The sequence below is a fragment of the Bacillus sp. L_1B0_5 genome, assembly GCF_000836715.1.
GTDB lineage: Bacteria > Bacillota > Bacilli > Bacillales > Bacillaceae_G > Bacillus_A > Bacillus_A thuringiensis_S.
Genome location: NZ_JXIS01000040.1, coordinates 1 through 115,343 on the forward strand (window position 1 = coordinate 1; position 115,343 = coordinate 115,343).

Sequence of the window (115,343 nt, forward strand, 5' to 3'; positions counted from 1 at the left end):
TAACACAGGTGCTACCGGCGCTACTGGTGCCACTGGATCTCAAGGCATTCAAGGACCAACGGGTGCTACCGGCGCTACTGGTATAGGAGTTACTGGACCTACTGGACCTTCTGGTGGACCTACCGGACCTACTGGGCCAACTGGACCTAGCTTCCCTGTAGCAACAATTGTTGTAACAAACAATATTCAGCAAACAGTACTGCAATTTAATAACTTTATTTTTAGTACTGCAATTAACGTAAACAATATTATCTTCAACGGCACAGATACAGTTACTGTTATCAACGGTGGCATTTATGTAATTAGCGTATCCATTTCTACAACCGCGCCAGGATGCGCTCCACTTGGAGTAGGAATTTCAATTAATGGAGCTGTCGCAACTGATAACTTCTCTTCAAATTTAATAGGCGACTCACTTTCATTTACTACAATTGAAACATTAGCAGCTGGTGCAAGAATTTCTGTCCAATCTACTCTTAATGAGATTACGATCCCTGCGACAGGAAATACTAACATCCGCCTTACTGTATTTAGAATCGCTTAAATTTCACTATATATTGTTTATGACAAATAAAAAAAGAGCGAGAAACTCGCTCTTTTTTTTGTTATGTACAATAATTTATTACTATTCTAATTCAATGGAAACATTTTTTTGTGGTACAAATGTAGAAATTGCATGTTTATAAATAAGCTGTTGCTTACCTTCTGTTTCCAGTAGGACTGTAAAATTATCAAATCCTTTAATTAGTCCACGAAGCTGGAAACCATTTAATAAGTACAGCGTAACAAACGTATTTTCTTTACGGAGTTGATTTAAAAACTGATCTTGAATATTGATTGATTGCTTCATGTCGAATCCTCCTCTTTTTCTCTACTTACTATTATTCGACTTTACTTGTAACTTTCCTTCTATGTATCGTAAAATTTCTGACGTTTTTTCACCGTCTGTAACATCAAACCACGTGACATCCATTTTATTACGGAACCACGTTAATTGACGCTTTGCATAACGACGCGAATTCGTCTTTAATTGTGATACCGCATCTTCTAAAGGGGCTCGATTCTCAAAATAATCATAGATTTCTTTATATCCAATCGCTTGAATAGATTGACAATCTCGTATCCCTCTATTATACAGACCTTCCACTTCCTCTAATAGGCCTTGTTCCATCATCAAATCCACTCGTAAGTTAATGCGATCGTATAGCATTTCTCGATCCATTGTCAAGCCAATTAATGAAACATCATAGAGTAACTCTTTTTCTTGTTTCTCAATTTGGTCACTCATTTTTTCACCCGTCGTGTGGAAAATTTCTAACGCTCGAATGACACGTCGTACATTATTTGCATGAATACGCTCCGCACTTTCCGGATCTACTTCTTGCAATTTTTTATGTACATATTCCACACCGCGTTCTAAAGCTAACTTTTCCATTTGCTCTCGGTATATCACATCACCAGCATCATCTGTAAACTGATAATCGAATAAAACAGATTGTATATAAAGACCGGTCCCACCAACTATAATTGGTAATTTACCACGTTCTGTAATTTCTCGAATATGCTTGCGAACACGTTCTTGAAATTCCGCGACAGAAAATGAATCTTCCGGATTTTTTATATCGACCATATAATGTGGAATCCCGTCCATCTCTGCTTGTGTTACCTTTGCAGTTCCAATATCCATCGTTCGATAGATTTGCATGGAATCACCACTAATAATTTCACCGTTCAACGCTTTGGCAAGATCGATACTTAACTTCGTCTTTCCAACAGCAGTTGGTCCAATGATGACAGCAACTTTTTCACGTTGCACTTCTCCCATATCATTCAACTCTCTTTATGTAATATACTCCATCTATTGATTATACCCAATCTTACCAATTTTAACGGCATGATTGCAAGTTCTTTCATTTCGGTACATGAAATTATACATAAAAAAGAACATAGTTTGTCCAATTCTGCATATACATGATAAAAATAGTTTTGAGAGGATGAGTTACCTATGAAACAATCCACCATCAATTTTTCATCTTTGACAAAAGACCTCATTTTAGCTACTTCTACAAAAGAACAAAATTGTTCACAAGAGGAATTATACTTCGCCCTAAATTGTTTACTACGGGTCTTTCATTCTACTCTCCATGAAACAACATTACATCCAGAAAATAAAAATACAGAATATATACAAACGCAATTTTGCAGTGCATATAAAATTATTACAGGTAAAACTATTTATCCCTTTCAATAATCCATAAAAAGCGGCTGCTTACATAATTTCAAGCAACCGCTTTTTATATTAATATCGATAACCTATTGTATAACTTTCACTTTTACAGATTTGCGCCCCCAACTATTAGCACTACCATCTGAACCGACTAATACATCAATACGATTTCCTTTAATAGCACCGCCAGTATCTCCAGCGATCGCTTCTCCATATCCTTCTACCCATACTTTTGATCCAAGCGGAATTACTTTCGGATCAACAGCAATTACTTTCATATTTGGATTTGCTGTTAAATCATGCCCCATTGCAGTTAATACACGACCACCATACGAACCATTCTCACCCGGATCTGCTGTATATGCCGTCGCTTCTACTGTAATTTCACGACCACCAGTAGGCGCACTTGTTTCAGTAGATTTCGCAACTGGTTTTGCAGCCGGCTTTTCTTTTACCACAGGTTTACTTGATTCTACCTTCTTAATAGAATCGTTACTCTTAACAGACTCTTTATTCTTAACTGCTGTATTATTTTTAACCGGCGTATTTGTACTAACCGGTCCTTCTTCTTGAGTTGCAACTTCTTTCTTTTCGATTACAGGTGCCGTTCCTGTTAGAAATGGCACGTGAACATATCCGACTTTTCCATTGTAGTCAAATTGTAACCATTCATTTTGAACTTGATTCGTCGTTTCAATCACATCGTCTTTATTAAGTTTACCAAGAACTTCAGAATCAGTATTCGCTCCAGCACGAACATTTAATACGCCCGCCGTTACATAATATGTGCTCTTTGTAAATTCAGCACTTACAAACGCTTCCTTACCGTTCAACTTAATTTTTGTCCATCCATTTTCTGTATTTATAACATCTAGTGTATTCCCACTTAACACTTTACCTACAAGCTTTGACTCTACATTTGGGTTTTCTCTAACATTTAATACGTCTGTTGTTACAATTGTTTCCGCTTTAGCAGAACCCGCAAAAATCCCAAGACCAAAAACTGCTGCTGTTGCTATACCTAATAATTTTTTCATGAATAGCCTCCATTTGCTTTGTTTTCGTATTCTCATTATAGCAACAGATTTTTAGAATTTTTAGAAATCACACAATTACAAAGCATTCGTAATATACGATTAATGAGTTGTAACATAAATTTCCATATTAATAAAATGTATTTCTAATACAATCTTCAATGGTTTTCATATATTTTTCACATACGAGCACAAGAACTTTTTTCCAGAAAAAATTACAGTGTTACTTTTTTGTTACAAAAAATTCATAATTCATTACATCTTTTACCAAAAAACATCAATATTCAATTGTTAACCTACTTTTTTGTAATAAAAAAAAGCAGCTAATAAAAGCTACTTTCTTTTCATTTGTTATTGAACTTTCTTTTTCCAAACACCTAGCATAATAGCCGAGACAATCGTTCCAATTAATATAGAGAAAATATATAGTAATGGTTTATTTACTAACGCTATTACAAATAATCCACCATGCGGTGCCGGTAATGTAATTTGGAATAACATAGATAACGCACCTGCAATACTTGAACCAACAACACAGCTTACAATTACTCGAACCGGATCTGCAGCTGCAAACGGAATCGCACCTTCTGTAATGAACGATGCTCCCATAATATAATTTGTTAAACCAGATTTACGTTCCGCTTCTGTAAACTTTGATTTAAAGAATGTAGTTGCGAATGCAATCGCAAGTGGCGGTACCATACCACCAGCCATAACTGCTGAGTGCACTCCAAAATTTTGTGCTTCTATTGCAGCAATACCAAACGTAAATGCCGCTTTATTAATTGGACCACCCATATCAATTGCCATCATACCACCTAAAATAAGACCTAGTAATATAGCATTCGTACCGTTTAAACCATTTAACCACCCTGTCAACATTTCATTTAATGCTACTACAGGCGGAATTACTACTTTTTGCATTACAACTCCTGTAATCAATAATCCAAAGACTGGATATAACAAAACAGGTTTAATTCCTTCTAATTGTACTGGTAGTCCTGAAAATAATCTTTTCAACCCTAAAACAACATATCCAGCTAAGAAACCAGCAATTAATCCACCTAAAAATCCAGCATTCGCATTCGCTGCTAAAAATCCACCTACAACACCAGGCATAAAACCAGGACGATCAGCAATAGAGCTTGCAATAAATCCAGCTAAAATTGGTACAAGGAATAAAAACGCACCTGTTTTTCCTCCACCAATTGACATGAACAATTCAGCTAAAGGACCTTCCGCCTTTATACCACCAAACGAAAACGCTAGCGCTATTAAAATCCCGCCACCAACAACGAATGGAAGCATATTACTTACACCGCTCATTAAATGCTTATAAATTCCTAATCCTTTTTCTCTCTCAATACTTTCTGATTTCCCGTCCTCTTTTACACCTTTAAAGATTGGTGCATCTTGTTTGACAGCTCGATTGAGCAATTTTTCCGTTTTTCGAATCCCGTCAGCAACTGGCACTTGAATGACATGTTTACCAGCAAAACGATTCATTTCTACTTGTTTATCTGCCGCAACAATAATAGCTGTTGCACGTTCAATATCCTCTTTCGTTAAACCGTTTTTAATACCTGTTGATCCGTTTGTTTCAACTTTAATCGCTATTCCTAACTCTGCCGCTTTTGCTTTTAAGCTATCCGCCGCCATATATGTGTGAGCGATTCCAGTTGGGCAAGCTGTAACAGCAAGTACGTACGGTTCATTTCCTTCTGGTTTGGCGACCTCAATCTCTTCTTCTTTTTCATTCTCTTTTTCATCAAATAGACGAAGAAGCTCAATTTCATCCTTCGCTTCTAATAGTTGCTTGCGAAATCCTTCATCCATTAATACTGTCGATAAACGAGACAACGTTTCTAAATGAGTATTATTCGCTCCTTCACTTGCAGCAATCATAAAGAATAAATGCGCAGGCTGTCCATCAAGCGACTCATAATTGATACCGCTTACACTTCTACCAAAACAAATCGATGGTTGTTTAACAGCCTTTGTCTTCGCATGAGGTATTGCAATACCTTCCCCAATTCCAGTCGTACTTTGGGACTCCCGCTTTAAAATAGCTTCTTTAAATTCCGTTTTACTATTTAAACGATTTGCCCCGTTTAATTTCTCAACTAATTCATCTATGACAGCTTCTTTATTTGAAGCTGCCAAATCCATAATGACTGTATCCCTTTTTAATAGTTCTGTAATTTTCATATGTTGCTTCCCCCTATCGCTTAGCTACAATTACTTGCGACAATAATTCTTCTACTTTTTCCTTCTTACATAAATCAGCTGAAAATGCTGTTGCACTCCCTGTTGCAACGCCGTATTGAAATGCCTTTTCAATATCTTTTGTCTGTTCATATTTGCCTACAAACCCTGCAACAAGAGAATCTCCGGCCCCAACTGAATTAATTACAACACCTTTTGGAACAGTCGCTTCATATATACCTTCTGCCGTAAATAATAAAGCTCCCTCTCCAGCCATCGATACGATAACGTGTTTTACACCTTGTTCAATTAATTTTCTTCCATAAGGTAAAATGTCTTCTACTGTTGAAAGCTCCACTCCAAACAACTCACCAAGTTCATGGTGGTTTGGCTTAATTAAAAATGGCTTATTTTTAATTACATGTTGCAGTGCACTTCCACTTGCATCTACTACTACACGAATACCTTTTTCAGCTCCAAACGCAGCGATTGATTCGTAAAAGGTACTTGGAATAGAGACTGGTACACTCCCAGCGAGTACAACACAATCTCCAGGTTGCATACTCTCAATTTTTTTCATTAACTGTTCGAACTGCTCTTTTGTTACAAGAGGACCTTGGCCATTTAATTCTGTTTCTTCTTTCCCTTTTATTTTCACATTAATGCGAGTATCTTCATCTACTTGGACGAAGTTAGTTGTTACACCTTCATCATGTAATACCTCTTTAATAAATTGACCAGTAAATCCACCAGTAAATCCAAGTGCTATATTTTTAACACCTAAACGCTGAAGAACACGAGAAACATTAATTCCTTTTCCTCCAGGAAACTTCATATCTTTCTCCGCTCGATTTATTGTTCCTAAATCAAAAGAAGGAACTTGCACTACATAATCAATAGATGGGTTTAAAGTAACTGTATAGATCATTGTTTATCAGCCTCAATTACATTGGTTTGTTTTTTATATTTTTCTAAATCAATTTCTAAATGGTTTGTAATAATATTTGCATCTTCAACATTTGCAATTTTCGCAAACGCAACTTCTGAAAACTTACTTTCATCAATTAAGAAATATCCTTCGTTTGCTAATGTTAATGCCATTTGTTTTAAGAGCGCTTCTTCTGGATCTGGCGTTGTAAAGCCAAGCTGTTCATGTACACCATTTGCACCTAAAAAACATTTATCAAAACGATACTTCTGCATACTTTCCTGTGCCATAGCACCGATTAAAGCTTTCGTCCTACTCTTCATCATTCCGCCTAGTAAATACGCACGAATATTATTTTCAACTAAAGCTTCAATATGCATAAGTCCATTCGTAACGACAGTAACATCTTTATTTATTAAAAATGGAATCATTTCAAATGTTGTACTTCCTGCATCTAAATAAATACAATCACCTTGTTCAATAACGCTAGCCGCATAATTAGCAATTTGTTGTTTTATTTGAATGTTTTTGGATGATTTTTCAACCATCGTTGGTTCTTGCCCTTTTCCTGTTAAAACAGCGGCACCACCATGAACTCTTTTTAATAACCTTTGCTTTTCCAATTGTGCTAAATCACGGCGAATTGTCGACTCAGAGCTTTCTGTTTTTTCAACTAATTGCTGTAATTTTACAACTTTCTGTTCTTTTACAAGTTGCAATATCATTTGATGACGTTCAGGAGTTAACATTTTATTCACCTCTTCTTTGATTACAGTATAATGAAAACGGTCACAAAAATCAACCATAAACAACCAAAAATAATCAAAAACACCCACAAACGTTTATAAACAGCAAAAAAGAAACCTATTCGATCAAACAATCAAATAGGTTTCTTTTCTAAATTCACTTATAAAGAAGCTTTATATATACTTAGAACATCATCTTTATTTAATTTTTTAAAGTTACCAAATTCACCATACGCCATCGCTTTATTAGCCATTATATCAATTTCATTTTCTCCAATAGCGTAATCAGATAATGTTACTGGTGCCTCAATTGAAGTCCAAAATTGACGCAGTGCCTCAATTCCTTCTAACGCCACTTCTTTATCTGTTTTACCACCTGTTTCTATATCAAATACACGAATAGCGAACTGTTTAAAACGACTTACATTTTCCTCTACAACATGCTTCATCCAGTTCGGGAATAAAATCGCAAGGCCACCCCCATGTGGTATATCATGAACAGCAGAAACTGCATGCTCAATATTATGAGTCGCCCAATCTCCTTTCACTCCCATCGCTAAAATGCCGTTTAACGCCATAGTACCACAATATAAAATAGTTTCTCTATGCTCATAATTTTCTAAATCACTTAAAAGCTTAGGAGCTGTCTCAATTACTGTTTTTAAAACAGCTTCACAATAACGATCTTGTAGTTCTGTATTCGTTCCATGATGGAAATATTGTTCTAATACGTGCGACATAATATCTACCATACCGTAAATTGTTTGATCTTTCGGTACAGAAGTAGTATGAACTGGATCTAAAATCGAAAACTGCGGGAAAGTAACCGGGCTACCCCATCCATACTTTTCATTCGTTTCCCAGTTTGTAATTACCGAGCCTGCATTCATTTCAGATCCTGTTGCTGCAAGAGTAAGTACAGTACCAAATGGTAATGCCTCATTAGCAAATGTTTTTTTCGTTACAATATCCCATACATCTCCATCGTACTTACTCCCAGCTGCAATTGCCTTCGTACAGTCGATCACACTTCCTCCACCAACTGCTAAAATGAATTCAACACCATTCTCTTTACAAATTTGAATCCCTTTCTTTACAGTTGATACACGTGGATTCGGTTCAACACCTGTCAATTCAAATACTTCTGCATTAATATCCTTTAAAATAGAAATTACATTATCATAAATACCGTTTCTTTTAATGCTGCCTCCCCCGTATACGAGAAGAACTTTTTTACCGAACTGTGGAATTTCAGTTTTTAACTGTTCTAATTGACCTTTACCGAAAATAAGTTTCGTTGGATTACGAAATACAAAATTTTGCATATTTCTTTACCATCCCTTCTATTTGAAAAGCAACTATACTTTTGTATACCATATTTTTTTCATTTCACAAAAATATTTGCTTAATAAAAAAATCCCAGCCTACAGGCTGAGATTTTTTTATTGGTAATAAGGTGAGATCATTAAGTAAACAATAACACCAGATAAACTTACATATAACCAAATTGGCATCGTCCAACGTACAATTTTACGGTGACGTGTCAATTGATTTGTAAAACCAAATACAAGTGCAAACAATGCAAGTGGTACAATAATTGCTGCAAGGATAATATGCGTAATTAAAATAATGAAGTACACATATTTAATGAACCCTTCTCCGCCAAAATGTGTTGCTGGCGCCAAGTAATGATACGATAAATAAGAAACACAAAATAGCAACGTCGTTGTAAATGCTGCGAGGATAAAACCACGGTGCATTTTCACATTCTTTTTAATAATAGAGTATAAAGCTGCTAATAAGAATACGAACGTAAAGCTATTAAAAATCGCATTTAACATTGGTAAAATTGTTACATCAAAATGTACTTCTCCTTCATAGCCAACAGGTCCAAAGAACAAAAATAAAATAATCGCATTTACAATTACAGAAAGCGTTATCACAATAGGAGCATAGCTTTTCTGATTTGTTGATTGATCCACCAAAATGGTCACTCCCTCTTCCTTCAAGTATGTATACATAACCTCACTATTTTAACATATTATTCACAGTGTAAATGTGACAATAGTTTGACACAGCAAGACAAGACAAAGAAAAAAATCCTTCTTAATAAAACTTCTTAAGAAGGATTTTATCGCTTTATTATTCAAATAGCAACGCGATTAATTTTTGTTAAAAAATGTATCGCTATATGCTTGAAAAATTTCAGACACTTGATATCCCATTAATGAAATTGCTGTTAATGAAAAGAAACCAATCATAAGAAATCGAAACCACATATAAATCTCCTCCTTGTATTTAGCTTAAAAAACGTTAGCTACCTTACAAGTTACGTGGCACTCTTCATCATCACTTTCCTTCTTCTTTACAATTGCTGTTATAAATCGAATCATAAAGAATAGAACAAAAGGAAATTGTTCGTAATTCACATTGGCATAGTTTAGCAACGGCTCGCGCTGCACATCGAACGGAGATGAGAAGGAATAGAACATACCTTGCTCTTCCATATATACAATTACAATTTTCATGCAAAATACTATTCCTAAAAACGAAACAATATCTTGCCATTCTGTCGTATATAACAGGTTATACAGCTCTAATACGTACTCTTCCATCATCATCCCCCCTTCCTTTTTTACCATTCTGCTCGCCTTCGTATAAAAAGTCAAGAAAAAAGTTTATATCCACTATGACAATAGTAATTACTTGTTTCTATGATTATATATGATTCTTTTATAGCAATGATTGGGTGTAACTCTCTTCGAAAACAAGAAAATTAGAATCGAACAGATTCCTCATTCTTACTTTTAGGATTCAAAACTGTGCTATTTTTATTTCTATTAAAAATAAAATACGAAAGTATGATAAGAACAGTAACAAACATTGTTAAAAGTGCTTGTGAACGTAAAGAATCAATTGCGAGCATCGCAACTAAAACTGCTATAATAGCGGCAATTGTAACATACGTTACATACGGAAAAAGCCACATTTTCACTTTCAAATTTTGTTGTTCTACTTTCCCCATTTTTTTACGCATCTTTAAATGCGAAACTGCAATAACGAGATAAACTAGTAACGCAATCCCGCCAGATGCATTCACTAAAAACAAAAAGACTTTATCTGGAGAAATGTAACTAAAAACAACTCCAATATAAGCGAAGAAAGTTCCAAATAAAACCGCTCGAACAGGAACACCACTACTGTTCAATTTTAAAAATGACTTTGGCGCATCTCCTCTTTCTGCCATTGAAAAAAGCATTCTTGAGTTTGTATATAAACCTGAATTTAAGCAAGAAAGTACAGCTGTTAAAACGATAAAATTCATAATTTGTGCTGCCGCTGGTATTCCTATATGTTCAAGTACAGCTACAAATGGACTTTTTAATATGTTAGCTGAATTCCATGGCAGTAGCGTAACAACTACCGCTATAGACCCAATAAAAAATACAAGAATACGCCAAATCACACTGTTTGTTGCTGTTTTTACTGCTTTTACAGGTTCTGCAGATTCACCAGCCGCTACTGCTACAATCTCTGATCCCATAAATGAAAATATAACAACAGTAATTCCAAGCAATACCGAACTTATACCGTTAGGCATAAATCCACCTTGTCCAATTAAATTCGAAGTGCCGGGTGCTTCTGTTCCTGGAACAAGTCCTAAAATAACAGCAAGACCTAGGCAAAGGAACAAAACAATACTTATTACTTTAATAAAAGAAAACCAATATTCAAACTCTCCAAATGATTTCACCGAAAAAACGTTCGTCAACGTTAATAAAATTGTTAATATTAAACTTAATAACCAGAGCGGTATTTGTGGAATCCAATATTGGATAATACCAGCACCTGCTGTGGCTTCTATTGCAATAACAATTACCCAGAAAAACCAGTATAACCAGCCTATTGTATAACCAGCCCATGGACCAATTGCTTCTCTTGCATACGTTGCAAATGAACCACTTGTCGGATTTACAGCTGCCATTTCTCCTAGCATTCTCATGACGAAAATGACTAGAAGTCCTGCTAATGCATATGAAACGATAGAACCAGGTCCTGCCGAATGTACAACTGCACCACTTCCAACAAACAAACCAGCCCCTATTACGCCGCCAATTGAGATCATTGTAATGTGGCGTATTTTGAGATCTTTCTTTAGATTTTTATCCAACTCTTGTACATCCCCTTCCAAACTAAATTTTGAAATTTATGTAAGAGTACTGTGCGAAAGGTTTTGTCCTATACTTTAAAATATATCAAAATATTCTGAATTTAACAATTGCAATTCAACCTCCCTCAAAAATTATTTCATTAGGTTTAATACTTTTCCATACACAATTGTTGAGAAAATTATAGTCCTCTTACAAAAGAAAGAATTTTCAGATATTATTAAATGAACAAGATTATACATCTAGACAACTTTTTGTATAGGAGTGTTGATATGTTAAACAAATTCAAATTTTTTTGTTGTATTTTAGTACTGTTCTTACTGCTACCGCTATCCCCTTTCCAAACACAAGCAGCAAACAATTTAGGTTCAAAATTACTCGTTGGATACTGGCATAACTTCGATAACGGTACTGGCATTATTAAATTAAGAGACATTTCACCAAAATGGGATGTAATCAATGTATCTTTCGGTGAAACTGGTGGTGATCGTTCCACTGTTGAATTTTCCCCTGTATATGGTACAGATACAGAATTCAAATCAGATATTTCTTATTTAAAAAGTAAAGGAAAGAAAGTAGTTCTTTCAATAGGTGGACAAAATGGGGTCGTTTTACTTCCTGACAATGCCGCTAAGCAACGTTTTATTAATTCCATACAATCTCTGATTGATAAATACGGTTTTGATGGAATAGATATTGACCTTGAATCAGGTATTTACTTAAACGGAAATGACACTAATTTCAAAAACCCAACTACTCCTCAAATCGTAAATCTTATATCAGCTATTCGAACAATCTCAGATCATTATGGTCCAGATTTTCTATTAAGCATGGCTCCTGAAACAGCTTATGTTCAAGGCGGTTATAGCGCATACGGAAGCATCTGGGGTGCATATTTACCAATTATTTACGGAGTGAAAGATAAACTAACATACATTCACGTTCAACACTACAATGCTGGTAGCGGGATTGGAATGGACGGTAATAACTACAATCAAGGTACTGCAGACTACGAAGTCGCTATGGCAGATATGCTCTTACATGGTTTTCCTGTAGGTGGTAATGCAAATAACATTTTCCCAGCTCTTCGTTCAGATCAAGTAATGATTGGACTTCCTGCAGCACCAGCGGCAGCTCCAAGTGGTGGATACATTTCGCCAACTGAAATGAAAAAAGCTTTAAATTATATCATTAAAGGAGTTCCGTTCGGAGGAAAGTATAAACTTTCTAACCAGAGTGGCTATCCTGCATTCCGCGGCCTAATGTCTTGGTCTATTAATTGGGATGCAAAAAACAACTTTGAATTCTCTAATAATTACAGAACATATTTTGATGGTCTTTCCTTGCAAAAATAATAAAAAACAACAATAGGTTATAGGACCTATTGTTGTTTTTTATTTATGTAAATTACTTTTTCACTTCTACATGATGAAGAGATTCTTTTTCATCTCTTACATAACTATTTACAAGACTTAAAAGTAATTTACCACCAATTAACATCGCTTGTTCATCAAAATCAAATTGAGGATGATGATGTGGATATGTTGCTCCTATTTCTTCATTACCCGCACCTGTGAAGAAAAATGCTCCAGGAACATGGTCTAAGTAGTATGCAAAATCTTCTCCCCCCATAATAGGTGGTACTTCCATGACCCGTTCTCTGCCAAGATCACGTTCCGCAACCGTCATAAAATGACGTGTTTCATCTACATGATTTATTAATATTGGATAGCCTCGTTTATATTGAATATTAACTTCAGCATGAAGAGACTGACAAATCCCTTCAACAACTCGTTTAAATTCCTTCTCCATATATTCTCTCACTTCAGGATCTAGCGTTCGAATGGTCCCTGTAAATGTAGCAGTATCTGCAATAATATTATCTGCTTGACCAGCATGAAATGTGCCTACTGTTAATACTGCAGATTGAAGCGGATCTACTTTTCTACTAACTAAAAGTTGTAATTGGTTAATAACTTGCGTTGCAACGATAATAGCATCTACAGTATGATGCGGCATACCTCCATGACCACCTCGCCCTTGAACCTTCACTTCAAAAGAATCAGCTGCTGCCATCATTGCTCCAGCTCTTGCCCCAACAATTCCTAATGGCATTTGAGAAGATAAATGTGTACCAAATACAACATCTACTCCCTCTAAACAACCATCCTCAATCATGGCAATTGCCCCACCAGGTTCTTTTTCTTCTGCATGTTGATGTATAAGAACTATTTTTCCAGAAAGCTGATCTCTATGGTCACTTAATATTTTTGCAACTCCTAAAAGTGTTGCTGTATGTCCATCATGCCCACAAGCGTGCATTACACCAGGAATCTTTGATTTATATGAAACTTGCTTTTCATCTTGGATAGGTAGCGCATCGAAATCAGCACGTAGCGCTATCGTCTTCCCAGGTCTTCCACCTTCAATTACTCCGATTACTCCTCTGCCCCCGATATTTGTTTTCACCTCAATATGAAAACTTTTTAAGATTTCAGCTACTTTTCTCGGCGTTTCTATTTCTTGAAACGATAGCTCTGGATATTGATGAAAATCTCTTCGCCATGAAACTATTTGGTTATATAAACTTTCCAATTCTTTATGCCATGTTTCTATCATAGAAATTCCCCTTTCTTTATTTAACACATTAAATAAAACTTACATAACATTCAGTATTTAATCAATAAAAAAGAGAACTTTCTCTAAAAGTCCTCCTACTATTCTAGTCACTATTTTGCTTCAACACAAAAACTGAAAGTTCAGGTACACTCAAAAATCTAACAGGCATCCTAGTAGTCCCAATGCCACGATTTACATATAAATATAACGGCTTACTCTTCCCCTCTACTTCATACATACCTTCAACATAGTTCTCAGCTAGTTTGGTAGTAATTAACGGACCTACGAAAGGAATTTGGACTTGTCCTCCGTGACTATGTCCTGACAGTTGAAGATCAACTGGGTAACGATTTATTTTGGTTACAACATCCGGCTCATGTACTAATAACATGTTGAAATCATTTTGTTTCAAGTTTTTTAAAGTTGAATCTATTTGCGGCTTCCCTAATAGAAAATCATCCAAACCTGATATTGTAATATATTTGCCGTTTTCCACTTTAATTTTCTGCACTCCATTTACTAATACAGAAAAACCAGCTTCCTCCATATATTTTTTGTAAAATAAACTACCGCCCCCGCCCCTATCATGATTCCCAAACACAGCGTATTTCCCTAAGGGAGCGTAAATTTTCTGCAAAATAGCCTTCGCTTCTTCTCTTTCCGCATTATAAGACCCAAATTTATCTATTAAATCTCCGGTAAAAACTACTATATCTGGATGTAATTCATTCATCTTCTCCACTAAATGTTCAAGTTGTTTCAGTGTAAACTCTGGTCCTAAATGTACATCTGAAAACTGTAATATTTTTTTATTATTAAATTCTTTAGGAATTGCAGAAGCTTCTATTTCATTCCATGTAACCGTTACTAGTTTTCGTTCTATTTCTGTCGCATAATAATACAAACTTACTGGTATCATTAATATACTTATAAAACTAATAATAAATATCTTTTTGATTGATTTTTTTCGTTCTTTTTTTACATGATTCGTATTCATGTTTTCACCTCTAGAAACACTTTAAATCCTTATTGTTACATTAATGTGACAACATGAACAATGTTATTAATATGTAATTCCCTCCATATTCACTTTGACAATTTTATACAGAAGTCATAACATATTTTTATAATACGTAGATTTTTGAATTTTTTCTATTCATTCCATCATTTTATTACGGAGGGGTTATTCATGTCTGTATTTACACCAGAAGAAATTACGGAACTTGCTGCGAATTCAGGAAGGAAAAAAGCTCATTTATCATTGCTCCCTATGCTAATTCTTGGTTTTTTTGGTGGTGCTTTTATCGCATTAGGGTATTTACTCGATATTCATGTTATTGGGACAATGCCAAAATATTGGGGATCATTTTCTAGTTTTCTAGGCGCTGCTGTATTCCCTATTGGTCTTATTCTCGTTATTCTTGCAGGCGGTGAACTAATAACTGGTAACATGATGACAGTTTCTATGGCCTGGCTCCAAAAGAAAATTACTTTATTTCATTTCATACGAAATTTAGTTATTGTTACATTTAGCAATTTCATAGGAGCTGTATTCGTAGCCTATTTTTTCGGTCATATCGTTGGCTTAACTGAAGGAGCTTTTTTAGCGAAAACTATTTCTATCGCTCAAGCGAAACTACAAGATACACCATTGCAAGCATTTATTTCTGCAATCGGATGTAATTGGCTCGTTTGTTTAGCTGTTTGGCTCAGTATGGGAAGTAAAGAATTTATCGGAAAGATTATCGGTATTTGGTTCCCAGTTATGACTTTTGTTGCGATTGGATTTCAACACGTTGTAGCAAATATGTTTGTCATCCCAGCCGCAATTTTTGCCGGTCATTTCACTTGGGCTGAATATTTTCCAAACTTTATTTTTGTTTTCTTTGGAAATTTAGTAGGAGGTATGTTATTTGTAGCACTACCTTACTTCATATCTTATAATAAGAAACTACCTTCTCATCAAGAGAAGACTGAAATGAAGAACAAATCTCTGTCCGCTTAAATGGAATGTCTATAAAGTGTCCTAAAAAATATTACAAATTTCATTTTTTTTTGCGAATATATGTACGTACACTTGTTCTCGAATGTTTTATACGTTATAATAACAACTTAAATAGCATTATTTACATATGAGGTGAAAAACATGAACAAAACAGAATTAATTAAAAACGTAGCACAAAATGCTGAGATTTCTCAAAAAGAAGCTACTGTAGTTGTACAAACTGTAGTAGAATCAATCACTAACACTTTAGCTGCTGGTGAAAAAGTACAACTTATCGGATTCGGTACATTCGAAGTTCGTGAAAGAGCTGCTCGTACAGGCCGTAACCCACAAACTGGTGAAGAAATGCAAATCGCAGCTTCTAAAGTACCTGCTTTCAAAGCTGGTAAAGAACTAAAAGAAGCTGTAAAATAATGAAAAATATCCTTCTCATTTATGAGAAGGATATTTTTTTCATAACATAATTAATAAAAATCTGACCATTATGCTGTTTCTTTTGTTCTTTTATGCAAATAAAACCTTTACTTTCAAAAAAAGTTTTTGCGGTAATGCTCGCCTCTGTATATATCTCCCTATGCCCCAATTTCACTGCTTCTTTTTCTAACTTCTGTAGTATGTATGAAGCGACTCTTTTCCCTTGATAATCTTTATGCGTAAATAAGCGATCCACGTAATGATCATCGTTATAATCTCCAAACCCCACAATCACACCGTTATGATCCGCTACATAACTAATATTCTTTTCTAAAGACTTTAACCAGCTTTCTCTATCTAGTCGATCCGGTGCCCACGCCTGTAGCTGTAACTCATTATAATCTTTTGCATTAACCGTATGAACTGTTTCATAGAACAATTGTAATACTTGATCTAAATTTTCTTTCTGGAATGTTCTAATTATAATATCTTTTAACATATATAAGTCTCCTTACCAAACTACCTCTTTACTTTTCTACTATATACGACTCCATATTTCTTCTTTATTATATCGTTTTAATTTCTATACGAACAAAAAACAATACTTATTCAAAGTATTGTTTTTTAATTCTATTCAATTACTTAATGTAGCTTTTTAAGCTTTTAATTTAACTCTTTGTAATCGTAATGCATTTAATACAACAGATACAGAACTAAATGCCATCGCTGCTCCAGCAACCCAAGGTGCTAAGAAGCCTAATGCCGCAATTGGAATTCCTAACGCGTTATAAGCTAATGCCCAGAATAAATTTTGTTTAATATTTCTTATCGTCATTTTACTCATAAAGATCGCATCAGCAATACTATTTAAGTCACCGCGGATTAACGTTATATCCGCTGCTTCCATCGCTACATCCGTTCCCGTTCCAATTGCCATACCAATGTTCGCTGTAGCAAGAGCAGGAGCATCATTTATCCCATCTCCAACCATCGCTACTTTCTTACCATTTGCTTGCAATTTTTTCACTTCTTCTGCTTTTCCTTCTGGCAATACTTCTGCAATTACGTGATCAATACCAACTTGCTTTGCAATCGCCTGAGCAGTTTGTGTATTATCTCCTGTAATCATCACAACGTCTAGACCCATTTTTTTCATTCTTGTGATAGCTGCTTTTGAAGTATCTTTCACAGTATCTGCAACGGCAACTATACCAGCATATTCTTTATCGATTGCAATAAGCATTGCTGTTTTTCCTTCTCGTTCTAGCTCTTCCATTGATTTTGAAACTTCTTCAATATCAATATTGAATTTCTTCATTAATCGACGTGTGCCAATTAATAATTGTTTTCCTTCTACGACTGATTCGATACCGAATCCAGGAATCGCTTCAAACGTTTCTGAACTTGGAATATCAATTTTCTTTTCTTTAATTCCTTCTACAATCGCTTCTGCAAGTGGGTGTTCAGAATTTTTTTCTGCCGCACCTACTAAACGTAGTATTTCTTCTTCATGGAATCCATCTGCTACAATTATATCTGTTAACACAGGCTTTCCGTTTGTCACAGTACCTGTTTTATCTAGAATAACTGTATCTAATCGATGCGTTGCTTCTAAATGCTCTCCGCCTTTAAATAAAATACCATACTCAGCTGATCTTCCTGATCCTGCCATAATAGATGTAGGCGTTGCAAGACCTAATGCACATGGACAAGCGATAACAAGTACTGCTATCATTTTCTCAAGCGCTCCGCCAAAATCACCAGGTGTAACAAATATCATCCATACTGCAAATGTGATAATCGCAATCACAACTACAACCGGTACGAAAATACCTGAAATTTGATCCGCTACCCTTTGAATAGGAGCTTTTGAACCTTGTGCCTCTTCTACTACTTTAATAATTTGAGCTAATGCAGTATCTCTGCCTACTTTAGTTGCTTTCACTTTTAAAAAACCATTTTTATTTATTGTCGAACCTATTACTACATCCCCAATTGACTTATCAACAGGAATACTTTCACCCGTTAACATCGATTCATCAATCGCTGATTTTCCTTCTACAATCTCACCATCTACTGGTATTTTTTCACCAGGCTTTACATAGACGATATCACCAGCTACTACTTCTTCAATCAAAATTTTTATTTCTGTTCCATCTCGCACAACTGTAGCTGTCTTCGCTTGTAAACCCATCAATTTTTTAATCGCTTCTGATGAGCGCCCTTTTGCTTTCGCTTCAAATAATTTACCTAAAATAATTAATGTAATAAGTACCGCACTCGTTTCAAAATATAAATCTGTCATATGTTCCGAAGAACCAATAGATTGAATACTTAAATATACACTATAGAAATACGCGGCCGACGTTCCAAGCGCCACGAGAACATCCATATTAGCACTTTTATTACGTAACGCTTTATAAGCCCCAACATAAAACTGTCCACCAATGATAAATTGAACAGGAGTTGCAAGTGCTAGTTGCACCCAAGGGTTCATTAACATATCTGGTAAATAAATAAACGACGTAAATGCGAAATGACTAACCATTGCCCACAATAATGGGAAAGATAAAATAAACGAAATAATAAACTTCTTCTTTTGTCTTTCAATTTCTTGTAGTCGATGATCAGTTGATGCATCTTGATCATCTAGTTTCACTTCTAATTTATATCCTAGCTTCGTAATCGCGCTCTTCATTTCATTTACATTAACTTCATCAGGATTAAAGTCTACTGTGGCTGATTCTAAAGCAAAATTTACTGTCGCCTTGTTCACACCATCTAACTTATTTAAACGCTTTTCAACTCTATTTGCACATGCTGCACATGTCATTCCTGAAACAGTAAATTCAGCTTTATCACTTACAATTCCATATCCTAATGATTCAACTTTTTCTTTAAATTGTTGCGGATTTGTTTTAGTTGGATCGTACATTATTTTTGTTTTTTCAAGCGCAAAATTTACATTTGCCTCATGAACACCTTCTACTTTTTTTAGACCTTTTTCAATTCTATTTGCACATGCCGCACATGTCATTCCTGATATTTGAAGATTGGCCTCTTTTTTTTCATTCATGTCTCTCACCTCTATATACCCTTATGAGGTATAATTATTAGCAAAATAAATCGTACTTCATTTAAAGTACGATTTATTTCCATATCTAAAAATAATTATTGAACATCGTATCCTTGATCTTCGATTACAGCAACGATATCTTTTAATGTTACAGCAGACGAGTCGATAGTAACTTCAACAGTTCCTTCTGCTAATTGAACCTTCACTTGTTCAACACCGTTTAGCTCTTTCACACTGCTTTCGATAGCATTTACACAATGTCCACAAGACATACCTTCAACTTGTAATGTTAACTGTTCCATTTAAAATCCTCCTCTTGTTTATTCATTGTTTGTTAATCACAATTACATCTTACCATACCCCCCTAAGGTAATCAATGGTTTTATATCATGATTTTTCAATTATTTTCTAAAAGTTTATTTTACACACACTTTTTCACTACAATACACCAAAATCCAATATAAGGGTAAACAAAAAAACAAGCCAGTTAAATACTAGCTTGTTTTTACGCTTTTGAAAAACGTTCAAATACTGTCATTAATTCTTCAATTGCTTCGTCACCATTTCCATTTTTAATAGCTCCTGAAACACAATGACTCGTATGATTTTTGAGAACGCCCATTCCTACTTTTTTCATCGCTGCATTAATCGCTGAAATTTGCACTAAAATATCTACGCAATAACGATCATTTTCAATCATGTTTTGAATACCGCGGACCTGTCCTTCAATTCTCTTTAATCTATTTATAATCTGTTCTTTTTCTTTTTCTGATCTATGTGTTACTGCTTCATGCTCTTTATGATCCATATTATCACCTTCTTAAAGTTTCTCTTCATCCAATAAAACAATTGTTTTTTATGAGTATACCAATTATAGCATTAAATATCTACGCATGATACCCCATAAGAGTATATTTACACTTTATGATTATTCTTAACAACTCATTAGCTTCTTAATCTCAATTTTCAGTATACCCTTTCCTTTTTGCCGAAAAAATCATTATATCTCTCATCAAAATTCAATAAAGTGAAACAAGAATAAGCGGGGATTACCCGCCCCCGCTTATTCTTCGTCTATAATGTTTAAATTTTAATTTTCAGATATTTAATCCAAGAATTTTTTCTTTCCATATATAATTATTGCTGATCACATACTTTTGTATCATTCACTACTGAAGTTCCTTCAACGGTTACCGTATGAAAACAGTCATTTACTCGAACTGTCACAACATTATCTTGCCGATCAATGATATGATATTCATTAAAATTTTTATTTAGAGCACTGCGAATTTGTTCTCCTTCATAAATTGGGATGCCATGCGATAGAACCCAAATAAGTCCAGCGATAGCAAGAATAGTTTTCATACGATCTACCTCCTTGGGAATATAGTGAACTTTTAATCCATGCTTTTTCAGCTCTAAGAATCATGATTGGAATAAACCAAGCCTTTTTGGAAATAAGTTCATTTCGTCTATTTTATGTTTATGCTAATTGTGACCGATTTGTGACAACTTTTTGTCTCTTTAGACGAAAAGTTGAAACAAAACTTTCAAAAAGAACAATTCTACATATTAAAAAGGTTATGGAATGTTTCATCCATAACCTTTTTAAGCTCAATTCTACAACTCATCCACCGTACTTCATGTGATCTTTGTAGACTTGTTTTATTTTCGTTCAGTGGCATCAAAGCAAAACTTCGAAAATACTTCCCACACAAGTTCATTTCTGCTACTTACCCCAGTCTTTTCAAAAATGGATTTTAAATGATCTTGTACCGTGTATATAGATATACAAAGTTCTTGGGCTAATTCCTTTGTCGACATACCTGTAAGAATTTTACGTATTACTTGCTTCTCACGCATTGTAAAACTATAAGTTTCCATAATAAGTGGAAAAATCTCTTCCGGTCTTGCTCTTTCGAATAGAACAATATAACCATCTTGCAAACTACTTGTATGTTCTAACTTACTAGCCCGAATGATTAAAAAATGGCCATAGGCTAAAGGTAGACAAACTTTTTCTTCTCTATTCATACACCCTACATTATACTCGTTAGCCTTTACTTTCGAACAAACTGCACGTATTGGTCTTGGTATTTCTTTTATATTTAACTGTTCATACTTTCTAAGATTTGAAAGCCACTCGCTGCCATCTTGATTCCAATATAATACATTAAATTCCTCACTTACTATAATCGTGCCTGTGCCTATCACCTTCTCTTCTGAAAAAGGTATAGGAACTGCCTTCTTTAAAGCCTCTCCAGCAATTGGGACTATCGTTGCTAAGTACTTACAATCATCGATATGAAACGCGGGACTTGTACTTCCTCGAAATAAACTAAGATGGCCATAACATTTTCCCTTACTCATACAAACGCCCCTTAATTCATCTCCAAAATTTGCTGGTTTTAAAATATTTCGGTATCTCGAACTTTTCTTTTGTTCACCATTTGTCGCCATACTTAGAGAAGCAACATGAGGGGAGTGTTCTGTTAAACATTTAAATTTATTAAAATCATCTTCTAAAAATTCATTCATAAACAATTGTGGATGAATCTTTTCAACACTCTCATCGGTAAATGCCCCAGTAGATAAAAAAGAAATCGGGTCTATAGTTGTAAAACAAGCGGCGTCAAAATCAATGACTTTACGTATCAAGTGGAGAAATGACTCTTGAAATGACCTTATAGAACTTATATGATTCGCCACCATTGTAATTTCTTTCATTGTTTTTTCATGCATCCTCTTCCCCCCCAGATTTACGGGATTGTTCCCCTTCATAATTTCATTTCATAATAAACCTATAAAACACATACTTAGGAGGTTTAAAATGAATTGGAATGATACTACCGTAAATTCATATGAACAAAGAATTCCATGTAAAATCCCAGGCTACTACCACTTATATGAAATGATGAATCATTTCTTGTTTACTACACTCCCTAAAAAGAATATCAATCCCAATTTGCTAGTTATAGGTGCTGGTGGCGGACAAGAAATTCTCTCAATAGGCAAACAAAATAGTAATTTATCTTTTACAGGTGTCGATCCATCTGAAAGCATGCTACAGTTAGCTAAAAAAAGAATTAAAAACGAAGGCATACAAAATCATGTTCATCTTGTACATGGAACTATCCACACATTATTACCAAATCAGTTATTTGACGCTGCCACCTGTATGCTTGTCCTGCACTTCATTCCAACTAATAAGGAGAAAAAAGAACTTATTAATGACATCAGTAGTCGCCTAAAGCCTGGTGCGCCATTCTTTCTCTCTTCAATAAATGGTGTGCCCCATACGAGTATATTTTCTACACAATTACATGCTTGGCGCAACCATATGACGCAAAATCAAATTCCATTAGAAGATTGGGACCGATTTGAAAATTCTTTTGAAACAGAAATATTCCCTATTTCCGAAGCTAATTTATTAACTATCATGAAGGAATGTGGCTTTACTCAAATGACTCGCTTTTTCACTAGTTTTTTAATTGATGGATACGTTGCCTTTAAACAATAAGGAAAAAAGGTAAGCAATTGCTTACCTTTTTTCCTATACGTAACTAATAAACCTCAACCCTTTACTTAAAGACGTCGGCACAACAGATGCATGATTCTCCCCTTCAGCTTCATAAAACTTAAATTTAAGTTTATCGTGGTTTACTTGGAGAAGGCGCTCTGATAATTCATTTGCACCTACAACCATATGCTCTCGTTCTAGTGACCCAACTGTAAGGAACACTCCTGTTTCAAACTTAGCATTGTTTAATTCATGTATAAGGCTCTCTTCTTTTTCAAGAACGGATTTATTATTCCACCATATAGATGGACTACTAATAAAATAATTTTGAAAAGCATTTAAGTTTGTAAATAGTATATGCAAAGCAAATAGTCCACCTAAAGAATGTCCAAATAACGTTTGCTTACTTTTATCAATCTCAAAATTCTTTTCAATTTGTGGTTTCAGTTCTTCTTCAATAAAAGTAAAGAAATTATGTGCTCCTCCTGTTTTAGGCCACGGTTTACCGTCTGGTTTTAAAGGGGCATCTTTTGAAATTACGCTAGGCGTAAAATCATAGCATCTTTCTTCCCCTGAAAATGCGCCTTCAATTGGATACCCCACTCCTACTATAATAGCTGGTGAAACACCGGTTTTTTCCGCTCTTACTGATTGTATTTTAACTGCTTCATGAAATGTTTGAAAAAAGGCATTGCCATCTAATACGTAAATAACAGGATATCCTGAATCCGGTGCTGGTTGCCTCGGCTTTGAAATATGAATTTGATATTCCTTACCTTCTAATTTTGAATACATTTTCCACTGCTCTGTATTAAATGTTATAATCTGCTGTTTTTCAATTGTAGTATTCACCCTATCCCCCCCTTTTAACTTGTTACATATATTTCGATTTTTTCTTCTTGAGATACAACGCTATCATAACCGAAACAAACAGGAGCCCCATTATACGGATCAATCATGACACGCGCATCAATATGAAATACTTCTTTTAACACTTCATTTGTAATGATTTCTTCTGGGCTACCAGTTGTAACAATTTCGCCTTCCTTCATTGCAATAATTTCATCTGAAAACCTTGATGCATGGTTAATATCATGTAATACCATAACAACCGTACAATTATGTTCTTTATTTAACTTCTCCACAATTTGTAATACATCTAATTGATGAGACATATCAAGGTATGTAGTTGGCTCATCTAATAGCAACACTTCTGTCTCTTGTGCTAATGCCATCGCTAGCCATACCTTTTGTCTTTGACCGCCTGATAAATTTGCAATTTGTCTCGTTCGAAATTCAGAAGTTTTCGTTATATCTAATGCCCAATCAATCATTTCTTTATCTTTTGTCGTTAACTTATTTACGTTATTGCGATGTGGATAGCGTCCATAAGAAATTAATTCTTCCACTTTAAGTTCACCTGGTGCAATTGGAGTTTGCGGGAGTAAAGCTAACTGCTTCGCAATTTCTTTCGTTGGAATTGTATGTAAATCTTGCCCTTGCAAATATACTTTTCCGCTTTTTTGTTTTAAAATTCTTCCCATCGTTTTTAACAATGTCGATTTACCGCAACCGTTTGGGCCTATAATTGTCGTTACTTTTCCTTCTTGTATTTCCACATTTAAATCGCGAAACACTGTAAGCTTTTCATAACTTGTTTCTAAATTTTTTGCACTTAAAATACTCACTTTTATTCCTCCTCTTACGCTTTCGCCTTATAAAGTAAATATAAGAAATACGGTACACCGACAATAGAAATAACGATTCCAACTGGTAGCTCTACAGGTGTGAAAACTGTTTTCGCAATAAAGTCTGAAGCAATTACAAGAAACATTCCGATTACGCCGCACGTAGGAATTATATACTTATGTTGAATACCGACAAGCCTTTTCGCTATATGCGGTGCCATTAAGCCAATAAAACCGATACTCCCTGAAACAGCAACACATGCGCTCACAAGCCCGATACTACTTAATAGTAAAATCGATTTCTCTCTTTCTACTGAAACACCTAAACTTGTAATACTCGTTTCTTCCAATTGAAATAAATCTAATAAATAAGCTTTCTTTTGTATAAGCGGAATTAAGATAATAAGCCATGGTAACATAGCCACAATATACTTCCAGTTCGCACTATATATGCTTCCAGACACCCACACTGCAGCCATTTCAAAATCAGTTGACTTCATTTTGAGTGATAAATACATAGAAAAGGCTCCAAATCCTGATCCAATTGCAATCCCTGTTAATAAAAGTCGCTGTGAATCTAATTTACCGTTTTTCCAAGAAAACAGATAAATGATGATAGCTGCACCTAATCCGCCTACTAAACCAAACATTGGCATCATCATAATAGAAACCCAGTCTGTGCTTTTTAATTGTCCTTGAAAGAAAAACATAAAAATGACGATCGCTGTTCCTGCTCCGGCATTTACGCCTAAAATACCTGGGTCCGCCAACCCATTTCTCGTAATCCCTTGAATAACGGCACCCGCAACACCAAGGCCTAATCCTACTAATCCAGCAATTATGATGCGCGGAAGGCGAAACTCAAAAATAACTAAATCATGTTCTGGTACTGGATCAATTCTAAACAGTGTTTTAAATACATCTGTAATCGTAATGTCGAACGTACCATTTGTTAAACTAATATAAATAGCACATAGTATTAAAAATATAATAATCCCCATCGTCATTCCGAAACGTTGACTTGAACTTTTAAGCATGTCTCTCTCCTCCTCTAGTACGGATTAAATAAAGGAAGAAAGGAATTCCAATTAAAGAGGTAACGACTCCAATAGGTGTTTCAAATGGATAGTTTACAAATCTACTTAAAACGTCACATAACGCTAAGAAAACGCCACCAATAACTCCTGCACATGGCAAAATCCACTTATAATCTACCCCAATTATAAAGCGGGTAATGTGCGGAATAATTAAACCTACAAAACCAACTTTCCCCACTAAAGCAACTGCTGTTCCTGTTAAAAAGATAACTGATAAAATTGCCATCGCTTTAACTAGTTTTGTACGTTGCCCTAAATTAATAGAAACCTCTTCGCCTAATGAAAGAATGGTAATAGATTTTGATATTAACAGTGCTAAAATTATTCCAATTATCCCAAACGGTATCGTGATTTTAATGATATTAGGATCTACTTGATCTAACTTTGCATTAAACCAAAAACTAACATTTTGAGAAATTTGGAAATACGAAGCCATTGCAGCCGATACACTACTTAAAAATGTTCCAATAACTGTTCCTATAATCGCTAACCTAACTGGTGATAAGCCATTTTGAAGGAGCGAACCAAAACCAAACACGATACCGGCTCCTAGTGCAGAACCAATCATTGAACATAAAACCATACCAATTGATGACATTCCCGGAAGAAAAATCATGCTAAGTGTAATAACAAAGGCAGCACCATCCGTCACACCCATAATAGAAGGGGATGCAAGATAGTTTCTTGTCATCCCCTGCATAAGTGCTCCTGATATGGCTAGAAATGCTCCGACTAAAAGAGCTGCAACTACCCTTGGTAAACGTGAAGTAATAATAATATTATGATTTACATCGCTTGAATCAAAATGAAATAATGCGTTCCACACTGTTTCAGCGTCAATACTTTTTGCCCCATACAAAATCGAAAGTATAACTGTAAATAAGATGAGTATGGGTGCTATACATAATATAGTTACTGGTACTGCATTTGTTTTCTGCATATCATTCAACGCACCTTACTTATTGTATTATTTAGATAAATTTTTCACTGCTTCTTTTAAGAATGCTGTTTTACTCCAAGCTGTACCACCTTGTGCCATTGGGTCTACAACATTTACAAATACTTTCTTTTCTTTCGCAGCGTTCATACTTTGCCAAATTGGATTATTTTCAATGTCTTCTAGCACTTTCGGTTTATTATTTTCACTTGCCTCGTATTGTAAGAAGATATAATCAGGATTAACTTCAGCTAATTTTTCTAAAGAAATTTTTTCTTGTGCTTTTACCGTTTTAAGTTGTTCTGGAGCAGTTAGTCCAAGATCTTTATAAATTACGGGGTTAAAGTATACTCCTTCTGGGTATAGGAATAAGTCATTTGCTCTTAGTCTAATGACAAGTACTTTTTTATCTTTTAACTTATCTCCTAGTTTTGCTTTTGCTTTTTCAGCATCCGAATTGTAGTCTTTAATAATTTTTTCTGCTTTATCTTTTTTACCAGTTAATTCTCCCATTAACTTTAAGTTATCTTCCCAATTTGTTGAAACGTGTGATACCGGGAATGTAGGAGCTACTTTCGTAAACTTTTCAGCTGTTTCTGCTGGGAATTTCGTACTTGATGTAATAACGTCTGGTTTTAATTGAAGTAATGTTTCGAAATTTGGTTCCATTTTCTCACCAACAGATTTCGCACCTTCTAAATCTTTCTCAAGATACTTCGGTAATTTACCACCCACAGTAATGGCACCAACTGGTTTAATTCCAAGTACTGCCGCATCTTCCATTGACTCTAAACTAGCTGTCGCAATTTTATCTACTTTTGCTGGCACTGTATATTCTTTACCTAAATATGTAATTTTTCGCTTTTCATCTTTTTTCGTTTCCGTAGCTTTCGTCTGTTGTTTTTGCTCGCCTGAAGTTTTATCCGTACTATTACATGCCGCTAAACCTACACTTAAAACTGTAACCATCCCTAAAGTAAATAATTTCTTGTTCATCTTTATATGTCTCCTCTCGAATTTTCAAACTATATTCTCAATAAAATTTAACTATATGAAACTTGTCTTACATATATATTTCATTAGATTAATAATTCTATCCAGAACTCATTCTCGTTCACTTCCCCTAAGCTATAATTCTTTTATACCTCATCCATTGATAATTTTTTTCACTGATAATGATTATCGTTACTAAGTATATATTTAATATAGAATTATTTCAAGAATGATTTGAAAAATTTTAACAAACTGAATAAAAAAAGAAGTATCCACCTAATATTAGGGAGATACTTCTTTTTTAGAAATTTATATGTAATTCAACTGGACAATGGTCTGACCCCATTACTTCACTATTAATTTTCGCTTCTGTTATTTGGTCTTTCATTTTTTCCGAAACACAAAAATAATCTAAACGCCATCCAATATTTTTTGCTCTCGCTCCCATCCGATACGACCACCACGAATATGCACCTTCTTGATTAGGATAAAGATAACGATACGTATCAACAAACCCTTCTTCTAAAATACATGTAAATTTCTCTCGTTCCTCATCAGAGAATCCAGGGTTTTTACGATTACTTTTTGGATTTTTTAAATCGATTTCTTTATGAGCAACATTTAAGTCTCCACAAAAAATAACTGGTTTTTTCTCATCTAATCGTTTGATATAGGACCTGAAATCATCTTCCCATTTCATTCTGTAATCTAATCTTTCTAATCCACGTTTTGAATTTGGTGTATACAACGTTATCATGTAAAAATCTTCGAATTCTAAAGTAATAAGTCGCCCTTCTTGGTCATGCTCTTCAATGCCTAAACCATATGTAACTGAAAGCGGTTCTTTTTTCGAAAAAATAGCTGTTCCTGAATATCCTTTTTTCACAGCATAATTCCAGTATGTATAATATCCCTCTAGATTTAAATCAATTTGCCCTTCTTGTAATTTAATCTCTTGTAGACAAAATATATCAGCACTTGATTCCTCAAGATATTCCAAAAATCCACCTTTTGCGATAACTGCTCGCAAACCATTTACATTCCATGAAATTAACTTCACTTTTAGCCCTCCTCTTGATGTTTATTTCCAAATTTCATGCTATCACAAAATAGAAAAACAATCATATTTCCACCTTTGTAATCTTGCTCTTACATTTATGAATACATACATACGCACTTTATTCAGGTTATACTAACTTCAGAGGTGATGTTCTTTGCACAATGAAGGAGTTACATTAACAAATGAGTATTGGCAAGCAATTATTCATAATGATTCTTCCTATGATAGCAAATTCTTTTATGCTGTGAAATCAACTGGAATCTTTTGCAGACCATCATGCAAATCAAGAATACCGAATAGAAACAATGTACGAATTTTTCATCATGCGGAACAAGCATTAAGTGAAAACTTTCGCCCGTGCAAACGTTGTAAGCCAAACGGGATCACTTTGCCTAATGAAGAGTGGGTAGAACAAATTAAAGACTATATCGAAAAGCATTATGACGAATCCTTAACTCTCAACATGCTTGCGGAAATGTGTCACGGTAGCCCTTTTCATTTGCAGCGTACTTTCAAAAAAATAATAGGGCTAACTCCTATAGAATATATACAACAATTCAGGGTTCTTAAAGCAACCGAATACCTTTTACACACAAATCAATCTATTAAAGAAATTAGTACTGCTGTCGGGATAGAAAACCCAGAGTATTTCGCAACTTTATTTAAAAAGAAAGCCGGATTTACTCCTACTGAATATCGAAAAAAGAACGAAATGAAAGAGGGATACGATAATGAATTCCTACAAAAATAATTATATATATTGGACGCTACTTACACATAAGAATTGGCGATTTCATATTGCTGCAACTGAAAATGGACTATGTTTCATTGGATCACAAGATGAAAACTTTGAAGAATTAAATATATGGGCTAGAAAAAAACTGCCCCAACATATATTGATCCATAGTCCAGATTACTTGCAAATATATACGAAAGAAGTTATCGAGTATTTAGAAAACAAGCGAGAAACTTTTACATTCCCTATCGATGCTTATGGAACTAATTTTCAATTATCTGTTTGGAATACGGTACGTGAAATTCCTTATGGAAAGACATATTCTTATACAGAAATTGCTGAAAGAATTCAAAAACCTACAGCTGTGCGCGCCGTTGCTTCCGCTATTGCTGCTAACCCTCTTCTTATTACAATTCCTTGTCACCGCGTTATTGGGAAGAGTGGGAAACTAACCGGATTTAGGGGTGGATTAGACATGAAGAAAAAATTGCTTGCATTAGAAAAATTGCAGGTGGAATTCATATGACAGCAGAATATAATAGCGCATTATCTGTAGCAGTTCCGAAAGAATTTTGTTTCCAAGAAAATTTACGCTATCTATCACGTTCGAACAATGAATGTATGTTCCATATTGAAGACAACAAAATTTATAAAGTTATCCCTGTTCAAGATGTAAATCCTTTAGTTGAAATTAGTTTGAATACTGATGGCAATATTCAAATACGTTGTTTAGAAGAATCATATACATCTGAAAAATCGATACGTGAGGCTGTAGCCAACTATGTAAAAGAATGGTTTGATTTAACTACTGATTTAGCCCCTTTTTATACATTAGCTAAACATGATTTACTCCTTCAAGGACCAATTGAACAATATTATGGCCTTCGTAATTTAGGTATTCCAGACTTATTTGAGGCACTTTCCTGGGGAATTATCGGTCAACAAATTAACCTAGCATATGCTTATACACTAAAAAGAAGATTAGTTGAGCAATTTGGAAGTTATGTAGAATGGGACGGTAGAAAACATTGGATTTTCCCATCACCTGAAACAATTGCAAATCTACATCTAGAAGATCTCCAACAATTAAAAATGACGACTAGAAAATGTGAATATTTAATCGGTATTGCGAAGCTTATTACAGAGAGAAAACTGTCAAAAGAGGAGTTACTACAAACACAAAATATAAAAATTGCTGAAAAACAGTTAACTGCTATCCATGGTATCGGCCCATGGACTGCCAACTATGTTTTAATGCGTTGTTTAAGATTTCCTTCAGCTTTTCCAATTGATGATGTTGGTCTGCATAATGCAATTAAATTTATAATAGGCTCCGAAAATAAACCGACTAAAAATGAAATAAAAGATTTTGCAGCAAACTGGGCTAATTGGGAGTCTTATGCGACTTTTTATTTGTGGCGAGTACTATATTAAAAGAACCAAGTAGCACATTCGTACTACTTGGTTCTTTTTTAAGCTTGCTCCTCAAAACGTCTTGCAATTTCTACAATAACTTGAACAGCTTTTTCCATAGTATCTACCGAAACATACTCAAATTTACCGTGATAGTTTTCACCACCAGTGAAAATATTCGGCGTCGGTAATCCCATATATGATAATTGTGATCCATCTGTACCTCCGCGAATCGGGTGAATATTTGGTTCAATATCTAAACTTTTCATTGCTTCATATGCAATATCAACAATTTCTCTTACCGGTTCAATTTTTTCCAGCATGTTATAGTATTGATCATTCATTTCTAAAACGACTGCATCTTCGCCATACTTTTCTTGCATATTCTTCACAATATTTTTAACGTTATTTTTACGCGCTTCAAAATTTTCACGATCAAAGTCTCGAATAATATAATACGCTTTACTTTGCTCAACATCACCATTTAAAGAAAGTAAGTGATAGAATCCTTCATAGCCTTCTGTATATTCTGGTGCCTCTTCTACTGATAAATACCCGTTAAACTCCATAGCCAGTTTAGTTGCATTGCGCATTTTATTTTTCGCTGTTCCAGGATGTGTATTCGTTCCGTTAAACGTTAACTTAGCACCTGCAGCATTAAAACTTTCATACTCTAAACCACCTAATGGACCTCCATCCATCGTATAAGCGAATGATGCACCAAACGCCGCTACATCAAAATGCGCTGGCCCACGACCAATTTCTTCATCCGGTGTAAATGCTACTCTTATTTTCCCGTGCTTAATTTGCGGATTATGTATTAAATAGTTCATTGCAACCATAATTTCTGTAAGACCAGCTTTATCATCTGCTCCTAGAAGTGTTGTACCATCAGTTGTAATAATGGTATGTCCTTTATATGATGGTAATTCTGGGAACTGCTCTGGTGTTAGCACAACATTTAGTTCTTCATTTAACGTAATTGCATTACCATCAAAATTTTCATGAATTTGTGGTTTGACGTTTTTCCCCGTAAAGTCTGTTGCCGTATCTAAATGAGCTAAAAATCCGATTACAGGAACATCCTTGTCCGTATTAGCTGGAAGTGTTGCCATTACATAGCCATTATCATCCATCGTTACTTCTGTTAACCCAATTTCTTTTAGCTCTTCCACTAATAACTTACCAAACTCAATTTGTCCTGGTGTTGTTGGTACTGTATTGCTTTCTTCATTTGATTGCGTATCAATTTTTACATATCTCGTAAATCTTTCAATAAGTTCTTGTTTCAAGTTCATTCACTCCCTTTTATGTTTCTCTCTCCATTATAATCCTTAAAACGAAATATTTTAACTTTTTTGACTGTGAAGATGTATATTTCATTTGCATTGTTAACACATTTAAACGAATGATAAAAAGACATAATATTTGTACATTAAAACCGGAACAGGTAACATACATAATTATAAAATATGGGAGGTTTTAAAGATGAGGCTAACTCTCTTTCGCTATTTTCTTTTTTTCTTAGGATTAATTTTCTTTGGCCTTGGAAACGCTCTTGCAGTCAAAGTTAAATTTCTAGGCTTGCACCCTTGGGAAGTTTTAAATATGGCTCTCTACCAAAAGTTTGGATGGACCATCGGTACGTGGAGTGTCATATGTGGGTTATGTCTCGTTCTAATATCTTTACTAGTAGATCGAAAATATATAAATGTGGGTACATTTTTGAATGCACTACTTATCGGTCCCATTATGGACTTTTTCTTACAATCAAACATGCTTCCAGACGCTAGTAATTATTTATGGATAAACTTACTCATTTTATTTTCTGGTATTGCCATTACAGGTATCGGGGGAGGTATGTACGTTGCGGCTGGGATTGGCGCTGGCCCCCGTGATGGATTCATGCTTACTATTTCCGACAAAACAGGACTTTCTATTAGCCGTGCTAGAATCATAGTAGAATGTATTGTACTAGTTATTGGATTTATGCTAGGAGGTCCTGTTTTCATCGTAACTTTTCTGTACACCTTTATTCAAAGTCCAATCTTTCAGCAAGCATTTAAGATGTTTCAAACACTTTTACATACTTTACATAACAAAAAGAAAATTAGTGAACATATTTAAAGTACAGCTTAATACAAATAAATTCACCCTATTTACGACTCTCACCGCAAATAGGGTGTTTCTGTTTTTATCTCGCAATTTAAGAATATATACTACTCATTTACAATAAAAGTATATACATCATCATGAATACAGCCATTTACTTTAATCACATACTTCCCAGGTTTATTAAAACTAATTGTGTATTTATTTAACTGAATTGCTTCTTTATCTCCAGAAAGAATATCAATGCTTCTGCCACTTAATACATACAATTCACTTAGGTTCATCGTTACATCAATTGTATTAAAATTTTCCACTTTCACTTGCTGTGCTTCCGCAACGCTTACACTTGGTTCTAAAAACAGTAGTCCACTTAATCCAATTGTCCCCGCCAAAGCAACTCCCGCAAACTTTTTAATCTGTTTCATTACAATGACCTCCTTATAGATTTTGCGTAAAGGTGATGTCCCCCCTTACACCACAAAGCCTATATGTAATGAAATGAAAAGTAAACGGGGACTGTAAGACAAAATTCTACATCTTTTTCTCCTATTGAATATAAATCCAACGTTTGGAGTTTTGACATATTTAAAATTGTTTCCCTAAACCAATTTCCCCATAATTTATTCAAATACTGAATAATTACTTATTGATTTAACATTCTAAAAATAGTTGATAAAGATGCTTTCTATTCAAAAAAAGACTTTGCTATAAAAGTAACTTTTACAACAAAATCCATGCACCTAATTTTATTCCGCTTTCCATAATCTCTCTACATTCATTAATTGTTCTTCTTTAAACTCCATCTTATATATATCCGGTTTTGACGTATTCATTAAAAATTCAAAACCATATTGTTTATCAAAATAGTTCATCATTACTGTCATGACAAGCCCATGTGTACCAATTACAATTTTGTGTCCTTGAAAATCCATTAAGATTTCTTTTAATACTTTCACTACTCTTCTCTGGCAATCTGCATACGACTCTCCTTCCGTTCTTGCAAAATCCGGATTAGAGAACATCTTCTGTACAAGTGGATACACCTCTTTGTCTGATATAACCTGATCCTCACTTAAAAACATACACTCTTTAAGATTTTCATATACTACTATTTCTTTTTCATGGAAATTAGCTGACTCCTCTATCGTTAACATAGCCCGATTATAGGGACTGGAAATAAAAGTATCAATTCTCTCCGCTTTTAATATATCATTTACTCTACGGGCATCCATATGTCCCTTCTCAGTTAACCCGCGCATTCTTTCATTTCCTTCTAGTTTTAGTGATTCACCATGTCTAACCATATAAATATATGTGCTCATAATTTCTCCTTAAAATTGTTTATTAGTTAATAAATCACGTTCATTTATCCCATTTCAACACTTAAGCGTAATACTAAAATACTTTATAAAACGTGCTGATTTGTTCGTCTAATCCATTCTCCTACTAAACTTTCAAATAATTCAGGTTGTTCAATTTGCAAATTATGCCCTGCCATATCTAACACTGCTAATGTTGCCCTTGGATATTCTTCAATAATTTCTATAATATTTTGATAACCTACTGATATATCTTGTCTTCCAGTCAGTAAAAGAACGGGCTTTTCATATTTTTCACGCTGAAAATCCATAGTAAGAGAGTAATTCTTTTGCAACCTTTCAATAAATTCATAATTAGCAACATCTAACCCAGGCTTAATTTCTTCTTTAAATCGCGTATATGTATATTGATTTGCTATTACAGCTAACTCACAAAATTCCTCTCTTTCCGTGGAAGTAAGCGTATTTAAAAATTCCTCATCTTGTACAATTACCTGTTTATCTGGAAGAATCCTTTTTTCTGGCTCCGCTACAACAACAGGACATACTAATAGTAATCCGCTAACTCTCTCAAACATCTTTGTAAGTATACCTTTGGCTAAATAGCCTCCATATGATTCTCCTATTAATAAAAATTTTTCAGTAGAAATGATTTCCTCAATAAATGTGATAAGCACTTCTACTATACGATCTGAACTATTTACCCAATTTGGAGCATTCGATTTTCCCATACCAGGTAAATCAATATATATTCGCTTATAACCTTCATATTTCTGAAATACTGATTCCATACATTTCATCATTAACCTATGGTCAGGAGAGCAGCCATGTATGATAATGACCGGTTTACCCTCTCCCACAATTTCATAGTATATTTCTGCATCTTTAATTCGATATATCATAAGAAACCCTCCCTATTTAGTGGCAATACTATCTACTCTGTAAGAATACACGTTCTTATTTTACATCCTTTCTCAACATTTTCACAAATGTTAATTTTCAGATTTTAAAAAATAAAAATCTCATATAAAAAAAGATCCTCATCATTTTATATGCAATTTTGCATCTCCACTTACAAATCACTAAAAAAACTTTACAATTCAAAGGATGACTAAATATACAATTTCTATTTAAAGTCTTGATACCGTCTATACTATCAACCGAAATATTTTTTCAACTTTAAGAATACTTATACTCTTTAACACTTTCCTTATAAACATGATTTTTATAAGGAAATCTGATACAATTCTTAAATAATATTATTATGTATAGATATAACGAACATAGTGCATAATTAAAGAAGGTGATTTCATTGGAATTAAATAAAAATTTGCAATTATGTATATTAATCGGAACATTAATATGCTATTCAATCTATTTTATGTTTTTCTATCTGTTCCCTACTCATTTTTCAAATTCAGATGTACGCTTCGCTTCACTTATCGTCGAAGCCATTACATTTGTATCACTGATCTACTCTATATATTCTAAAAAAGTCAGTTCAAATCCGTTTTGGATATGTATTACAATAGCAATTGGTAGTTTTTTATTAGGGAAAATAGTATATACATATCAAGATAGCTTCTTCGAAATTCCAATAGATCGTTTTACTATTTCTGATGTATTTTACATGTTTTTTCTACTTTTCTGTCTTATCGCTTTCTCCTATAAAATTTTAAAGGAATGCAATAAATGGGAAAAAGCATTCTTTATTTGTGATATATGCATAGTGCTTACTTCCATATTCACATTAGAATGGTATTTATTTAATCAGCCAAATTTAAATATATTCGCTCTTTCACTAGGAGATGTTTTCCTTTCATTTTTATACCCAATTGCAGATTTATTATTTCTACTGCTAGGCGTTAGTCTCTTTTTCCGTCCAACAATTTTTAATTCCAAACGGAAAATTTATATCTTTATTTTTGTATTAATAAGTTCTGCAACTTTTAACTATATTTATTTTTACTTAAATAACCACTTATCAACTGAAACGATAACATTATTACGTCTTTTATATAGAATACCTATATTACTTATTGCAATAGCTGGCTCTATTTCAGAAGATCATAATAGCCATAAAAATTATTTCATTGTAAACCCTATAATAGGGAAAAAAGCTTTAGTTGTATTTCCCTATCTTGCTGTTGCAATACTAATCGGGTTTACATTAAAAGAACAAACATCATCTTCAACTCTCATTACAGGAAATTGTATTACTTTTATTTTCGTACTCATTCGTCATTCTATCGTACGTATGCAAAACAACTCCTTAACAAAACGTTTGCAGGCATTTAATGCCCAACTAGAAGAAAAAGTTACTGTACGGACGTCTGATTTAGTTCATAAATCAGAGGCTCTTTCTCAAAAACAACAAAAGTTTAAATCATTATATGAATATCATCCTGACCCTATTTTCACCATTGATTTAAACGGAACATTCTTAAATGTAAATAAGGCTGGGAGTGTACTACTTGGGGCACCAACGGATGAGTTACTAGGTGAAACTTGTTTTTCGATCATTTTAGATGAAGATAAGCATAAGCTAGCATTGGCATTAGAAAAAGTGAAACAACAAGAATCGGCATTCTTACAACTTAGTTCTCAATATAAAGATGGCTTTACTTATTTTTTATACGTTACAATCATTCCTATTATAATAGACGGACAAATTTCAGGAAGCTATATTATGGTGAAAGATATTACTGCACTAAAAAAACAGCAAGAAGAAATAAAATATTTAGCATTCCATGACACTGTAACGAAAATTGGGAACCGTGCCTTTTTCCATAAGAAATTAAAGAGAGTTATAAAAAATGCTAAAATAACAGAAAGCGAGTTTGCATTATTATATTTAGATTTAGATCGCTTTAAAGCAATTAACGATACACTTGGACATTCATCAGGAGATTACATATTAGAAGAAGTAGCAAAGCGATTCCAATCATGTCTTCCATCACATACTCATCTTTCAAGAATCGGTGGCGATGAATTTACAATCATAATTGAGAACTATACTGACGAAGATTACTTATTCCAATTATGTAACCAATTATTTGAATGCATGAAAAAGTCATTTATCATACATGAGCATAAATTAACTTTATCACTGAGTATCGGCATCGCTATTTATCCACATTCCGGAATCGATACCGCTACACTTCTGAAAAACGCTAATGTTGCAATGTATGATGCAAAAGCAAAAGAGCTTAACTCTGTCTCTATTTATGACGATGTAATCGCTAAAAAAATTGAAAGACGATTACGATTAGAAAAAGATTTACCAAACGCACTACAAAATGAAGAATTGTTCCTTTTGTATCAACCTCAAGTTGATAGTGAATCTAATAAAATTATCGGTGCAGAAGCTTTAATTAGGTGGAATCATCCTGAATTAGGTATTATTTCTCCATACGAGTTTATTCCGATTGCAGAAGAAACACTACAAATTATTTCAATAGGAAAATGGACATTAGAGCAGGCTTGCAAGCAAATGAAACGTTGGCACGCACTCGGATACTCACATTTAAAAATAGGTGTAAATTTATCTGCTAAAGAATTTGAACAAGAGGATTTTGTAAAATCTATTTCTTCTACTTTAACAAATACAGGTTTACCAGCAAGCTCTCTTGATCTTGAATTAACAGAGCGAATTGCAATGATGGATGAGCGAGAAACATTGATAAAACTACGTACACTAAAAAGTTTAGGGATTCACATTTCAATCGACGACTTTGGTACAGGTTATTCTTCACTAGCCTACTTACCTTTGTATCCAATTGATACGTTAAAAATCCCGAGAGAATTTATTACAATGTCTGAAACATGTGATGATGGAATGGAAATTATTAAAACGATCATCACATTAGCAAATACATTAGGAATGTCTGTCATTGCTGAAGGTGTAGAAACGAAAGAGCACGTAAATTTCCTTCAAAAAAATAAATGTCAGTTTATTCAAGGTTATTATTACAGTAAACCTATTCATATTAATGCATTTACTGAGCTATTAGAAAACGGTATTCGCCCATAGTACATGGCTAATTGGAATAAATAATAATGAATTTGAACAAATATAGTAAAAAGGAAAGAAGATACCTTCTTTCCTTTTGTTTTTCTATTTACATTTCTATTACTTCACCACTTCATTTATTATATCTATTAAATGATGAATCCCCTCATCATTTGTTTTCTTATATCCATTCATGTTTTGAATATATTTCTCCTTATTTGTATACAACTTATTTACTGCATGTATAAATGTATTCGTACTTACTCTGTCTTGGAGTATAACTTCCGCATATCCTTGCCGTGAAAAATATTCAGCATTTAAAACTTGATCTCCCCTACTGGAACTGTTAGTTAACGGGATAAGCAACATCGGTTTCTTTAAAAATAACAATTCAGAAATAGCAGTAGAACCCGCTCTTGAAACTACAACACTTGCCATATTTAGTATATGCGGCAACTCATCGCCTATATATTCAAATTGCATATACCCCTCCATGCCAATAGATTGGTCTACCTTCCCTTTACCACATATATGAATAATATTAAAGTTTAATAGTATTGTATCTAAACATTCCCTTACCATATCATTTATCCACTTAGCGCCTTGACTCCCACCCATAATTAATAATACTGGTTTATCTTGCTGAAATTCACAATATCTTCTTCCTCTTAATACGTTACCCTTCTCAATTTCTTCCCTTACAATTGGTCCTACATAAACCTTCTTCTCATTACTTACATTTTCTCCTGTCTGAGGAAATGTTGTGCATAGCTTTGTAGCAAAAGGTAATGCTATTTTATTGGCAAGTCCTAATGTGCTATCTGGTTCACGTATAATGATAGGCACACGATTTAACCATGCTCCTATAGCTACAGGAACTGAAACAAATCCTCCTGCTGAAAAGATAACGTCAGGCTTTGTTTTCTTAATTAATTTATAACTTTGTAAACAACCTCGTATAATTTTAAAAGGATCTTTAAAATTTTCCCAATCCCAATATCTCCTAAGCTTGCCCGTTGAAACACTATTGTATTTAACATTTTGCACTAATGATTTTTCAATTCCATTTTTGGATCCAATATACTCGACTCTCCATCCTCGCTCTATAAATTTAGGAATTAATACAATATTAATCATAACGTGTCCGGCTGTACCGCCCCCAGTAAAAAGAATCGTTTTGCTCATAACTTATACCCACCTTTATTATTAAAAATCTAGCTTTATATTTACCTTTTAAATGTAAATAAACTTATTATTTTTTATATAAATCTTTAACTCCACCTCTATATCTTGTAAAAGATCTTTAATGAGTTCATAAAAATCATTTCCATACTCACTACACTCGTATTGAGCAAAGATTTGAATCACATATCTAGTTTCCGTCTCTAATGCTGACTTTATTTGATTAACCCTTTTTTCTTCTACATACGCTTGATATTTATGTATTGCCTCATAAAGACGCAATACATGAGCTTCTTCATCTCTCCAATCCAACGTATCAACAATTGAAAGAAATAGCGTATTTTGATTATCTATTACTTCATAACCATTCATATATTTCTTACACCCTTTTTTGTTTTTCATTGAATGCAGATGTCACTACACTTCGCATACTCAAGTACATCTTTTAATGATTGATGAAATTCAATTTCTGGAATCCAACCTAACTTTTTTATTTCCTCTATTGCTAAACTCTCATTTGAGTCGCTCCCTCTTTTCTCTGTTTCCTCTATAAAAAAATTTAGCTGTGTTAATTCTTTATATTGTTCTAGTACATTTAATAAAGATCGTTTTACTCCTGATCCGATATTATATTGTTTTCCATTTATTCCATCTCGTAATAACACATGATACGCTTTAATCGCATCACGTACATCTAGAAAATCTCTACTATCTTTCAAACTGTTTACTTCAATAATGGCTTTACTTCTACCTGATTCTATATCTATCATTTTCTTTGCGAGAATCGAACAAATGCCATTCGATTCCCCTGGACCAATTAAATTTGAGGGCTTTGCAATGATAATATTTGAATCCATTAATCCTCCCCAAGCCTCTGCAATAATGACTTGCATCGTTTTACTTAAACTATATGGATTTGAAATTTTTATTTCGTTCATACTATCTGCTTGCAAAGCCGATCCTATAACTAATGTTCTACAATGCGAGGCTTCTTGCTTAATTGCTTCTAATAAATATAACGTTCCTATTACGTTAATCTCTATATATTCAAGAGCAGCTGTCCAAGATTCTATAACTGAATTCCTTCCTGCTAAATGCAATACGTAGTCTGGCTTTATTTGTTTCATTACCTTCATTACTTCGCTCTTATTAGTTAAATTACAGATAATACCATTTCTAATTTTTTCTCTATGTGCACGATTTTGAAACATAGGAATTACATGAAAGCCCTGCTCTAAAAAATATTGGCAAGCATGACGTCCTGTGAAACCATTTGCACCAGTTATTAAAAGGCTCGCATTTTTTTTCATCGTAAAAACCCTCCTTTTAATAACATTTGTTTCACCTCATGTTTTGCAAGTAAGTCTTGTTGAGAACTAAAACTCTTTACATCCACAAGCGGATAGCTAGCATAATATTCTTGAAGCCCTTCTATAGGAATAGTCGGTAGTACTACAAAATAATTTTGATCAAAACTTATACTTGTTTTACTCTCTACCTCAGATAAAAGCATTTCACTTAATTTTTCACCCGGTCTTATCCCTACCTCTTTTACCTTAACGTTTTCTTTTCCTGAATATTCAATCAATACTTCTGCTAAATCTGTTATTTTACATGCCGGCATTTTCATAACAAAGATTTCCCCGCCTCTACCTTGATATACGGCTTTAAATAACAATCCAACAGCATCTTCAACTGTTAAGAAAAATCTAGTCATATTCGCATCGGTAATCCCTACTTGTGAAGATTTTTTAATTTGTTGTTTAAAAAGCGGTACTACACTTCCACTCGTCCCTAAAACATTTCCACCACGAACACAAATGAATTTTGTTTTCTTCGTTTGCACATTCGCATGAACCATTAACTTTTCACCAATTGCTTTTGTCATCCCATACGTATTTGATGGATCGGCTGCTTTATCCGTTGAAACATATATAACTTTCTCCACTTGCATCTGTATAGCTGCTTCAATTACATTTTGCGTACCATGTATATTGGTTTTTATAGCTTCATAAGGATAATACTCACATACTGGAACGTGTTTTAAAGCTGCAAGATGGAAAACATAATGTACGCCTTGGCATGCATAGACTAGTTGATCCTTGTCACGAATATCTCCAATAATAAATTTTAATCTATCATCATTTATAAACTGTTGCTGCATTTCAAACTGAACCGTTTCATTTCTTGAAAAAATCCTAATTTCTTTCGGTGATTTTTCTAATAGTTGTTTTATAAGTTCATGTCCCCACGAACCTGTACCACCAGTAATTAAAATTATTTTATTTAGCATTCCTTTTCCTCCTACCAAACACTTCAATTAAAATTGTATTTATAAAATTTATTGAATTATTTTCAATTGATTCAAATCATAATCGTCGTTTGTTACATTTAATTGACAAAATAAAAAAACAGAAACTATTAAACATAGTTTCTGTTTTTCATTTCACCTTACAACAGCAAATTTTTTTATACTGTTTGCATGATAACTACATTCCTTGTAAAAAAACACCGCTCATTTATTTCTTATACTCGTAATAAAATAAATAGAATGATTCATAGCCAATAATCATGTTTAAATTTATAAAAAAAGGGAGGTAACGGAATGTACCGAAGCAATTCAAATCATACATATAACGGACTTTCCAAAGCACTGCCTCTCTCTCTATTCGATGTAAAGAATGAATTAAAACAAAAAAGCAAGATCATGCCTTCTGGCACGATTTATAAATTAACGAAAGAAGAGCAACTCATCATCAACAAAATAAAAATACAAACAGAACAGCTAAATAAAAATAATGTTACAAGAACACGCGCATACTACCAATTTTACATTCAATATCCAGAAATACATTGGGCACTACTTGGGCATATGGTATCACGTAACGGCGGTTGGAATATGACTGATTTAAAGGGTGATTTATATACGAGAATTTTATCAGAGAAAGATCAACTCATATTTTTTTCTTTTTTAGAAAGAGGGAATTGGCTCATTTTCCAAGATGTATATCCTCAATTTTTGCTTTACGAACAAAGTGTAAAAAGATCACAAAAGCTATTTCACCTTCTCCCTCGCCTAAACGTTTCTACATTTATGGAAACGATGTGGAACGATTTTTGGAAAACAGGTAATAAAAAAACATTAGCGATTGCAACTATTATTAATGAACAAAACTACTTAGAAAAAAGAGTGATTCAAAATGTACACTTTCAAAAGACTGTACTAAATAGTATTGGATTTAAACTCTTTGATTTTTTTCAGTTTAATCATATCCTTTTCCCATTCTACGAAAATGATAAGAGACAAAAAGTATTACTATTTGGTGATACAATGAAACATTTCACTTCCTTACATGAACGAATCTTAATCGGAAAAAGGTTGTATTCATTATTATTTCGGGATACACATGTTTTATCTCAAATAATTAGCTGGGCTCAACACCATCCGCATACAGGATCAAGGAAAGATTACTGGCCTCATTTATTTTCAAGTGTAAATGAATCTTTTTCCCGTGAGTTTTATAAGCGCCGAATAAAGAAATGCCAGTTACGTAGCGGCGCTTATCGTATATACAGCCCTGAGCTCATCTATGCATGGCGAGATATGAAACATGAAGAAGGTGACAGCGAAGATTGGTTTACCGATTGGCAAGTTGTAAATTACTTAGTTGATAAGGAGGAAAATATACATGGACAAATTACAGAAGACTACTGCAAAACACTCGAAAAAATTGAACTCGCAATTCTCGCGAAGAAAAACGTCCTCCTTAGAGAAGAAGAATGATTTTCTAGCATTAATAGTTACAATCTTTCTCTCTTCTATTATTGGAACTTGCTTAGATGCTTTTTTTGTTCATAAACAAATATATTCCTTTCCGGCTAGGCCCTTCTCATCCACATTTTCGGTTAATATAGCTTTCACATTGTTCGTACTGCCGATTTCAACCATTATCTTTATACACATTTCAAAAAAATTATCTAAAGTTTCTAGAATTCTATTTATTATTTCAATTGGTATTTGCGCTAGCCTTTTTGAACAAATTGCTGAAAGTTTAGGTTTATTTGTACATAGTACAAATTGGAACCATACATATTCTTTATTTGGTTATATGATTTTTCATTCTTTTATTTGGAACGTATATAACTGGATAAAAAAATAAAGAGGCCATTATAGGTCTCTTCTTAAGCATACTCTTCCGTTATTGCTAATGGTGCCAATGTTTGAAGGCTTTTAGAGCGTAAACGATAGGCAACGATTTTTTTCTTATATTGCTTAATGACATCAACATGTTCCTCATAGCTATATAGAGAAAATCTAATCTCTTTATTCCCTTTCTTCGTATCAATGACTATTGGTGTCCCTTCTCCGTGCGGCGGGAAATAATGTTTATCTAAAAACAAAGCCTCATTAAATTCATGAATAACATGTAGTTTCATTTCTCCCTCTAAATTTTTTCCATCTATCGATATAGAAGTATTTTCCGCCTCAAGCTTTTGATGCAATTCAAATTTACTAATAATTGATTCTACAACAGAAGTGGGCATGCTAGAAACTAATACTTTAATAGCTCCAAAAACAAATAATGTAACTATAAACCATGTTGTCATTGTTATCATCTCCATTACATTTAAAAAATAAATTTCGTTCCATACGGTATTAGTATACTAATGAGTATTCCAGTTACAATCATCGTTACCGAACCGATAGTCGCTTCTTTCTCGCCTTCCTTCACTAAACGGCTCACACCAATAATATGTGATGCACAGCCCATTCCAACTCCTTTTCCAATCGTACTTGTTATACTACAAAGCTTAAGTACTGTTGGTCCGATAATAGCACCTGTTATTCCTGCAACAACTACAAAACTAGAAGTCATAGATGGAATACCTCCAATTTGATCCGCTAATGAAAGAGCAATAGGCATCGTTGCTAATTGTGGTAGAGTAGTTAATATAAGTTCCTTATCTATATTTAAAATCCCACCAATCACTACATTCATACTCGTTACAGCCACTATACCTATCACTACACCGATAAGTATCGATAAAAAATTTTTCATAAGTATCTTTCGCTCTTTAAATAGAGGTATGGCCAATGCTACAATTGCAGGGCTCAATAAGCTTGAAAGAATGTCTCCCCCATTTTCCCTATACTCATGATGAGAAATACCAAAAATCAAAAATAAACAAATCATAATTGCCGTAACTGTTAACACCGGTAACGTAAATGCAAACGTAAATTTTTTATATAACTTTGTCGCCAAGAAATAAATTGCTACAGTAATAATAATTAAGACCATTTGAATCGTGCACCTTGTCGATTTTATTTTTTTGATGTTACTAATAATTGACTTATATACCCTGAAACAATCAAAGTTACTACAGTACTTGCAACTACTAAAAGGAATATAATACTCCCCTTATTTAAAAGAAAAGACCCGTATTCCATCAGCCCTGTTGTCGAAGGGATTAAAAATAACGGTAAAAATACGATTAACTTTTCGGCACCTAACTCAAACCATTTTAACGGTAAAACGCGAGTGGAAAGGAGCAGGAACAGCATTAACATCCCTATTAAACTTCCCGGTATTGATAGATGGAATATTTCCTGAATCCACGTACCCACTAAGCTAAATATATATAGCACGCCTACTTGAAGTAAAAGCGTCACGTACTTCATTTCTTTCCCTCATTTCACTATCACACATCCATATTATGAAATCTCATTTAGCGTGTCGGCAAACCGTTTAATTCCAAGTTGAATTTGTTCTATATTCGCTCTACCAAACGTAAATCGTATATATTCATTTTTCGAACCTAAAACACTGCCCGGAACAAATGCGACACCATTCCGTATAGATTCACCTAATAAGTGATATTCATCAAACTTTCCTTTCACTTTACACCATACATGTATTCCACCCTCTGGCACGAAACATTCAACTTGGTCTCCCAATGTTCCTTCAAGCTCTGCAATTAATTCATCTCTTCTTTGCTTCAATTGTCCACGAAGTATCGTAATATGTGTATGAAAATCCTTTGATTCTAAAAATTGATTTGCTACCCACTGCGTAAATACACTATGGCCAAAATCAACTTGTTGCTTTGCATCTGCTAAACGCTCAATTACGCGTGTAGGACCAATTATCCATCCAATACGTAATCCTGATGCAACAATTTTTGATAATGAACTTATATAAAGAACATTTCCATTTTGGTCCATTGATTTTAATGTCGGGTTCACTTCTCCATTAAAAGAAATTAAACTATACGGATCATCTTCTACAATTGGTATACCGAACTCAGAAGACAGTTCTAAAATCTTTTTACGTCTCGCTAATGAAAGCACAGTACCTGTTGGATTTTGATAATCTGGATTCAAAAAGACCATACGAATACGATGCTTTTTGTGCAAATCGATTAAGTCATCTGGATTCATTCCATGCTCATCAACAGGTAAATGAAATATGTTTAAACCGGCCGATTTAAACATTGGAAGTGAAAAACAATATGAAGGATCTTCAATCGCAATCGCATCGCCAGGTTTTAATAAACATTGAACGATAAGATTAAGCGCCTGTTGTGCTCCAGACGTAATAAGAATAGAGCTTGAATCTGCTTCAATTTGTTTATATTGCTGAACATGTGCTGCAATTGTTTTTCTCAACATCTCATTTCCAAGTGGATGGTCATAGCCGAGATTTTCCATAAATGTTTTCTCCGCCAAAATTGTTCGAAATCTATCACTCGGAATTAATTCTGGTGACAGTTCACCACTCGCTAAATTAATTAAATCATCTTTTTGTGTTTCCGTTCGAATTTGTTGAACGAGTGGTACGTTAGGTAAGAACGATCCATCCTCTACGTACCTACCCCAGTTCGGTATTCGTTTATGTGAGACACCCCATATGTCTGTATTAACCCGTGTTCCGCTTCCCTTTTGCCGTTCTACTACTCCAAGTGATTTTAATTCTTCATACGCAGCTACTATTGTACTCCGGTTCACCTCTAATTCCTTTGCCAATATACGCTCAGAAGGTAACTTACTATCAGAAGGAAATTCACCTGAAGAAATGCCTCTTTCAATATAATCAGCAATTTGTTTATATACAGGTGTCTTATCTGCACGATTTGGTTTCCATTCCATCTAGTTCCCTCCTTTCAAAACGAACTATCCTCATTTTTTACTAACAGTATTCACCGTAAAAATAGTATTAATTAGTCACATTTTCTTATCCGTAAATGGACATATCCAAAATGGTTCTCTTTCTGATTACTCAATAGCTTCTGAAATTCCAACTTCATACTCTCATTTCCAGTTCTTTTACAAACTATCAAATCATTACCGCATACCATGTTACCCCAACTAGTAGAACAAAAAGAAGAAGAATATAGATTGCAGATAAGTTTTTCACATTTCTTTTTGTAGACTTACCGTAATTCTCCTCCACGTTTCTTGCAACTAGTACAGTCCCAAATAGCGATACAATTACAATAATAACGACTAGTGAAATTGCAAAACTCATTGTCTTTTCACCTCTCTAAGACCCATCTATTTTAATTAAAGAACTTACATAAAAACCTTCCTCTTTAAAACGTTGATAACATACTACCTTTCTTCTCTTATCATAATAGATGTTTGCAAAAAGCGGACCAACCACTTTCGTGTTTTTTTGCTCATCCACTTCAAAAATAAAAAGCAACTGATCACTTAGGACCAGTTGCTTTTTTACACGATAATTTTTCATTTAAAATTAATTCGATTTAAAAGTTTCGCCTTTTCATAATGAAACATCGACTGAGATAACTCGAAAATTGTTCCATTTACAAGATACACTGTATTTTCAATAAGAAGCGCCGGATCACCTTCATTTAATTCTAAAAGCTGTGCATTTTCTTTATTTACTTTTTCACAACTAATAACTTTATCAGCAAAACCAATATTTAATCGTAAATCTTCAATGAAATAACTGTATACAGAGCTTAATGCTATTTCTTCGTTCAAATATGGAATAATATCCTTTTTGAAATAACTTATTTCAATAGAGAATGGTTTAGCATCTACAATTCTTAAGCGCTTCAAAAAATACAACCTAGTTCCAGTTTCGCATTGCATCCGCTTTGCTATCTCTTCGTCCGCATCTATTACTTCAAGCTCTAACACTTTCGTTTCAATATTTTGTGAAACAAGATTTTTCGTTAATCCACGTAAACTTCCTAAATTAATGTAATCTGTTACAGAAGTTTCGCGTAAAAACATGCCACTACCTTGCACTTGAAAAATATAACCTCTATTCACAAGCTGACTAATTACTTTACGTATCGTATTACGGCTTACTTCAAATCGATTCATCAACGCTTCTTCTGTAGGTAGTTTTTTCGTTTCATTAAAAAGCCCATCTCGAATGTTTTGCTCTAACACATCTGCAATTTGTTTATACTTTGCACTCATACACTTTCTCCTAAAATACTCTTTTATCTGTTATAACTCTTCCCCTCTCGTTTCGATCACACGTTTATACCAATGAAACGAAAGTTTCTTCTTACGTTTTAAGTTATCATTATGATCGACAAAAATAAAGCCATATTGCTTTTTATATCCATTTAACCAACTTAAAAGATCAATCACTGACCATGCATAATAACCTTTTAAGTTAATTCCCTCTTCAATTGCACGCTTCATTACTTTTAAATGCGCTTCAATAAATTTAATTCTCGGAACATCTACAATTTCTCCGTCAATGATTGGATCTTCATCACCAAGTCCATTTTCCGTTACATACATCTTTATGTCACCGTAACGCGCTTTCAACATATGCAATCCCTCTAAGAAACCTTCGGGAGATATTTCCCATCCCCATTTTGTATATGTTTTATCATCCATTTTAACTGTTCGATAAAAACCATCAAAAGAAGGGTTACCTGGAGCAAGCGTTGAGTTTTCTCGAGAATGTTCCTCACTCTTTATATCCATATCGTATCTTTCTACTCGTATTGGTTGATAATAATTCAAGCCAATAAAATCATTTTCTTCTGCATTTTGTTTAATGATTTCTAATTCTTCAACCGTCCAATTAGGAGTCCATCCTTTTTCCTTTAATTGTTGTACAACATAAGACGGATACTCGCCTTTTAAAATTGGATCATAATACCAATACGTTTCATATTCATTCGCATGATTTGCTGCTCGTATATTTTCTTTTTGATCATCCACACTATAAGCAGGTAAGAAAACATGTGTAATCCCAATCTCACCATATTGTTTCAGCTGCTTGTACACCGCAACTGTTTTCGCATGTGCATAAAATACATAATGAGTCGCTTGAAAATACTTTGGAACATCATTTTGGATTCCTGGTGGATGTGCACCTTTTAAATAACCTAATCCACAAAACATTACTGTCTCATTAAAAGTAATCCAATGCTTAACTCTGTCACCAAATGCCTTAAAACAAGTTTCTGCATATTTTACGAAAGCCTCTGCTGTTCTTTTATTCGTCCATCCACCATCTTTTTCTAACGGTAATGGTAAATCCCAATGATATAAAGTGACAAACGGCACAATCCCGTATTTTAAACATTCATCAATTAAGTTGTTATAAAATTCAATCCCTTTTTCATTTACCTTTCCATCTCCAGTCGGCAATATTCTCGCCCAAGAAATAGAAAAACGATACGATTCTAATCCCATCTCAGCCATTAAGCGAACATCTTCCTTATATCGATGATAATGATCAACAGCTACATCACCATTTGTTCCATTGTATGTTTTGCCAGGAATTTTTGAAAACTCGTCCCAATTCGTAACACCTTTTCCATCTTCATTCCATGCACCTTCTACTTGATAAGAAGCTGAAGCAGCTCCGAATAAAAAATCATGTGGAAACTTCATAGTATATACCTCCATTTCATTATAACAAATCAAATTCATTCACATATATAAAATTTATAGGTACAAATTTTATATGTATGATTATATCTTATGTTTTTATTTTTTTCTATTATAAAAGTACAATTTCTATTGTTGGTTATTGGAAAAGAAAAAGAAGCGATATATTTTATCGCTTCTTACTCTCATCATCTTTATTCTTTTATTAATGACTTATTCGCTCTTATAACTTCTTGATACAATAATGGTGACCACTTTTCATTTATGTAGTCTTGAATTACCCAGCCTACTCTTGTAGGATTCTTTTGTTTTATATCGTTTGCAATTTCAGGATTTATATAAGAAGCGTAGTAATATGGACTATTCCATGCTGTACCACCAGAAGACAAGCTTGTAAAATTAATATATAGATGATTTAAATCCTCGCTATTGTTCATCGTTTCATCCATCGTATCTTTAATAGATTTTACTTTCTCATCATAATTCACTTTATATTTATCTTGTACTGTTACATTTACATTTTGGTTTACAGTTGTGGTAAACGTCTCATTATCTGGCCAATAAAAATTATTATATCCTCCAGATTCATTACTACCACTATATCTTTTTAGTAGTACAATTTTCCCACGAGCATCTCCAAGTTTTATATTTCCTTCTGTTTTTAAAAAGATAGGATCAACAAAATAATTTTTTTCAAACGTACTACTAAATGAACCTTCTGCCCCTTTCATATCCTCATACTCTTTTTTTAAAGACATAATAATTGTTTCACTCGGGTTATCTTTTAAAAATTGTTTCGCTTCATTTATGAATTCATGCAGTGTTACGTAAAGATATAATGGCCCATGATGAAGAACTATCGTATTATCATCTGTTAAACGTCCTCTTATATCAAAAATGCGAGCTCCATGGTCCATTTGATAGCGAAAATCATATTCTTGCGTCATTCCCCACACTTGCTTAATCGGATTTTGCAACTTGAACGTCCCACTATCGTGTGTTCCTGGAATTGAAATTCGTGCTAACGGGATATTATCAGGTATAGGTTGCATCCATTTTGACCAATTTTCAAGCTCATTAACAGAGCTAGCTGCAACTACTCTCTTATCATGTAAAGCAAATACAAATGTGATAAATATTGTACTACATATGAATAATTTCAAAATTAACTTCTTATTGCTCATTATTATCCCTCACTTTTTCTGTTTTTACATCAAACTTATTGAATATAATATAAGCTAGTTCATAAAAAATAAATAACATTTCATCAATATGAAATATTGCATAGAAGTAAAGTTAAAAAATCATTCACATATACTAAATTAGAAAAATTTAAAGGAACTTCATCTGAAGTTCCTTTTGCTTATTTTATGTTCAATACATATGAACCATCTTTATTCTCATATTTATAGACGTATAAATAATATTTCCCTGGCTTTGCATTATAAGTTCCTTTAACTACATTTCCTTCATTTTCACCATATGCTACATAGTTATTTAAATCTGATTCATGATGAAGTACCCATGTCATTCCGATATTTTGTTCATTTAGTAGAGAAATATTAATATTTTCCGGTGAGTCAATTTGGAAAGTAAATACATCTACTCTATCACTATTATGTAGCGTTCCTTTCACCGGTGTATGAAAGTTAACTTTATTTGCCTGTCTAGGCTCATTGTTTGGTTCATTTTCTGTTACTTGTAACTCATTCCCACCGTTTGGTTTTCTTTGTTCATAACCTAAGTTTACTAGTATAGACTTCAAATCTGGTAAAACACCAATTTTATCTGCATATGGATTTTTAGATTTTGTTCCTGTGCTCTGGTTGCTTAATATTGCTCTTAGTTCACTTGGTCTATATGGTTGTCCTAAATTTTCTTTAGCAATGCTTTGTACTAAAGTCGCTGCCCCAGCAATAATTGGCGAAGCACTAGATGTTCCGCTAAAGCTTGAAGTATAAAGATTTACAGCACTTCTACTTTGCTCGGCTGTAGTTGTATCTACATTTTCTCCCCATCCGTACACATCAATACGGCTTCCATAATTCGAAAACCACATACGTTCATGAGGGAAAGATGAAGAGCCAGCTCCTACCATAATTGCACCCGAATCTTTAAAATCTTTACTATTACGATTTAAGACTTGCTTACCCTTTCTATCTTTGAACTGATCTAAATCATTCCACCCATTTGCTCCAGCCTCTATAATTACAATTCCCTTATCTGTACCAGCACGAATTGCATCAAAAATATCTGGTTGTACTTCAACAGGTAAATATTTATCACCATATCCATCAAAGGATGCTTGCGCCTCTAATAATAAAACATCCCCAGCTTCTAACTGATTTACAGCGCTTAATATTGCATCAGCCGTATTATACTGTCCATTATCTCTTATTTGAGAGATAACCTTTGCTTTCGCTTTTGGCGCAATCCCAATATTCCCGACTTCATTGTCCTCAGAAGATACAATTCCTAGTACAGACGTCCCATGACCGACATGCTGATTTATATTTCTTCCAGACATTAATTCAATATTTTGATGTAATAAATCCTCATGATTTAATAGCCATCCGTATTCCATATCAACAAAAGTGATACCATTTCCATTACCGCCTTGAATTCCCCAGGCGAAAGGCGCATTAATACCGTATGGGGCTGCTTCAAGATAACCTTGTTTTTTAAATCTAGGATTGTTATTAGGATTAAGAGCTACACTTGATGATCGCACTTCAGGTGGCATTATTTTCTCTTGTTTCTTCATATACGCATCTTCTATTAAAGAAGATGCCTTTAACTTATCTACTATTTCTTCTTCATACCCACTATTTTGATTTTGAAGAATATAGTAGTTTAATAAACTTGTAGATACATGATTAGGTGCTTTCACTTCAAGGTTTTGTATTTGTTCCGGGCTTACAGATGTGAATAAACGAGTAAATGTTACATCTGGATATTCTGTCAAAAGATCTTTTATTACTTTATCATTCGTTTGAGATTGTATTTGTTTTTCAATACCATCTTCATATGGCAAATCCAAATCCGCTTTAAATTTTACAATGATTTGCTTATCTGTTTCTTGTTCTATCCCTAATTTACTCTGCTGTTCTATAGAATCAGCATATACACTATTGATAGTGCCTCCTGTTCCTAAAAGTGTTGTAATGATTACAGTTGACGCACACATTTTTTGAAATATTTTCATTACATCAATCCTCCTATTAAAAATTATTAATCATAATATTAATCTATAATGATTTCTTCTATAACGTATTCCCTTTCTACTAAATAGATTATAGTAATCAGAAATATGAACTTCAATGTATTTTCATATGCAATATTTCATATTCTGACTCTACACTAAACGAATATGAAACTTATAGTGATTATTTATTTTATATGTGCTAATATACTTACATTAATATATTACGCATATACACATTTCAAACTACATTACTTAATAGTTTCACCTTAATTTTTTCTTAGGAGGATTTACAATGAAATTACTAAAAATAAAACATATAATTCCTTTATCTGCGGCCGCAATTACATTCGTATGTAGTCAAAGTACAGCTGAAGCTTCTACCATTCATACAGTAAAAAAGAACGATACACTTTGGGGCATTAGTAAACAATACGGAGTTTCAATACAATCCATTAAACAGGCTAATAATAAAGGAAACGATAAAACCTTTATTGGCGAACAGTTACATATTCCAGGGTCCGTGAAATCAAATGAAATCACTGTTCCTCAAAACGCCAAGCCTGCGAACATTTCTGAACAAATTATTTATCAAGTACAACCGGGAGATTCATTAGAAACGATAGCAAAGCGTTACAATGTCACTGTCCAATCTATAAAACAAATTAACAATACAGTCGGAAACAAGCTTTATACAGGACAACATTTAAAAATCAACTCAAGCATTTCACAAAAAGAAAAAGACTTAATGGCACGCTTAGTTACCGCTGAAGCAGGTGGCGAATCCTATAAAGGAAAAGTAGCAGTAGCAAAAGTTATACTAAATCGTGTAAATGCAAAAGGTTTTCCAAATACAATAACAGGCGTTATTTATGAACCTATTAAATACGGATATGCATTTACTCCTGTTACAGATGGAAGAATTAATCAACCTGCAAGTGCAGAAGCAAAAATGGCTGTAGAAGAGGCTATCTCCACAAATGGAGTAGATTCAGACTGGATTTATTTCTACAATCCAAAAACATCAACGGACAAGTGGATTACGACACGTCAAACAGTAGCAGTAATTGGTAACCATGTGTTTGCTAAATAAGATTTAAAATCATTAACAGGCCTCTTCACTTAAAAGGTCTGTTTTTTTATATGTAAGATGTTATTAATCATATGACATAGTGATTTTTAAACTATTTCTTCTTTCAAATAAAAATTTTTGTATTTACTCCACCACTCGGAGAAATTAATAAAGCATCAAGTTCAAAAACTCCCACTTTATTAATAAAAGCTATTTCTTACCTTCATAAAATTGTTATACACTAGAAAAATAAAAAACAAACTATTCGTTAGCAGGTGAAAGAATATGTATGATGTTACAATTATCGGCGCTGGAGTAAGTAGCATTTTTATGGCTTATTCACTAGCTAAAAGTAACAAAAAAGTTTTAATTCTTGATAAAGGTAAAGCGCTAGAAGATCGCCATTGTCCTTTAGACGAAGGAAAAGTGTGTAATTGTACTACATGTGATAAATATTTTGGGTTTGGTGGTTTAGGAAAATCTGAAGGGAAATTTAATTATACAAACGGATTTGGCGGAGAACTTGAGCAAAAAGTCGGTAAAGAGGGTTTTATACAACTCATGGCTGAAGTAGATGAAATTCTATGCCAGTTTGGTGGAAGTTCTGTCTCAAAATATTCTACTGAAAATTCAAGTCTCACTAAGAGAGCTGAAGCGTGTGGTTTACAAATGCTAACAACAGAAGTAAGACATCTTGGTACTACACTTTCCAGTAACATTTTTCAGCAGCTCTATGAATTTTTACTGCCGAAAATAAATATCCAATTTCATATAGATGTACAACATATTCTGAAACAGGAAGATCATTTTACAATAGAGACAAATCAAGGAACAGCTCAAACTAAGCAACTAGTATTTGCAACTGGGCGTTCAGGGGCTGACTGGTTAAAAGATATGTGCAGTTCTCTAAATATTTCTCAGGAGCAAACACGTGTAGATTTAGGAATTAGAGTAGAAATGAAAGAACATCAATTACGTTCTATATTAAAAGATACTTTTGAAACAAAACTTTCTTATCAAGGTGAGCATTTCACAGCAACTACTTACTGTATGAATCCAAAAGGACGCATCATTCGAAAGTACGAAGAAGGTTTAGTTATGCCTGACGGTCAAAATTTTCGAGAGCAAGGAACTGGCACTTCTAATTTAAATTTCACTTTATTTATTCCTCGCTATTTTCCAACTCTCAAAGAAGCAAATGTATACGCAAGTTCAATTATTAAAGGCATTAACCAAGGACGAGATCGGATTGTTATACAGCGCTTAGAGGACTTACTAAAGAAACAACCTACGGCGGAAAACAGCATGGAACATAATCGTATACAGCCTACACTACAGGGGGACTATGGAGATTTGAATCAAGAAATTCCTCAATTATATATTGAAGGGCTAAAAGAATTTTTATTACGCTTAGAACAATTTATACAAGAGCCTATCGATCAGCATGCTTTACTATATGGAATTGATGGAAAGTTCTATGCTCCTACGATAAAAATTAATAATCATTTTGAAACTAGTATACATGGGCTATTTTTAATTGGAGATTGTTCAGGCGTTACGCATTCATTATCTCAAGCAGCTGCAAGTGGTCTGTATGTTGGAAAGTACTTATCTGACATTTAATTTCTATTATTAAGATTTCAGTCAAATATATTCAATTTCAAAATACTTTACTTATATATAGTAAAAGTATATTAATAAGTCCCCTATTCTTCCCGGCTAATAATTAACCGACATAAAGTCGAGATTTTACAAGATACATATGTAATATAACTGTATATTTAAAACGATTGACATTCAATTCTAATAAATTGAATGTCAACAGTTTTAAAAGTCTCTATCCATTTTCACTTTCATTTGTTCGATATTTTGTAACATCATCATAGTGTTTAATATGGTAGGATGTCTATAAGTCAATTTCACTACAACTATGACTTGTTCTGCCCGTTTCTCAAAAAGAGTTATATTTATGCTACTACGCTTTAAAAATCCCCATTGTATGTATATGAATACTTCAAATTATTCCCTTTAGAAAATAGAGTCTAAATGGTTCATTACACTCTAATAGTTATAAAAACATAATATATAACTTCAGTTAAATAAATTGTATAAAGAAGGTGTAAAAATGAAGAATAAAATAAATTTACAAATGCAAAATATAAGCTTTGTTATAATAATGGCTTTAGCAGTATGGTTAAAAACATATCTTATTACGCGATTCAGTTTTGATTTAAAAATCGAGTCTTCAACGCAAGAGCTTATTTTGTTTATTAGTCCTCTAGCCGCATCATTAGCATTTGTTGGATTAGCATTATTTGCAACTGGTGAAAAGCGAAATTATATAGCGCTATGTATTAATTTCTTATTAACAATCGTACTCGTTGGAAATGTAATGTTCTATGATTTTTATAGTGATTTCGTTACATTACCAGTACTTGGACAAACCTCAAACTTTGGACAATTAGGCGGCAGTATTATAGAAATATTAAACTACAAAATTATACTCGCATTCGTAGACATTGTTTTCTTCTTTATTTTATTAAAAAAGAAATCATTGGTCTTTAAAACAGAACGTGTAACTCATTCTACACGCTTGTTATACTTTCTTTTAACAATTGGTGTATTCTTTGCGAATCTACATCTTGCAGAAAAAGAGCGCCCTGAATTATTAACGAGATCATTCGACCGAGTAATGCTTGTCAAAAATTTAGGCCTATATACTCACCAAGTATATGACTTAACACTGCAAGTAAAAGCCGGTTCACAAAAAGCGCTTGCTGATAGTAGTAAATTACAAGAAACTGAAAACTACGTAAAAGCAAACCAAAGCGAGCCAAACCCTAATATGTTTGGTGCAGCGAAAGGAAAAAATGTAATTGTCGTCACTCTTGAATCCTTGCAAACCTTCTTAATAGGCGCATCAGTCAATGGGCAAGAAGTTACACCATTCCTAAATGAATTCATAAATGAAAGTTATTACTTTGATAACTTTTTCCATCAAACTGGTCAAGGGAAAACATCCGATTCTGAATTTCTAATCGATACGTCGTTGTATCCATTAAATCGAGGGGCTGTATTCTTCACACACGGTAACAATGATTATACTGCGACTCCAGAAATTTTACGTCAGCAAGGTTATTTCACTTCTGTATTCCATGCGAATAACGCAACATTTTGGAATCGTAATATCATGTACTCTGCTCTTGGTTATGATCGTTACTATAATGAGCTTGATTACAAAATCACACCAGAAACAAATTTAAATTGGGGATTAAAAGATATCGAATACTTTGATCAATCAGTAGATATATTAAAAACTGTTAATCAACCATTCTATGCTCGTTTCCTTACTTTAACAAACCATTATCCATTTACGTATGATGAAGATACAAAATTCATTGAACCATACAACTCTGGTAATGGCGTATTTGATCGTTACATCGTAACAGCACGTTACTTAGACGAATCAATTAAAAAATTTATTGAACGTCTAAAGGCCGAGGGGCTTTACGATGATTCTATTATTGTGTTATACGGTGATCATTATGGTATTTCCGAAAAACATAATCGTGCAATGGCACAGTTTTTAGAAAAAGATCAAATAACAGAATTTGATACTTTAAATTTACAACGTACACCTTTATATATTCATATTCCTGGACAAACAGAAGGTCAAACTATTTCAAAGCCTACTGGACAAATCGATATGAAACCTACTATTCTAAATTTATTAGGTGTTGATTCTACGAATGATATTCGTTTTGGCCATGATATGTTTTCAGATGAATATACTGGCTTTGTTGTTTTACGTGATGGTAGCTTCATTACAGATAAGTATGCATACAAAAACAACACTTTCTACGACCGTATAACAGGTGAAATTGTAGATTTACCAAAAAAAGAAGCTCAAGCCCTCATTAAACGTGCACAAAATGAATTACGAATGTCTGACAAAATTATTGAAGGCGATTTATTACGCTTCTCAGAAAGCAATAAAATTAAAACTGGCGAAGTACAAACTAAAATTAAAGAAACAGAAAAATAATCTATATATGAAAAAGGAGCAACTTATTACAGTTGCTCCCTTTTACTTTTATTCTACGCTTGTTTCTAAAGCTACATCCGTATAGGTATTATCATTACCTATATTTAAAATTACTTCACATTGACGCAATCTCAATTCAAAGAGCATGATAGAATCATGATAGATTTCAGGATTTGATTTCATCTTATGTAATATCTCTTGTTTTTCTTGTATTTCTAAATGCGTGTTTTCTACAGCTTGCTTTAAGGAGTTAAATGGATTCCTAAAGAATATATTAATATCTCGCTCTTGTGTGTTTTCAAACAGCTCAAATTGCAAGAAAAATTTCTTCATAATAGAAGCCGTTACCTCAGTATAATCTTCATTTTCTACATACTGTTTGTATTTGTTATATAGCATAGATTTATTTTTAGGAAGAACTCCAAATAATTTACCGGCACTTTTCAGTAAAAATTGTGCTGGCGTAAATCGACGTAAAATATTTACTTCATCCATTTGTATTCTAGTCGTCATCCTGTCAGTATCTCTGCGCCAGTCATCAAGCACTTTAAAGTCACATTCTAACTGTATTCTATTTTCTCCAAATAGTGAATTAAGCCCTTCACTAAGTTCTTCTAAATACGTTTGGCTTTGAAGAAGCTCATTATTAGAAGTTGCAATCCAATTTTGCATAGAAAGAGCAAGATTAGATAGTACAGTTTGTTCTAAATATTTATGCACTCTTTCATTCATTGCTTTATTTAGTTCCGTATCCATGTGCCCGAAATCACTTTCTTCACTAATTATATTAGAACAACTCTTTAATATCTTGGGGATATTTTCAGTAAGATCATTCGTAATTTCAGTCTTCATTGAACGATATGATTGTGTAATGAAATGAATTTTTTCCCTCTCAAATGCAGTAAGGTTATTAATGCTACCGTTTAGTTTCACTAGCATATCTTCATTCCAATTAATAGCATCCACTAGATTGTTTTCTTTCTCAACACGTTTATCCAAAAGATATGTAATTGTTTTTCGAATGAAATATAATAACTTTTCAGTACGTTCTGCATCGATATGTTTATGATTAAAGTTAAAATGAATAAACTCAGTTAAATCATTTAATTGTTGACTACTTGTATATAACGAAGAATAAGGGAAAATTCTCGCATGTGGGAAATATGTGTTTATTCTCGCTGCCGTATCATGTAATACCCTTTTTACTTCTGCTTCACTGTAAATGTTATCGATTTTATTTAATAAGAAATGAATTTGTAAATTTGGCGTATGTTCTTGAATACTTAATAGAATGTCACGTTCTTTATCAGTAAAAGGTGAATCCGCATTCAATACGAACAGTAATTCGTCTACAGAATTTAAATATTCGAATATCTCATCTCTAGTGTCGTTATTCCTATTAAAGCCAGGTGTCACTACAAATGTAAGTTTATTTTCATTTAAAAATCTGCATGGTAATTTAAATTCAACACATGCTCTATCTCTATATGTTTGATGGTGCTGGGACATCATATTATGGTAATCAGAGACATCTTCCGTTGTTGTAATTGCTGAGTCTGTTATGGCGTTTATTTCTATATGAGCATCATTTTTTAAAACTACTACATTTGAAATTGATTTTTCTAATATATTTTCTCCTAATATAGAGTTAATAAATGTAGTTTTTCCGTTTCCTGAAGTTCCCGTTACTAAAATACGATTTGTTCTTAAATCTGCGAGCTCGTCAACTAGCCATTTAAATCGGTGACCTATTTCTATATTGTGCTTTTGTGCCCATTGTGTAATAGATTCAAAAAGATGTAAGCTGTACTCTAAGCCATTTACATGATTAATAGAATGTGACAATAAGTTTTCTGCATGTTCTATATTTGCTGAATCTATTTTGGAAGGGAAAATCTCATCCCATGCCAATACAGCTGCAGATGGAAATACAGCATAAGATGGATTGACTACCTTTAACCAATTTGCTAACAGATTTGGTATGATATCGTTTAATTGTCTAAGCGTATATTGACCTTGAATTAATGCAAAGTACGTTTCTTCGTAAAGAGCAGAAACTTTGTTCCATATATCGGACGAATGTATTTCAATATGTAAGAAAAATTCATTTATTGTATTAAGCCATAATAAATAATTTTGTTCATCTTTATAACTGTTCCAAAGTGATGAAACCATTTGTGTAAATTGTACTTGATCTACATTATTTAATGTAGCTAATGCATCATAAAAATAGTCTGGTGAAATATGTTTAGTAAACCCTTTATCGATATATCCTTTTAACACCTCAAACCATGGATACGATTCTATTCGAATTAACTCATTCACAGCAAGCTCTACTGCACTATCAAAATCTTGCTGTTCCTCATAAAAGGAACGGGCAATTTTTGTGACATTCGGATAATCAGGATTTAAAGAAACTGCTTCTTTAATAACACCGAAAGCTGAGTCAAAATTATTTTGCTCAATGTAAAGAGAAAGTAATTGTAATCTAATTTCGGTCATCAATATTTTATTATCAGTAGTAATGGAAGTATAAATATTTTCAGCAAATGATAATTGATTAAGTTCGAAATAAGCATCCGCAATATTTTTTTGTGCCCATGGTGCTAATTCATTACTAACCTTCTCCCATTTAAAAATAGCTGCTTCAAAATCTTGATGACGATAATAAAATTCACCTTGTGCAAAACGGATATAAGACCCATCAGAAATCTCATTTTTTTCTTCGTTTACATAAGCTTGTCCAAGTACGTCAAGAGTTGGTTTTGTTTCATTTTCCATTAGGAATGTTTCATAATACACCTTTTTTATTAATTGTTTTTCTAATCTCATCTTTTCCCCCACTATATCTTGAAAATACATTTTTAAGATATGTCAATACTTTTTGTATGTATGCTTTTTATCTTAACAAAGAATATCTTTTGGAAAATTTCATTTTCCTTTCATTTTTCAAGTTAGATTGAATTTTTATGAGAAAAGTTTCAGTTTTTTTTCAATTTCCTTTCAGTTATGAAACAGCATTAAATGTTCCTAATAACCTAATAACACTATAATATCCCACATTATATTATCAAGAAAACCCCATATAAACCATATTATAAAAACAATCTATATTGAATTTATATGCATAATTCACTGTGCTGTCAAACAAAAAAACAACAATAGGAGCTAACAGCTATTCTTACCATTTCTTCTCAAATTGTTTTCCTTTAAAATGTTCCAGTGGTTATGTAATTAAATTCCATTAACCTATATAAATAACTAGTCCAAAAAAAATCTATATGCATATCATGTTATAGTAAAGAATTTAGGAGATCCTAAAAGGAGGCATTTTCATGTTTGAAGATAAATCTAAAATAAATTACCCATATGAATTTACTGAAACTACAACAGTTCCTCTAAAGAACCCCATTGATAAAAAATTCAAGAACGGGACAGGTACACATAACTTTCCAATTAAGAAGCACTATAAAGAGCAAGTTCTATACACTGAAAAAATTAATAATAATAAAAATAAATAATTGTATAGATCCTTATAACAATTAGCCAAATAAGAAGCAACATTTGGCCATGCATAGTTATTTGGTTAGTAATGTAGAAATCTTTATTATACAATTCATGCACCTTTTAAAAAGTGCTGTATACAGCGCTTTTTTATACATAGATAAATTTAAGCTAACGCAGCCAAGAAATAAACTGCAAAGTTACTCCACCATATTTTCGTTTAACAATTAAATCTACATATTAAAAGGGAGCAACAGTAAATGTTGCTCCCTTTTGAAATGTAATTTTATTCACCCTACATAACCCTCTTAAACATCTTCTCCAAATCATAAGTAGAATGATGCACAAGAATTGGTCTTCCGTGCGGGCATGTGTACGGGTTTGTTGTTGTACGTAGTTCTTCCAGTAAGGCAAATATTTGATCGTTCGTTAAATATTGATTTGCTTTAATGGATGCTTTACAGCTCATCATGATGGCTGCTTCTTCACGTAACTTTTTAATATCAACTTTTTTTAGTTTAACGACTTGCTCCATCATTTCATCGATAATTTCTGTTTCTTGTCCTTTCGGGAACCACGTTGGATGCGAGCGGACGATAAAGGATTGATGGCCGAATTGTTCTAAAAATAGCCCGACTTTTTTTAGTTCTTCTAACTGCTCTTCGACACGTAAAAATTCAGTAAGAGATAGATCAATACGGTACGGTACAAGTAACTCTTGTACTTCTTGTGCTACTCTTCCTACTTTATCACGGAAGTATTCATAATTAATACGTTCCTGCGCGGCATGCTGGTCAATCATATATAAGCCTTTATCATTTTGAGCGAAAATATATGTTCCGTGCATTTGTCCAATTGGATAAAGCGGTGGTAATTCATTCCCATTCATTTCAATCTCTTTTATTTCCCGAACTTCTTCTTCTAATTCCTCTAGTTCAAAGTCCTCTTCATTACTGTCCCACGATTTCTCTTCTCGAATTGGTTCTTCAATTATCGGTCTAGTAGATGGCTGCCAACTTTGTTCTTCTCTTATGAGCGACTGTGGTGGTTGCCATTCTTGTTTCGGCGGTTGCCACAGTTGTGCTGGCTGTTTCACAGGCAGCGATTCTTCTTGTTTTTCATCCATGCCAGTTGGTAAAACGATGTCCGGCATGGATGGTTCTTTCGGCTTCGCATGCTCAAACTGGAACTGTTCTTGCACACTTTCGTCTTTTTCTTTTTTCTTCGTTGTTACGCCTGCATCTGGAATGAGCTGTATTTTTTTAAATGCAGCTTGCAATGTTTCTTCGATCAGCTTTAGCAATTCTTGTTCTTTACTAAAACGAACCTCTAACTTCGCTGGATGTACGTTAACGTCAACTAGCATTGGATCCATTTCAATCGATAAGAAGCCAATTGGATACCGGCCGACTGGCAGTAATGTATGGTATCCTTGCTGAATTGCTTTCATTAGTACAAAGTTTCGAACGTAACGACCATTTACGATCGTTGACATATAATTACGAGATGCTCTCGTTACTTCTGGTAATGTTACATAGCCTTTAATTGTAAAGTCTAAAGATTCCGCTTCAATTGGAACAAGCTTCTTCGCAACTTGAATACTGTAAATCGATGCAAGTACTTGTCTTACATCACCGTTACCTGATGTATGAAGCAATTTCTTTTCATTATGAAACAGTTTTAACGATACTTCTGGATGTGACATTGCAATACGATACACGATATCTGTAATATTCCCGAGCTCCGTATGAATGGTTTTCATATATTTAAGACGCGCTGGTGTATTAAAGAATAAGTTTTGTACTGTAATATCTGTTCCTTTTCGGCTCGCAGTTTTCTCTTGCTTTATAATGTCTCCACCTTTAATGATGAGGTGTGTACCAGGCGCATCACCTGTGCTAGTAATTAATTCTAATTCACTAACAGAGGCAATACTCGGCAATGCCTCACCGCGGAAACCGAGTGTTCTTATACGAAACAGATCGTTTTCATCTTTAATTTTACTCGTCGCATGGCGTTCAAAAGCGACGATACAGTCTTCTTCTGCAATACCATCACCGTTATCAATGATACGAATTTTCGATAACCCAGCTTCTTCTAAGTGGATTTCAATAGATGTACTATTCGCATCGATAGAATTTTCCACAAGTTCTTTTACGACTGAGGCAGGGCGCTCTACTACTTCCCCTGCCGCAATTAAATTAGAGAGTTGGTCATCGAGTTTGCGAATTTTCCCCATCTACTTACTCATCCTTTCTTTAACTTCTTCTGTAAGCGATACAATTCGTTCATCGCTTCTAAAGGTGTCATATCAAGTAAATCGATTTTTTTAATTTGCGCAAGTACTGCGCTTTCTTTTTGATCAAGCACAGGCTTGTCTTGTTTTTTTGAAGATTGGTCTCCTCCAAAGAAAGATAGTTGTGACTCTTCTTCAGTCTCTTCTTTCTTTTCTTGTATTTCTGCCGGTTCTTCTTTTACAACTACAGGTTCTGGAACAACTTCTTGTACCTTTACTTCTACACGCTTTGGAATAATAATTTCTTCCTGTCCTTCTAGTTGTGCTAACACTTCTTTCGCGCGGGCAATTAAGCTATCTGGAAGCTCTGCAAGTTGCGCAACGTGAATTCCGTAACTTTTATCAGCTGCTCCATCTTGAATTTTATGAAGGAATACTACTTTTCCATTCTCTTCAATTGCTGAAACGTGTACATTTTTCAGTTGATTTAAACTCTCTTCTAACACAGTCAATTCGTGATAATGCGTAGAGAATAACGTTTTTGCACCAATTTGGTCATGAATATGTTCAATGATCGCTTGTGCAAGTGCCATGCCATCATACGTAGATGTACCGCGTCCAATTTCATCGAATAAAATTAAACTTCTTTCTGATGCGTTTGCAATTGCATTTTTCGCTTCTAACATTTCGACCATAAATGTACTTTGACCTGAAATTAAATCATCTGCTGCACCAATTCTCGTAAAGATTTGGTCAAATACAGGTAATACTGCTTCTGTTGCTGGTACGAAACAACCAATTTGTGACATAACCGTTACAAGTGCTAACTGTCTCATATACGTACTTTTACCAGACATGTTCGGTCCTGTAATTAAAAAGACATCCATCTTCTCTGGCATAATACAATCATTCGGTACATACAATTTCCCGTTCAATACTTTTTCAACGACAGGATGACGACCATCTTTAATAAAGATTTCACGCTTCGTTGTTAGTACAGGTTTTACAAACTGTTCTTCTTCACTAACTGTCGCAAAACTTTGCAGTACGTCTAATTCACTAATTACTTTCGCTAAATGTTGTAATTTCGGAATAAATACTTTTACTTCTTCACGAAGCGCTGTAAATAAATCGTATTCTAGTTGTACAATTTTTTCTTCTGCTTCTAAAATTAACGTTTCTTTTTCTTTCAGTTCATCTGTAATGAAACGTTCAGCATTAGCAAGCGTTTGTTTTCGTTCGTAGCGGCCTTCTGGAAGTGCTGCAAGATTCGCCTTCGTCACTTCAATGTAGTAGCCGAAAATACGGTTGTACCCAATTTTTAACGATTTAACTCCTGTAATATCACGCTCTCGTTTTTCAAGCTCAGCGATCCACGTTTTTCCGTTTTTACTAACGTAACGATATTGATCAAGCTTGTCATTATAACCGTCTTTAATAATATCTCCATCTTTAATAGAAAGCGGTGGGTTTTCTTGAATACTTCTTCCTAGTAATTCAGTTAAGCTCTCACATGGATCCGCCCCTTGAATTAACCTTGCTGCATAAGCATTATCTAACAAACTAATCGCTTCTAAAATAGCTGGTACTTGAAGTAAAGATCGTCTTAACTGTAATAAGTCCCTTGCATTGACATTACCAAATGCAACTTTTCCTGCTAAACGTTCTAAATCATATACTTCTTTTAATTTTTCTTTTAAATCTTCACGTAAGAAGTAATCATTTACAAATGTTTCAACCATTTCTAAACGCTCTTCAACTTTTTCTTTCTGAATAAGTGGACGTTCCATCCACTGTTTTAACATACGACCACCCATAGCTGTTTTTGTTTTATCCAATAGCCATAATAATGATCCTGTTTTTTCTTTCGTTCGAAGTGTTTCTGTCAGCTCTAAATTTCGCTTTGAATGCACATCAATTTTCATAAATTGATTCGTATAATAAATTTCTACAGGTTGTAAATGATCTAATGAACGTTTTTGCGTTCTTATCACATAGTTAAATAAGCGTCCAATTGCTTTAATTAACTTTGCTTGCGAAACATTTTTCACAAGATGTTCTAATCCTTCAGGAATTGCCGTTGCATCTTCATATGAGATTGTCATTTTTAACGTTTCAGTTAATTTATTTAATTCATCTTTAGAAAATGAAGAATCTACAACAATTTCTTTCGAACCAGTTGCATACACTTCTAATAAAATATCTTCTACTGAACCTGTTAACAACGTTACTGTATTTTGTCCAGTCGTTAAATCATTACAAGCTAATGCATATGATCCATCTTCAAAATGTGTTAATGCGGCTAAAAAGTTATTTTCTTTCTCATCAATCGTACGCCCTTCCATCATCGTTCCTGGCGTAATTAGTTGTACTACTTCACGGCGCACTACACCTTTAGCTGTTTTTGGATCTTCCACTTGCTCACAAACAGCTACTTTATATCCTTTTTCAACAAGTTGTTCAATATAGTTTTTAGCTGCATGATGCGGTACACCGCACATCGGTATACGATCACTACTGCCACCATCTCGGCTCGTTAATGTAATTTCAAGCTCATGAGCTGCTTTAACGGCATCTTCAAAGAACATTTCATAAAAATCGCCTAATCGGAAAAATAAAAAGGCATCTTGATAGTCTGCCTTAACCTTTAAATATTGCTGTATCATAGGGGTATATTGCGTCATACTTTTCCTCCATAATTCTTACATAGTAATCAATTTTCATATATGTCACATTTCACGGACATCCATATCTCCTATTTCAGGAGTCTTTCTTCATTATAACATATTTCATAAAGAATCATGTTCATTCAGCGCCACTTATATAAAGTAAAAAGCTAGGAAGAACTTCTCCCTAGCTTTCTATTACTCTTCTTCTGCATCAACGATAAAGTTCGGATCTAATTCTTCAAATTCATCATCAGCAATTTGGAAATCATCATCTGATTCTACGCAGCCTTCAGGATTTACACTTACACAAATTTTCGTTTCTCCAACTACTTCTGTTACAAATTCACGTTCTACAGTTACAACAATTTTATTACCGTTTGGTGATACAAGCGCTTCTAAACAATTTGGTGGCTGAATAACACGAGCAATAATTTCTAAATCGTCACCAGAAAAGTTTTTATCACGATAACCAATGCTTACTTCGTCCGTGTAGTTCACACGTTCTGTTACAACTTCAGTCTTTGTATTTCCATCAAATGAATACCAAGTGTTCACATCATAGAAACCTTCAATTTCCACATGCTTCCCATTCTTTCTTGCTTCGTACGAGTGGTTAATTACCCAGCACCCTAAAATACTTGTTGGTTCATTATTCGATTCACATGTATGCGTTGACTTTGTATACTTACGTCCTTTTCCAACCACTGCTTTTGTAATAATCTCTCTAAATTCGGACATTCGTAACCCTCCTCAATCACTATTCACTTAATCATATGCGTGACAATAGCGGAATGTGTCATTCTTTTTTTGAGAAGAACTTACGTTTAATCAACTAAAAAAAAGAGATGTCAATATGACATCTCTTTAACAACCACAATTTCCTTTTTTACTTTCTACCGCTGCGCCAGTTTCACCCTTAAGTACATCGCCACCAGTTGAAATTAATATTTCATCTGTAACGTTGTTAGAAATTGTACTAGCAACTAACTGTAATAAGTCATTTACGTATGTTTGTGAAGATTTAAATTCTTGTACGACTGGAATACTGTCTAACTTATCTTGCAATGCATCAATTTCAGCTTCTACCTTTTTTAAAGCTTCCCACTTCCCGTAATGCTGCAAGTTTACTGCTTGTTTTTGCAGTGCTTTAATTTCATCGATTGCGCGCTTTACATTTTCATTTTTATGAATTTGCGCCTCTGCTTTCTTAAAAAAATCAACTTCTTCTGTTTCAGAAATCATTTTTGCTAATTCTTTCGCTTGTTCAACAATGTCATCTTTCGAATATACTTTCATCTATTATTTCACCTCAATCGGCTCTTCAACTAATTCCCCGTTAAGAGACCAAGTTTTTGCTTCCGTTACTTTTACTTTCACAAGCTGACCAATTAAAGATTTTGAAGCGACGAAGTTTACAAGTTTATTCGTACGAGTATAACCTGCAAGTACTTCCGGATTATTTTTACTTTCCCCATCAACTAACACTTCTACAATTTGACCTTTATAACGACTATTCTTTTCAATTGCCAACGTATTTACTAGTGTATTTAAGCGTTGAAGACGTTCTTTCTTTACTTCCATCGGTACATTATCTTTCATTTTTGCAGCTGGTGTACCTTCGCGAGGAGAATAAATAAATGTAAAGGCAGTATCAAATCCTACTTCACGATATAACGACATCGTTTCTTCAAATTGCTCATCTGTTTCATTTGGGAAACCAACGATAATATCTGTTGTTAATACTGCATCTGGAATTGCTTCTTTAATTTTTCTTACAAGTTCTAAATAATGCTCACGTGAATATTTACGCGCCATAATTTTCAACATATCTGTACTTCCAGATTGAACTGGTAAATGGATATGTTCTACTAGGTTGCCACCTTTGCCAAGCACTTCAATTAAGTGATCATCGAAATCACGTGGATGGCTCGTTGTAAAACGAATACGGGCAATATCAACTTTACGAAGTTCGTCCATTAAATCGCCAAGACCGTATTCTACATCTTCAAAGTCTTTACCATATGCATTTACGTTTTGTCCAAGTAACGTAATTTCTTTATAACCATTTGCAGCTAAATGACGAATCTCTTGGATAATATCTTCTGGACGTCTACTTCGCTCTTTTCCGCGTGTATACGGTACAATACAATACGTACAGAACTTATCACAGCCATACATAATATTTACCCAAGCTTTAATATCACCACGACGTACTTTCGGAAGGTTTTCAATTACGTCGCCTTCCTTTGACCATACTTCAACTACCGTCTCTTTCGAGAACATCGCATCTTTTAGAATGTACGGTAATCTATGAATATTATGCGTTCCAAATACCATATCTACATGCTGATTTTTTTGCATAATTTTATTTACAACAGATTCTTCTTGAGACATACAACCACATACACCAATTAAAAGGTCCGGATTTCTTCGTTTTAGTGACTTTAAATGGCCTAGTTCACCAAACACTTTATTTTCAGCATTTTCACGAATCGCACAAGTATTTAATAAAACTACATCTGCATCCTCAGTTGAAAAAGTTGGTTCATATCCAAGCGTTGTGAAAATACCTGCCATTACTTCCGTATCATGCTCATTCATTTGACAACCATATGTACGAATATAGAACTTTCTTCCTGTACCAAAATTGCGAAACTCTTCAGGTAAGCCAAAATCCCGTTCAATTTTAACTTCTTCTTTCCCTCGCTTTTTCGCATCCTTTAAGGAAGGTGGTTGATATACACTTTCAAAGTATTTACTATAATCTTTCTCTTCTTTTTTCGTAGAGGAATTTGCTTGTTGACTTGCTAATCGTTGTTGCTCGTTCATCGGTAATCTCCTTTCACCCTTAACTATACACACTCTATAGTCCATTTTAATGCGCTTAGACTCACCTCAAAAATGGTTAGATAGCTTGGAGATAACTTGTCCTTTGAAACTTGAGTAATCAATCTAATCATTCATAAGAATGAAGTCTTCCCCACGCAAATAGACATTCCCTTTTTATCATTTCTTGTTGTCCTACCCAAAAGCATATTGCTTTATCCCTATAAACATTACCATAGTATGACGTGTTTCGCCAATTTTAACAATCCAGAGGCCCTTTATTATCTTACATTTCATAAGCAATGAACTTGCCATTTTCATACAACGATTTACATATTATTTTACCATTCTGAATTTTCTAAGTAAATAAAACTACCCTATATTTTTTGCACATAAAAAAAGGTTACCAAATCGGCAACCTCCTCTTCTTACATTACATAAATTCAGCAACAAGCTCATCAAACATTTTCTGATCCATATTTAAATCAGATTTCACTAAAGGCTCTTCACTATAGCCTTTAACAAGTTCTTGATATGATGGTTGCTTAGTATTTTGATAAATTAAACCTGTTACTAATCCGTTATTTTCCATTAACGTTTGCATAGCCATCATGCGATTAGACGGATCATATCCCTCTACTGTACTTAGTTTCGTTAAATTCTCTTTAAACCAATCGTAAGTATTTACTTTATTGTAAGTAACACATGGGCTGAATACGTTAATTAATGAAAATCCTTTATGGTTAATACCAGCTTCAATAATTTGTGTTAATTCTTTTAAATCACTTGAAAAGCTTTGCGCCACAAATGTTGCACCAGCTGTTAAAGCCATTTCCATAACATTTAGTGACGGTTCAATTGAACCTTGTGGTGTACTTTTCGTTTTAAATCCAGCTTCACTACGTGGTGAAGTTTGCCCTTTTGTTAATCCGTAAATTTGGTTATCCATTACGATGTACGTAATGTCGATATTACGACGAATAGAATGGATTGTATGTCCCATACCGATTGCAAATCCATCACCGTCACCACCTGATGCGATAACTGTTAAATCACGATTTGCCATTTTCACACCTTGTGCAATTGGAAGGGCACGACCATGAATACTATGCAAACCATACGAATTAATATAACCTGAAATACGACCTGAACAGCCGATACCAGAAATAACAGCAAGTTCATCTGGGTTTAAGCCAACGTTAGCTGCCGCACGTTGAATTGCAGCTTGCACCGAGAAGTCTCCGCAACCTGGGCACCAGTTTGGTTTTACACTGTTACGAAAGTCCTTAAATGTTGCCATTTAGTACAACCCCTTTTTTGCATTCGTTGTAAATCTCTTTTGGCAAGAATGGGTTTCCATCATATTTTAAAAGACTAGAAATTTTCTCACCATTACCAAGATTCATTTTCATAATGTTAGCAAGCTGACCTGTTGCATTGTTTTCTACAACTACAACGCGCTTCGCATTTTTCACAAGTGGATCGATTTCAGCTGTAGGGAACGGGTGAATTAAGCGCACATGAGCATGGTTTACTTTCATACCCTCTTGTTCTAAACGCTCCATTGCCTCTTCGATCGCACCACGAGTTGAATTAAATCCAACAAGCAATACGTCTGCTTCGTCATGCTTAACATTTTTATAAACAGGGGTATTAAACTTCAAGTTATCCATTTTACGGAAACGTTTGTCCATTTGATCTTTACGGTTTATTGCTGATTCAGAAGGTTTACCCATTTCATCATGTTCTACACCTGTAACATGGTGAATACCATTTTTCATACCAGGTAAAACACGTGGTGAAACGCCATCTTCTGTTACTTCATAACGCTTGAAGTATGCTTTATTCTCACGTTCTGGTATTTCTATGTCTAAATCAAGCTTACCACGGCGAATTTCCACTTTATCTAACTTAAGTGGTTCTACAGTTTGTTTCCCTAAAGAAAGCTGTAAATCTGTTAAGAAGATAACAGGAACTTGATATTCTTCAGCTAAGTTAAACGCTTCTACAATATCATAGAAAGCTTCTTCAACTGTACTTGGTGCCATTACGATTTTTGGAATCTCACCATGCGTACCGTAAATCATCGCCATTAAATCAGACTGCTCTTGTTTCGTTGGTAATCCCGTACTTGGACCACCGCGTTGTGTATCAACAATTACTAATGGTGTTTCTGTAATACCCGCTAAACCAATCGCTTCCATCATTAAAGACAGACCAGGACCAGCAGACGCTGTTAATGTACGAACACCAGCATAGTTTGCACCGATTGCCATTGTACAAGCTGCGATTTCATCCTCAGTTTGGATTACTGTTCCGCCGACTTTCGGTAATTTTTTAATTAAGTATTCCATAATTTCTGATGCAGGTGTGATTGGGTATGCTGACATAAAACGAGCACCACCAGCTACCGCACCAAATGCGATTGCATCGTTTCCAATCATAAACATGCGTTTTTTACCATCAGCTTTTTCAAGCTGCATCATGTTTACTTTCTCACCTAGTAATTCTTTCATATATTGAGAGCCGCGTTTAATTGCGTCCATATTCTTTTGAACGACTTGCTCTCCTTTACGACCAAAGATTTCTTCAACAACATCTAAATAAGCTGTTTCGTCTAATCCTAATACCGCACTTGATGCTCCAACAGCAACCATGTTTTTCATTAATGATGTGCCTAATTCTGAAGCAATATCTGTAAACGGTATCACATATAGATTTACATCTGTATTATCAGGTATTGTTGGATTAAATTTCGCATCCGCAACTACAATTCCACCTGGACGTAGTTCGTGGAAGTTAAAATCAATTGTTTCTTGGTCAAAAGCAATTAAAATATCTAAATCATCTGAGATCGCTCGTACTTCTGTTGTACTTACACGAATTTTATTATTTGTATGGCCGCCTTTTATACGTGATGAGAAGTGGCGGTAACCGTATAGGTAATATCCTAATCGGTTTAATGCAATACAGAAGATTTCTCCTGTACTTTCAATTCCTTCACCTTGTTGGCCTCCAACTTTCCATGAAAGTTGACTAATCATCTCCTACACCCCTTTTGGCTGCATTCATTGTAGTGTATTTTTTTACAGTAATAGTTTAGCATTTTTTATGCAAATAAACTACAACGGACGCAAATTATGCCTCTTCTGATTTCCCTGAATCTTTAGTATAAAGCTATTTTGTTTTTCATTCTAGTATTAGGTCTTAAAAAAATCAATAATATCAAATGAATTTATTTTAATTTTTCTGAATCTTTAAAACAAAAACTCAAAAACTTATATGTTCAACAAAATTATCGTATAAAAATCGTTCGACCATAGATGCATCATAGTGTTTGTAAAGCTCATTAACTACATTTTCATACTCTCTATATGCAGTTAAATCTACAACCGTCTCCAAAATCCCATCAAAGTCTGAACCAAAGCCTATATTCTTTTCTCCACCTAAGGAACAAATATATTCAATATGTCTTACTATATCTGTTATATTCGCCTGTCTTTCGCTCGTTAAAAATTGCGGTACAAAAGTAACTCCAATCACGCTATTTTTCTTTATGAGTGCTCTAATTTGTTCATCATTTAAATTACGTGGATGTTGACAAAATTTATAGCAATTTGAATGAGATGCAATTGGGTTTTTAGCAATTTCTATAACATCCCAAAAGCTTCTTTCATTCAAGTGAGACACGTCAGTCCATAAATGTAACATATTCAGTTCTTGTACAATATGTTTCCCAAAGGTTGTTAAACCCGCTCCACGCGTCTCTAGCGCACCGTCAGCTAATAAATTGGCATAGTTCCATGTCAGCCCAAAGGAACGCACTCCCAATCGATAAAACAGCCGTAATTTCATTGCATCCTTTCCAATTGCTTCGCAACCTTCTAATGTTAACAGCGCTCCAATCTCGTCCTGTTTTAACATGTTAATATCATCTTTTGTCTGAATAAACTTCACACCCGGTAATGATAAAATTTCATTATAAAAAATATCTACCATTTGTAATGCCACTTCAAATCGTTTTTCATATAGCACCGTTTCTGGCACATATATAGCAAAACATTGTATACTCCCTTTTCTTTTCTTTAATTGTTCAAATGTAATATGTAATTGCGGATCGTTTTTAAAATCCTTTTTCCCCTGTGCACTCCATAACTGAAAGAGTACATCACAATGAGCATCAAAAATTTTCATTTCCATTCCTCCATTATAAAAACAACCTGTTTGCATACTGCAAACAGGTTGTTTAAACTTAACGAGGTTCTACAATTAATTTTATTGCTGTACGCTCTTCGCCATCAATCATAATATCTGTAAACGCTGGGATACAAATCAGGTCCAAACCACTAGGCGCTACAAATCCTCTTGCGATTGCTACTGCCTTTACCGCTTGGTTCAATGCACCTGCACCAATAGCTTGAATTTCTGCTGTTCCGCGTTCGCGAATAACACCTGCAAGTGCACCAGCTACAGAATTAGGGACCGACGTTGCTTTAACTTTTAATATTTCCATTCCGCGTTTCCTCCTCGTTTCTTTAAAAAGTATTAGCAATTATTTCACTTTAACTTATATTCACGAGGAATGGCGCGTATTCCTGCTAAATTTTCGTAATTTTTCTAAAAAATTAAAATATAATAACTTATCTAAAATTTAACGTTGATTTACTCAAAAAATGGTTGATCGTCATTAATTAAAATGCGCTCAATTTTCTTTGCTTTTCCTGTATTTGGATCCACATCAATTAACACTGCACTTAATTGCGTTCTACCACTTGTTACTTCAAATCGTACCGGTAAGTTCGTTAAAAACTTCTTCAATACCGCTTCTCGGTCCATACCTAATATTCCATCATATGGCCCTGTCATCCCAACATCTGTAATATATGCCGTTCCGCTTGGTAAAATACGGTTATCCGCTGTAGGGACATGCGTATGCGTACCTACTACTGCTGTAGCACGTCCATCTACATACCAACCTAGCGCTTGTTTTTCACTTGTAGTCTCCGCATGGAAATCAACAAAGATAATATTCGTACGTTTTTTCGCAATATTAATTAATTCATCCACTTTACGGAATGGACAATCAATCGGAGGAAGGAAAGTACGTCCTTGTAAGTTAATGACTGCAACTTCTTTTCCATTACAGTTCACAAAGATAAGTCCTTTTCCTGGAGTTCCTTCTGGGAAGTTAGCTGGTCTTGCAAGATATTTTGCATCATCGATGAATTCAAATACTTCACGATTATCCCAAGCATGGTTTCCAAGTGTAACTGCTTGCGCCCCACACTCTAAAAAGTTTCGATATATTTTTTCTGTAATCCCACGGCCACCTGCTGCGTTTTCTCCATTAATGATTGTTACTGTAGGTGTATATTTTTTCTTTAATGCCGGTACGTATTGTTGAATCATACCTCTACCAGGAGATCCTACTACATCCCCAACAAATAATATTCTCATATGTCTTACCCTTTCTATGTACTGCATTTTTTATTGCTATAGCATTAAGGAAATTCCTTATAATATGTTTATTATAAGTTTGTTTCACTTTTACGCTATATAACTAACTGTCTTTATTTTATCCAATTCCAACACAAAAAAATAAAGTGGTGTTTCACCACTTTATTTTGCGTATTCCACTGCACGTGTTTCACGAATAACAGTTACTTTAATATGTCCTGGATAATCCAGTTCATTTTCAATACGTTTTCGGATATCACGAGCTAAACGATGAGCTTCTAAATCATCGATTGTATCTGGTTTTACCAAAATACGAACTTCACGTCCTGCTTGAATTGCAAATGATTTTTCAACGCCTTCATAAGACTCTGAAATCTCTTCTAACTTTTCAAGACGACGAATGTAGTTTTCAAGCGTTTCACTACGAGCTCCCGGTCTTGCAGCTGATAAAGCATCTGCTGCTGCAACTAAAACTGCAATGATAGAAGTTGGTTCTGTGTCACCATGGTGAGATGCGATACTGTTTATAACTACAGGATGCTCTTTATATTTCGTTGCGAGTTCAACACCAATTTCAACGTGGCTACCTTCTACTTCATGGTCAATCGCTTTTCCGATATCATGTAATAGACCAGCACGTCTTGCTAGTTTTTCATCCTCGCCAAGTTCTGCTGCCATAAGTCCAGTTAAATATGCAACTTCCATAGAGTGTTTTAAGACGTTTTGTCCATAACTTGTACGGTATTTTAAACGACCTAAAATTTTAATTAAATCTGGGTGTAATCCGTGAACACCCACTTCAAACGTTGTTTGCTCTCCGACTTCGCGAATATACTCGTCCACTTCACGTCTTGATTTTTCGACCATCTCTTCAATACGCGCTGGGTGAATACGTCCGTCCTGTACTAGTTTATCAAGAGCGATACGAGCTGTTTCACGACGAATTGGATCGAATCCAGAAAGGATTACCGCCTCTGGTGTATCATCGATAATTAAGTCAATACCCGTTAACGTTTCTAACGTACGAATATTACGACCTTCACGCCCGATAATACGTCCCTTCATTTCGTCATTTGGAAGATTTACAACCGAAACGGTTGTTTCAGCAACATGATCAGCTGCACATCTTTGCATTGCAAGAGATAAAATCTCTTTTGCTTTCTTATCCGCTTCTTCTTTCGCGCGAACTTCACTTTCTTTTACCATAACAGCGATTTCATGAGAAACTTCATTTTCTACTTTACCAAGAATAATTGCTTTCGCTTGTTCGCGTGTCAGATTGGAAATGCGCTCTAATTCTGTTTGTTGCTTTTGAACTAACTCTCCCACTTTGCTTTCCAACTCTTCAATCTGTTGTTGTCTCGCTACAAGAGAATCCTCTTTCTTCTCTAACTGCTGCTCGCGTTTATCGAGCGTTTCGTCTTTACGATCAAGGTTCTCTTCTTTTTGCATTAAACGATTTTCTTGTTTTTGTAATTCGCTTCTACGGTCACGAATTTCTAATTCAGCTTCTGTACGAAGTGTATGAATTTCATCCTTTGCTTCTAAAAGCGCTTCTTTCTTAAGTGCTTCAGCCTCACGATTCGCTTCGTCTAGAATACGTTTCGCTTCATTAGCCGCACCATTAATCTTCGCTTCAGCAATAGACTTTCGAACAAAAAAGCCAACAACTGCACCGACTGTTGTTGCAAGCAAAATGGAGATGAGTATCCAAACTGTACTACTCATGATTTCACCTCCCCTTGCTATGAATGAAAAAAGACTGTCGGCATGTACATTAAATTACAATATACAGCAAAGACCGTCGTCCCGCTTTTTTAAGGGACTTTCTTCATTTCACAATTAAAATGTCATATTATTATTTCGGTAAGTTTTAAACCTTACTCCGAATATTACTTCTCTTCTTGAGAAGAGTATATCGTATATAAGAAAAAATATACATTCTCATTGTATCTATCGTAATTTTCATTGTCAAGCGTTGTCTACTTTTACTTTCTTTACCTTCAGTCCTGAATGTTATCTGAATTTGAAAAATTGATAGCATATTATCCTGGAAAACCTTAGTAAATACCATTTTATTCCCTTAAAACGCATGAATATTCCTCTTTACACATCCCATTTGAGTCAAAAAAATATTTTAGCCACTACGATAAATACCCCTTTAATAGAAGGTAAAAAAATAAAAGACACGGGACCCGTGTCTTTTATTTTTTAATCTTGAAGAGTTGAATCTTCCGTGTCTTCCACACCAGAATCTTCACCAATTCCGTGATGATCACGAACAAAGAAGGCAATTTCCTCTCTTAAGTCCGTATTCTCTTTTAAGAATTGCTTCGAATTTTCACGACCTTGTCCTAAACGTTCTTCATTATAAGAATACCAAGCACCGCTCTTTTGAACGATATCAAGCTCAGAAGCCATATCCAAGATTTCACCTTCTCTTGAAATACCTTCTCCGTACATAATATCAACTTCAGCAACACGGAATGGTGGCGCTACTTTATTTTTCACTACTTTTACTTTTGTTTTATTACCAACGATGTCGTTACCTTGCTTTAATTGCTCCGCACGACGCACTTCAAGACGGACAGTTGAATAGAATTTCAACGCACGACCACCTGGAGTTGTTTCTGGGTTCCCAAACATAACCCCAACTTTTTCACGAATTTGGTTAATAAAGATTGCAATTGTTTTTGATTTGTTGATTGCTCCTGAAAGCTTACGAAGTGCTTGTGACATTAAACGTGCTTGTAAACCTACGTGTGAGTCACCCATGTCGCCTTCAATCTCTGCTTTCGGTACAAGAGCTGCTACAGAGTCAATTACGATAATGTCAACCGCACCACTTCGTACAAGTGCTTCTGCGATTTCTAATCCTTGCTCCCCTGTATCAGGCTGTGATAATAGTAATTCATCTATGTTAACGCCTAATTTTTGTGCATATACAGGATCCATTGCGTGCTCCGCATCGATGAATGCTGCTTGTCCACCTTGACGTTGTACTTCTGCAATTGCATGTAATGAAACTGTCGTTTTACCTGAACTTTCAGGTCCGTAAATTTCGATAATACGGCCACGTGGGTATCCGCCTACCCCTAGCGCCACATCAAGTGCTAAAGAACCACTTGAAATTGTAGAAATTCTACGTTCCGCTTGTTCTCCTAATTTCATAATTGAACCTTTACCGAATTGCTTCTCTATTTGTTTTAACGCCATATCTAATGCCGCTTGACGATCACTCATTCAAAATTCCTCCTTAACTGAATTGCTAATCTTATTATACCTATTTTCAATTCAATTTGCCAACAAAAATCGAACATTTATTCGTTTTTTTATTTTCCATCACACAAATACGGAATTTAACTATAAAAAAAGCTAGAAGAAACTTATATCTCTTCTAGCTTTTTATATAAATGATAAAATCCATATTTTGCTGATCGTTCTCTAATTTGTTGACGACTTCCACTTAAATTAAGAGGAAAGACTGCAGTTTGTTCACCATTAATCGCTAATCCAACAAATACTGTTCCTGGCTCTTTCTGTTCTGAAGCATCTGGCCCTGCTACCCCAGTGAAACTAATTCCGATATCCGCTTTTAATAAATCCTTAACATTTTCAGCAAGATAACGAGCACATTTTTTACTAACTGCACCATCAGTATGCAACACTTCTTCAGGCACACGTAAAACATGTTGCTTCACATCATTATGATAACAAATGACACCGCCCTTAAATACAGAAGAAACACCAGCATTTTCAGTTACTTGATTTCCAAAAAGACCACCTGTTAAACTTTCTGCACATGCTAAAGTTAACCCTTTTCTCTTCAATAACTCGATTGCCTTATAATGCAAAAATTCTTGGTCATATCCGTAGAAAAATTCTCCTACTCTTTCTAAAATCAAATCTTCCACATGTTGAATTAGTTTCTCCGCTTCGCTAACATTTTGATGCTTAGCGGTTAAACGTAATGTCACTTCTCCATCATTTGCTAGCGGGGCAATTGTTGGGTTTGTTTGTCCATCAATTAAATCTTGAACTTTCACCTCTAATTGGGACTCCCCAATACCGAAGAAACGAAGCACACGAGAATAAATGTTTTCTCCTGTTGTAAAATTACGTAAAAAAGGCTCTACGTAACTTACATACATTGGTTTCATTTCTTTTGGCGGCCCTGGTAATAAAATATAAACTTTTCCGTTCTTATTTACCCCCATACCCGGCGCCATACCGTGGTCATTTGCAAATACTGTTGCTCCATTTAAAACGAGCGCTTGCTTTTTATTATTCTCCGTAAATTCACGGCCTGTACGCTTAAAGTAATTACTTATTAAGGCTAATGCCTTTTCATCATACACAAGCTTTTCATCTAAACTAGCCGCTATCGTTTCTTTCGTTAAATCATCTTTTGTCGGTCCTAATCCACCTGTAAAAATAAGTATATCAGCACGTTCTTCCGCAGCTTCAATCGCCTTTTGCAGTCGCTTATTATTATCACCAACAACAGTATGATAGTAAACGTTAATTCCAATTGAAGCCAACTTTTCAGATAAAAACTGGGCATTTGTATTTGCAATTTGTCCAAGTAATAATTCAGTTCCAACCGCAATAATCTCAGCATTCATCCCAATTCCCCCATAAACTTCTATTTTGAGTTTACAAAAGCAGCTCTATTCTTCCAGAAATAATCCCATCCTGAAATAACAGTAAAGATTAATGCAATCCATATGAAGATATCAGCAACTGGAATATGGATTAAATTTAAAGGTACATCGTGTAATAAATATGCTGCAATCGCAATAATTTGTGTCCATGTCTTAATTTTCCCTAGCTGATTTGCCGCAACTACTTCCCCTGTTCCAGCAAGTACAAGACGTAAACCTGTTACAGCAAACTCACGACTGATAATTACAATAACAATCCAAGCCGGTACATATTGCATCTCTACCAATGTAATAAGTGCTGCCGAAACAAGTAATTTATCAGCTAATGGGTCAAGAAACTTCCCTAAATTCGTTACAAGATTATACTTTCTTGCGTAATGTCCATCAATCCAATCTGTAGCTGAAGCAATGATAAAGATAAGTGCCCCTACTAAATGTTGAATTGGCAAATCAACATCACCAATTTTGTATGAACCCCAATCAAAGGGCGCTAACATAATTACCATAAAAATTGGAATTAAGAAGATTCTAGATATTGTAATTTTATTTGGTAAATTCACAGCTATTCCTCCATCATATCAAAAACATTTGTTCATTGAAAAAAGTCATCGAAGCGATGACTGTTATTGTGCAGGTTGCTCTATCCCTTGGTTTTTTATCACCAATCTTTGGTGAAGTTCTTTTTCTGGGTCTAATGGGAAAGCAACCACTTGGCCATTCAGTTTAACTTCAACATTCGTTGCATTTCCAATATTAAGTCGTACTTCTTTTAATGTTGATACATCACGTTTTTCTGTTTGACCACCTTGTACTGTAGTGTTTAAAATTTCGTTACCCGCATCATCTTTAACATCTACATAGCTTGTACCCTTCGCTATGATTTCCAATTCTAACGTTTTATTATTATGAATTTCCAAAGTAGATACCTTACCAGTTGTTCCAACTACTTTCACTTCTTGCTGTCCCGTTGGTGGTGCTGGTTGCTCTTCTTTCTTTGGTTCTTCTTTCTTTGGTTCCTCTTTTTTTGGCTCTTCCGCTTTCGCTTCATCTTTCTTCGTATCTAACGGAGAATCTTTCGCTTTTTGAACTTCAATTTTCTCACTTTGAGCACTCGGAACTTTTTCATCATCTTTTCCAGTTAACGCTTGAAACACAAACCAGATTACCACTCCAACTGCAATTACTAACAGCGCAACTAAGATTTTCGGCATGTGATCTGCAACTGGCCATGATGAAGATTTTTGCATTGTTTCTTGTGTCTTTTGTCCCGTTGATACTTGTGGAACTTCACGCTTTTCAGATTGTGGTATCGTACTCTGATGTTCTACAAGTAGTTCCTCACCATTTAATCCAACCGCATCTGCGTATTGTTTAATGAATGCACGCGCATAAAAAGCTCCTGGCAATACAGCATAATTGCCTTCTTCAATTGCCACTAGATGGCGTTTTTGAATTTTTGTAATCTCATGCAGCTGATCAATAGACAAGCCTTTCGCTTCTCTTGCTTCTTTCAGCTTTTGTCCCAATTCCGTCACTACTAACACCTCAATATTTCTTTAAAAGTCAAACATAGAGAAATTATTTTGCGTACCTTGCTCAATTTCATCTACTAAATTATATTGAATTTCTTCATCATAATCGTTACGCAACTCGATAATATAATCAAAATCATCCAATGTGTATTCTGACTGACTCACAAATACATCAGGATGTTCCACAACTTTCGTTGCAGGCAATCTCATAATTTCACGAACGAGCTGCCAATGTCTTTCGTTGGCACGCTTCGTTGACACAATTCCATCTAGGATGAAAATATTGTCATCGCTATACTCATCTTCAATTAATTGACTACGAACAGTTTGCTTAATAAGAGTAGATGATACAAATAACCACCTTTTATTTGCACAAACACTTGCAGCAACAATGGATTCTGTTTTTCCGACACGAGGCATTCCGCGTATCCCAATTAGTTTATGGCCTTCTTTTTTCATAATTTCTGCCATAAAGTCTACCAGTAAGCCTAATTCATCACGCACAAATCGAAATGTTTTCTTATCATCTGCATCTCGTTGTATGTACCTACCATGCCTAACCGCTAGCTTATCTCTTAGCTTGGGCGGACGATATTTCGTTACCGTTATGTTATCCATCGTATTTAAAATTGATTCAAGTCTAGAGATTTGCTCTTGATTATCACACATAAGAAGTAACCCACGTCGTGCATTATCTACACCATTAATTGTGACAATATTAATGCCGAGCATACCGATTAACGAAGAAACGTCACCAAGCAAGCCAGGTCGGTTTTTATGTATTTCATATTCAAAATACCATTCAATCATCCAAGATCACTCCCCTTGCTTACTTTACACCTACGTACTATATTATATGATTTCACCTTAATAGGGAAGCTAAATGTATAATCTATCCTGTGTAATTATTATACAAAAAAAGTAGAGAGGAGAATCTCCTCTCTACTTTTACTTATGTTGTACAAACTTAACCATTAAGTTTGCAATTGTATGTTGCTCCTGTTCATCAGCAACTTTCCAAAGCTCAGCTAATAATTTCTCTTGGTCATTGCGTCCTTCTACTTCATTAGCAAGGTAGTCGCCAACACGAAATGCCATATCTGATACTGCACCGCCATCTAAACCTTTTCCTTGCGCTTGCTCTAAACGATCTCCTAAAAAGCTCTTCCATTGATCAAAATTTTCTAATACTGACATAATTAAGCACCTCACTATTGAGTAATAAAATCATGCTTAATTTGTGCAACTGTTCATTTTTTATGTAAGAAATTTTTAGCAGTGCCAACCGCCATTCACTCCGATGATTTGTCCAGTTATGTAAGATGCTCCTGGTGATACGAGGAATGAAACTGTTTTCGCTACCTCTTCTGGTAACCCTATTCTACCTAATGGTATATCTTCAGCGATTCCCATTTTATCTTCTTCAGAAAAAACACTTAACATTTCCGTTTCAATTGCTCCTGGTGCTACTGCATTCACACGTAATCCACTTAAAGAAACTTCTTTCGCTAGAGCTTTCACATATGAATTTTGCGCCCCTTTTACCATTGAATAAAGCACTTCACAAGAAGCCCCTATTTGTCCCCATATAGATGAAACAATTACAATATTACCGCTTCTCCTCCCGATCATAGGCGGAAGTGCCATTGAAAGTAATTTATATACGTTCTTCACTTGAAGTTCTACCATATAATTCAATTCATCGTTTGTTACATCTGTTACTAGTCCAAAAATACTCTTCCCAGCTGCGTATACGATAACATCAATAGGATGTTCAATTTGCCCCCACAATCGCTCTGCTCCATCACTAGAAGCCAAATTCGCTTGAACAGGGATAACTTCCCCCCATGCTTTCTGCAATTCCAATACCTTTCCTTCACTGTTATTGTAATGAACATAAACTGTATATCCATCTTGAATTAATTGTTTCGAAATAGCAGAGCCAATCCCTCCGCTCCCTCCAGTTACTAACGCATACTTTTTCATAAATTCCCTCTCTTATCTCTACAAGTTCAATTTTCACACAACTAAATAATACCCTCACCTTACAATTTTTCAATGATAAGATGAGGGTATCTTTAAAATGTTATTTTTTCGGTAACACCTGACAAACACTCATTTTTTCTTCTGACAACAATAATTTTGCCACTTCCTGTAAGTCTTGAACGGTTAGGCCTTCTAATACAGTCAATGCCTCAAATAGACTAGATTCATTAAACGCATATCGTGTAAATTGATTTGCAATATATTCTGGTGAATTCAACGAGCGTAAAAAACCACCAATTTTCTTTTTCTTCACTCGCTCTAATGCCGCCGCATCTAATTGATCATAATCTGTTTTTAATAAAATATCTTTTAAACGATCTGCCAATTCATCAGGTTGTTTCGTATCACCGCCAACCATTGCAAAACCGAAGTTATTTTCTTCTGTATAGTCATACGAGAATGAATCATCAATAAGCCCTTCATTATATAAAGCTTCGTAATGAACAGAACTTTTTCCAAATAAATAATCTAAAAGTAACGTAAGCGCAATTTCTTGTTTTAAAAGCGCTTGCCCTTTTTCTTTTAAATTAGTCGCTTTAATACCAACTAAACATTTCGGTGTTTGCACAGGCATTGAAATAATTTTTTTCTTTTCATTTACCTCATTTGGTTCCTCTTCAAATGAACGCACAATTTCTGGCTGGTTTTTATAATCTTTTTTCGCTTGATTTTCACGTACTAAATCCATTGTTTTCTCTGGATCAATTGCACCCACAACAAATAATAACATATTGCTCGGATGATAAAATGTTTCATAACATTCATATAATAAATCTTTCGTAATTTTACTAATAGATTCGATTGTCCCTGCAATATCAATTTTAATTGGGTGTTTTACAAACAAGCTATCAATTAACCCAAAGTACAAACGCCAATCTGGGTTATCTTGATACATTTGAATTTCTTGCCCAATAATTCCCTTCTCTTTTTCAACTGTTTTTTCAGAGAAATAAGGCTCTTGCACGAAGTTTAGCAATGTATTTAAATTTTGTTCTACGTTTGAAGTACATGAAAAAAGGTAAGCTGTTCGTGTGAAGGATGTAAAAGCATTTGCCGATGCTCCTTGTTTACTAAACAATTGGAAAGCATCGTGATCTTCTTTTTCAAATAATTTATGCTCAAGAAAATGCGCAATCCCATCAGGCACACGAATCATTTCTTCTTTCCCTAATGGTACAAATGTATTATCTACTGAACCATATTTCGTCGTAAACGTCGCAAATGTTTTATTAAATCCTTGTTTCGGTAAAACATATACATCTAATCCATTAGGAAGTTTTTCATAATAGAGTGTTTCTTTTAATTGCTCATAAACAATTTTCTCCATTTATTCTCCCTCCGTTCCTTGTAAAAAGTAAATTGTATCTAGTTCAATATTTTTAGCAACTTTTACAATTTCTTCTTTTGTCACACTTTCTATACCTGTAAGCCATTCTTCAACTGGACGTGTACGATCTGAAATAATACCATGATATAGCATTTCTACAAATCCACGCGGTGTATCAATCGCCTCTAATATTTGATTTTGGATGACACTTTTTGTTTGATGTATTTCTTCTTCAGAAAACTCTCCGTTTTGCATCGCAAGCATTTGTTCTTTAATAATCTCAACTGCTTTTTCATAATTTTTCGCTTCGATTCCTGACATAACAAATAATAAACCTTTATGACTTTCAAAGCGCGATGCTGCATAGTACGCTAAACTATTTTTTTCACGCACATTTACGAATAACTTCGAATGAGAAAAACCACCAAACAATCCATTGAACAATTGCAATGCAAAATAATCTTCATCTTTATATGTGACAAATGTACGATAACCGATGTGTAATTTACTTTGTTTTAATTCTTGTTTTTCAACAACTTCTTTTTCTTCATTATTTCGTCTATGAAGGAGTACATTTCTTTCTCTCACTGGACGAACTGAAATAGAAAAATATTTACTTACAAGATCAACGGCGTTTTCTGAAATATCACCAATAATATATAGATCCATTTCATCTTCCGCTAACACCTTTTGATAATATTGATACAGACTTTCATTTGTAATAGACGTAACACTCTCTTTTTTTCCATTTGCACTTAAACGATACGGTTCTACTTTGCACATTTCTTCAATTAAACGCTCGTTTGCATAACGCATTTTATCATCATAAGTAGCTTCAATTCTCTGTAACAGTGCTCTTTTTTCACTTTCTACGATAGAAGATAGGAAACCGTTCCCCTCCGTTGCTGGATGTAACACAATATCAGACAACATAGAAAGTGCTTTTTCAAATAACGGTGGTGCATCATGTAAATAAACTTCATTTGCAATGTCTACATAAATGGAGATAATATGGTCTTCCCCTTTTTTACTTACATCTACCGCTAAAGAAGACCCGTATAATTCTTCTAAATATTGACGAAGACGAATTACAGAAGGTAATTTTTCTGTCGCACTTTGCAATACGTATGGCAATAGAGCACGCTCTGTCACCGTCTCCTCATTTAAAGGCGCTTTAAAACGAAATACAAAGGTATTCGTTTTATATTTATCAGTCGGAATAATATGTACGCGCAAACCACCTAACTCATGTAGTTGTTGTTCCATTAGTTTCATTTATAGCCCTCCTTTACTTATATAGGAATATTCCTCTTCAATATACAGTTTTTAGAAATAAAAAATCAACTTTTCTCCCTTATTATGCTTACATATGATTCTTTCTAAAAACTTTAATATGTAAGGAACATAGTAAAATTCCGTATTAAATATATTCTATGTAAAAAAGCCCACACTAATGTGCGAGCTTTTTTATACTTATAAAATACTTATCGTTTTCCTTTTTCATAAGGAGTTCCTAATGCTTTCGGAGCTTCAGAACGACCTACAAAACCAACAAGCGCTAATATTGTGAATACATATGGTAATATCGTTAATAAAACACTTGGAATTTGATCTAATACAGGAATTGTTCCGCCCGTTACACTAAGAGATTGCGCAAAACCAAAGAATAGAGCTGCACCTAGTGCGCCTAGTGGATTCCACTTTCCAAAAATCATAGCAGCTAAAGCTAAGAAACCTTGTCCTGTAATAGTTGCCCCTGAGAAGTTATTAGAAATTGACATTGCAAAAATCGCTCCACCAATTCCAGCAAACACTCCTGAAATACAGACTCCAATATAGCGCATTTTATATACGTTAATCCCCATCGTATCCGCTGCCATTGGGTGTTCACCAACAGCACGTAGACGAAGACCGAACGGTGTTTTATAAATAACATACCAAACAACGAATGCTAAAATAATGGCAATATACGACGTTATTGGTACGTTCGAGAAAAATATTTTCCCTAAAACTGGAATATCCGAAAGGCCTGGAATATCAATCTTTTCAATACGATACTGAATAAAGTCAGTCTGCCCTTTATCAAAAATCTTCTTAATTGCAAATACTGTTAAACCAAGAGATAAGAAGTTAATTGCTACACCACTTACAACTTGATCCGCTCGGAATGTAATAGAGGCTACCGCATGAAGTAATGCAAATAATCCACTACCAATTGCCGCAAATAATAACGCAATCCATGGAGTCATCGTTCCCCAAGTATCACCCATTAATAAGTTTGTAACTACTCCAATAAATGCACCAAATAGCATTAGTCCTTCTAATCCGATATTTACAACACCCGATCTTTCACTAAACACACCACCTAATGCTGTGAAAATGATAGGTGCCGATGTATATAACGTACCCGTCACAAGAATGGCTAATATATCTAAAAAGCTCATTTATTTCCCCTCCTTGCTCATGCGTGTAAGCGCCCATCTTAACACATAACTACATGCAACAAAGAAGATGATACATGCAATAATTACATTAATAAGCTCTGATGGTACATCTGCCTCAAAGTTCATTTGAGGGGAAGCACTTTTCAAACCACCAAATAATAAAGCTGAAAGGATTATCCCAAACGGATTATTCCCTCCAAGTAATGCTACAGCAATCCCGTCAAATCCTACTCCTGTAAACGAAGACATCGCTGTCATACTTTGGAATGTCCCTAATCCTTCCATTGCTCCACCAATCCCTGCAAATGCACCAGCAATTGTCATGGAGAATACTACATTACGAGAAACTTTCATACCTGCATATTGAGAAGCATGCTGATTAAATCCTACCGATTTTAATTCGTAACCTAAAGTTGTTCGATCTAATAAGAACCACATTAAAATAGCGATTAATATTGCTACAATAATTCCCCAGTGAAGACGCGAACCATCAGTAATAGAAGCAAGCCAGTCTGAAGATAGTGACGCACTTTCTTTAATATCATACGTTTTGTCATTACCCGCATGTAAGAAACGCTTAATGATGTCATACGTTACATACAACGCGATATAGTTCATCATAATGGTTACAATAACTTCATTCACTTGAAACTTCCCTTTTAAATATCCCGGAATGAAGCCCCAAATTCCGCCCACCAATGCTGCGAATAAAATAGATAATGGAATATGAAGGAACGCTGGTAGTGAAACTGCATAACCGAACCAAACCGCTGCAAGCCAACCAACTAACAATTGACCCTCTACCCCGATATTAAATAAACCTGTACGAAATGCAAACGCCACTGATAAACCAGCAAGAATAAGCGGTATCATTGTACGAAGCGTTTCACCAATCGCACTTGCGCTACCGAACATGCCCGTCCAAAGTGCACTATAACCAACAATTGGATCATAGCCACTAACTAGCATTACAATCGCTCCGACAAGTAAGCCGAAAATAACGGATAGTACTGGGACTAAAATATTTATCGTTCGCTCTGTTAAAAGTTTTTTAGCCATTGGTACCCACCTGCTCCTTCTTTGTTCCTCCAGCCATTAACAATCCAAGCTGTTGTTCATTCGTTTCTTTCGCATCAACTATTGCTACAATTTTCCCTTCATAAATAACAGCAATTCGATCGCTAACATTTAAGATTTCATCTAACTCTAGTGATAAAAGTAATACACCTTTTCCTTTATCCCTTTGCTCTATTAATCTCTTATGAATAAATTCAATTGCTCCTACATCTAAACCACGTGTTGGCTGTGCCGCGATTAATAAATCTGGATCACGATCTACTTCACGTGCAATAATTGCTTTTTGTTGATTTCCCCCAGATAGAGCGCGTGCTAACGTTTGCTCACTAGGTGTACGTACATCAAACTGTTCAATCAGAGCCTTTGCTTTTTCTGTAATTTTGCTGAAATTTAAAATCCCTTTCTTTGAAAACGGATTTTTATAGTACGTTTGCAGAACTATATTATCTCTAACAGAAAAATCAAGGACGAGTCCGTGTTTATGACGATCTTCTGGAATATGACCAATTCCCTCTTCTGTTATTCTTCTAACAGGCCAATTTGTTATTTCTTTTCCTCTAATTGCAATAGAACCTGACTCAACTTTTCGTAAACCAGTAATTGCTTCTATTAATTCACTTTGTCCGTTTCCATCAATCCCTGCAATCCCAACAATTTCCCCCGCACGAACAGTTAAGTCAAGGCCTTTTACAGCAGGTAGTTGACGTGCATCGTGAACAACAAGGTTTGCAATTGAAAGTACCTCTTCTTTTGGCTTCGCGTCTATTTTTTCTGTTTTAAAATTCACTTGACGTCCGACCATTAATTCTGCAAGTTTATTTTCATCCGTATTTGCAACGTCAACCGTTCCAATCCCTTTTCCTTTACGAATAATCGTACAACGATCGCAAACTTCCATAATTTCTTTCAACTTATGTGTAATAAGAACAATAGATTTTCCTTCTTGCACAAGCTTTTTCATAATTTGAATTAGCTCATGAATTTCTTGTGGTGTTAACACAGCTGTCGGTTCATCAAATATTAAAATTTCTGCACCGCGGTAAAGAGTTTTCAAAATCTCAACACGCTGTTGCATACCAACTGAAATATCCTGTATTTTCGCATATGGATCTACAGCTAAGCCGTATTGTTCAGACAGTTTTTGAATTTCTTTAGCAGCTTCCTCAACAGCAATTTTCCCTTTTTTCTTCGGTTCATTTCCGAGAATAATATTCTCTGTAACTGTAAAATTATGAACAAGCATAAAGTGCTGATGAACCATTCCAATACCAAGGTCATTTGCCACATTCGGATTGGTAATGTTTACAGACTTTCCTTTAATTTTAATTTCACCTTGTTCTGGTTGGTACAAACCAAATAGTACATTCATCAATGTGGATTTCCCTGCACCATTTTCTCCAAGTAAAGCATGTATCTCACCCTGCTTTACTTGCAGCGTAATATCATCATTCGCTACAATGCCTGGGAATACTTTCGTAATATTATTCATTTCAATTACGTATTCCATTGTGTTCCTCCTTTTAACAGGGAACATTCCCTATTACACTATTAACTTATTAAGCAATTCGGAAGTTTTATACATACAAAGGTTAGTTCTATGAACTAACCTTTGCTATTTCTCTATTTATTTTTTTAGAGAAGCTTCATATTCTTTATACTCTTTATCTGTAGCCGGTACTTTAATTTCACCGTCTGTAATTTTCTTTTCAAATTCTTCTACTTTTGTTAAAATTTCAGGGTTAACTTTTTTCACGTTATCAGTTGTTTTTGAAATACCAATACCGTCATCTTTTAAGCCAAACGCTTCAATTTTTCCACCTTTTAACTTTCCATCTTTTGCTTCTTTAGCTACTTTTTCTACAGCTACATCAACGCGTTTTATCATTGAAGTTAATGTTACATTTTCAGGCATACCTTCTTGATGTTGGTCACGGTCAACACCGATTACCCAAACATTTTCACCTTTTTTCTTACGATTTTTCGCTTCAGTGAACACACCGTTACCTGTACCACCAGCAGCATGATAAATTACATCTACGCCTTGACCGTACATTGCTGAAGCAAGAACTGTGCCTTTTTCAGGCTTATCGAATGCTTCTGCATATTCAGATACGATTTCAATGTTTGGATTTACTGCCTTTGCACCAGCTTTAAATCCATTTTCAAATTTACTAATTAAATCACTCTTCATTCCACCAACAAATCCTACTTTATTCGATTTTGTTGACATAGCCGCTACCGCACCTACAAGGAATGATCCTTCATGATCTTTAAATGTAATGCTCGTTACGTTCGGTGCATCTACAACAGTATCTACGATTGCAAATTGTTGTTTTGAAGATTCTTTTGCAACTTCTTTAATTGCACCTTCTAATTTATAACCAATTCCGAAAGTTAAATCATATTTATCTTTTGAGAATTTTTTTAAATTCGGAATATAATCAGCTTCTTTTTCAGACTGAAGGTAACGATAATTTGTCTTTTCTTTTAAACCATTATCTTTACCAAACTTTTGTAACCCTTCCCAAGAAGATTGGTTAAATGATTTATCATCAACGCCCCCAACATCTGTTACGAGACCAACCTTGAAGTCTTTATTGTCTTTCGTGTCTTTCGTGTCACTGCTCGCCTTATCCGAGTTACCACATGCACCTAAAACTGTACTTGCTGCTAATGTTAATGATAATAAAAGGCCTGCTTTTTTCTTCATACTAGAAACCCCTCCAAAAATGATATATATTTATTTATTCTTACGCTGCTGTCCCTTACTTCTTGCTGTCACCTCCCTAAAAAGAAATTTACCTACATACGCTTTCTTAATACGTGGAAGCTAAACTTATCAGCTCTAAAGTAATTGATAGAATATAAGATTGGCTCATCATTTTGATCATAGTGCATTTGTTTTAATACAAGCAGTGCTGTTTCAGGCTCACATTCTAAAATCGGTGAGATTTTCGGATGATAGCCAATTGGCTCAATGTGAGCAACCGCATATGTTATGCGTTTATGCGTGTTATTATGTATCACCGTTAATAATGATTCCTCATTGTAACCCGATAAATCTGGCAATATTTCTTTTGCAAGTTTATCGATACAATACACAACAGGTTCCCCATCTGCTGTACGCACGCGTTCAATCATCACTGCATTAAAACCATCTTCACTATTAAACTTCTCTTTTTCCTCTTCTGTTAAAGTTGTAGTAGATGATGATAAAAAGATTGTTCCTGGTGTTTTCCCCACACTAGAAATCATATCTGTAATACTAGAAAGTTGTTCTATTCCAGAAGAAAATAATGGCTTTGCATTTACAAATGTCCCTACACCATGTCTACGAATGACAACATTTTCTTCTTCTAAAATACGCAACGCTTCCCTTAAAGTCGCTCTACTTACGCCAAGTTCTTTCGCTAAATCAAACTCTGATGGTAACTTTTGTCGTTCTTTATAAGCTCCATCTTTAATTTTTTCTTTGATGTGATCAATCACCCGTAAATATAGGTGACGACTATCGGATTTTACTGACATAAGACTCCCCCGCATTTCAATTATTCGACCTCTGATGTAAGACTTCTTTTCTCTTTTTTCAACTTACAACATAGTACAAATGACTAACTACTAAAAATAAGCGCAATTGTCGAATAAATAATAATAATTTTTTAAGATGAAATTTTCACTCTTTACTGTATAAAAAAAACTTTGCACCATAAACATTCCTCATTTCGAGAAAAAGTTCGGCACAAAGATCCTTTACATCCTTTGTTACACACTTTTCCCCTCATAGTCTAGCAATTCATGGTTGCCAGGTAGAAACTTATGGACCTTATCTCCAAGATTATATGAGGCAGTGATTCTTTTCGAAGTAATCTTACCATTTGCTCTCATACGTGTCAACAAAATCTAACATTTTTCTACATTAAATATCGAACATTTACAAAAAACACAATCAAAGTATTCGTATTCTAAAGAGTACCTCTAAATGTAAGCCCTTTCTTTACTGCTGAGTATAGTATATAACAAAAACACTATATAAAAAAGCCTAATTGTAAAAACAATTAGGCTTTTTTTAAGAACTTTTTTCTTGTACATCATTAATGAGCACTTCTCTTGGTTTACTACCTTCATATGGACCTACTACACCATTCATTTCCATTGCATCAATTAGACGAGCAGCTCGCGTATAACCTACTCTAAACCTACGTTGCAGCATAGAAACAGATGCTGTTTGCATTTCCACTACAAGTTGAACTGCTTCATCGTATAATTCATCTTCTACTTCCTGCTTTGTATCAGGAACATCTTGCGGAATCATATCTTCTTGATATTGCGCTTTTTGCTGTCCAATAACATATTCTACAACTCTCTCAACTTCATCATCTGATAAAAATGCACCTTGTACACGTACAGGTTTCGATGCACCAATTGGTATAAACAGCATATCTCCACGACCTAACAGCTTCTCTGCACCACCACCGTCAAGAATTGTGCGAGAATCCGTTTGAGAAGATACAGCGAATGCAATACGTGATGGAATATTCGCTTTAATAACACCTGTAATAACATCAACCGATGGACGCTGCGTCGCAATAATTAAATGAATACCAGCAGCACGAGCCATTTGCGCGAGACGCATAATCGCATCCTCTACATCAGACGAAGCAACCATCATTAAATCCGCTAACTCGTCCACAATGACTACAATATACGGTAATTCGGGTTGTTTCGCTTCTGATTGACTATTATGTTCTTTAATATGGTCATTATAACCTTCAATGTTACGCGTACCACTATGAGCAAATAATTCATAACGACGTTCCATCTCACTCACAACTTTTTTCAATGCTTGCGATGCTTTTTTCGGATCAGTTACAACTGGCGTTAACAAATGAGGTACACCGTTATATACATTTAACTCTACCATTTTCGGGTCAATCATCATTAATTTCACTTCATGTGGTTTTGCACGCATTAAAATACTAACAATAATACCGTTAATACATACACTTTTCCCGCTACCTGTCGCACCAGCTACGAGTAAATGGGGCATTTTATTTAAACGAGCTAATACAGCTTCACCTGTAATATCCCGTCCAAGACCAATTAACAACTTCTCTTCCGGATGATTATTAGCCTTAGAATCAAGAACTTCCCTCAGCGTTACCATCGAAACTTCTGAGTTCGGAACTTCGATCCCTACAGCTGATTTCCCGGGAATTGGCGCTTCAATACGAATGTCCTTTGCAGCTAAAGCAAGCGCTAAATCATCACTTAAACTGACAATTTTGCTTACCTTTACCCCCATATCAGGATACACTTCATATTTTGTAACTGCAGGACCTCTATGTACTTTTGTTACTTTCGCTTTCACACCGAAACTTTGGAATGTACGTTCTAATTTTCGAGCATTCTCATAAATTTCAGCATTTTCATTTGTAACTTGCTTATTCTTTGGAAATTTCAATATATCAAGTGAAGGAAGCTTGTAATCTTTATTTTCTACATTTGAAAATTGCATAGGAGGTGCTTGTGCTTCACTCTCTAACGATTCAACGATTTTTTCCCCACGCTTTTTCTTTGGTTCTTCAATTGGTGGAGTCTCTTCAATAGACGGCGAAGTTATCAAATCTTCTTGCTCTACTTCGATTCGTTTATCCTCTTCTTCATTTACAGGATAATTCTCAGTGAAATTTGAAATAATTGGCGGATCAATTTGAATTTCTTCCATCGGCTCAATAACTTCTTCTTGTTCTGCAACACGTTTGCTTCTTGTACTTCTTGTTGTTTTTTTCTTTTCTGTTTGTTCAGCCGTTCTTTTGGATCTCCAATCTTTATAATCCCCTTGCATCACTTGAAATTGACTTCTAAGAATTCTACCAACTGGAGCTAACACTTCTCCAATATGTTTATTTGTTATACAGAGTACCCCAAGAATAACTAAAATAATTCCAATGATATAGGCTCCTACTTCGTCGAATAAGAAGTAACATGTCGCGAACATAAGCGCACCAAACATACCACCGCCTAAATGAACGCTATCTGGCCCCTTTTTCATTTCAAGAAAGAAGTTATCTTTCGTACTCACAATCACAGAAGTATTTTGCACTGCTCCATCTTTTGTAAGAAGGTTAAATAATGTAATATGACTAAACATTAATATCGCCAATACAATTAAATAAAATCCAATTAACCGTTTATTTAAAAGGTTCGGCCATCCGCGTTTTATAACAAAGGAAATCGATAGAGCTATTACACCTAACACACCAATTATGTACCACTCACCAAAGAAGAAGCGAAAAAATAACACAAACGATTTCCCTACAACGCCTAGCTGCAAAATCGTAATGATTGAAAGTGCAAAAAGAGTTAAACCGACGATTTCATAATACAAAGTTGGCTTTATCGTACGTCTTGCCTTTGCCTTCGTCCCTCTTTGCTTTTGTTTTGCCATTTCTTCACCTCGTGTTCTACATATAAGTAAAGCTCCCTTAAAAACGCTCTACTTATATGTCTGTTTTCTCTATTTTTCAGGTCTTTATATCTTCTATTTTTACACTTCTTGTAAAATGCTAAATAAACAGAAGAAAGCAGCCTACTCATGGCTGCTCAACCGTCTTGTTTTTTATATTATACCATAGCTCCTAAACAAAATCCTTCTTTTTGCTAAAAGGTTATTTTCTGACCAGGCTCAAATTCTAAGTAGTGAAGTGGGTTCGTACTGAGCACACGTACAATAGAATAATACCCATGTTCCTCTTCAGAAACCATTAATTCTACACCATTTATATTTACAACTTTTTGACTTTCACATAGTGAATAATCGGCCGGATACACAAGTTGCTCTGGCATAATTGTATATAAAATCATTGTAGCATTGTCCCTTCTGCACTATCTTCCGCGCGAACATCTATTAATTCGTTTAATTTTCGAATCGCATTTCCAATACCACCAACATCATCTATAAGACCGTACTTTACTGCATCCCCACCAATTACATTCGTCCCAATATCTCGCGTTAAATTCCCTTTCGCAAACATAAGCTCTTTAAAACGATCTTCTGTTACTTTCGAGTGCTTCGTCACAAAACGAATGACTCTTTCCTGCATTTTATCCAAATACTCAAATGTTTGTGGCACACCTATGACAAGACCTGTTAAACGAATGGGATGAATTGTCATCGTTGCAGTTTCCGCAATAAACGAATAGTCAGTAGAAACGGCAATCGGTACACCTATGGAATGTCCCCCACCTAAAACTAAAGATACTGTTGGTTTTGAAAGTGAAGCTACCATTTCAGAAATTGCTAGCCCAGCTTCAACGTCACCTCCAACTGTATTTAATATTAAAAGCAAACCTTCAATTTTCGGATTTTGTTCAATCGCAACAATTTGCGGAATGATATGCTCATATTTTGTTGTTTTATTTTGCGGTGGTAATTGAACATGACCTTCCACTTGTCCAATAATCGTTAAACAATGAATACGTGATTCATTCATCTGTGGTACATTTGTCTGTCCAAGCTGTTGAATTTTTTCTACTATTGAAGCCTCTTTTCCAGCTTCTTTTGGCTCAGCTTCTTTTTCTTCATTTGTATATCGTTCACGTTCTGTCATTTCGCATCCCCTTTCACTCGTATATAACTATTATTTCTTAAGTTATAAATTTCATTCGATAGGGTTAAAAAGAAAAAAAAATCACCCATAAGGGTGATCTTTTTTATACTTCCATAATAATCGGTAAAATCATAGGTTTTCTCTTTGTCTCTTCGTACAAGAACTGTCCTAATAATTCACGAATATTTTGTTTTAACATTGACCATTCAATTGAATATTCTTTAATTGACTGCTCAACAATCATACGTACAATCTCTGTAGATCGTTCAATTAACGCTTCTGATTCACGAACATATACGAAACCACGTGAAATGATTTCTGGACCAGAGATAATTTTCTTTTCATCTTTACCAAGCGTTACAACAACTACTAATATCCCATCTTGAGATAGCATCTTTCTATCTCGAAGAACGATATTACCAACGTCACCTACACCTAGTCCATCAATTAAAACATTACCAGCTTGTACTTTACCAACTAAATTCGCTTCATCGTCACCAAAAGCAATTACATCGCCTTTTTCTACGATAAAGATATTTTCTCTTGTAATACCTACATCTTCAGCTAAATATGCATGTGCTTTTTGCATACGGAACTCACCATGTACGGGTACAAAGTACTTCGGTTTCATTAAATTCAACATTAATTTTAATTCTTCTTGGCTACCGTGACCTGAAACGTGAACTTTTCTTTCGCCGTAATAAACAACTTCAGCTCCAGCTCTAAATAACAAATCAATAATTTTTGATACAGATATTTCATTACCCGGAATTGGCGAAGCAGCAATGATAACAGTATCACCTTTACGAATTGAAATTTGTTTATGTGCTTGTTTTGCCATTCTAGATAGAGCAGCCATCGGTTCACCTTGACTACCTGTTGTTAAAATAGCTACCTTTTTCTCTGGGAAGTTGTCTACTTCTTGTAATGAAATAACCATACCTTCTGGAACATCTAAATAACCAAGACGTCTTGCAATGTCTACTACTTTCACCATACTACGTCCTACTACTGCTACTTTTCGCCCTGTTTCGGCTGCTGCATCAAATACTTGTTGAATACGATGTACATTCGATGCAAATGAAGCAACGATAATACGACCTTCTGCGCCGTAGAACACTTTAGAAATTTCTACACCAACTTCTTTTTCTGAACCTGTATACCCTGGACGCTCTGCATTTGTACTATCAGATAATAGGCAAAGTACACCTTCATTTCCGATTTGCGCCATTTTCCCAAGATCTGCTCCACTATTTCCAATTGGAGTTTGATCGAATTTAAAGTCTCCCGTATATACGACTGCACCTTTTGATGTATGGAAACAAACGCCAACAGAATCCGGAATACTATGTGTCGTTCCGAAGAATGACACTGTTGTAGTGTTAAACTCTACCGTTGAGTTTGAATCGATTGTTTTTAGGTCTACACGGCCTAACATGCCCGCCTCACCAAGTTTTTCTTGTATAAGCCCTACTGTTAATTTCGTTGCATAGACTGGAATAGATAATTTACGAAGTACATACACAATTCCACCAATATGATCTTCATGACCGTGAGTAATAAATAAACCCTTTACTCGCTCTTGATTTTCCACTAAATATGTAATATCAGGAATAACGATATCAATTCCAAACATTTCATCTCCCGGGAACATTAACCCCGCATCTACGATAAAGATTTCAGAATCAATTTCAACACAGTACATGTTTTTCCCGATTTCACCTACTCCACCAAGAGCAAATACTTTAACAGACTCATTCTCTTTTCTCTTCATGTTGTTGCCTGGTTTAAAAATCTTGCAAACACTGATTTCACTAAAATTGCAGAGACACCAGGGGAAACTCTACAACCACCATATTTTCACCGTCCAAGACGAATGTCCTTACCGTTATGCGATATCATGTCCTTGTTTATTTTTAAACCAGGTTTCACCTCTCTTTCATTATATAAATCAAATATCTTATTCGATATGATATGAAAATTTAATTAAATTATAATTTTTCCCAATTTTGCTAAGCATACCCGTACTAAGCTACTTAGCCATATTATACCTGATACAAGAAATAGAACACAAGTTAAATCGTGCGAAAGAAAAAGTAAAAGAAAGGAACAGCACTAAAAGTATATGGCTTATTTCCGCTGCTTTTATACTCCATGTTATTTGGAAAAAACTACCCTAAATACTTTAAATTACTTTCATTTGATGGATTTCCTAGATTTTTTTCTTGAATTGCACAAAAACACTTATAAAATGAAGCTTTTTTATAGATTACGTCATATTTGAGGCAATTCCTATAAAAACATAACCGAAAGTATTTTCTGTACTAGCAACTACTTTTCAACAAAATTAAAGATGTAAGATCCTTTTCTTATAAACATTGCATTACATGACAAAAAGCTATGAATTACAAAATCCCGCTAAAAATTTAATAAGGTTAAATTTTTAGCGGGATTTGACAGTCACTATCGAGAACAAGAGGTTGAAACAAAATTAACGAAAGGACCATATCATACTTTAGCCAGTAGAGAACGCGTAGCGTAATATACTCGTTTTCAACATAAAATATTTTCTATATAGGGTCATATACAGACGAGAAAGGCGAGCCTAAAATCATTTTACAAAAGATTTACATTAAAACAGATTCAAACATTTTCATATCAATAAAAAAATGACCTAGTTCCACACTAGGTCATTTTTATTAACGAGGAATAGATTGCATTACAGATTGTAACGTTACTCTTTCTTCTTCTGTTAATGGAAGAAGTGGTAAACGTACAGAACCTACATCTAATCCAACCATTTGTAACGCTGTTTTTACTGGAGTTGGACTTGGCGCCATAAATAACGAATCAGTTACTCTTACAAGTAATTGATGTAATTTTTGTGCCTTCTTAAACTCTCCTGCTTGAAATGCTGTAATCATTTCTTGCATTTCGTTTCCGATGACATGAGATGCTACCGAAACGATACCTTTCGCTCCAACTGCCATAGCCGGTAACGTTAAACCGTCATCACCGCTGTATACCGCAAAGTCGTCCGCTGTTTTTTCAATGATTTCTGTCATTGTTAACACATCGCCGCCGGCATCTTTAATAGCAACAATGTTTTCTATTTCTGATAAACGAACAACTGTATCAACGGAGATTTGTACAATAGATCGTCCTGGAACGTTATATAGCATAACCGGAAGCGGCGTGCTTTCAGCAATTGCCTTAAAATGCTGATACATTCCTTCTTGACTCGGCTTGTTATAATACGGTGCTACTAGCATTACTGCATCCACACCAACTTCTGTTGCCTTTTTAGTCAAGTCAATAGAAGCATGCGTATTATTGCTACCTGTTCCAGCGATTACGGGCACTCTTTTATCGACAACAGATACGACATGGCGATATAACGCTACTTTCTCTTCTGAAGTTAATGTAGGAGATTCGCCTGTCGTTCCTCCTACCACGATTGCTGTTGTACCGTTATCAATTAAATAATTTACCAATTTCGTTGTCTTCGCAAAATCGATATTACCGTTTATATCAAACGGTGTTACCATCGCAGTTGCAATTGTCCCAAAATCTATCATGGTCTCACTCCTTATTGTTCCAGTTGCTTTTCTTTTGAAAGCTCAAACGCACTATGTAATGCATTTACAGCCTCCACTAAATCAGTTTCTTTTACAAGAACCCAAATTGTTGTATGACTATCTGCCGATTGCAGGATTTGAATACCTTTTTCTGCTAAAGCTGTAACGATTTTCGCAGTAACCCCTGGGTATCCTGCCATTCCAGCTCCAACGATAGATACTTTCGCACAATGCTCTGTCACAATTGGCTCATATCCAAGGTTCTTTAATAATTTAACTGCATGACTTGATACATTATCACTCACCGTATATGCTACGCCAGTAGGTGAAATGTTAATTAAATCGACACTGATTCCTTCGTTCGCCATTTCTTTAAACACATGTTGCTGCAAATCATATGCCGTTTCTTTTGCAAGCACTTTAATTTGCGTTACGTTTGATACGTGGGCAATACCTGTAACAGGACGTTCTTCTACATCACGACCTCTTGTAGCACCGTCATGTGCTGAAATAAGCGTACCTTCACTCTCAGAATACGTAGAACGTACACGAAGCGGTACTTTTGCATGCATCGCAATTTCAACTGCACGTGGATGAACGACTTTCGCACCTTGATAAGCCATGTTACAAATTTCGTTATACGTTACAGTTTGAAGATGACGTGCATCTTTTACAATACGAGGATCCGCAGTCATAACACCTTCTACATCAGTGAATATATCGATGTATTCAGCATGAAGCGCAACACCTAATGCTGAAGCTGAAGTATCGCTACCTCCGCGTCCAAGTGTTGTCGTATCACCTTTTTTCGTTTGCCCTTGGAATCCTGTAACGACGATTACATCTACATTTTCTAACTCTTCATGTATACGATCGCAATTCATTTCAATAATCTTTGCATTCGTAAAGTCATCATTCGTTACAAAACCAGCTTGTGCACCATTTAATGCTGCTGCTTTTATACCGTTCTCATTCAACATATTAGAGAAAACAATTGCAGAGATTAACTCTCCGCACGATAATAATAAATCTTGCTCACGTTTAGAAATAGTAGATTCCTCTTGATTTACAAGACTTAATAACGTATCCGTTGCATATGGTTCACCTTTACGACCCATAGCAGATACGACAGTAACTACTTTATAACCAGCAGCTAATGATTTTTTTATATGATGAAGCGCATGCTTACGTCCATTGTCATCACGTACTGATGTGCCACCAAATTTTTGAACAATTATTTTCATATTTTGCACCTTCTCTTAGCCGTTTACACTAATTGTAATTTTACTAAGCGCTCTGCAATTTGAACAGAATTCCATGCAGCGCCTTTTAATAAGTTATCAGATACGACCCAAAGATGGAATCCTTTATCGTTATTTAAATCTTTACGGATTCTTCCAACGAATACTTCGTTTTTACCTACTGCAGTAGCTGGCATTGGATATAACTGCTCTTCTGGATTATCTTGCAGAACAATACCTTCCGCATTTGCAAGTAAGCTCTTTAATTCTGCTACTGTTACGCCTTCTTTTTCTACTTCGATGTAAACAGACTCAGAGTGTCCTGATACAACTGGTAAACGTACACATGTTGCCGCTACTTCTAATTCAGGCATATGCATAATTTTTTTCGTTTCATTAATCATTTTCATTTCTTCAAACGTAAATCCATTATCTTGGAACTTATCAATCTGTGGAATCGCATTAAAAGCAATTTGGAAATGCTTCTTATCGCCTGATACAGGAAGAACATTTGCCTTAACTTCTTCGCCATTTAAGATTGCTTGTGATTGTTCATGAAGTTCTTCAATAGCTGCCGCACCAGCACCTGATACAGCTTGATATGTGGAAACGATTACTCGTTTTAAACCATATTGCTGACGAACTGGCTCAAGAGCTACTACCATTTGAATTGTAGAACAGTTTGGATTTGCAATAATACCATTATGTTCTTTTAAGTCGTTTTCATTTACTTCAGGTACAACAAGTGGCACGTTTTCTGTCATACGGAATGCACTTGTATTATCAACAACAATCGCACCGCGTTTTGCTGCTTCTGGCGCTAATTGTTTCGATACAGATCCACCAGCACTAAATAGTGCGATATCTACTCCTTCAAAGCTTTCAGGAGTTGCCTCTTGAACTGTAAATTCTTCGCCTTTAAATACAAGTTTCTTACCTGCAGATCGTTTAGATGAAAGTAACGTTAATTTCCCGATTGGAAATTCTCGTTTCTCTAAAGTATTTAACATTTGTTCACCAACTGCGCCGGTTGCTCCAACTACAGCGACATGAAAAGTTTTTTGCTTTTCCATCACTATGCCCCTTTCTAGATACCAATCCTTCTATAACTTAGAATCAGAAGGAGTATACAATACCCCTTCTAATCTTAATAACGTTAATTTTATCATATTCTACAGTAAGAATGATGGTTTCATCAAAAATTGTCCGTTTTTTTTCGTTTTTTAATTCATATATCTGAATTTTTCTACGACCACCGGTTGCAATTGCTTTCCTTGCAGCGCTTCTAATACTGTATCTTCCAGTAACTCCATACGAGCTACCATTGAGTTCGGTTTTTTCTCTGGCGCATCTTGACCAAATGGGACGAAGTAGATGTTTTTTGTGGCCATTAGGCGCATGAGGTTGACGCCAACAGGGTGATGACAATATAAATATTTCTTCTTTCTTCTATTATATTGCCATTTCACATCCTGTAAATTTATTTTCATTCCCAAGCATATATATCATACGTTTTTTATTAATACAATAAACGAATTCAACAGTATTGTATTAATTTAGTTGGCAAGTTCTATTTCGATAGTGAGTTTATGAAAGCATAAATTGCCCCCAAACGTTGAGGATCGGATACGGTGTAATTTTTTCAAAAGCATACGGAGCGGGATTCTCTACAACCGTAATACATGTTTTCATATTGTTAAAACGCTCAAAACCCCTCTTAAGGATGGAATATTTGTATATATTATTCGTGTAATTTATGTTATGGTTTTATATGTTAATTAATTACAATTCATTTAAAAAGGAGTATACATAATGAAAGCAAAGAAACTAATAGCGTTAGCTTTACCTGTTATGTTATTAGCAGGTTGTACGCTAGAAACATACGGACTTACTCAATCAGAGTATAGACAGGTGGATAAAGAGTTTAAAGCAGATAAGATGATAAAGGATATGAAACAGTTGCATTATAGCGATGAACAGATTGAAGCACAGCTAAGAGGTGCGTTAGCATCTCTAGACTCTGATAAAGAAGATAAAAAGTCTACTTCTACTTATGAGACAGAAGAGGAGACTGAGAAAGATGTATCTAAAATAAATGACGATAATATAGATGGTTTTGTTTCAGACTCATTCTTTATGAGCCTTACAGATGGAGAGATTGGTATATCGTCAAACAGTAAAGAACTAGTAGGTCACTGGGGTATTTATAAAAATAATTTCTTTTCTGTAGGTTTAGACTTGAAAAAAGATGGTTCATACATGTTATATGAGAGTAGAAGTAAAAAGGACCATAAGGAAAACTATATAAAAGGTAAATGGACATATGATTCAGCAACAAAGAAACTTAATCTTGCAATTGATAAGTATGTGCAAGAAGGTAAGAATCAAGATAAGGACAGTCTTAACTCTAACATAGAGTATACTATAAAGTCATTTAAAGATGACGTTTTTCAAATGGAGGATGTAAAAGAAAACGTATTAAAAGCTAAGAAAGTGAAGTAGTTTTAGTATCATATAACATGTTAAAGTTGTGTGACGGTGAAAGCAAGGAAACGATAAAGAAAAGGTTGAATGGTATCAACAATCTATACTTGATGGTTTGGAACATTTTAAAGATTCACTAAACGCAATAAAAGAAATAAAGGAATAAGATATGTCCTTTAATTTAAGGGGAGCATCTTCATGAAAGTTGTACGCTCTATATTTAAAATTTTTCGTTTAGTAGGTTTAATTGTAAAGCCAGTACTTAAAGCGTTATCTAAAAGTAAATTTTAAATCTCATAAAAATTAAGATCCCCTTCTGCATATAGGTGCAAAAGAGGATCTTTTTCAAATTATTCTATTCGTTCTACAGACAGTACTCATAGATAAATAAGAAACGGTGTATATTTACCCTAACATTTATAAAGATGAAAATCAATATATAATTATCTACATATAGAACCAGATAATAATTATTGTTCATAAAACTATTCTTTTGTTTTATCTTTTAATGTACTCGTACCACCAGTTTCTTTCATCCATCCAAGCTGTAATCTTATCAAGCTCGCCATTAGGTAGTACTTCAGTTTGTAAGTAAGCTAAACCAGTTAATGGATCAGAGACAACCTTCCCTTTTGTTCCACGCTCATTCATAGCATTTACGACTTCCTGAACCAATGAAATACCAAAACCACCAGATTTAACATATTGATAGCCGCCATTGGCAATAGCTTGTTCTGGTTGTTTTTCTCCTGTAAACCAAGATAATGATTTACTGCCAATCAATTGGTTCAAATCACACTTACCGATACCAGGTACATTACCTGTCTCTGTGTATTGCCAAATATCGCATGCATAAGCTGGCTTATTACCGCCATAACGAGGAATCCAAACAAAGTCAGCTTTTACATTTGCCATACCAAACGGAGCATACATATGATGACCAACGTATAAACCTACTTTCTGAGCACCTAACCGGCGCAGTTCATCAATAAATGCTTGTGTGCCCGCTCTCATATCATTCATTGTTTTTACTTCAACATCTGCAACCCAGACTGTCGCGCTCTTGTCTCCACGGTTCCAGAAGTCACGAGCTTCTATTCTTGCATCATTTTCAGAAACGAAACGACAGAATGCATAGTTACCAAAAGGAATACCATGTTGCTTCATGGCTTGTACATATCCTTTATACAATGGATCTACATAATTTGAACCATCTTGTACACGAGCGATGATGAAATCAATGTATTGCTTTGCTATAGGCCAGTTAATGTCACCATTCCATTTTGAAATATCAATAATTTGTCCCATTACTTAACATCTCCTTTTCTATCTTCTTGTTTTTGTTTACCACCTAAAATCTCAACTGCATTTGTTAAAGCTTGCGGAAGCGGAATACCCATTCGCCCGGCATTTTCTAAAAGTGAAAGTAATTCATTACCCATGAAGAAGAAAATTGTCGCTTCACGAATAGCACTATTACTTCCTAACGCTGTATCTAATTGAGCTGCCGCTCCGACCAAAAGAAAAAGCACCACCTTTTTGGCGATGCCTTTGAAACCAACTTTACTTTTTAATTCTCCGTTATACCCTGCTGCAATCATGCCAGTTAGATAATCAATAACTGCCATCGTTACTAAGATTTTCAATGTTGCATCCCAACCTCCCAAGAAATACCCACAAAAGCCACCAAATGTAGCAATAAATGCTTTCATTAATACATCAATACGATCCATCTTTCCATCTCCTTATTTATAATAAAAAAGAGAGACGCTTGTCCCTCTTTTCTCAAAAACTATTAAATTGTATTAATCAAATTAAGTTTAATTATCTGCTTTATCAAGATCATCCGATAATTTCTTTAAAATATCACGTGCTTCTTTCTTCTCTACATCTGTTAATTTAGCATTTTTACTCTTTGCTTCCAACGATTTAAGTACTTCCATGTATGTACTATCTTTAGTGCATACAGTGTCTGTATAAGAGTCGCCAATAGCTACTAATGAATAATACGTTTCTTTATTCTCCTTAGGCACATGCCCTAGAATATACAAAACTCCATCTTTACCAATGCTTATAGAGTTATTTGAAGTACCACCATGGAAAATAGGAGATGACCATTCGGTCTTCCATTTCAGTGTACCATCTGGGTTTAATGCATATAATTGTTGAGATGAATGAACATAAATCACACCATTTTTATCGATTACCGGTGAGTTAATAATAACCTGAGTACCCGTTTCATATTTCCATTTCAGTGTATAGTCTGGATTATATGCATATACACCACCACTTTTAGCTATATAAATGGTTCCATCTTTTGAATATATTGTAGGAGCAGATTTTGAACTAATCTCATTCTGTTCCCATTGTTTCATTATATTTCCATCTTTATCTAAAACATATATAATAGACCCACCATTTATATATAATTCGCTATTTAAACCTAAAGAAAAACCAGGATTACCTCCATTCCCCTTAATCTTTTTATTCCATAATTCTTTACCGTCTTTGTCATGAGCATATAGATAATAATTTTCACCACTTGAAGATACAGTATAAATAATTCCATCCTTTGACATAAGCATAGAATTAGTTCCCGTTGTCGTTCCTTTAAACAGTTCACTTGATACCCATTTTTTTGATCCATTTGGATTATATGCGTGTATTGTTCTCTTATCATAAGCAGCATAGCGTACATAAAGTGTACCTTCACTATCTAGAATAGGAGTATCAACATAACCATTATCTGTAGTTTGCCATTTTATTGAACCATCTGGATTTAAAGCTGTTAATTTTCCTCCTACAACATAAATAGTTCCATCTGCCGCTATAACAGGTGAAGTGTAAATATTCGCTATACCATCTTTAACCCATTTAACTGAACCATCTTTATTAAATGCATACAGTTTTTGGTTTGCATTTCCTATATAAATCGTCCCATCACTTCCAATTGCTGGTTGACTGTAGAATGTTTGAATACCACCTTCTTTGTAAAAAACCTTATACTCCCATTTCACTTTAGGTGTTTCTGGTCCAACGTAAGGTGAATTTTTATTCCAATTCTGACCAAAAGAAAACTCAGCTTGTAAATCATACTTCCCTTGTTCAAATTGTTCACCTTGTACGCTCGTAGTTTCGGCTTTGGTCATTGAATTAGGGTGTACCCCTACCATTAATACAAACAGAAGCATCATTAACATAAATTTCTTTTTCATAATATACCTCCTAAATGAAACATTAAATTATACGATAATAAAATCATATTTATTATATATTATAATTAATAATTTAAATACTTAAAAACTAATATAAACAGAAATAAAAAAAGACCAGCTAATACTGCTCCCGCTCTGTTTGCGTATTATTTTCATTAGTTGGTTTTAGTGGTTCTTTTGGTGGATAAGAACTGGTAAGCGATGTATAACATTCTATACAAATATGCTTTTTCGCAAATCCCATATCTAGTTCATATAGACGTGCCCCACGTTTACAGATTTCGCATCTTGTTGCGATTCTAAAGCTTATAGTTCCATCAAGTTCCCTCCATACCTCGACTTTATTCATGCCATTTGAAAGCCCTGCATTATTTAATACATTGATAGGGATGTTTACAAAAATTCCAGCTTCAGATCTTTCCAACTCTACTAAATATCCCATAAACGGTGTTACATCCTCACGTTGTGGAGGTGTAACAGCTGAATTCTGATTCATATACTATTACTCCTTTCTTCTTTATCCCAAACTATTAAAGTGCCATCCATTTGAGTTACAGACATAGAATCCTAACCCTCGGTTTCCTTCTACAAAACGAACATGTCCCCATTGTTGGAAGCCACCGCCGCCTAAATTAATTCCTTGCATCGCCCTTATATTAGAAAAAACTTTTACATCCTTTTCTGTACTTATATCAAATGTTTGTCCGTCTGCTGCTGGTTTTATATTATTATTCACACCACCTACAGCAAGTGCGTTAAACGGCTGAATACCATCCGCTCTTTCTGCTGCAGCACGATCCCAATTATACATAGATGCATATTTGCCACTGTATAGTGTTACACCACTTACACAAATCGCTGTCCCCTGTCTCATGTCAGCACTTCCAGAACAAACTTTAATAATCAATGCATGTTGTTGTGGAATATAGTTTTTCGGCACTTTAAAGGTAAATGAATATCGTCTGATTTCTCCATAAAATGTAGACGGCTCAGGAAAGTCCATTTTTTGTTCATTCCAGATATCGTAACTTACATTGTCTCGGAATTTAACACAACATACATGTAAGCGTGGTTTCCCTGTTTTACGTACACCATTTATCATAGATGCTCTAAAGTGAGCAGATACTGTGTATTCATTTCCGGGATGTATGCCATTATTCACGATTGCTTCTGGATAGTTATACATGTCTACCCTTGTAGCATTCACCATTTGCTCATAATCGAATATATGTGTATTCTTTTCTATTACGACATTTCCCCAGGACTTCCAAGTAAGACCATATCCACCTTCAAACCCATAATAATCGTTATGTCCAATGTTTTTCTTTGTAACACTAGAAAAATCGGGATCTGCTATTAGGTTTCGTCTTGATACCGCAGTTGTTTTTGTTCCCCATTCGTCTTGGAATAGGAAGTCTAGCATTTTAACAGTTACACCATCTTTATCAATGGTTATCTTGTCACCGTTAATTCTAATAAGATTCGTATCAATGCCTTTTGCTGTTAGCCATTTGACCATTGTATCTGCATTAATATCCAGTTTTGCAGCATTGATTGTAATTTTCCCAGGGGACATATTGATGGCAGTGACAATTCCGTCCTTTAAAATCTGCGCTAAAATCCCTTCATCTAAAACTTCTAACCTAGATTCCGTTTTCCTCGCATAGGCATTATAAGTCTCATTTATAAACGTTTCTTGTTTTCTAGAAACGATTGTAATACCTTTTTCATTTGCGCCAATACTTCTTTCTAACTCTGTAACTTTCTGATTGTATTTCTCGGTAGCTACTCTATTAGCTATATCTTCTAGCATTTTATCAACATCCGTTTGATCTTTCGGATGCAACCAAAATTCTGTAGCTATGGTGCCACGTTGTAACATAGGTGCAGTACACCATAAACGCCCATTTCTTGTAACATAATAACGCCATCTCACAAACGATGCATTGGCTGGCGCTTTATCTGAACATACAGCACGAACCCATGTATGATTTACAACCTTGATATTTGTTCTAGCTGTTTTAATGCGAGTTTTTTTGTCACCAGTCCACCATTCAATTTCAATAAATGCACCACCACTATCAATAGGTGTTTTCCCATCAGTATTGAAATAACCTGATGCAACAAATTCTTCGTTAACCTGACACTCAATGAATTGGCTTGTAAGTCCCCACCAACGATCTTGAGTCTGGCCAGTAACGGTAATTGCAAATGTATTCATACCTTTGTATTTTAAATTCGTATCAACAGAACCAATAGCCCCATTACCGCTATTCCAAAACCAATATTTCTGTCCTAACTTAAAATCAGCATCACGCAACTCGTTGACAGTACCTAAACCGCCTACATAATCCTCAACATCTTTCTTTTTCATTGTTAATTTCAATGCTTCAGAGTGTTGCTGTATCGTTGTGGCCGCCTGAGTTAATGTTTTCCCTTGCTCAGTTTGTGTTTCCTGTAATTTCTTAACACTTGCAGTTGTTCCTTCTGCATTCTTTTCTACAGTGTTAACACGTTCATTAAAAGAGGTTTTTGTTTTTTCTACCGTTTTTATACTTTCTTTAATACCATCCACACTTTTTTCAATCTCGGTTGTTTTCTTAGTGAATTCATCACTCGTTACTTGATTTTCTGGAGCTGGTGTCCAATCCTGTGGCTTATTACCTTTATATAAAGCAACCCATTCTACAATGGCTTTTGTAGTGTTACTTGGAAAGTTATACAGACTCAACTTTCTTTCATTTCCACTCGTTGCTGCTACAGCTTTAAAAGTTACATAGGTAATTCCATTCGCATAAACACTTGTTGCATATCCAACATTATTCGAACCGCCATTTTGCCAAATCCCGAACTTCTGCCCCTTCGGAACGCTACCTTTAATTACAAATGTATATTCTTCACCTGTAGAGAAATTTTCGGTTAGAGAATATGGATTGATTAGATAATCTGTTTTTTCGTATTTAGCATTTGAATCTAATAACAGATTACGTCCTCCAGCTTTATCGTTATTAACTTTCTTTTCTACACTCTCCAACTTCTCACTAATCTGGCCAGCCTTTTCTGTAATTTCAGTTGTAGTTTTCTTTAAAGCATTTGTTGTTTGCTGCACCTCAGAGATTGTCTTTTTTGTACCTTCAAAAGTCTCTTCTACTGTATTTAACTTTCCAGTGATTTCACCATCTTTTTTTGTTAATAACTCAATAGATTTAGTAAAACCCTCGTTAGTTTGTTTCATTTCAGAAACAGTTTTATTAATTTCACCTTGAAAGTTTTGTACATTTTTAATAGTTTGCGAAACTTCTTGGAGACTATTTTTAACTTCCTTGAATCGTCCAGTGGTTTCACTTTGAGCTTCTTCCACTTTCTTATTTAATTCTTCTTCTGTAAGTTTGATATCTTTATTAACCCGCTCCATTGTTTCCTTCTTGATAGTTTCCACATCAGGAATAAGAAGCTCCCAACCTTTACCGTTCCACACTTTTAAAATACCAGGTTTACCGTTGCTAATATCTCGCCATAATGTTTTACCTACTATAAGATTATCGGTCGGTGGATTTTTAGCTTCAATAATATTTACCGCATTATTTTTAAGATTCTCTTGCACTTTTTCAGCCAGTGTTTTTGCTACTTCTGATTCTTTCTTAGCATTATTAGCTGTTTCATTTGCATCTTTCACTAATTTATCTAACTGATCTATCAGTTCTTGCTTACTACCTAGTGAACTAAGGATACGATTGTAAATCTTTCGTAGCTCATCATTAGGGTCAACAATTTCGCTGTAATCACCAAATGCGTATTTATCTTGCGAAGGATCAGTATGTGATTCATCACCAGCGATCGCCCTTGCTTCTAAATAAAGCTTAGGTGTGAATCCAACATCTTTAATTCGGATTGTATCTCCTTCATTGATTAACTCGTGGGCCAGCCCAAATACACGCCCCATACTTTGTGCTTGAACATCATAAGAGACAGAGGTATTCACGCGTTTTGCTAACTCTGTTTTCATAAGAGTCAATAAGCGTTCTGGTGTTATATCTTCTTCTGTTTCTGGAGTATAAAATCCAAATTTGTGTTTACCTTTTTCATTCCAACGTTGAAATGCATCGTTATCCACAATATATGGAATACCCTTATTTATATCTGAGATAGTGAGAACTTCTCCACCTTCTTTTTTGATATATCCAATTAAAGCTGTACAAATGTTTTGTGAGTTCTCAATACGTTTGATTCCAATTAAATCTTTACCTAACGTGACTTCCTTTCCTGTTTCTCTTCCTCTTTTTTTCACCATATCTACATACCAACCTACGATTTTAGAACCGACCACTTCAACACGGTATATAATTTCTAATTCAAATAGGGAAGCAATCTTTTTTAAGAAACTCAACGGATCTATAAATTCGTCAATAGTCATAGAACGAAATCCAGCATACTCCGTTTTACCACGCTGCCATTTTACACCTACAAGAGCAATGTCCATAAATTCATTTACTGTCTTACCTTCAATTTTCTGTGGACGAATATAGTCATCTTTAGCAAGATTAATCCATGCACCTGATGCATAAGTAATTACGGATCTATCGTCAGGGTCTTTTTCTACTTCAGTGATTACATACGGAACAATACGCCCATCCCTTACTTCTTTTAATACTAAGTTTTGTTGCATAAGTGTTGCTGCATATTTCGTGTTATCAAATACTTTAAACTCTAAAGTATCGATATTATTCTTGATTTCCCAATGACGTTTATCATCCCAATAATCCTTTGGTTGTATAGCTGAAACGATTTGACTCGTTTTAAAATCAATAATATGTAAGACTCCACTTGGCGTCCTCATCTAAATCGCTCCCTGTATTTAACCTTTGCTGTTCCGATATCATAAGGCATGATTTCTAGTGTATTCATACCTTTATTAATGATAGGAAAATTACTGAAAATGTCTTTAATATTAATCGCATTCTTCCCTTCAATCGTTACATGACTATTTTCGGTATCAATTACGACTTTATCGCCAACATCTACTATATAAGGCGGTGTGTTTTTCGTATTTAAATTCACTTTCCAAAACTTTAAATCACTAACTGACATTGCTTCTACTGGCGGTACATCCTGCCATTGCATAATGCTAATCTGTATTTGAGCTGCTTTTTCCATATGATAGTTATTTTCATCTGTCCACCGTGCAAAACGCTCTGAATCATCTTTTTCTGTCCCAGGAAGAAATTTCGAAATATACGCTTCCCATACATTTCCTGTTCTAGCTATCCACAATCGTCCAAAATATTGATTCCATGTATTCGGATAATCACCACTCTCATAAATCAGCCCTGTTTTCCCTGGCTTGTTATCGTATCCAATAACCATCGTTCCAAAATTTTGTTCGGCTTGCCAAAAGAGATCGTTCATAGCAATTTTTGAAAGTACCTTACTGTTTTCGTCTAATATTGCTATCTCAACTCGTCCCATTTCATTGATTTCCTTACTCTTACAAGTAACGTAGGCTTGCATAATAAAATCTTGTACTGGACCACCAGGTATACTCTTTTTGACCGCTGCACCGTGCCATCCTTTTCCCGTTCCAGTCCCAAAATCAGAACAATAGAATTGGTATTTATCTGATTTCATTTCACCAACCGGTTCACCATCTTCCATTGCACTGACTTTACTCCATCCAACAGTAGTGGCCATTTCATCCCATACTATACGTTGATTCCTTTCCACAGGCTTTTCTATAGTTTTTAGTGGCATACCGATACGAAAATAATCTCGATTACTTAGGGATATCCCGCCAAACCATATATCTAAAAAAGTGTTTGGTTTCGTAATGTCAATCTCAATAATAGGATTAGAATGAACAGTTCCTTTGTTTTGAACGCTTGCCGTTAACCCAAGCGCACCTGTTTGAAATTCTACTGTTCGGGTAGGTCCTAATTTATAAGGCATTGGACAAATAAACTTCAAAGTACCTTTACCTAACGTAACGAAATCATCAAGATTAAAATCTTCATCAATTATAGCTAAATATGTTCGATCAGGAGTTGCATCAAATACTAGCTCAACTGCTTCTTCTGTAATTAACCATGCTGCTATTTCTTCTTTTAACGTTTCTAAATCTGTTCCATCTGGAACGATAATTCCTACAGGGACAGGAAGTGGACGAGGATCTGTATCCGTTCCTAATAATCTTGCACCAGGATATCCAGGTGTTTTTAAGAAATTACGTTTTAGAGGTGCCCATGTTGGTGGACTCCATCCCTTTTCTATTTGAATGTACTCCTTTCGTTGGTTGTTAAAAGTAAAAGAACTCATGCCAACACCTCATTTCTTTATAAAATAAAAGAAACCCAAACCTAAAAGGATGAGTTTCTTTTTGCTTCTCTTTCTTGATACTCGGTTGTATAGCGATAAGTACCGCGTGCCACGTCTCTTCCTTCTAAATTAACAGGCACTTCAATAACTAAATCTCCACCAAGCATTGGAATAACTTCACCACTAGAAGATAAACCGGATCCGTAATTAATCACTTGATTTGATACGCTGCTTGCCATAGCTTGTCTACTATTTGACATACTTCCATACACACCACTCATGATACTCCTTAATCCTGATAATTGACTCACAGAACTAGCCATCATACGGCTCATGTCACCCATTAGTTGATTTATTTCTCCCGGCATAGCAAATTGTTGTCGTGGCATGGCTGCTACGATTCCAGCACCAATATCTCCAAGTGTCTTTTTATTCAGGGGAAGCACAGCTTCTCGTCCCGCTTCTCCTGCACCTTGCAAGTTTCTACCATTCATTCCGAAGATAGTTGGTTTAGTGAAGATACCACCTTTTGCGCGCCAATCAATATTAATTCCTGACGGAAATGTAACATCTTTACCTAAAACATTTTTCGTGCTTGTTTGTAAGCTGAAGTGTGGAAGAGGTGGCATTTCTGGTTTTGGAATTTTTAACTTCAAGTCACTAAAGAATCCCTTAATCTTCCCAATAAATTTTTCTATACTGTCAACTGCATCTTTAATTGGATCTATAATAAAATGTTTTGCCGCTTCAAATTTTTCTTGAGCTGCATTCTTTACAGAATCAAATTTTTCCCGTGCTGTGTTGTACATATCATTAAATTTCTCTTTTGCAGAATTATAAGCTGAAATAATTGGTTCAACGATGTATGTGTAAACCATCTTCCATGCTTCAAGTGTATACCCTTTTATTTTCGCCCAAATTCCTAACATCCAATTGGATAAATCATTTAACTTTTCTTTTGTTGCGTTCCACAATTCCTGAACAGGCTGAATGACATATTGTTTTACTAAATTCCATGCTGCAGAAGTATATGATTTAACTGTTTCCCATTGCGAATTTAGCCAAGAAACTAAATCGCCAAACTTTTCTTTTACTAAGTTCCAAGTATCTATGACAGGTTGAATAATATATTGCTTAAATAGTCCCCAAGCAATTTGCGCCATAGCTTTTGCAATTTCCCATTGTGTACCCAGCCAAGTGACCATTTCACCGATTTGTGTACTCACCCAGTCGTAAGCTTCCTGGATTGGTTGAATAATGTATTGACAGATTGCTGCCCATGCAATTTGTACACCTGCCTGTATTAACAACCAACCAGCTTCTAAAACGGTAGAAACTGCCGAAATAATTGGATCTAAAACAGTAAGAATTGTATCCCATGTTTCTTGCCATGCTTGCGTTAATGTTCCCCACAATTCAGATGCTGTTTCAACTAAAGAGGACCACCAAGAGGAAGCAGTTTCAACAATCCCAGACCATAAACTACTAAAGAATTCACCTATCGGATCAAAGAAACTATGCATCATTTCTATGAAAGAAGACCATGCTTCAGAAAAGAATTCAACAGTAGAATTCCATGCATCGCTACACGCCTGATTCACACCCTCCCATAAATCACTAAAAAATTGACCTATCGGATCAAAAAATTCATGCATTGCTTCTAAAAATGAAGACCATGCTTCACTACAGGATTGGGATATCCCGTCCCAAAGTTCTACTAGGTACTCTTTAATAGAATCCCATGCTTCTATTGTCCAATTTTTAATATCATCCCAGTTTTTATAAATAGCCACTCCTAGAGCAACTATAGCCGCTATGATAATAGGAACTATTGCAACTATGCCTAGTGCGGCGGCGGCTCCGATTTCAAATACACCCATGACCGCCATAACTATTGGTGCAATTGCCATAAGTGCCCCTGAAATTACCCCAATAGCCGTTGCAACTGCTGCTAATGTCGCTGCTAATTCTGGATTATTAGAAATCCAATCAGCAATACTAGCAACAACATCAGCAATCACTCCTAGTATAGGTTCAAGAGCCATTTTTAAATCTTCCATTGCCTTTTGAAACTTAACTGCTGGATTTGCATCCATTTTTTTTATGGATTCATTCAATTTCTCCTGATTCTTTTGGAAGTCTACGGTTTTTTCCGAAGCTCTTATTAAAGTATTAGTTAAATTTTGCCCTTGGTCCTCAAACATAGTGGCTAGAACTTTAACCCCTACTTGATTCTTTTTAACAGGATCTTCTATTCCTTCTATCGCTTTAGCTACTTCTACCATAGCTTTTGAACCATCACTTCCACCTTTAGCGACAGCTGCACCCCATTTTTCTATTTGTTCAGTTGCAATACCAGAACCATCAAGTGCTTCTTTTAAAGCTTTGTCAGCTCCTTGTGCGAATTCATTTAATTGAATCCTACCTTCTTTAAGCCCATCTAAGAGATTATCAATCATTTATATTCAACGTGATGCGCAACGTCACGCCCGTTCTCTTATGAACTGCTATACGTCACCGTATAGATTAGACTATATCTTCAACTACTTGAGTTGCTCCCCGTTTCGAGTGTCATTTGCTTACACCCTACGTCTTCCGACTAGTCGTTGCACGTTCCTTAATAAAAAGGCTTCGCTCAGTATTGTCTCATTTGAGAGTTTCACTGAATTAAAGGAGTTTTTCATTGTACGTCACCATACAAGGGAACTATAATCTAATTCCAACTACCAGTTTCAACACCAGCTTCCATAATTGCTTGAACTTCTTCAGCTTTAAATCCTGCACGAGTCAACTGACTCCCATATTCGGCAATGATATCTAATTGTTCCGGTGGAAATCCCATTTTTAACAACGCATCTGTCATAGATAGAGCGTGTTCTTGAGATATTCCTAATTCATTACCTATTTCATAGGTTTCTTGAATTAATTCAGTAAAATCAATCCCTTCATAGGATTGAGCTATAACTGCTGCACTTTTTGCCATTGATGCATTTGCTTGGTCACTTATATCTTTATTTAAAGCCCATTGTCTTCTAACACCTTCTAAAGCCGCTGCTCCATCCACACCATATGCCGTAATTCCTCTTACAGCTTCTTCAACTGACTTTTTCGAAGACTCTGGGACCTCAAAAGTAATATCAATCTTTGTCTTTAACTTTGACATATCCATCGCTTGTTCTACTGCGCTTGCAATACCACCACCAGCCGCTATACCACCAATGACGTTTTCGAGTCCTACTTTGAGTCCTTCAAACTTCTTCTCGGTTCTGCCAGCTTCTTGTTGTAAATCTCTTAACTCATTTTGTACTTGTTGTATAGAGTTTCCGGCATCCACAGATCGGAGGGCACGTTGTAATTTTTCAATATCAGCTTCAGTTCCTAATGCTTCACGACCAATAAGACCAATTGCTTGTTCTAACTGTCG

At 34.8% G+C, this 115,343-nt stretch carries 99 protein-coding genes, 2 pseudogenes and 1 riboswitch (1 of these 102 running past the window's edge); of the genes and pseudogenes, 18 read left to right on the top strand and 83 right to left on the bottom strand.

The window, feature by feature from the left end; translation table 11 throughout:
* A partial coding sequence (locus tag RT27_RS12665) for a Gly-Xaa-Xaa repeat protein (RefSeq protein WP_043936351.1) occupies window positions 1–544 on the top strand: 544 nt, incomplete at its 5' end.
* Window positions 545–625: 81 nt separating this feature from the next.
* On the opposite strand, the gene hfq is transcribed toward RT27_RS12665, so the two are convergent.
* Together hfq and miaA are read right to left on the bottom strand one after the other, a co-directional pair.
* Window positions 626–850 (bottom strand): RNA chaperone Hfq, encoded by a 225-nt coding sequence (gene hfq / locus RT27_RS12670; RefSeq protein ID WP_000813896.1) that lies wholly within the window; start codon window positions 848–850, stop codon window positions 626–628.
* 21 nt (window positions 851–871) lie between these two features.
* Window positions 872–1,825, bottom strand: coding sequence for a tRNA (adenosine(37)-N6)-dimethylallyltransferase MiaA (gene miaA / locus RT27_RS12675; protein ID WP_000504953.1), 954 nt, complete (start codon window positions 1,823–1,825; stop codon window positions 872–874).
* 180 nt (window positions 1,826–2,005) lie between these two features.
* Between miaA and RT27_RS12680 the strand changes: the two genes are divergently transcribed.
* Window positions 2,006–2,251, top strand: a complete 246-nt coding sequence (locus tag RT27_RS12680; protein ID WP_016080602.1) for a hypothetical protein — start codon at window positions 2,006–2,008, stop codon at window positions 2,249–2,251.
* A gap of 62 nt (window positions 2,252–2,313) precedes the next feature.
* On the opposite strand, the gene entD is transcribed toward RT27_RS12680, so the two are convergent.
* The 8 genes from entD to gabP all read right to left on the bottom strand — a co-directional run bounded on the left by entD (window position 2,314) and on the right by gabP (window position 11,311).
* Entirely contained in the window at window positions 2,314–3,264 is a 951-nt protein-coding gene (gene entD / locus RT27_RS12685; protein ID WP_043936352.1) for a cell wall-binding protein EntD, read from the bottom strand.
* A gap of 348 nt (window positions 3,265–3,612) precedes the next feature.
* Window positions 3,613–5,469: a PTS fructose transporter subunit IIABC gene (locus RT27_RS12690; protein ID WP_043936353.1), complete on the bottom strand. Its 1,857-nt coding sequence runs from the start codon at window positions 5,467–5,469 to the stop codon at window positions 3,613–3,615.
* A 13-nt stretch (window positions 5,470–5,482) separates the two neighbouring features.
* Window positions 5,483–6,394, bottom strand: a complete 912-nt coding sequence (gene pfkB / locus RT27_RS12695) for a 1-phosphofructokinase (RefSeq protein ID WP_043936354.1) — start codon at window positions 6,392–6,394, stop codon at window positions 5,483–5,485.
* Complete coding sequence (locus tag RT27_RS12700; RefSeq protein ID WP_043936355.1) at window positions 6,391–7,143, bottom strand: DeoR/GlpR family DNA-binding transcription regulator; 753 nt, start codon at window positions 7,141–7,143, stop codon at window positions 6,391–6,393. The genes pfkB and RT27_RS12700 overlap by 4 nt, the downstream gene beginning before the upstream one ends.
* Before the next feature lie 158 nt (window positions 7,144–7,301).
* Window positions 7,302–8,465: an iron-containing alcohol dehydrogenase gene (locus RT27_RS12705; RefSeq protein WP_043936356.1), complete on the bottom strand. Its 1,164-nt coding sequence runs from the start codon at window positions 8,463–8,465 to the stop codon at window positions 7,302–7,304.
* 117 nt (window positions 8,466–8,582) lie between these two features.
* Entirely contained in the window at window positions 8,583–9,125 is a 543-nt protein-coding gene (locus RT27_RS12710) for a DUF420 domain-containing protein (protein WP_000228316.1), read from the bottom strand.
* Between the two features lie 318 nt (window positions 9,126–9,443).
* A complete protein-coding gene (locus RT27_RS12715) occupies window positions 9,444–9,782 on the bottom strand; it encodes a hypothetical protein (protein ID WP_140163816.1) in 339 nt (112 codons plus the stop codon).
* Between the two features lie 134 nt (window positions 9,783–9,916).
* Window positions 9,917–11,311: a GABA permease gene (gabP, locus tag RT27_RS12720; RefSeq protein ID WP_016080595.1), complete on the bottom strand. Its 1,395-nt coding sequence runs from the start codon at window positions 11,309–11,311 to the stop codon at window positions 9,917–9,919.
* Between the two features lie 270 nt (window positions 11,312–11,581).
* On the opposite strand from gabP, the gene RT27_RS12725 reads away from it, so the two are divergent.
* Window positions 11,582–12,664, top strand: a complete 1,083-nt coding sequence (locus RT27_RS12725; protein ID WP_016080594.1) for a chitinase — start codon at window positions 11,582–11,584, stop codon at window positions 12,662–12,664.
* Window positions 12,665–12,716: 52 nt separating this feature from the next.
* Here the strand turns inward: RT27_RS12725 and RT27_RS12730 are convergent, their stop codons facing one another.
* Both RT27_RS12730 and RT27_RS12735 read right to left on the bottom strand, forming a co-directional pair.
* Window positions 12,717–13,928, bottom strand: coding sequence for an amidohydrolase (locus tag RT27_RS12730; RefSeq protein WP_016080593.1), 1,212 nt, complete (start codon window positions 13,926–13,928; stop codon window positions 12,717–12,719).
* A 103-nt stretch (window positions 13,929–14,031) separates the two neighbouring features.
* Entirely contained in the window at window positions 14,032–14,925 is an 894-nt protein-coding gene (locus RT27_RS12735) for a metallophosphoesterase (protein WP_029443077.1), read from the bottom strand.
* Between the two features lie 192 nt (window positions 14,926–15,117).
* On the opposite strand from RT27_RS12735, the gene RT27_RS12740 reads away from it, so the two are divergent.
* Both RT27_RS12740 and RT27_RS12745 read left to right on the top strand, forming a co-directional pair.
* On the top strand, window positions 15,118–15,933 hold the full coding sequence (locus RT27_RS12740; RefSeq protein WP_016080591.1) for a formate/nitrite transporter family protein: 816 nt from the start codon (window positions 15,118–15,120) through the stop codon (window positions 15,931–15,933).
* Between the two features lie 141 nt (window positions 15,934–16,074).
* Window positions 16,075–16,347: an HU family DNA-binding protein gene (locus RT27_RS12745; protein WP_001043904.1), complete on the top strand. Its 273-nt coding sequence runs from the start codon at window positions 16,075–16,077 to the stop codon at window positions 16,345–16,347.
* A 19-nt stretch (window positions 16,348–16,366) separates the two neighbouring features.
* Here RT27_RS12745 and RT27_RS12750 read toward each other — a convergent pair whose 3' ends face one another.
* From RT27_RS12750 to RT27_RS12775, 6 genes are all read right to left on the bottom strand, one after another.
* Entirely contained in the window at window positions 16,367–16,846 is a 480-nt protein-coding gene (locus RT27_RS12750) for a GNAT family N-acetyltransferase (RefSeq protein ID WP_043936357.1), read from the bottom strand.
* Window positions 16,847–17,002: 156 nt separating this feature from the next.
* Window positions 17,003–19,423: a heavy metal translocating P-type ATPase gene (locus RT27_RS12755; RefSeq protein WP_043936358.1), complete on the bottom strand. Its 2,421-nt coding sequence runs from the start codon at window positions 19,421–19,423 to the stop codon at window positions 17,003–17,005.
* 95 nt (window positions 19,424–19,518) lie between these two features.
* Window positions 19,519–19,725, bottom strand: a complete 207-nt coding sequence (gene copZ / locus RT27_RS12760; protein ID WP_000436973.1) for a copper chaperone CopZ — start codon at window positions 19,723–19,725, stop codon at window positions 19,519–19,521.
* Window positions 19,726–19,928: 203 nt separating this feature from the next.
* Entirely contained in the window at window positions 19,929–20,231 is a 303-nt protein-coding gene (locus RT27_RS12765; RefSeq protein ID WP_000349637.1) for a metal-sensing transcriptional repressor, read from the bottom strand.
* A gap of 329 nt (window positions 20,232–20,560) precedes the next feature.
* A complete protein-coding gene (locus tag RT27_RS12770) occupies window positions 20,561–20,788 on the bottom strand; it encodes a hypothetical protein (RefSeq protein WP_000849103.1) in 228 nt (75 codons plus the stop codon).
* A gap of 300 nt (window positions 20,789–21,088) precedes the next feature.
* Window positions 21,089–22,165 carry a helix-turn-helix transcriptional regulator gene (locus RT27_RS12775; protein WP_043936359.1) on the bottom strand — a complete coding sequence of 359 codons (1,077 nt, stop codon included), beginning with the start codon at window positions 22,163–22,165 and terminating at the stop codon, window positions 21,089–21,091.
* An 88-nt stretch (window positions 22,166–22,253) separates the two neighbouring features.
* Here RT27_RS12775 and RT27_RS12780 point away from each other — a divergent pair, with 88 nt between their 5' ends.
* The gene (locus RT27_RS12780) at window positions 22,254–22,943 is read left to right on the top strand and encodes a class I SAM-dependent methyltransferase (protein ID WP_029443080.1); all 690 of its coding nucleotides are present in this window, start codon (window positions 22,254–22,256) and stop codon (window positions 22,941–22,943) included.
* A gap of 33 nt (window positions 22,944–22,976) precedes the next feature.
* Here the strand turns inward: RT27_RS12780 and RT27_RS12785 are convergent, their stop codons facing one another.
* The 6 genes from RT27_RS12785 to RT27_RS12810 all read right to left on the bottom strand — a co-directional run bounded on the left by RT27_RS12785 (window position 22,977) and on the right by RT27_RS12810 (window position 28,718).
* The gene (locus RT27_RS12785) at window positions 22,977–23,795 is read right to left on the bottom strand and encodes an alpha/beta hydrolase-fold protein (RefSeq protein WP_043936360.1); all 819 of its coding nucleotides are present in this window, start codon (window positions 23,793–23,795) and stop codon (window positions 22,977–22,979) included.
* Window positions 23,796–23,809: 14 nt separating this feature from the next.
* Window positions 23,810–24,631 carry an ABC transporter ATP-binding protein gene (locus RT27_RS12790; RefSeq protein WP_000025766.1) on the bottom strand — a complete coding sequence of 274 codons (822 nt, stop codon included), beginning with the start codon at window positions 24,629–24,631 and terminating at the stop codon, window positions 23,810–23,812.
* A gap of 14 nt (window positions 24,632–24,645) precedes the next feature.
* Window positions 24,646–25,668: an iron ABC transporter permease gene (locus RT27_RS12795; RefSeq protein ID WP_016080584.1), complete on the bottom strand. Its 1,023-nt coding sequence runs from the start codon at window positions 25,666–25,668 to the stop codon at window positions 24,646–24,648.
* Window positions 25,661–26,668 carry an iron ABC transporter permease gene (locus RT27_RS12800; RefSeq protein ID WP_001173064.1) on the bottom strand — a complete coding sequence of 336 codons (1,008 nt, stop codon included), beginning with the start codon at window positions 26,666–26,668 and terminating at the stop codon, window positions 25,661–25,663. The genes RT27_RS12795 and RT27_RS12800 overlap by 8 nt, the downstream gene beginning before the upstream one ends.
* Window positions 26,669–26,695: 27 nt before the next feature.
* Window positions 26,696–27,661, bottom strand: coding sequence for an iron-hydroxamate ABC transporter substrate-binding protein (locus RT27_RS12805; RefSeq protein WP_016080583.1), 966 nt, complete (start codon window positions 27,659–27,661; stop codon window positions 26,696–26,698).
* 298 nt (window positions 27,662–27,959) lie between these two features.
* Window positions 27,960–28,718: an exodeoxyribonuclease III gene (locus tag RT27_RS12810; RefSeq protein ID WP_043936361.1), complete on the bottom strand. Its 759-nt coding sequence runs from the start codon at window positions 28,716–28,718 to the stop codon at window positions 27,960–27,962.
* Between the two features lie 154 nt (window positions 28,719–28,872).
* Between RT27_RS12810 and RT27_RS12815 the strand changes: the two genes are divergently transcribed.
* From RT27_RS12815 to RT27_RS12825, 3 genes are read left to right on the top strand one after another with little or no spacing between them, the layout of a single operon-like run.
* Window positions 28,873–29,469, top strand: a complete 597-nt coding sequence (locus tag RT27_RS12815) for a bifunctional transcriptional activator/DNA repair enzyme AdaA (RefSeq protein WP_043936362.1) — start codon at window positions 28,873–28,875, stop codon at window positions 29,467–29,469.
* Window positions 29,450–29,980 carry a methylated-DNA--[protein]-cysteine S-methyltransferase gene (locus RT27_RS12820; RefSeq protein ID WP_043936363.1) on the top strand — a complete coding sequence of 177 codons (531 nt, stop codon included), beginning with the start codon at window positions 29,450–29,452 and terminating at the stop codon, window positions 29,978–29,980. Before RT27_RS12815 ends, RT27_RS12820 begins: the two co-directional genes overlap by 20 nt.
* Window positions 29,977–30,888, top strand: coding sequence for a DNA-3-methyladenine glycosylase 2 (locus tag RT27_RS12825; protein WP_043936364.1), 912 nt, complete (start codon window positions 29,977–29,979; stop codon window positions 30,886–30,888). Before RT27_RS12820 ends, RT27_RS12825 begins: the two co-directional genes overlap by 4 nt.
* Window positions 30,889–30,926: 38 nt before the next feature.
* Here the strand turns inward: RT27_RS12825 and pepT are convergent, their stop codons facing one another.
* Window positions 30,927–32,159: a peptidase T gene (gene pepT / locus RT27_RS12830; RefSeq protein WP_043936365.1), complete on the bottom strand. Its 1,233-nt coding sequence runs from the start codon at window positions 32,157–32,159 to the stop codon at window positions 30,927–30,929.
* Window positions 32,160–32,355: 196 nt separating this feature from the next.
* On the opposite strand from pepT, the gene RT27_RS12835 reads away from it, so the two are divergent.
* Window positions 32,356–32,994, top strand: coding sequence for a YitT family protein (locus RT27_RS12835; protein WP_043936366.1), 639 nt, complete (start codon window positions 32,356–32,358; stop codon window positions 32,992–32,994).
* A gap of 92 nt (window positions 32,995–33,086) precedes the next feature.
* On the opposite strand, the gene RT27_RS12840 is transcribed toward RT27_RS12835, so the two are convergent.
* The 3 genes from RT27_RS12840 to RT27_RS12850 form a co-directional block, all read right to left on the bottom strand.
* Window positions 33,087–33,404 (bottom strand): hypothetical protein, encoded by a 318-nt coding sequence (locus RT27_RS12840; RefSeq protein ID WP_029443086.1) that lies wholly within the window; start codon window positions 33,402–33,404, stop codon window positions 33,087–33,089.
* A gap of 321 nt (window positions 33,405–33,725) precedes the next feature.
* Window positions 33,726–34,301 (bottom strand): histidine phosphatase family protein, encoded by a 576-nt coding sequence (locus RT27_RS12845; protein WP_043936367.1) that lies wholly within the window; start codon window positions 34,299–34,301, stop codon window positions 33,726–33,728.
* 83 nt (window positions 34,302–34,384) lie between these two features.
* Window positions 34,385–35,200, bottom strand: coding sequence for an alpha/beta hydrolase (locus RT27_RS12850; protein WP_016080574.1), 816 nt, complete (start codon window positions 35,198–35,200; stop codon window positions 34,385–34,387).
* Between the two features lie 410 nt (window positions 35,201–35,610).
* Between RT27_RS12850 and RT27_RS12855 the strand changes: the two genes are divergently transcribed.
* A complete protein-coding gene (locus RT27_RS12855) occupies window positions 35,611–38,331 on the top strand; it encodes a bifunctional diguanylate cyclase/phosphodiesterase (protein WP_043936368.1) in 2,721 nt (906 codons plus the stop codon).
* 99 nt (window positions 38,332–38,430) lie between these two features.
* Here RT27_RS12855 and RT27_RS12860 read toward each other — a convergent pair whose 3' ends face one another.
* The 4 genes from RT27_RS12860 to RT27_RS12875 are packed head-to-tail and all read right to left on the bottom strand — an operon-like array spanning window position 38,431 to window position 41,785.
* Window positions 38,431–39,495, bottom strand: a complete 1,065-nt coding sequence (locus RT27_RS12860; protein ID WP_043936369.1) for an undecaprenyldiphospho-muramoylpentapeptide beta-N-acetylglucosaminyltransferase — start codon at window positions 39,493–39,495, stop codon at window positions 38,431–38,433.
* Window positions 39,496–39,543: 48 nt separating this feature from the next.
* On the bottom strand, window positions 39,544–39,894 hold the full coding sequence (locus RT27_RS12865; protein ID WP_016080571.1) for a DUF6572 domain-containing protein: 351 nt from the start codon (window positions 39,892–39,894) through the stop codon (window positions 39,544–39,546).
* The gene (locus tag RT27_RS12870; protein WP_043936370.1) at window positions 39,891–40,802 is read right to left on the bottom strand and encodes an NAD-dependent epimerase/dehydratase family protein; all 912 of its coding nucleotides are present in this window, start codon (window positions 40,800–40,802) and stop codon (window positions 39,891–39,893) included. The genes RT27_RS12865 and RT27_RS12870 overlap by 4 nt, the downstream gene beginning before the upstream one ends.
* Window positions 40,799–41,785, bottom strand: coding sequence for a UDP-N-acetylglucosamine 4,6-dehydratase family protein (locus RT27_RS12875; RefSeq protein ID WP_043936371.1), 987 nt, complete (start codon window positions 41,783–41,785; stop codon window positions 40,799–40,801). Before RT27_RS12875 ends, RT27_RS12870 begins: the two co-directional genes overlap by 4 nt.
* Window positions 41,786–42,097: 312 nt before the next feature.
* Here RT27_RS12875 and RT27_RS12880 point away from each other — a divergent pair, with 312 nt between their 5' ends.
* Both RT27_RS12880 and RT27_RS33330 read left to right on the top strand, forming a co-directional pair.
* The gene (locus RT27_RS12880; RefSeq protein WP_043936372.1) at window positions 42,098–43,276 is read left to right on the top strand and encodes a DUF2515 domain-containing protein; all 1,179 of its coding nucleotides are present in this window, start codon (window positions 42,098–42,100) and stop codon (window positions 43,274–43,276) included.
* Window positions 43,182–43,652, top strand: coding sequence for a CBO0543 family protein (locus RT27_RS33330; protein ID WP_080117121.1), 471 nt, complete (start codon window positions 43,182–43,184; stop codon window positions 43,650–43,652). Before RT27_RS12880 ends, RT27_RS33330 begins: the two co-directional genes overlap by 95 nt.
* A gap of 22 nt (window positions 43,653–43,674) precedes the next feature.
* Here RT27_RS33330 and RT27_RS12885 read toward each other — a convergent pair whose 3' ends face one another.
* The 9 genes from RT27_RS12885 to RT27_RS12930 form a co-directional block, all read right to left on the bottom strand.
* Window positions 43,675–44,100, bottom strand: a complete 426-nt coding sequence (locus RT27_RS12885) for a YfmQ family protein (RefSeq protein WP_043936373.1) — start codon at window positions 44,098–44,100, stop codon at window positions 43,675–43,677.
* Between the two features lie 20 nt (window positions 44,101–44,120).
* Window positions 44,121–44,792, bottom strand: coding sequence for an LrgB family protein (locus RT27_RS12890; RefSeq protein WP_043936374.1), 672 nt, complete (start codon window positions 44,790–44,792; stop codon window positions 44,121–44,123).
* A 23-nt stretch (window positions 44,793–44,815) separates the two neighbouring features.
* On the bottom strand, window positions 44,816–45,172 hold the full coding sequence (locus tag RT27_RS12895) for a CidA/LrgA family holin-like protein (RefSeq protein WP_016080565.1): 357 nt from the start codon (window positions 45,170–45,172) through the stop codon (window positions 44,816–44,818).
* Between the two features lie 33 nt (window positions 45,173–45,205).
* Window positions 45,206–46,639 carry a PLP-dependent aminotransferase family protein gene (locus RT27_RS12900; protein WP_043936375.1) on the bottom strand — a complete coding sequence of 478 codons (1,434 nt, stop codon included), beginning with the start codon at window positions 46,637–46,639 and terminating at the stop codon, window positions 45,206–45,208.
* 187 nt (window positions 46,640–46,826) lie between these two features.
* Entirely contained in the window at window positions 46,827–47,018 is a 192-nt protein-coding gene (locus RT27_RS12905) for a hypothetical protein (protein ID WP_000006459.1), read from the bottom strand.
* 218 nt (window positions 47,019–47,236) lie between these two features.
* A complete protein-coding gene (locus tag RT27_RS12915) occupies window positions 47,237–47,944 on the bottom strand; it encodes a GntR family transcriptional regulator (protein WP_016080562.1) in 708 nt (235 codons plus the stop codon).
* Window positions 47,945–47,974: 30 nt separating this feature from the next.
* The gene (locus RT27_RS12920; protein ID WP_000671631.1) at window positions 47,975–49,384 is read right to left on the bottom strand and encodes a glycoside hydrolase family 1 protein; all 1,410 of its coding nucleotides are present in this window, start codon (window positions 49,382–49,384) and stop codon (window positions 47,975–47,977) included.
* Between the two features lie 191 nt (window positions 49,385–49,575).
* Entirely contained in the window at window positions 49,576–50,565 is a 990-nt protein-coding gene (gene plcA, locus RT27_RS12925) for a phosphatidylinositol diacylglycerol-lyase (protein ID WP_000066296.1), read from the bottom strand.
* Between the two features lie 179 nt (window positions 50,566–50,744).
* Complete coding sequence (locus RT27_RS12930) at window positions 50,745–52,586, bottom strand: S8 family serine peptidase (protein WP_043936376.1); 1,842 nt, start codon at window positions 52,584–52,586, stop codon at window positions 50,745–50,747.
* 292 nt (window positions 52,587–52,878) lie between these two features.
* Between RT27_RS12930 and RT27_RS12935 the strand changes: the two genes are divergently transcribed.
* From RT27_RS12935 to RT27_RS12945, 3 genes are all read left to right on the top strand, one after another.
* Window positions 52,879–53,676, top strand: coding sequence for a cell wall hydrolase (locus RT27_RS12935; RefSeq protein WP_000771003.1), 798 nt, complete (start codon window positions 52,879–52,881; stop codon window positions 53,674–53,676).
* A gap of 264 nt (window positions 53,677–53,940) precedes the next feature.
* The gene (locus RT27_RS12940; RefSeq protein ID WP_043936377.1) at window positions 53,941–55,278 is read left to right on the top strand and encodes an NAD(P)-binding protein; all 1,338 of its coding nucleotides are present in this window, start codon (window positions 53,941–53,943) and stop codon (window positions 55,276–55,278) included.
* A 502-nt stretch (window positions 55,279–55,780) separates the two neighbouring features.
* Window positions 55,781–57,700: an LTA synthase family protein gene (locus RT27_RS12945; RefSeq protein WP_043936378.1), complete on the top strand. Its 1,920-nt coding sequence runs from the start codon at window positions 55,781–55,783 to the stop codon at window positions 57,698–57,700.
* Window positions 57,701–57,748: 48 nt separating this feature from the next.
* Here RT27_RS12945 and RT27_RS12950 read toward each other — a convergent pair whose 3' ends face one another.
* Entirely contained in the window at window positions 57,749–60,532 is a 2,784-nt protein-coding gene (locus RT27_RS12950; protein ID WP_043936379.1) for a dynamin family protein, read from the bottom strand.
* Between the two features lie 503 nt (window positions 60,533–61,035).
* Between RT27_RS12950 and RT27_RS12955 the strand changes: the two genes are divergently transcribed.
* Window positions 61,036–61,221, top strand: a complete 186-nt coding sequence (locus RT27_RS12955; protein ID WP_000461138.1) for a hypothetical protein — start codon at window positions 61,036–61,038, stop codon at window positions 61,219–61,221.
* Between the two features lie 278 nt (window positions 61,222–61,499).
* On the opposite strand, the gene mutL is transcribed toward RT27_RS12955, so the two are convergent.
* The 33 genes and pseudogenes from mutL to spoVFB form a co-directional block, all read right to left on the bottom strand.
* Window positions 61,500–63,443 carry a DNA mismatch repair endonuclease MutL gene (gene mutL / locus RT27_RS12960; RefSeq protein ID WP_043936380.1) on the bottom strand — a complete coding sequence of 648 codons (1,944 nt, stop codon included), beginning with the start codon at window positions 63,441–63,443 and terminating at the stop codon, window positions 61,500–61,502.
* 8 nt (window positions 63,444–63,451) lie between these two features.
* Entirely contained in the window at window positions 63,452–66,124 is a 2,673-nt protein-coding gene (mutS, locus tag RT27_RS12965; protein WP_029443103.1) for a DNA mismatch repair protein MutS, read from the bottom strand.
* Between the two features lie 180 nt (window positions 66,125–66,304).
* Window positions 66,305–66,847, bottom strand: a complete 543-nt coding sequence (gene cotE, locus RT27_RS12970; RefSeq protein WP_001288799.1) for an outer spore coat protein CotE — start codon at window positions 66,845–66,847, stop codon at window positions 66,305–66,307.
* A 126-nt stretch (window positions 66,848–66,973) separates the two neighbouring features.
* Window positions 66,974–67,405 carry a RicAFT regulatory complex protein RicA family protein gene (locus RT27_RS12975; protein ID WP_000870460.1) on the bottom strand — a complete coding sequence of 144 codons (432 nt, stop codon included), beginning with the start codon at window positions 67,403–67,405 and terminating at the stop codon, window positions 66,974–66,976.
* Between the two features lie 3 nt (window positions 67,406–67,408).
* Window positions 67,409–68,938: a tRNA (N6-isopentenyl adenosine(37)-C2)-methylthiotransferase MiaB gene (gene miaB, locus RT27_RS12980; protein ID WP_001005392.1), complete on the bottom strand. Its 1,530-nt coding sequence runs from the start codon at window positions 68,936–68,938 to the stop codon at window positions 67,409–67,411.
* Between the two features lie 430 nt (window positions 68,939–69,368).
* Complete coding sequence (locus RT27_RS12985) at window positions 69,369–70,235, bottom strand: 2-oxoacid:ferredoxin oxidoreductase subunit beta (protein ID WP_029443104.1); 867 nt, start codon at window positions 70,233–70,235, stop codon at window positions 69,369–69,371.
* Entirely contained in the window at window positions 70,222–71,979 is a 1,758-nt protein-coding gene (locus RT27_RS12990; RefSeq protein ID WP_029443105.1) for a 2-oxoacid:acceptor oxidoreductase subunit alpha, read from the bottom strand. The genes RT27_RS12985 and RT27_RS12990 overlap by 14 nt, the downstream gene beginning before the upstream one ends.
* Before the next feature lie 226 nt (window positions 71,980–72,205).
* Window positions 72,206–73,165, bottom strand: coding sequence for a dipeptidase (locus tag RT27_RS12995; protein ID WP_140163812.1), 960 nt, complete (start codon window positions 73,163–73,165; stop codon window positions 72,206–72,208).
* 22 nt (window positions 73,166–73,187) lie between these two features.
* On the bottom strand, window positions 73,188–73,448 hold the full coding sequence (gene spoVS / locus RT27_RS13000; protein WP_000404341.1) for a stage V sporulation protein SpoVS: 261 nt from the start codon (window positions 73,446–73,448) through the stop codon (window positions 73,188–73,190).
* 149 nt (window positions 73,449–73,597) lie between these two features.
* Complete coding sequence (locus RT27_RS13005; RefSeq protein ID WP_029443107.1) at window positions 73,598–74,392, bottom strand: TIGR00282 family metallophosphoesterase; 795 nt, start codon at window positions 74,390–74,392, stop codon at window positions 73,598–73,600.
* Between the two features lie 162 nt (window positions 74,393–74,554).
* Complete coding sequence (gene rny / locus RT27_RS13010; RefSeq protein WP_000099769.1) at window positions 74,555–76,120, bottom strand: ribonuclease Y; 1,566 nt, start codon at window positions 76,118–76,120, stop codon at window positions 74,555–74,557.
* Between the two features lie 483 nt (window positions 76,121–76,603).
* A complete protein-coding gene (gene recA / locus RT27_RS13020; protein ID WP_001283854.1) occupies window positions 76,604–77,635 on the bottom strand; it encodes a recombinase RecA in 1,032 nt (343 codons plus the stop codon).
* A 143-nt stretch (window positions 77,636–77,778) separates the two neighbouring features.
* Window positions 77,779–79,017, bottom strand: a complete 1,239-nt coding sequence (locus RT27_RS13025; RefSeq protein ID WP_043936381.1) for a competence/damage-inducible protein A — start codon at window positions 79,015–79,017, stop codon at window positions 77,779–77,781.
* 20 nt (window positions 79,018–79,037) lie between these two features.
* Window positions 79,038–79,616 carry a CDP-diacylglycerol--glycerol-3-phosphate 3-phosphatidyltransferase gene (pgsA, locus tag RT27_RS13030; protein ID WP_001052967.1) on the bottom strand — a complete coding sequence of 193 codons (579 nt, stop codon included), beginning with the start codon at window positions 79,614–79,616 and terminating at the stop codon, window positions 79,038–79,040.
* A gap of 63 nt (window positions 79,617–79,679) precedes the next feature.
* Window positions 79,680–80,591 (bottom strand): helix-turn-helix domain-containing protein, encoded by a 912-nt coding sequence (locus tag RT27_RS13035; protein WP_043936382.1) that lies wholly within the window; start codon window positions 80,589–80,591, stop codon window positions 79,680–79,682.
* Window positions 80,592–80,612: 21 nt separating this feature from the next.
* The gene (locus RT27_RS13040) at window positions 80,613–81,398 is read right to left on the bottom strand and encodes a DUF3388 domain-containing protein (protein ID WP_000574107.1); all 786 of its coding nucleotides are present in this window, start codon (window positions 81,396–81,398) and stop codon (window positions 80,613–80,615) included.
* A gap of 138 nt (window positions 81,399–81,536) precedes the next feature.
* Window positions 81,537–81,785 carry a DUF3243 domain-containing protein gene (locus RT27_RS13045; protein ID WP_000114504.1) on the bottom strand — a complete coding sequence of 83 codons (249 nt, stop codon included), beginning with the start codon at window positions 81,783–81,785 and terminating at the stop codon, window positions 81,537–81,539.
* A gap of 75 nt (window positions 81,786–81,860) precedes the next feature.
* Complete coding sequence (locus RT27_RS13050) at window positions 81,861–82,574, bottom strand: SDR family oxidoreductase (protein ID WP_043936383.1); 714 nt, start codon at window positions 82,572–82,574, stop codon at window positions 81,861–81,863.
* Window positions 82,575–82,674: 100 nt separating this feature from the next.
* Window positions 82,675–83,961, bottom strand: a complete 1,287-nt coding sequence (locus RT27_RS13055) for a pitrilysin family protein (protein ID WP_043936384.1) — start codon at window positions 83,959–83,961, stop codon at window positions 82,675–82,677.
* A complete protein-coding gene (locus tag RT27_RS13060) occupies window positions 83,962–85,236 on the bottom strand; it encodes a pitrilysin family protein (RefSeq protein WP_029443113.1) in 1,275 nt (424 codons plus the stop codon).
* Between the two features lie 209 nt (window positions 85,237–85,445).
* On the bottom strand, window positions 85,446–86,405 hold the full coding sequence (locus RT27_RS13065; protein ID WP_000008857.1) for an ABC transporter permease: 960 nt from the start codon (window positions 86,403–86,405) through the stop codon (window positions 85,446–85,448).
* Window positions 86,406–87,464 carry an ABC transporter permease gene (locus tag RT27_RS13070; protein WP_001085254.1) on the bottom strand — a complete coding sequence of 353 codons (1,059 nt, stop codon included), beginning with the start codon at window positions 87,462–87,464 and terminating at the stop codon, window positions 86,406–86,408. It abuts the gene before it with no gap.
* Window positions 87,457–88,989 (bottom strand): ABC transporter ATP-binding protein, encoded by a 1,533-nt coding sequence (locus tag RT27_RS13075; protein WP_000456926.1) that lies wholly within the window; start codon window positions 88,987–88,989, stop codon window positions 87,457–87,459. The genes RT27_RS13070 and RT27_RS13075 overlap by 8 nt, the downstream gene beginning before the upstream one ends.
* A gap of 117 nt (window positions 88,990–89,106) precedes the next feature.
* Window positions 89,107–90,192 (bottom strand): BMP family ABC transporter substrate-binding protein, encoded by a 1,086-nt coding sequence (locus RT27_RS13080; RefSeq protein WP_043936385.1) that lies wholly within the window; start codon window positions 90,190–90,192, stop codon window positions 89,107–89,109.
* 92 nt (window positions 90,193–90,284) lie between these two features.
* A complete protein-coding gene (locus RT27_RS13085; protein ID WP_000114182.1) occupies window positions 90,285–91,010 on the bottom strand; it encodes a GntR family transcriptional regulator in 726 nt (241 codons plus the stop codon).
* A 233-nt stretch (window positions 91,011–91,243) separates the two neighbouring features.
* A riboswitch (purine riboswitch) is annotated at window positions 91,244–91,345 on the bottom strand.
* Between the two features lie 203 nt (window positions 91,346–91,548).
* The gene (locus tag RT27_RS13090) at window positions 91,549–93,930 is read right to left on the bottom strand and encodes a DNA translocase FtsK (protein WP_016080547.1); all 2,382 of its coding nucleotides are present in this window, start codon (window positions 93,928–93,930) and stop codon (window positions 91,549–91,551) included.
* Window positions 93,931–94,142: 212 nt separating this feature from the next.
* Complete coding sequence (locus tag RT27_RS13095) at window positions 94,143–94,346, bottom strand: YlzJ-like family protein (RefSeq protein ID WP_016080546.1); 204 nt, start codon at window positions 94,344–94,346, stop codon at window positions 94,143–94,145.
* Entirely contained in the window at window positions 94,343–95,092 is a 750-nt protein-coding gene (gene tepA / locus RT27_RS13100) for a translocation-enhancing protein TepA (protein ID WP_016080545.1), read from the bottom strand. The genes RT27_RS13095 and tepA overlap by 4 nt, the downstream gene beginning before the upstream one ends.
* Window positions 95,093–95,195: 103 nt before the next feature.
* A complete protein-coding gene (locus tag RT27_RS13105) occupies window positions 95,196–96,866 on the bottom strand; it encodes a ribonuclease J (RefSeq protein WP_000823096.1) in 1,671 nt (556 codons plus the stop codon).
* Between the two features lie 925 nt (window positions 96,867–97,791).
* Window positions 97,792–98,670, bottom strand: a complete 879-nt coding sequence (dapA, locus tag RT27_RS13110; protein WP_000564763.1) for a 4-hydroxy-tetrahydrodipicolinate synthase — start codon at window positions 98,668–98,670, stop codon at window positions 97,792–97,794.
* 11 nt (window positions 98,671–98,681) lie between these two features.
* Window positions 98,682–99,914: an aspartate kinase gene (gene dapG / locus RT27_RS13115; RefSeq protein WP_043936386.1), complete on the bottom strand. Its 1,233-nt coding sequence runs from the start codon at window positions 99,912–99,914 to the stop codon at window positions 98,682–98,684.
* A 23-nt stretch (window positions 99,915–99,937) separates the two neighbouring features.
* Window positions 99,938–100,984, bottom strand: a complete 1,047-nt coding sequence (gene asd / locus RT27_RS13120) for an aspartate-semialdehyde dehydrogenase (protein WP_016080543.1) — start codon at window positions 100,982–100,984, stop codon at window positions 99,938–99,940.
* 150 nt (window positions 100,985–101,134) lie between these two features.
* A pseudogene (spoVFB, locus tag RT27_RS13125) lies at window positions 101,135–101,323 on the bottom strand (dipicolinate synthase subunit B); the annotation flags it as partial.
* Between the two features lie 400 nt (window positions 101,324–101,723).
* Between spoVFB and RT27_RS13130 the strand changes: the two are divergent.
* Window positions 101,724–102,413 carry a DUF3994 domain-containing protein gene (locus RT27_RS13130; protein ID WP_052497680.1) on the top strand — a complete coding sequence of 230 codons (690 nt, stop codon included), beginning with the start codon at window positions 101,724–101,726 and terminating at the stop codon, window positions 102,411–102,413.
* A gap of 480 nt (window positions 102,414–102,893) precedes the next feature.
* Here the strand turns inward: RT27_RS13130 and RT27_RS13135 are convergent, their stop codons facing one another.
* From RT27_RS13135 to RT27_RS13170, 8 genes and pseudogenes are all read right to left on the bottom strand, one after another.
* Window positions 102,894–103,703, bottom strand: coding sequence for a GH25 family lysozyme (locus RT27_RS13135; protein ID WP_043936387.1), 810 nt, complete (start codon window positions 103,701–103,703; stop codon window positions 102,894–102,896).
* Entirely contained in the window at window positions 103,703–104,128 is a 426-nt protein-coding gene (locus RT27_RS13140) for a phage holin family protein (RefSeq protein ID WP_043936388.1), read from the bottom strand. The genes RT27_RS13135 and RT27_RS13140 overlap by 1 nt, the downstream gene beginning before the upstream one ends.
* An 87-nt stretch (window positions 104,129–104,215) precedes the next feature.
* The gene (locus RT27_RS13145) at window positions 104,216–105,610 is read right to left on the bottom strand and encodes a PQQ-binding-like beta-propeller repeat protein (RefSeq protein WP_043936389.1); all 1,395 of its coding nucleotides are present in this window, start codon (window positions 105,608–105,610) and stop codon (window positions 104,216–104,218) included.
* Window positions 105,611–105,728: 118 nt separating this feature from the next.
* The gene (locus RT27_RS13150) at window positions 105,729–106,106 is read right to left on the bottom strand and encodes a hypothetical protein (protein WP_043936390.1); all 378 of its coding nucleotides are present in this window, start codon (window positions 106,104–106,106) and stop codon (window positions 105,729–105,731) included.
* Window positions 106,107–106,127: 21 nt separating this feature from the next.
* On the bottom strand, window positions 106,128–110,447 hold the full coding sequence (locus RT27_RS13155) for a phage tail spike protein (protein ID WP_043936391.1): 4,320 nt from the start codon (window positions 110,445–110,447) through the stop codon (window positions 106,128–106,130).
* Window positions 110,444–111,919, bottom strand: coding sequence for a distal tail protein Dit (locus tag RT27_RS13160; RefSeq protein ID WP_043936392.1), 1,476 nt, complete (start codon window positions 111,917–111,919; stop codon window positions 110,444–110,446). The genes RT27_RS13155 and RT27_RS13160 overlap by 4 nt, the downstream gene beginning before the upstream one ends.
* 41 nt (window positions 111,920–111,960) lie before the next feature.
* Entirely contained in the window at window positions 111,961–114,375 is a 2,415-nt protein-coding gene (locus tag RT27_RS13165; protein ID WP_231577672.1) for a phage tail tape measure protein, read from the bottom strand.
* A 260-nt stretch (window positions 114,376–114,635) separates the two neighbouring features.
* Window positions 114,636–115,343: pseudogene (locus RT27_RS13170) on the bottom strand (hypothetical protein); its annotated part runs 504 nt beyond the window's last position; the annotation flags it as partial.

Excerpts from the sequence above, each read along its gene's own strand:
- mutL (WP_043936380.1), bottom strand. The coding sequence starts at position 63,443 with ATGGGGAAAATTCGCAAACTCGATGACCAACTCTCTAATTTAATTGCG.
- RT27_RS13065 (WP_000008857.1), bottom strand. The coding sequence starts at position 86,405 with ATGAGCTTTTTAGATATATTAGCCATTCTTGTGACGGGTACGTTATAT.
- RT27_RS13080 (WP_043936385.1), bottom strand. The coding sequence starts at position 90,192 with ATGAAGAAAAAAGCAGGCCTTTTATTATCATTAACATTAGCAGCAAGT.
- pfkB (WP_043936354.1), bottom strand. The coding sequence starts at position 6,394 with ATGATCTATACAGTTACTTTAAACCCATCTATTGATTATGTAGTGCAA.
- RT27_RS13025 (WP_043936381.1), bottom strand. The coding sequence starts at position 79,017 with ATGAATGCTGAGATTATTGCGGTTGGAACTGAATTATTACTTGGACAA.
- plcA (WP_000066296.1), bottom strand. The coding sequence starts at position 50,565 with ATGAGCAATAAGAAGTTAATTTTGAAATTATTCATATGTAGTACAATA.
- RT27_RS12920 (WP_000671631.1), bottom strand. The coding sequence starts at position 49,384 with ATGAAGTTTCCACATGATTTTTTATTCGGAGCTGCTTCAGCTTCTTAT.
- RT27_RS12850 (WP_016080574.1), bottom strand. The coding sequence starts at position 35,200 with ATGATATATCGAATTAAAGATGCAGAAATATACTATGAAATTGTGGGA.
- RT27_RS12770 (WP_000849103.1), bottom strand. The coding sequence starts at position 20,788 with ATGAAAACTATTCTTGCTATCGCTGGACTTATTTGGGTTCTATCGCAT.
- dapG (WP_043936386.1), bottom strand. The coding sequence starts at position 99,914 with ATGAAAATAATTGTTCAAAAATTTGGTGGCACATCAGTACGTGATGAC.
- RT27_RS12725 (WP_016080594.1), top strand. The coding sequence starts at position 11,582 with ATGTTAAACAAATTCAAATTTTTTTGTTGTATTTTAGTACTGTTCTTA.
- cotE (WP_001288799.1), bottom strand. The coding sequence starts at position 66,847 with ATGTCCGAATTTAGAGAGATTATTACAAAAGCAGTGGTTGGAAAAGGA.
- miaB (WP_001005392.1), bottom strand. The coding sequence starts at position 68,938 with ATGAACGAGCAACAACGATTAGCAAGTCAACAAGCAAATTCCTCTACG.
- RT27_RS12795 (WP_016080584.1), bottom strand. The coding sequence starts at position 25,668 with ATGCTTAAAAGTTCAAGTCAACGTTTCGGAATGACGATGGGGATTATT.
- dapA (WP_000564763.1), bottom strand. The coding sequence starts at position 98,670 with ATGATAGATTTTGGGACAATTGCAACTGCGATGGTAACACCGTTTGAT.
- RT27_RS12715 (WP_140163816.1), bottom strand. The coding sequence starts at position 9,782 with ATGGTAAAAAAGGAAGGGGGGATGATGATGGAAGAGTACGTATTAGAG.
- RT27_RS12990 (WP_029443105.1), bottom strand. The coding sequence starts at position 71,979 with ATGATTAGTCAACTTTCATGGAAAGTTGGAGGCCAACAAGGTGAAGGA.
- tepA (WP_016080545.1), bottom strand. The coding sequence starts at position 95,092 with ATGACAGAACGTGAACGATATACAAATGAAGAAAAAGAAGCTGAGCCA.
- rny (WP_000099769.1), bottom strand. The coding sequence starts at position 76,120 with ATGAGTAGTACAGTTTGGATACTCATCTCCATTTTGCTTGCAACAACA.
- RT27_RS12940 (WP_043936377.1), top strand. The coding sequence starts at position 53,941 with ATGTATGATGTTACAATTATCGGCGCTGGAGTAAGTAGCATTTTTATG.
- RT27_RS13090 (WP_016080547.1), bottom strand. The coding sequence starts at position 93,930 with ATGGCAAAACAAAAGCAAAGAGGGACGAAGGCAAAGGCAAGACGTACG.
- RT27_RS12705 (WP_043936356.1), bottom strand. The coding sequence starts at position 8,465 with ATGCAAAATTTTGTATTTCGTAATCCAACGAAACTTATTTTCGGTAAA.
- RT27_RS13005 (WP_029443107.1), bottom strand. The coding sequence starts at position 74,392 with ATGAGAATATTATTTGTTGGGGATGTAGTAGGATCTCCTGGTAGAGGT.
- RT27_RS12780 (WP_029443080.1), top strand. The coding sequence starts at position 22,254 with ATGAATTGGAATGATACTACCGTAAATTCATATGAACAAAGAATTCCA.
- RT27_RS12700 (WP_043936355.1), bottom strand. The coding sequence starts at position 7,143 with ATGTTAACTCCTGAACGTCATCAAATGATATTGCAACTTGTAAAAGAA.
- RT27_RS12835 (WP_043936366.1), top strand. The coding sequence starts at position 32,356 with ATGAGGCTAACTCTCTTTCGCTATTTTCTTTTTTTCTTAGGATTAATT.
- RT27_RS12995 (WP_140163812.1), bottom strand. The coding sequence starts at position 73,165 with ATGCAAACAGGTTGTTTTTATAATGGAGGAATGGAAATGAAAATTTTT.
- RT27_RS12845 (WP_043936367.1), bottom strand. The coding sequence starts at position 34,301 with ATGAGCACATATATTTATATGGTTAGACATGGTGAATCACTAAAACTA.
- RT27_RS13050 (WP_043936383.1), bottom strand. The coding sequence starts at position 82,574 with ATGAAAAAGTATGCGTTAGTAACTGGAGGGAGCGGAGGGATTGGCTCT.
- RT27_RS12950 (WP_043936379.1), bottom strand. The coding sequence starts at position 60,532 with ATGAGATTAGAAAAACAATTAATAAAAAAGGTGTATTATGAAACATTC.
- RT27_RS12945 (WP_043936378.1), top strand. The coding sequence starts at position 55,781 with ATGAAGAATAAAATAAATTTACAAATGCAAAATATAAGCTTTGTTATA.
- RT27_RS13045 (WP_000114504.1), bottom strand. The coding sequence starts at position 81,785 with ATGTCAGTATTAGAAAATTTTGATCAATGGAAGAGCTTTTTAGGAGAT.
- RT27_RS13160 (WP_043936392.1), bottom strand. The coding sequence starts at position 111,919 with ATGAGTTCTTTTACTTTTAACAACCAACGAAAGGAGTACATTCAAATA.
- RT27_RS12875 (WP_043936371.1), bottom strand. The coding sequence starts at position 41,785 with ATGCTAAATAAAATAATTTTAATTACTGGTGGTACAGGTTCGTGGGGA.
- RT27_RS33330 (WP_080117121.1), top strand. The coding sequence starts at position 43,182 with ATGGACAAATTACAGAAGACTACTGCAAAACACTCGAAAAAATTGAAC.
- RT27_RS12930 (WP_043936376.1), bottom strand. The coding sequence starts at position 52,586 with ATGAAAATATTTCAAAAAATGTGTGCGTCAACTGTAATCATTACAACA.
- RT27_RS12915 (WP_016080562.1), bottom strand. The coding sequence starts at position 47,944 with ATGAGTGCAAAGTATAAACAAATTGCAGATGTGTTAGAGCAAAACATT.
- RT27_RS12740 (WP_016080591.1), top strand. The coding sequence starts at position 15,118 with ATGTCTGTATTTACACCAGAAGAAATTACGGAACTTGCTGCGAATTCA.
- RT27_RS12800 (WP_001173064.1), bottom strand. The coding sequence starts at position 26,668 with ATGCAGAAAACAAATGCAGTACCAGTAACTATATTATGTATAGCACCC.
- RT27_RS12935 (WP_000771003.1), top strand. The coding sequence starts at position 52,879 with ATGAAATTACTAAAAATAAAACATATAATTCCTTTATCTGCGGCCGCA.
- RT27_RS12885 (WP_043936373.1), bottom strand. The coding sequence starts at position 44,100 with ATGACAACATGGTTTATAGTTACATTATTTGTTTTTGGAGCTATTAAA.
- RT27_RS12860 (WP_043936369.1), bottom strand. The coding sequence starts at position 39,495 with ATGAGCAAAACGATTCTTTTTACTGGGGGCGGTACAGCCGGACACGTT.
- RT27_RS12745 (WP_001043904.1), top strand. The coding sequence starts at position 16,075 with ATGAACAAAACAGAATTAATTAAAAACGTAGCACAAAATGCTGAGATT.
- RT27_RS12750 (WP_043936357.1), bottom strand. The coding sequence starts at position 16,846 with ATGTTAAAAGATATTATAATTAGAACATTCCAGAAAGAAAATTTAGAT.
- RT27_RS13145 (WP_043936389.1), bottom strand. The coding sequence starts at position 105,610 with ATGAAAAAGAAATTTATGTTAATGATGCTTCTGTTTGTATTAATGGTA.
- RT27_RS12880 (WP_043936372.1), top strand. The coding sequence starts at position 42,098 with ATGTACCGAAGCAATTCAAATCATACATATAACGGACTTTCCAAAGCA.
- RT27_RS13135 (WP_043936387.1), bottom strand. The coding sequence starts at position 103,703 with ATGGGACAAATTATTGATATTTCAAAATGGAATGGTGACATTAACTGG.
- RT27_RS12805 (WP_016080583.1), bottom strand. The coding sequence starts at position 27,661 with ATGAACAAGAAATTATTTACTTTAGGGATGGTTACAGTTTTAAGTGTA.
- RT27_RS12895 (WP_016080565.1), bottom strand. The coding sequence starts at position 45,172 with ATGAAGTACGTGACGCTTTTACTTCAAGTAGGCGTGCTATATATATTT.
- RT27_RS13040 (WP_000574107.1), bottom strand. The coding sequence starts at position 81,398 with ATGATTGAATGGTATTTTGAATATGAAATACATAAAAACCGACCTGGC.
- mutS (WP_029443103.1), bottom strand. The coding sequence starts at position 66,124 with ATGACGCAATATACCCCTATGATACAGCAATATTTAAAGGTTAAGGCA.
- RT27_RS12985 (WP_029443104.1), bottom strand. The coding sequence starts at position 70,235 with ATGGCAACATTTAAGGACTTTCGTAACAGTGTAAAACCAAACTGGTGC.
- RT27_RS12775 (WP_043936359.1), bottom strand. The coding sequence starts at position 22,165 with ATGCATGAAAAAACAATGAAAGAAATTACAATGGTGGCGAATCATATA.
- RT27_RS12690 (WP_043936353.1), bottom strand. The coding sequence starts at position 5,469 with ATGAAAATTACAGAACTATTAAAAAGGGATACAGTCATTATGGATTTG.
- RT27_RS12730 (WP_016080593.1), bottom strand. The coding sequence starts at position 13,928 with ATGATAGAAACATGGCATAAAGAATTGGAAAGTTTATATAACCAAATA.
- RT27_RS13060 (WP_029443113.1), bottom strand. The coding sequence starts at position 85,236 with ATGAAACTAATGGAACAACAACTACATGAGTTAGGTGGTTTGCGCGTA.
- RT27_RS13070 (WP_001085254.1), bottom strand. The coding sequence starts at position 87,464 with ATGGCTAAAAAACTTTTAACAGAGCGAACGATAAATATTTTAGTCCCA.
- RT27_RS12840 (WP_029443086.1), bottom strand. The coding sequence starts at position 33,404 with ATGAAACAGATTAAAAAGTTTGCGGGAGTTGCTTTGGCGGGGACAATT.
- RT27_RS13105 (WP_000823096.1), bottom strand. The coding sequence starts at position 96,866 with ATGAAGAGAAAAGAGAATGAGTCTGTTAAAGTATTTGCTCTTGGTGGA.
- RT27_RS13085 (WP_000114182.1), bottom strand. The coding sequence starts at position 91,010 with ATGTCAGTAAAATCCGATAGTCGTCACCTATATTTACGGGTGATTGAT.
- RT27_RS12735 (WP_029443077.1), bottom strand. The coding sequence starts at position 14,925 with ATGAATACGAATCATGTAAAAAAAGAACGAAAAAAATCAATCAAAAAG.
- RT27_RS12865 (WP_016080571.1), bottom strand. The coding sequence starts at position 39,894 with ATGAAAAACAAAAAAGGGTGTAAGAAATATATGAATGGTTATGAAGTA.
- recA (WP_001283854.1), bottom strand. The coding sequence starts at position 77,635 with ATGAGTGATCGTCAAGCGGCATTAGATATGGCGTTAAAACAAATAGAG.
- RT27_RS12870 (WP_043936370.1), bottom strand. The coding sequence starts at position 40,802 with ATGAAAAAAAATGCGAGCCTTTTAATAACTGGTGCAAATGGTTTCACA.
- RT27_RS12890 (WP_043936374.1), bottom strand. The coding sequence starts at position 44,792 with ATGGTCTTAATTATTATTACTGTAGCAATTTATTTCTTGGCGACAAAG.
- RT27_RS12825 (WP_043936364.1), top strand. The coding sequence starts at position 29,977 with ATGACAGCAGAATATAATAGCGCATTATCTGTAGCAGTTCCGAAAGAA.
- miaA (WP_000504953.1), bottom strand. The coding sequence starts at position 1,825 with ATGGGAGAAGTGCAACGTGAAAAAGTTGCTGTCATCATTGGACCAACT.
- asd (WP_016080543.1), bottom strand. The coding sequence starts at position 100,984 with ATGGAAAAGCAAAAAACTTTTCATGTCGCTGTAGTTGGAGCAACCGGC.
- RT27_RS13150 (WP_043936390.1), bottom strand. The coding sequence starts at position 106,106 with ATGAATCAGAATTCAGCTGTTACACCTCCACAACGTGAGGATGTAACA.
- RT27_RS12955 (WP_000461138.1), top strand. The coding sequence starts at position 61,036 with ATGTTTGAAGATAAATCTAAAATAAATTACCCATATGAATTTACTGAA.
- RT27_RS13055 (WP_043936384.1), bottom strand. The coding sequence starts at position 83,961 with ATGGAGAAAATTGTTTATGAGCAATTAAAAGAAACACTCTATTATGAA.
- RT27_RS13095 (WP_016080546.1), bottom strand. The coding sequence starts at position 94,346 with ATGATTTTATATACAATTATGCCAGAGCAACTTGTGTATCCGGCCGAT.
- RT27_RS12680 (WP_016080602.1), top strand. The coding sequence starts at position 2,006 with ATGAAACAATCCACCATCAATTTTTCATCTTTGACAAAAGACCTCATT.
- RT27_RS12820 (WP_043936363.1), top strand. The coding sequence starts at position 29,450 with ATGAATTCCTACAAAAATAATTATATATATTGGACGCTACTTACACAT.
- RT27_RS12755 (WP_043936358.1), bottom strand. The coding sequence starts at position 19,423 with ATGAATGAAAAAAAAGAGGCCAATCTTCAAATATCAGGAATGACATGT.
- RT27_RS12975 (WP_000870460.1), bottom strand. The coding sequence starts at position 67,405 with ATGAAAGTATATTCGAAAGATGACATTGTTGAACAAGCGAAAGAATTA.
- RT27_RS13130 (WP_052497680.1), top strand. The coding sequence starts at position 101,724 with ATGAAAGCAAAGAAACTAATAGCGTTAGCTTTACCTGTTATGTTATTA.
- entD (WP_043936352.1), bottom strand. The coding sequence starts at position 3,264 with ATGAAAAAATTATTAGGTATAGCAACAGCAGCAGTTTTTGGTCTTGGG.
- RT27_RS13140 (WP_043936388.1), bottom strand. The coding sequence starts at position 104,128 with ATGGATCGTATTGATGTATTAATGAAAGCATTTATTGCTACATTTGGT.
- copZ (WP_000436973.1), bottom strand. The coding sequence starts at position 19,725 with ATGGAACAGTTAACATTACAAGTTGAAGGTATGTCTTGTGGACATTGT.
- RT27_RS13075 (WP_000456926.1), bottom strand. The coding sequence starts at position 88,989 with ATGGAATACGTAATTGAAATGAATAATATTACGAAAGTATTCCCAGGC.
- RT27_RS13155 (WP_043936391.1), bottom strand. The coding sequence starts at position 110,447 with ATGAGGACGCCAAGTGGAGTCTTACATATTATTGATTTTAAAACGAGT.
- RT27_RS12765 (WP_000349637.1), bottom strand. The coding sequence starts at position 20,231 with ATGGATCATAAAGAGCATGAAGCAGTAACACATAGATCAGAAAAAGAA.
- RT27_RS12900 (WP_043936375.1), bottom strand. The coding sequence starts at position 46,639 with ATGGAATGGAAACCAAATCGTGCAGATAAGACACCTGTATATAAACAA.
- RT27_RS12905 (WP_000006459.1), bottom strand. The coding sequence starts at position 47,018 with ATGAGTTTTGCAATTTCACTAGTCGTTATTATTGTAATTGTATCGCTA.
- hfq (WP_000813896.1), bottom strand. The coding sequence starts at position 850 with ATGAAGCAATCAATCAATATTCAAGATCAGTTTTTAAATCAACTCCGT.
- spoVS (WP_000404341.1), bottom strand. The coding sequence starts at position 73,448 with ATGGAAATATTAAAAGTTAAAGCAACGTCGGTCCCTAATTCTGTAGCT.